We start from the raw sequence: 91,622 nt of genomic DNA on the forward strand, positions 1-91,622 counted from the left end.
GCGGCATCCTCTGGGCGTACTACCGTCCCGGCGTCACCTTCGACATGGGCTCCCAGATCCTGCTGCTCATCTTTGCCGGCGTGACGCTCGGCGGCCTCGGCACCGTCTTCGGCGCCCTGATCGGATCAGTCATCGTCGGCATCTTCGTCGAACTGACCACCGTCTTCGGCCTTGCCGCCGACCTTAAATACGTGGGAGCACTGTTCATCATGATCGTTGTCCTCTTGTTCCGTCCCCAGGGCATCCTGGGCCGTCGCGAGCGCGTGGGTTAGGAGCCAGCCATGGATTTCGGTTTCATACTTTCCAGCGCGCTGGGCGAACTGTTCAGTCCGACGACGGCGGCATACGCGCTGGCCGCCCTCGGACTTGCGGTCCACTTCGGCTACTCGGGCCTGCTGAACTTCGGCCAGGCCGGCTTCATGGCGGTGGGCGCCTACGGCTTCGCGATCTCCACCCTGAGCTTCGGCGTTCCCTTCTTTGTGGGCCTGCTGATCGCCGTGGTCTGCTCCGTGCTCTTCGCACTCGTGCTGGGCATCCCCACGCTCCGGCTGCGCGCCGACTACCTCGCCATCGTCACCATCGCCGCAGCCGAGATCGTCCGGTATGTGGTCACGACAAACCAGCTCACCGCCGTCACCGGTTCCGCCAACGGGCTGGCCGCCTTCGAAGGCAGCTTCTACGCCATGAACCCGTTCCCTGAAGGCTCGTACTTCGGCATGAACAACCGCGACTTCTTCATCCGGGTCATCGGCTGGGGCCTGGTTGTAGTCTGCTGCGTCATCATCTGGCTCCTCATGCGCAGCCCGTGGGGCCGTGTCCTGAAAGGCATCCGCGAGGACGAGAACGCCGTGCGCTCCCTCGGCAAGAACGTGTACGCCTACAAGATGCAGGCACTGGTCATCGGCGGCGTTCTGGGTGCACTTGCGGGAATGGTGTTCACCCTTCCGCGAGGGGCAGTCCAGCCCGCCAACTACGGAACTGAGCTGACGTTCTTCCTGTGGACCTGCCTGCTGCTCGGCGGCATGGCCACAGTCCTGGGGCCGGTTGCCGGCGCCATGATCTTCTGGGTCGTGCTCTCCCTGACGCAGGGCGTCCTGTACGGCCTCATCGAATCCGGTGCAGTGACCTGGCTGACCACAGTCCAGGCCGGTCAGCTGCGCTACATTCTCGTGGGTATCGCCCTGATGCTGCTGATGATCTTCAGGCCGCAGGGTGTCTTTGGCAATAAGAAGGAGCTGGCGTTCGCATGAGCAAGCACAGCGAAAATGCAGTGGAAGATGGCATCGACTACATGACGGACACCCGCCCCATCGCCGCCGGGGAGAACGCGCCCGGCTGCAAGAAGCGGGACCCGATCGTCGTCGCCGAAAACGTGACGCGCAGCTTCGGCGGCATTAACGCCGTCGACGTCGATTACCTCGAGATTCCGCGGCACAAGATCACCGCCCTGATCGGCCCGAACGGGGCCGGCAAAACCACCCTCTTCAACCTGCTTACCGGATTCGATACCCCGAACTCGGGCAAGTGGCAGTTTGAGGGGCAAAACATCGCCGGCGTCTCCTCCTACAAGGTGGCGCGCATGGGCATGGTCCGCACGTTCCAGCTGACCAAGGTCATGGGCAAGCTGACCGTCATGGAAAACATGCGCCTCGGCGGCTCCGACCAGCCGGGTGAACGGCTGTCCAAAGCACTCTTCAAGGGCATCTGGGGCAGCCGGGAGAAGGAGCTCACCCAGCAGGCGGACATGCTGCTGGAGAAGTTCAAGCTGGACGCCAAGAAGGACGACTACGCGGCATCCCTCTCCGGTGGGCAGCGCAAACTGCTCGAAATGGCGCGTTCCCTCATGGTCAGTCCCAAACTCGTCATGCTCGACGAGCCGATGGCAGGCGTCAACCCTGCGCTGACCCAGTCCCTGCTGGATCACATCAAGAACCTCAAAGCGGAGGGCATGACCGTCCTCTTCGTGGAACACGATATGAACATGGTCCGCCATATCGCCGACTGGGTGGTGGTCATGGCCGAAGGAAAGATCGTAGCTGAGGGACCGCCCGGTGAAGTGATGAAGAACCCGGCAGTGATCGACGCCTACCTCGGCGCGCACCACGACGTGGATCTCGGCGACACGGAAGGCATCAAGGCACTCGAGCAGGAACTCGTGGCGGATGAGGAATCGATTGTCGGCACCGAAGACGCCGGCATCATCGCCGTTGACGCGGTGGTGCCCGACCTCAAGGCCGGCGGTTCGTCACCAATCCATACAGACAAGGACAAAGCATGAGCGCCCCCAGCGCGGCCCCGGCCGCAAGCAGCGCAGCAGCCGACGGCGTGGTGGTTAAGGTCACCGACCTGGTGGCCGGATACCTGCCCGGCGTCAACATCCTCAATGGCTGCAGCATCGAGGCCCGAAAGGGCGAACTGATCGGGATCATCGGCCCTAACGGGGCCGGAAAGTCCACGCTGCTCAAGGCCATGTTCGGCCTCGTAAAGGTCCACTCAGGCTCTGTCGTCGTGCGGGGCCAGGACCTCACCGGGCTCAAGGCGAACAAGCTGGTCACGCAGGGCGTGGGTTTCGTGCCACAGAACAACAATGTGTTCGCGACCCTCACCATTGAGGAAAACATGCAGATGGGCATGTTCCAGCGGCCCAAGGACTTCGCCGAGCGGTTCGACTTCGTCACCAGCCTGTTCCCGGAGCTCGGCAAGCGCCGCGCCCAGCGGGCGGGGTCACTGTCCGGCGGCGAGCGCCAGATGGTCGCGATGGGCCGGGCCCTGATGATGGAACCTGCGGTGCTGCTGCTCGACGAGCCCTCGGCCGGCCTCTCCCCCGTGAAGCAGGACGAGACCTTCCTGCGCGTGCATGAGATCAACCGTGCAGGAGTGTCCGTCATCATGGTGGAACAGAACGCCCGCCGCTGCCTGCAGATCTGCGACCGCGGCTATGTCCTGGACCAGGGCAAGGACGCATACACCGGCACAGGCCGGGAGCTCATGAAGGATCCGAAAGTCATCCAGCTGTATCTGGGAACGCTGGCGGACGAAGTCTAAGGCCGGCAGAACCGTATCTCGCGAGGGCCGTCACCCATCCGGGTGGCGGCCCTCCCCTGTGCCCTGCCCGGGCCTGAACCGCGGGGTTACGGGTACCCGCGGCAGCGGCCACGGGTGCGATGGCCAGCGGGTGGGCCTGGTCCTGTCAGCCACGGAAACGGATAACCCACGGGCACCAGAAAGCCCCCGTCCAGAGGACGGGGGCTTTCTGTGAACTGGCTGAAATACGGGGCTTTACAGCTTGCCGAATTCTTCCCGGGCCGGCTTGTAGGTGTTGTCGTCCTGGTACTCGTAGATGCCGATGAACGCCTCCGTGGGGTCACCCTGCTCGGAGAAGGTCACCGGACCGGACTGGCCGTCGTAGTCGATGTCCTTCCCGTTGCGGAGAAGCGTCACGCAGGACGCGAAGTTGGTGCACTTCTCCCCGCCTTCCGAGACTGCCTTGAGCTGCTTGGAGATCTCGGTGCCCTTCGTGCTCTTCGCGGCCTCCGCCGCGAGCGAGATCAGGTTGACCGCGTCATAGGACTCGCCAGCGTAGCTGTAGTCCTTCAGGGCCGGATCGATGGCGAGGAGCTGCTTCTTGAAGTCTTCCTTCGCGAACGTACCGGGAATGGTGCCCTGGGCGCCCTTGAGCGTTCCGGCCTTGAAGTCCTTGCTGTAGTCGGACGTGTTGCCGTCCACCATGAACAGCTGCGTGGGCTTGATGCCCTTGCCGGTCATCAGCGGCACGATGCTCTTGGCCTGGTCGAACGTGATCAGGGCGATCGCATCGGGCTTGGCGGCGATGACTTTGTCCACCTGGCTGCTGAACTGCGAGTCGCCTTCGTTGAAGAGCTCCTCGGCCACAATCTGGCCGCCGGCTGCTTCAAAGGCTTCCTTGATGTTCTTCTGCAGGCCCGTGCCGTAGGCGTCATTGAGGACGATCATGCCCAGGGTCTGGGCTCCGCAGGTTGCCATGTAGTTGCCGAGCACCTTGCCCTGCAGCACGTCAGACGGAGCTGTGCGCCAGTAGAGGTTCTTGTCCTCCCACGTGGTGAAGTCCGGAGAGGTGTTGGCCGGCGAGAACTGCACCACGCCTGCACCCGTGATCTGGTTGATCACGGTCTTGGACACGCCGGAGGATGCGGCACCAATGATGGCGCTGACACCTTGGCCCAGCAGTGCGGTGGTGGACTGCGTTGCAATGTCGGTCTTCGTGTCACCGGAGTCCCGGTGGACAACACTGACCGGCTTGCCCAGGACGCCGCCGGCGGCATTGACTTCCTTGATGCCAAGGTTAACGCCCGCGATCTCGGGCGGGCCCAGGAACGCCAGCGACCCCGTCGTCGGCAGCAGCGATCCAATCTTCAGCGGGGTGGGAGTGGTGGTGGTTGCTGCCGGAACAGAACCGGCGTCCGCAGTGGCTTGGGACGTGCCGCCTCCGGCAGTGGCGCTGGGAGCAGGGCAGGCAATACCTGCACCCGCACCGGCTGCGGTTGTGGTCGAGCCCGGGGTGGGGCTGCCACCACAAGCCGTGGCCAACAGGGCGACGCCGATGCTAAGCGCTGTTAGCTTAGCTGCTCGGGGCGCGCCTTGGGGGAGTGAAATCATTTGAGAGTCTCCTCGATCGAAAGGTGCGAACGGCCTTTGATGCGATTGGTCAGGTGTGTTCCTGAGATAAATTCAAGCTAGTGCAAATTACGGCCGAACATAAGTGAGTAAGGTCACATCCTTATAACACTCGTTGCATATCGGACACCTCATAGCAGACTCCCGGAAAAAGGCCCCGCGGGCCGCCAAGAGTCCTTCCCCATGCAGCGCCGCTGGGCCCGGCGAAGGGTGCCGGGACGTGAAAGAGCGCCCGCCAATCAGCCCCAGGATGTGAGGGAGCGCCCGTGGCAGCGCCGCCCGGACAGTGAAATGTGTACCCCAGGTGGGACTCGAACCCACAACACGCGGATTTTAAGTCCGCTGCCTCTGCCAATTGGGCTACTGGGGCGCCCGGTCAATGCTATCGCTTTCCGCTGCCGGCGTTGGTTTCGACTGCGGCGAAGGGCTCGGCGTACTGAAATGTTCCGTGCACGCCGCCGGGCCAGAGCGCCAGCGGCAGGAACTGGAAGTGGTCACCCCAGCTTTTGTCGGGCGCCTCAATCCCCATGGACGAGGCCGGCACAAATCCGAAGCGCGGGTAGTACTCCGTGCTGCCCAGCAGGGCGATGCCCCTCTCCCCCGCAGCGTTGGCCCGGACCACGGTTTCGTGCATGAGGGCCGAGCCGATGCCGTGTCGCTGCAGGCGCGGAGTCACGCTGATGGGTCCGAGCCCCAGCAGCTCGATGCCGTCGGCCCGGGCGCGGGAGCAGATGACGTGGCCCACGATTTCGCCGTCGAGCTCTGCCACAACACTGAGCTCCGGCAGATAAGCATCGGACGCGAAAAGCCGGCGGAGCAGATCCACCTCCACCGGCTCGCCCTCCACCGGCAATCCCGTCACGGGCGATACGGAGAAGGCCTCGGCCGTCAGCGCGATGACCGCGTCCCGGTCTTCGGGCTTCTCGCTGCGCAGCCTCAGCTCACGGACCGGCTCGGGCTCGGCCGCGTGGGCGGCGGAGAGCTCAGCCAGCACTTCCAGGGCGCGGGCCGCGTCTGCCACGGGGACGAGCAGATGGTCATGGTGGAATCCTGCCAGCACATTGCAGCTGATCCTGGCGTCCGTCAAGGCCCGGCTCACCGCGGCAGTCAGGCCCACGGCTTCGAGCGCCGAGTGGACCTCCAGCGTGATCCAGGCGGCTACGAAGTCGTACTTCAGCCCGTGGGCATCAGCCTCAGCCCGGGGCAGCACCACGGTGAGGCCCTCGGCCTCGCGCACTGCGGCTTCGATCCCCGGCACAAGGGGCTTTCCATGGGGCCAAAGCACATATACATACTCGCCGTCGCGGAGCACGGGGTGCATCGCAGCCAACAGGGTCTGGAGATTCTTTTCACCCGTCATGGAGCCAGTCTAGACATCCCGGCAGAAACAAAACGGGACGCCATCTGGACGAAAGCAGCCCAAACGACGAAGCGACCGCTCCCGAAAAGGGAACGGCCGCCGTCGTCGGTTACTGCTGCCTACTTGGATTTGGCTGCAACAGGGTCCTTCGAATCATTCTTCTGGACATCTGCCGGCTTTGCCTCCACGGGCTTGGCGTCGGCCGGCTTTGCCTCGGCGGCTGCCGGCTTCGGAGCCGGGGTGGCAGCGGCAACGAAGGCACCGCGCGGGTTGTCCAGGTCCAGCAGCTGGGTGGTGTCGCGGCCCGCGAAGAAACTCAGGATCCAGTTGAAGATCACGCGGAACTTGCGCTCGAACGTCGGCATGGCCATGCCGTGGTAGCCGCGGTGCGCCAGCCAGGCGAGGGGGCCCTTGAGCCCGATGCGGCCGAGGAGGTTGATGTTGGCAACGCCCTTCCACTGGCCGAAGCCGGCCACAGCACCGAGGTTCTTGTGCTTGTAGTCCGCGAGCGGCTTGTCCCAGCGGGAAGCCCACAGGTTCTTGGCCAGGCGCTTGGCCTGGCGCAGCGCATGCTGTGCGTTGGGGACGCAGGTACCGTCCGGCAGGCCCGCGCCTGTCAGGTCGGGAACCGCGGCGACGTCACCGGCGGCCCAGGCGTTCTCGATGATGCCTTCATCGCCGGCGATGCGCAGGTCCGGGAGGACCCGGACGCGTCCGCGGGGCTCGAGCGGGAAGTCGGTGGAGCGGACCATCGGGTTGGCCTGGACACCGGCGGTCCACACGAGGGTGTCGGACTCGAATTCCTGGGCCAGCGTCTTGTCCGGCAGGTTGATGAGCTTCAGGGCCACCTCTGCGTTGTCCAGCGACGTGTTCAGCAGGACCTCGATGCCGCGGCTGCGGAGGTGCTCAACAACCCACTCGGCCTGCTTCTCGGTGACCTCGGGCATGATGCGTCCCATGGCCTCAACCAGCACGAAGCGGACTTCCTCCTGCTTGACGCGCGGGTTGTTCTTGACGGCCGCACGGGCGAGGTCTTCCATTTCGGTGATGCACTCGATGCCGGCGAAGCCGCCGCCCACAACCACGAAGGTCAGTGCCCGGGCGCGCTCAGCCGGATCCGTCATGGTGGAGCCGACCTCGATCCGGTCGAGGACCTTGTTGCGCAGCGCAACCGCTTCCTCGATGGTCTTCAGGCCGATGCCCTTGTCCGCCAGACCCTTGATGGGGAACGTGCGGGTGATGGCGCCGGCGGCCAGCACGACGTCGAAGTAGGGCACCTCGAAGGGGTCGCCGCCGTCGGAGGGTGCAACCACCGCTGTGCGGTTGGCGTGGTCGATCGAGGTGACGCGCCCCTGGATGAGCTCGGTCTGCTTGAGGTGCTGGCGGTGGGAGACCACTGCGTGGCGGGCCTCGATGTTGCCGCCGGCAACTTCCGGCAGGAAGGGCTGGTAGGTCATGTAGGGCAGCGGATCGACGACGGTGACGATGCCACCTGCGTTCGCGATCTTCTTCTGCAGTTTGAGGGCTACGTACAGGCCGACGTACCCGCCGCCGACGACGAGCACACGCGGACGATCCTGGAGCTGTGGGGTGGTTGCCATGCATCCAGAGTACAACAGTTTGTGAAAATCTTCACTAACTGGGACTGCCGCCGGGATCCACCCTGCTCAACGTCCCTGTTTCGGCGTCGTCGGCGCTGCCTGCCGAAGCCCGGTAGGCGCGGCGCAGCTGCACTGCGCCGGCAACGATGATGACGACAAAAAGGGTTCCGAAACCGATGACGACGGCGGCCGGAAGTGCACTGTCCAGCTGTGACGGGGCCTGGGCCACCGGCACAGTGGCCTTCGGCAGCGTGGGCAGGGCAGCCGCCTCGCTCTCGGGAGGCGCGACAGGGGCCGGCGCCGGCGTGGCAGGATTGCCGCGGCGGTGCACGCGGATCCAGTCGGAGATGGATCCCAAAGGGTTCACCTGCGTTTCGGCGACATCCGCTTTCAGTGCGGCCTCGGCGTTGAGCATGCCGAATCCATAGAGCGGGTCTTTCCCGGGCGCACCCTCGTCCTTGGCGGTGGACACGATCCTGTTGATCACCTGCTCCGCGCTCATCTCCGGCCACTTGGAGCGGATCAGGGCGGCTACGCCGGAAACGATCGGCGTAGCTCCGGAGGTGCCGGCCCATTCCGCGTAGCTGCCGCCGGGAAGTCCTCCGGCGAGGTCTTCTGCCGGAGCCGCGACGCCGATGCTGATGCCCTGCGATGAGGAATCGACGCTGGCTATCCCACTGCGGTCCAGCCCGGCCACGGTGAGCACGCCGGGAATGGTTGCCGGCGCGCCGACCTGGACGTTGCCGCCCACCCGGTTGCCGGCAGCAGCCACGATGACGACGTCCTTCTGCTCCGCGTAGAGGAAGGCGGCGTCCCAGCTTTGCGGCCACTCCGGCGACGTGCTGCCCAGCGAGATGTTGATGACCTTGGCTCCGTTGTCCACTGCCCAGCGGACGGCCTCGGGAATCTGGTCCTGGTCACTCTTGCCGCCGGGATTCTCCGAACCCAGCCAGGTGGATACTGCGAGGATCTGGGCTTCCGGTGCGACGCCCATGATGCCGTCCGGGTTGGTCTTCGACGGCGAAGGAGTGGGCGAGGGCTTGGCGCTGGCCTTGGACTTCTTGGGAGGCGGCGGCTGGTGTCCGCGGCCCGCGAGCATGGTGGCCACCAACGTTCCGTGCTCCGGCTTGGCCCCCATGCTCTTCTGCCCGTCCGGCGTACCCGCACCGGAGACATCATGTCCTCCGGCAATGGCGCCCTTCAGGTCGGGATGGTCGCCGTCCACGCCGCTGTCGATCACAGCCACTTTCACGCCGGCGCCCTTGGAGACCTCCCAGGCCTTCGTGATTCCGGCTTCCTTGAGCCAGTACTGCTTGTCCCGCCAGGTGTCGGCCTGCGCTGCCGGTGCCGTGGCGATGGCTGCCGCAGCGACGCCGCCGGCCAGCACCGCCGACAGCAGAGCCGAGACGGTCCGGCGAAGCCGGGCTGTTGCTCTGGTCATTCAAGATCCAATACTCGGTGGGGCGGTGCCTTGCCAGCTCAGTGGGTCAGCGGACGCTCAGGGCAATTCCGTCAAGAATATCGTGCTCGCTGGCGGTGGCCGTAATGACCTCTCCCCCGGTGAGTTCGCCCATCTTGGTGAGAATGCGGCGCCAGACGAGGGCGCCGGCCCCGATGACATCCACCCGGCCGGGGTGCATGTAGGGCAGCCGGGCCCGCTGCGCACGGGTCATGGCGAGCAGGTCACCGGACGCCTCAGCGACAGTCCGGATGGACAGTTCGGCGCCGTGGATGGCGGCGGGCAGGTACTCCGGCAGCTTCAGCGCATGGGCGGTAATGGTCGTCACGGAACCGGCAACCCCGACGACGGCGGTGCTGCTTTCCAGGGGAACGTCCAGTCCCGCCTGGGCCATGGCGACATCAACATCGGCCTCCGCGGCGGCGATCTCAGCGGCGGTGGGCGGATCGCTTTTGAGGTGGCGTTCGGTCAGCCGGACGCAACCGATGTCCACGGATTTTGCTGCGATGACTCCGCCTGCGCCTCCCAGCACGAATTCCGTGCTGCCGCCGCCAAGGTCCACAACCAGCACCCTGTCCCCATCGGCCATGGGCAGCACACTGCTTGCTCCGGCGAAGGAGAGAGCCGCTTCCTCGTCACCTGAAATTACTTCGGGCTCGACGCCGAGGAGCCCCCGGATGCCGTCCACGAAGACCTGGCGGTTGCGGGCATCCCGCGTCGCGGAGGTCGCCACGAAGCGGACTTTCTCAGCACGGTACTCCCGGATCAGCTCGGCGTAATCCGCAGCGGCCGCGAAAGTGCGCTCCAGCGCTTCCGGCGCGAGCTCCCCCGTGGCATCCACGCCCTGGCCGAGCCGCACCACCCTCATCTCCCGGACAATGTCCGTGAGCTTCGTCGGACCGTTCCCGCCGTCGACGTCTGCGATCAGCAGACGGATGGAATTGGTACCGCAGTCAATGGCTGCAACCCTGGTCATTCGCCTGCCTCCTGCTTCGTTTTCCGTACCGGGGCCGGCCGCCCCACGATGGCAGGCAATCCCTGCGGCCCGTGCCTGCTGAGGTCCCGCGAGGGCGCTTCTCCGGCGGTGTCCCAGGCGCCTTCGCAGTAACACCGGTCAACGCTCCACCATTCACCGATGGCGGCAATCGCTTCGTCACCCAGCGGATTGACGCCAGGGCCGGCCGCCAGTGAGTGGCCAACCAGCACATGCAGGCATTTCACGCGGGTCGGCATACCTCCGGCGGACACGCCGTCGATTTCAGGCACCTCCCCGATGCCGGACCGGGCTCCGATCTCCGCGCGCGACTGCAGGTATGCCTCATGGGCTGCCCGGTAGGAGGCGGCCAGCGGCTCGTCCGCCGTGAGACGCTCGTTCATTTCATTCATAAGCCCGGCCGCTTCCAGCCGCGACACAGCGGAAGTGATCACCGGATGCGTGAGGTAGAACGTGGTGGGAAACGGCGTGCCGTTGCTGAGCCGCGGCGCCGTGGCGGCCACCAGGGGGTTGCCGCAGACACACCTGGCCGGGATCTCCACCACGTCACGGACAGGGCGGCCCAGCTGGCGGCTCAGCACCTCAAGGTCGTGTGCCGATGGCTGGCGGGTTTCCTCCGGCGCAGATGCCGTGTTGTCTTCCACTGGCGCGGCCGTCCTTCCTGCCCGGATCCGGCTGCCCAGCAATGCCTGGGGCAGTCCTGCGGCGGGCGCCGCTTAGTCTGTTGCCGAACGCCGGATGGACTCCCACAGGGAATCCACCCACGGCACGTTGGCGGGGTCTTGTACTGCTGCTGCACCGGGGTCGCTGGCTGCTGCGCCGGCGGGCATGTCACTGCCGAACACCCAGTAGCCGGTCTCGCCCGGCATAACCATGTTAATGCGGTCCCGGGCCTGCTGCTTGACGTAGTTCGGATCCTGCCAGCGTGAAACCTGGCGCTTCAAATCATCTTGGGCGGACTGTTTGGCCGCGATGTCAGCTTCCAGCGCGGCAATCTCGGCGCGCTTGTCAATGAAGATCTTCACCGTGGGCGCCAGCATGATGGTGATGGCAATCATGACGACGGCCAGCGCCAGCATGCGCCCCGAAAAGGCCTTGGCGGGAATCGGATCGAGGCTTTCGTCCTCGCCGTTTACCGGGGATGACCCGGACCTCTTCTTCCCCGCAGCCGCCGCGGCGGCACCGCCGGCTTTGCCCGGGGCTGTCTCTCCCGGTGCTGTGCCCTTGGCGGCTGTCGGCTTGCCGGGCGCTGTGGTCTTGGCGGTACCCTGGGCTGCGGCTTTGGCTCGGGACGTACCGCTTCCTTGATCCGATGCTGCCGGGGCGGCCCCGTGGGCCGCGCCGCTGCTCCTGGCCGGGCCCGTTCCGCCGGCCTGGGCGGCGGTTTCCCTTCCGGTCTCGCCGTGCTTGCGGCCGCCGAAGTCCGCCAGGATGACGTCTCCCCCGCCGGAGTCCGTCTCGGGCTGCCGGGTTGCCGGGGTCACCCGGGGAACTTTGGGACGGCGGGTAGCCATGACACTCCTGTAAAACGCGGGACGCTGGACTAGCCGGCCTTAAACGAAGCCGGTGGCTATGGTCTTTCCACCATAGCCACCGGGCAGTCGTTTATCCGGCTATTAGGCCTTGAAACGCGGGAAGGCGCTGCGTCCGGCGTAGCGTGCGGCGTCGTCGAGTTCCTCTTCGATGCGCAGCAGCTGGTTGTACTTGGCAACACGCTCAGAGCGGGCCGGGGCACCGGTCTTGATCTGTCCGGCGTTGGTGGCGACGGAGATGTCAGCGATGGTGGTGTCCTCGGTTTCGCCGGAGCGGTGCGAGGTGATGGTGGTGTAGCCGGAGCGCTGTGCCAGGGACACGGCGTCCAGGGTTTCGGTCAGCGAGCCGATCTGGTTGACCTTGACCAGCAGGGAGTTGGCGGTGGCGGCGTCGATGCCCTGCTGCAGGCGCTCGGGGTTGGTGACGAACAGGTCGTCGCCCACGAGCTGGACCTTGTCACCGATGGTGTCGGTGAGGATCTTCCAGCCCTCCCAGTCGTTCTCGTCCAGCGGGTCCTCGATGGACACCAGCGGGTAGTCGGCAACGAGTTCTGCGTAGTAGGCGCTCATCTCGGCGGCGCTCAGGGCCTTGCCTTCGAACTGGTAGGCGCCGTCCTTGAAGAATTCGGAGGAGGCGACGTCCAGTGCCAGGGCGATGTCGGTGCCCGGGGTGTAGCCGGCGTTCTTGATGGCTTCCTGGATCAGGTCCAGGGCAGCGCGGTTGGACGGCAGGTTCGGGGCGAAGCCGCCCTCGTCGCCGAGGCCGGTGGAGAGGCCCTTTTCCTGCAGCACGGACTTGAGGTTGTGGTAGACCTCAACGCCCCAGCGCAGGCCCTCGGAGAAGGTCTCGGCGCCGATCGGGGCGATCATGAATTCCTGGATGTCGACGTCGGAATCCGCGTGCGAGCCGCCGTTGAGGATATTCATCAGCGGAACGGGCAGAACGTGGGCGTTCGGGCCGCCCAGGTACTTGTACAGCGGCAGGTCAGCGGAGGCTGCGGCGGCGTTGGCAACTGCCAGGGAGACGCCGAGGATGGCGTTGGCGCCCAGCTTGCCCTTGTTGGCGGTGCCGTCCAGGTCGATCATGGCCTGGTCGATGCTGCGCTGGTCAGTGGCGTCAAAGCCGGTCAAGGCCGGTGCGATCTGGTCGATGACGGCGTCAACGGCCTTCTGGACACCCTTGCCGAGGTAGCGGCCCTTGTCACCGTCGCGCAGTTCAACGGCTTCGTGCTCGCCGGTGGACGCGCCGGACGGAACGGCAGCGCGGCCGATCTGGCCGTCGGAGAGGAGAACTTCAACTTCGACGGTGGGGTTGCCACGGGAATCGAGGATCTCGCGGGCGTGGATGGCATCGATAAGCGCCATGGATGTGCTCCTTGTGGGCGATTTACTGGGGACTTAGGGGAAAAAATCTCGACGTCCTCGTCAGGGTCTAGCGTAGTCGAGAGTGGCGCACGTTACGGAAACCTATCCAGAACCCGGACGTCATGATCCGGGCGGGACCTGCTCCTGGAAGCGCCGGACAGCGCCCCGGAGGGCCCGTTCGGCGTCGAACCCCTTGTTGCGTGCAGCGCCGACGACGCCGAGCAGCAGCTCGCCGAGTTGGGCTTCGGTCTCTATTGTTTCGGCGAGCGAGGTTTCGGCAAGCTCAACCAGCGGGCCTTCTCCGACCAGCGGGGACAGGCCCGCGCGCTCTGCCCGGTCCAGGGTCTTGTGCGCCCGGGCGAGGGCAGGCAGCGCGTCGGGGATGCCCTCAAAGTGGCTGGTCCGTTCCGGCTTTTCGGCTTTCTTGACGGCGTCCCATTTGAGGACGATCTCCTCTACGGTGGCGGGGAAGGTTTCCTGCAGGGAACCGTCCGGCCGGAACACGTGGGGGTTGCGGCGGATCATCTTCTCGGTGATGCCGCGGGCGACGTCGGAAAAGGCGAAGGTGCCACGCTCTTCGGCGAGCCGGGCGTGCAGCACCACCTGGAGCAGCACGTCGCCCAGCTCGCCTTTCAGCTCGGCTTCGTCCCGGCCGGTTTCGATGGTATCAGCCACTTCGTACGCCTCCTCGAGGAGATACTCAACGAGGGACTCATGGGTCAGGGCACCCATCCAGGGACAATGCTCGCGCAGCGCGGCGATAACCCCCAGCAACTCCCCCACCTCGCAAGCTCGGTTGGGGACCCCTGCTGCCGTGGGCCCACCCAGCAGCTCCCCAACCCCCTCTGCGGGTAACCCGTCGGCGGACGTTTCAGCCAAGGTTTGCGTAGGCGTCGTTGATGTACTCCACCAGGGCTTCCCTTTCCTCGAGCGGGAGGAAGGAAGCCTCGGCGGCGTTGAGTGTGAGTTCCAGCAGGTCATCGAGGTCGTAATCGAACGTCTCCACCAGCAGCTCGAATTCGTCGGTGAGGGTCACGCCGCTCATGAGCCGGTTGTCGGTGTTGATGGTCACGTTGAAGCCCAGCTGGTAGAGCATGTCCAGCGGGTGGCTGTCGATCCCTTCGCCGAACCCGGCAATCGCGCCGGTCTGCAGGTTCGAGGACGGGCAGATTTCCAGCGGGATGCCGCGGTCGCGGACCCAGCTCGCGAGGTTTCCGAGCGTCACCAGTCCGATGTTGTCATCATCTTCGCTGTAACCACCGGCATCGTCGCGGTCCTCGAACTCCACCATGATGTCCTCGGCTATCCGGACACCGTGGCCCAGCCGGAGGGCACGTCCGTCGACGAGGGCCGACTGGATGCTCTCGAGGCCGGCGGCTTCGCCGGCGTGCACGGTGGCCGGGAAGTTGTTTTCCGCCAGGAACGTGAAGGCATCCTTGAAGCGCGCTGGCAGGAAGCCGTCCTCGGCGCCGGCGATGTCAAAGCCGACGGCGCCCCGGTCACGGTGGCGGACGGCGAGCTCGGCGATCTCCTGGCCGCGCTCTGCGTGACGCATCGCGGTGATCAGCTGTCCTACCTGGATTGCGCGGCCGGTTTCGGCCACGGCGGCGACGCCGGCCTCAAGGCCTTCCTGGACGGCTTCGACAACCTCATCCAGCGTGAGGCCCTTCCGGAGGTGCTGCTCCGGCGCCCAGCGGACCTCTCCGTAGACCACTCCGTCATCCGCGAGGTCCTCCACGAATTCCCTGGCAACGCGGGACAGGCCTTCTTTGGTCTGCATGACGGCGACGGTGTGGTCGAACGTTTCGAGGTACCGGACCAGGGAGCCGGAGTCGGCGGACTCGCGGAACCATTCGCCGAGGGCGGCGGGGTCGGTGGATGGAAGGGTGTGGCCAACGGCTTCCGCAAGCTCGATGATGGTTGCGGGGCGGAGACCCCCGTCCAGGTGGTCGTGAAGGGATACCTTGGGAAGGCTCTTCAGGTCGAAGTCAAGGGCAGGGGCGGCGTCAACGATTGGCTCAGTCACGTACCAACTCTAGGGTTGGACCGCGTGCAACGCCAACGGCCCGCCGCCGGTCGTTTCAGCGCCCCGGCTCGGCTTCCGCAGTGACCGAAACCGGCAGCGCGCGGCCCAGCCGTCCGCCGTCGTGCCCTTCAGCTGAACGTTCAGGCAGCCTTGCAGCCTCGGCCCCGTCAGGTCCCGGTCCGTTGTAGCCTGGCTCCGGCTCCGTAACGCCGGTCTCCTCCGGCGCTGGCCCAGACCCTGGGAGTACGTCATCGAGCACGTCATTGCGCCCAAGCCGCTTGTGCCACCACCGCAGCAGGTGGTCGATGACGATTCCCAGGACGATGGCGAAGACCACCGCGATGCCCGCGCCCAGCAGCGGGTTGTGGTGCAGCCAGGGGAAGGAGCTGGCCACGATCCCGATGCCCACGGAATAACCTACCCACGTGATGCAGGCGAAGGCATCCAGCAGGAAAAACCGGCGGTGCGGGAAACCCGTGGTGCCGGCCACATAGTTCACGGCGACACGCCCCCAGGGGATGTAGCGCGCCGTGAAAATGAGCACGGCTCCGCGCTTCTCCAGCTCGTAGCGTGCCCAGCCAAAGGCCTTCTGGACCTTCGGCCGCCGCATCCACTTCCAGCGGTCAAGGCCGATCTTCCGGCCCAGCAGGTACGCCATGTTGTCGCCGGCAATCGCGCCCGTGAGTGCAGTCAGCCCCAAAATCCAGAGATTGGGCTCGCCACTGTGCCGGGAGAAGGCCGCCAAGGCGACGATGAGCGTCTCGCTGGGCACGACCATTGCGAAGCCGTCCACGAAGAAAAACACAAGCAGAATGGGATATATCCACCATTGACCCGCTGCATGGAGCACGGCCTCATTAATAAACTCCACGCGGGTGTTGCTCCTCGGCAATGAGAAAAAAGTCGGTGACGCTAAACAGTTTTCAGTGTCCCACGCGCGGAGCATAGTCCGCTACGCCTGCCTTGCGAAAATCAGTCCTCCGCGAGAGGCCCGGGGATCCCGCCGCGCAGCTTGCTGATGACAATGTCCACGATGATGCCCAGGGTGATCGCGCAGACGATGGCGATGGCGGCTCCCAGCAAGTGGTTTTCCTCGAACCACTGGCCAAAGAAGAGCCCGATGGCTACCGAGTAGCCGGCCCACAGAGTTGCGGACAGCACGGTCAGCGCCACGAAGCGGACGTGGGAATAGTGCGTGGCTCCCGCGGTGAGGTTGACGGCCACCCTGCCGATCGGGACGAACCGCGCCACGAGGATCAGGGATGCCGGGCGCTTCCTGAGCTCGCCCCCGGCCCAGCGGAAGGCCCGCTGCATCCGGGGCCCCCGCATCCAGCGCCAGCGCTGCGTGCCGACGCTCCGGCCGATCAGGTAGGCGGTGTTGTCCCCGGTAAACGCGCCCAGCGCCGCGATTCCCGCAAGGAGCCACGGGTTGGGGACATCCGCCGTGGCAGCGACGGCGGCCAGCCCCACCACCACCGATTCACTGGGGATCGGAGGGAAGAAACCGTCAATGAAGCAGCAGGCCAGGACAATGAACAGGACCCACGGCTGCCCCGCTGCGGCAAGGATGAAGTCATTGATGGCCTGCACGGCGTCAGGCGATGCGGTCGATGATGAGCTGCTGTGCCGGACGGGATCCGTCCGGGGCTACGGTGACAGCGTTTTCGAGCGCCTCTTTGGCGCGGGCGAACTTCTCGGGAGTGTCGGTGAGCAGGGTCATCAGCGGCTCCCCCGCGCGCACGGCGGCGCCGGGCTTGGCATGCAGGCGGATGCCCGCTCCTGCCTGGACCGGATCCTCCTTGCGCGCCCGGCCTGCTCCGAGCCGCCACGCAGCCACGCCGACAGCCAGGGCGTCCAGTCCCACGATAACGCCATCTGCCGGAGCATAGATGGTTTCGGATTCCTTCGCCACCGGCAGCTTGGCCCGCGGATTCCCGCCCTGCGCCTCGATCATCCGGTTCCAGACGTCCATCGCGCGGCCGTCCTTGAGCGCCGCCCTCGGGTCTGCGTCCTCCACACCGGCGCAGGCGAGCATCTCCTCCGCCAGCCTGACCGTCAGTTCGACGACGTCTTCCGGGCCGCCGCCCGCGAGCACCTCGACGGACTCCTCGACTTCGATGGCGTTGCCCGCGGTCAGCCCCAAGGGTGTGTCCATATTGGTCAGCAGGGCCACGGTGTTCACGCCCGCGTCCTTGCCCAGGGCCACCATGGTCTCGGCCAGCTCGCGCGCACGGGCCTCATCCTTCATAAAGGCACCGCTGCCCACCTTGACGTCCAGCACGAGCGAGCCGGTGCCTTCGGCGATCTTCTTGCTCATGATCGAGGAGGCGATCAACGGAATGGCCTCCACGGTGCCGGTGACGTCCCGGAGCGCGTAGAGCTTCTTGTCCGCCGGGGCCAGCCCGGCGCCGGCGGCGCAAATCACGGCACCGACGTCCTGGAGCTGCGCCAGGATCTCCTCGTTGCTCAGTGCGGCGCGCCAGCCCGGAATGGATTCCAGCTTGTCCAGCGTTCCGCCCGTGTGCCCGAGGCCACGGCCGGAAAGCTGCGGCACGGCCACCCCGAACACCGCCACAAGCGGCGCCAGCGGGAGGGTGATCTTATCCCCGACGCCCCCGGTGGAATGCTTGTCGCTCGTGGCCTTCACGCCGCCGTCGGGACGCCTGAGGCTGGAGAAGTCCATCCGCTCGCCCGAGGCAATCATGGCAGCGGTCCATCGTGAAATCTCTGCCCGGTCCATGCCGTTGAGCAGGATGGCCATGTTCAGGGCGGCCATCTGCTCGTCTGCAATCACCCCGCGGGTGTAGGCATCGATGGTCCAGTCAATCTGTTCGGGGGTGAGGACACCCTTGTCCCGCTTGATGCGGATGATGTCGACGGCGTCGAACGCCTGCGTTTCCTTTGCCATGAAATTCACGGGGTTCCCTCCAGGTGTTCGGGGCCAAATGCGTCGGGCAGCACCTGGTCCATGGTCTTGATTCCCTGTGTGGTCATGAGCTCCATCCCCGGAGCCCGGAATTCATAGAGTAGCTGGCGGCAGCGCCCGCAGGGCATCAGGACGTTGCCGCCGACGTCGACGCAATAAAAGGCGCGCAGCAGTCCGCCGCCGGTCATGTGCAGGTTGCCCACCAACGTGCACTCGGCGCACAGAGTCAGACCGTAACTGGCGTTTTCGACGTTGCAGCCGCTGACGATCCGTCCGTCCGAGGTGAGGGCGGCTGCACCGACCGGGAATTTTGAATAGCGCACGTAGGCCTTCTGCATGGCATCAACGGCGGCGGCCTTCAAGGCCGCCCAGTCGACGTCGGACTGGCCGGCTCCGGCGGGCTGGCGCGGCGGGGAATCGTACACCGTCAGCCCTTGACGTACGGGATGCCGCTGGCGGCCGGCGGGCGCGACCTGCCGACGAGCCCGGCCACGGCCAGGACGGTCACGAGATACGGCAGCATGGCCATGAACTGGCTCGGCACGGGGGTGCCGATGATGGTCACGATGCTTTGCAGGTTGTCCGCGAAACCGAACAGCAAGGCGGCGAAGAAGGCACCGATGGGGTTCCAACGGCCGAAGATCAGGGCTGCCAGGGCGATGAAGCCGCGTCCGCCCGAGATCTCCTTGGTGAAGCTGTCGATCGCCACCAGGGTGAAAAACGAGCCGCCAATCCCTGCGATGGCCCCGCCAAGGGTGACGTTCCAAAAGCGCGTGGCGTTGACCTTGATGCCCATGGTGTCGGCGGCTTGGGGATGTTCGCCGACCGCGCGGACCCGCAGGCCCCACTTGGTCTTGAAGAGCCCGATCCACACCACGATCACCGCGATGTACATCAGGTAGCCCACCACGGACTGTTTGAAGAGGATGGGCCCCAGCACCGGGATGCTGGACAGCACCGGAATGTCGATGATGGGCAGCCGGCCCGGGGAGTTGAAGGCTGCCTTGTCCGCCTGCATGACGGTGCTGAACAGGAAGCCCGTCACGCCGGAGACCAGCACATTCAGGACCACGCCCACGATGATCTGGTTGACCAGGTACTTGATGCTGAACAGTGCCAGCACCATGGAGACGACGGCGCCGGCCACCGCGGCGGCCAGCAGACCGACGAAGGGGTTCCCCGTCATCGTGGCTACCATGGCGGCGGTGAAGGCACCGCCCAGCAGCTGGCCTTCGATGGCGATGTTCACCACGCCGACCCGCTCGCACAGGACGCCCGAGAGCGAACCGAACACCAGCGGCACGGCCAGTGTCACCGATCCCGCGATGAGGCCGGCAAGGGAGATGTTCGGGGTGCGGGCCCCTGCTACCACCCAGATGAGGAAGGCGGCCACGAAGAGGACAATGAACGAGACAGGCAGCCAGCGGGGCGCGGGCCGGTCCTTCGTCTTCAGGTACACCGCATAACCGGCGAGGCCCAGCATGAGGACCGACAGGACGATGCCGCCCGGGACGCCCGGGACCGCCAGGGCGGGCAGCTGGAAGAAATCACCGCTGGTGGAGAGTCCAAAGCGCGCCGTCTGGCCGGGACCCATGAGGCCAAAGAAGATGAAGGCGACTGCGCCAAAGACGGCGAGGAGGACAGGCGTTTTCCACGTGACCGGCTTGGCCGACATGGCTTGCCGGCGTTCCTCAGCCGACTTGGGGGTTCCCGCCCCTGCCTTTCCCTGCTGGGGTTTTCCCGGCTGGGGTTTTCCCGGCTGGGGCGACGTAGCTGTTGTGCTCATGCTGCACCTCCGGTGGTTGCTGCCGCCCTGGCCTTGCCGGCGGGTGCCTGCTTCCTGCGCCGCGGGTTCAGCCCGAAGACGGCCCGCACCAGCGGCGGCGCCGCGATGAAGAGCACGATCAGGGACTGGACCACCAGCACGATGTCGATCGGGGTTCCGGTCTGGATCTGCATCTGCACTGCTCCGGCGCGGAAGGCGCCGAACAGCAGGCCGGCAGCGAAAGTCCCCCACGGCGTCGACCGTCCCAGCAATGCGACGGTGATCGCGTCAAAACCGTACGTGGCCGCGACTCCGTCGGTGAGGACCTTTTCCGTGCCCGCCACCTGCGCCACACCGGACAGGCCGGCGAGCGCGCCGGCGATGGCCATGACCAGGATGGTCGAGCGGGAAACGTTGATGCCGGCGGTCTGGGCCGCCTTCGGGTTGGCGCCCACGGCCCGGAACTCGAAGCCCACCGTTGAGCGGTTCAGGAGCCACCAGACGAAGACCGTCGCGGCGATGGCCAGCAGGAACCCCAAATGGAGCCGGTACTGGGTGCCGAAGATCTGCGGATAGACGGCAGAGGCGTCCAGGATCGGGGAAATCGGGTTGGTCTCCCCCGGCCGCTGGAACGCCGGCGTGTTCAACAGATACCGCAGCAGGTACAGAGCGATGTAGTTGAACATGATGGTGACGATGACCTCGTGGGCTCCGGTCCGGGCCTTGAGGTACCCCACCAGGCCGCCCCAGAACGCGCCGCCGATGATTCCGGCCGCGAGGACCAGCAGCAGGTGCAGGCCGAGGGGAAGGTGCAGGGCGAAACCAACCCAGGCCGCGAGAATGCCGGCCATGATGATTTGGCCCTGGGCGCCGATGTTGAACAGCCCGGCACGGAACGCCAAGGCGACGCCGAGACCGGCGGTGATGAGCGGAGTGGCGATGGTGAGTGTTTCCATGAGCGGCGCGAGCTGTCCGCCGATGCCGGCCCCGCGCGGGTTGAACACGGAACCCTGGAACAGGGCCACGTAGGAGCGGGTGGCCGCGTTCCAGACGGCGAATAGGAAGTCGGTGGGACGGGCCAGCAGGTAGGTGGATGTGGTTCCAACCTGCTTGTCCGTCAGGGCGATCAGCAGCCCGCCGAGGATCAGTGCGAGCAGCACCGCAAGGACGGACACCATGCCGCTGCCGGTAAAGATCCGGCGGACGAGGGTTTCCGGGCCGACCTGGATCTTGCCGCTCTGGGCCGTAGCAGGAACGGCTGACGGCTCCATGGCCCCGCCGGCGGTGTCGAGCGACACCACTGCAGCGGTCTCCTCGTCGGCGGGTTTCGGCTCGTGGTGCTTCTCTGCGTGGTGCCTGTCGGCGTCGTGTTTATCGGCGTCGTGCCTCTCCGCGTGCCTGCCGCGCCCATCCGGATGTTCGCCGTCGGGTTTCTTACCATCCGTGGGGTGCTGGTCAGTCATGGTCGCCTCCTTCGGCGGGAGCGGTCGGCGTGGACTCTGCACTGTGGGGTGCGGGGCGGTGTGCGTGATGGTGCGCCTGGTCAGTGTGCGTCGCCTCGTCGGGTGAGAGTCCGGCCATCATCAGGCCCAGGACGTCCCGGCTTGTACCGGCAGGCACAATGCCCACGAGTTTGCCTTTATAGAGCACGGCAATCCTGTCGGCCAGCTCCATGACCTCGTCCAGTTCGGTAGAGACGATCATGACCGGCGTACCGGCGTCCCTTTCCGCGACGATCCGGCGGTGCAGGAACTCGATGGAACCGACGTCGACCCCGCGGGTGGGCTGCGAGGCGATGAAGAGCCGTAGTGGCCGCGAGAGCTCCCGCGCCATCACCACCTTCTGCTGGTTGCCGCCTGACAGGGTTCCCGCAGCGGCAGCGGCTGAGGGGGTGCGGACATCGAATTCACCGATCCGGGATGTGGCGTTCTCCAGGACCTTGGCCGGGTTCATGCTGATGCCTTTGGCGAACGGGGGTTTGTCGTACAGGTCGAGGACCAGGTTCTCGGCCACGGAGAACGTTCCCACGAGGCCGTCTACCTTGCGGTCCTCCGGCACGAACCCCACCCCTGCGCGCAGCACCTCCTTGACGCTGCGACCCACCAGTTCTTTTCCGTCGAGCAGGATGGAGCCTTCGACGCGTTCCTGCAGGCCGAGGATGGCCTCGGTGAGCTCAGTCTGGCCGTTGCCCTGGACACCGGCGACGGCGAGGATCTCACCGCGGGCGATGCTGAAGCTGATGCCGTCGACCGTGTGGTGACCGTTCGGCGCGATGACCGTGAGGTTCCTGACCTCGAAGGTGGTTTCCTGCGGCTGCGCCGGCGCCTTGTCCAGGGTGAGGCTTACCGCACGCCCCACCATCATCGACGCCAGTTCCGTGGTGGACGCTCCGGGTTCGGCAGTCCCCACCACCTTGCCGCGGCGGATCACGGTGATGGTGTCCGAGACGGCTTTGACCTCGCGCAGCTTGTGCGAAATGAAGACGATGGACGTCCCGCTGTCCTTGAGCTGGCGCATGATGTCCAGCAGCTCGTCGGTCTCCTGCGGAGTGAGTACCGCCGTCGGTTCATCCAGGATCAGCACCTTCGCGTCGCGCACGAGGGCCTTGATGATCTCCACGCGCTGCTGCACGCCCACCGGGAGATCCTCCACTAGGGCGTCCGGATCGACGTCAAACCCGTAGCGGTCCGAGATCTCTTTGATCTTCTGGCGGGTCTCCTCCAAATTCAGGAACCCGCCTGCCTTGGTTGATTCAGCTCCCAACGCCACGTTTTCAGCAACCGTGAATACCGGAACGAGCATGAAGTGCTGGTGCACCATCCCGATGCCCGCCGCCATGGCGTCACCGGGTCCCCGGAAACCCACGGGCTCGCCGTCGATCAGGATTTCGCCTTCGGTGGGCTCGTAGAGCCCGTACAAAACATTCATCAGGGTGGATTTCCCCGCCCCGTTTTCACCCAGCAGACAGTGGATCTGTCCGGGTTCAACAACCACGTCGATGTGATCATTGGCGAGCAGGGAGCCGAAGCGTTTGGTGATCCCCTTGAGTTCAAGTTCCAAAACTCTGACCAATCTCGTTGCGTCCGGAATGCGCGCCGGACGGGATATGTGGCTGCAGAGCACCAGCCTAGTGCCTGCAGTCATGGGAGGGCCGGACATTTGCCCAACGAAAAGCGCCACCTCCCGTGCAGTCAGGTGACCATCCGGGTGGTGGCGCTTTAGCGGAGGAAGTTACGCCTTGGGGCTGGCGGCGGACTCGACCTTCAGCTTGCCGTCGATGATGTCCTTCTTGATCTGTTCCAGCTCGGACTTCACCTCTGCCGGAACGGCCGAATCGAGGTCGTGGAAGGGTGCCAGCTGGACGCCGTTGTTGGCCAGCGTGCCGATGTACGGCTCATTGCTGAACTTGCCGTCCTTGTCTTCCTTGACCACTGTCTCGACGGCGTCGCCCATCTGCTTCATGACCGAGGACAGCATGATGTCCTTGTAGTCCGGAGCTGTGAGGAAGCCATCGGAGTCAACCCAGATGAGCTTGACGTCCTTGCCCGCGGTTTTGGCTTCCTTCAGGGCAGCGCCGGCACCCTTGCCGACCGGGCCGGCGACAGGCATGACAACGTCCGCGCCCTGGTCCAGGAAGTTCTGGGTGAGCTGCTTGCCCTTGTCCTGCTTCTCGAAGTCGCCCGTGAAGCTGCCGTCCTGCTTGGCCTTGTCCCAGCCGAGGAGCTTGACGTCCTTGCCCTTCTGCTCGTTGAAGTACTTCACACCGTCCGCGAAGCCGTCCATGAAGATGGTGACGGTGGGGATCTTGATGCCGCCGAAGGTGGCCACCGTGCCGGTCTTCGAGGTGGCGGCGGCCAGGTAGCCTGCCATGAACGCGGCCTGGGCCGTGTCGTAGATGATCGGCTTGACGTTGGCGATCGGCTTTGCGTAGCCAAAGTCGATGATGGCGAAGTGGCTGTTGGGGTTGGCTTCGGCCTGCTTCTTCGTGGCATCGCCCAGCAGGAAGCCCACAGTCACGGTGAGATCGCAGCCTGCGGTGACCATGGCGCGCAGGTTGGGCTCGAAGTCGTTGTTGGTCTTGGACTCGACCTGCTGGACCTTGATGCCCAGGTCCTTCTCGGCCTTCTTCAGCCCTTCATAGGACGACTGGTTGAACGACTGGTCGTCGAATCCGCCGGAGTCGGAGACGATGCAGCCGGAGTAGTCACTTGCCGTTGCCGTGGGGCTGCCGGTTTCGGGGGCGGGACCGCAGCCGGTAAGCAGCAGCGCCGCCGCACCGAGGGAAGCCACGCCGGCCACTGAACCGTGCCTGAGTGAACCGCGCTTAATTGAACCGGGCTTGATGTTTGCAAGCATTGAGTTCTTCAAATTTCCTCCAGGAAGAAAGAGAGAGGCGCCGCGAACGGAGAGTCAGTAAGTGTCCGTTTCTAATGGTCCACACTGAAATTCTGTTATCACTGATGGTTTCGCAGCACTGCGCCAAAGCGCACTTATGCAAGCCACTGTAGTGGCCTGCACCACGTCGGGTAACAGGTCCGGGGCGAAAACCGAAGATTGTTGAAAACTTGTTACCTACGAGTAGCACCGCCCGGCCACCACTCGGCGCGAACGGACACTTGTGGCCCTAACAGCCGAGCGCGAACGGACACTTGTGGCCCTTAAAAGCAGAGCGTGCGGGGCCGTAAGTGTCCGTTCGCGCTCAGAGCGGAGGCTTAAGTGTCCGTTCGCGCTCAGAGCGGGGGCTTAAGTGTCCGTTCGCGTTTGAGGTGGTCCCTCAGGCGGGAGGAGGTTAGAGGTCGCGGATGGTACGCAGGGCGGCGGCGGTGAGGACCTGGATGCCGTAGCCGAGGGCGCGCTCGTCGACGATGTAATCGCCCCGGTGGAGGTCGTACTCTTCTCCCCCGGGGGTCCGGGTCCCGAGGCGCATCATGGCGCCCGGCAGCTCAGCGAGGAACCAGGCGAAGTCTTCGCCGCCCATGGACTGCGGGGTCAGCACCACTGCGCCTTCGCCGATCTCGGCGCGGGCGGCAGCCTCGATCAGGGCTGTCTCGTGCTCCGAGTTGACCACTGGCGGCACGCCGCGGGTGTGCTCGAGGTGCACGTCCACCCCGTAGGGCGCGGCCACCTGCTGCACCACTTCGTCGAGGAGTTCCCCCGCACTGTGCCAGGCGTCCCGGTCCAGGCAGCGCATGGTGCCGGCCATGTAGCCCGTACCCGGAATGGCGTTGGGCGCCGACCCTGCGTTGATGTGACCCCAGACCACGGACACGCCGCTGCGGACATCCACGCGGCGCGAAAGCACGGCCGGAACGTTCACTGCGATCTGGGCGAGGGCAAACACCAGGTCCTCAGTGAGATGCGGGCGGGAGGTGTGGCCGCCCCGGCCGCTGAGTTCGATCTTGATGGTGTCCGAGGCCGAGGTGATGGCCCCGATGCGGGTACCGATCTTGCCGACGTTGATCCGCGGGTCGCAGTGCAGTGCCAGGATGCGCGGCACACCTTCGAGGACGCCCTGCTCGATGCAGGCGTGGGCGCCGCCGGGCATGGTTTCCTCGGCGGGCTGGAAGATGATGCGGACGCTGCCGCCCAGCGGGGTTTCCTGGTGCATGCGGTGCAGCACAAGGGCGATCCCCAGCATGGTGGTGGTGTGGATGTCGTGGCCGCAGGCGTGCGTCACACCGTGGTTCTTCGAAGCGAACGGCAGGCCTGTTTCCTCGATGATCGGCAGGGCGTCGATGTCGCCGCGCAGAGCAGTGGCAATGGGGCCATCGCCAACGTCAACCGTAAGACCGGTGCCCTCAAGCCTGCGCGGCTGAAGTCCCGCCTCTTCCAGGCGCTCCACGAGCTTGTCCGTGGTGCGGAATTCCTTAAAGGACAGCTCGGGGTGCGCGTGCAGGTCCCGTCGGAATTCGATCAGTTCCGGCAGCAGCGGTTCGAGCCACGGCCCTACCGCCACGGTCGGCTCGGCTTCAGTAGTGTAATTGCGCACATCACAACTCTAGCGAGCCGCAGACGAATCATGGCATCGCAGTCGCCGCATTACGGGTTGCTAGAGGACGTCGGTGTCGCCGCTGGCCTTCAGGGCGTCAACGGCCTGCTTCACCCGCTGGGAATGCTGCTTGGTGGTGACGAGCAGGGCATCGGGCGTGTCCACGATCACCACGTCCTTGATCCCGATCAGCGCAATGACGCGCTTGGTGTCCGAGACGACCACGCCGCTGGCCTTTTCCGTGAAGACGCGCGCGCCCTCACCGAGGACGGTGACCTCGTCAACTTCCTTGGCGCTGTTGAGGCGGCCCACGGAGGCGAAGTCGCCGACGTCGTCCCAGCGGAAGGAGCCGGGCACGACGGCGACGTCCCCGGCTGCCGCTGCGGGTTCGGCCACTGCATAGTCGATGGCGATCTTGGGCAGAGTGGGCCAGATGCGGGCGGTGACCTCGTCGCGGCGCGGGGTGTCCCAGGCCTCGGCAATTTCCTGCAGGCCCGTGAAGAGTTCCGGCTGGTTCGCTTCCAGGTGCTTGAGCATCAGGGACACGGGCGCCACGAACATGCCGGCATTCCAGACATAGTCGCCGCTGTCCACGTACTGCTGCGCGACGTCCTCATCCGGCTTTTCCACGAACTCGACGACGGCCTGGGCGTTGGGCGCGCCGGGAATGTGGAGGGAGGCGCCGGAGCGGATGTAGCCGAACCCGGTTGACGGGTGCGTCGGCTTGATGCCGATGGTGACGATCTTGCCGGCGGCGGCGGTGTGGATGGCTTCCCGCACCGTCTCCTGGAAGAGGTCGTCGGGACTGATCACGTGGTCTGCCGCGAACGAGCCCATGATGATGTCAGGATCCCGCTGGTGCAGGATGGCGGCGGCCAGGCCGATGGCGGCGCCGGAGTCCTTCGGCTCGCTTTCCAGTACGAGGTCGCCGTCCTGGACTTCGGGCAGCTGGCGGCAGACGGCCTCGCGGTGCGCGTTTCCGGTGACAACGAGGACCCGGTTGCCCGCGAGGGGCTCCAACCGGTCATAGGTTGCACGCAAGAGCGTGCTTCCCGAACCTGTGAGGTCGTGAAGGAACTTGGGAGCTGCTGCGCGTGACAGAGGCCAGAGGCGGGTCCCCACGCCGCCCGCAGGAATCACAGCAATAAAACGGCTGAGAGGTGAATCCTGGCTTGTCACTTTGTCGTTACTCATCAGGGCCTACTTTAGCTGACGACCCTCAAGGGCCCCCGCTAAAGCGAAAGCGGACCGGACTCATTGGCGACCGAATGTGGCGTTTGTCTCAAAAAAAGCGTAAAACCGTACAGTATGCGGCCGCTAAGGAATGCCTGAATTGAATAAGCTGTGAGCGAAGCCTAGATTTAGGCCTGAGCTACGAGTGCTCTCACAGCAGGCGTTCCCCCCGCATGGATCCCGTGCCAGCGCCGCTGTGTTGCAGGGAGGTTTATTCAGTGCCGACGAAACCAGCTGGCACCTTGTACCGCGGCCGTGAAGGCATGTGGTCCTGGGTTGGACACCGCATTACCGGTGTTGTGATCTTTTTCTTCTTGTTGGTCCACGTGCTGGACACCTCGCTTGTGAGGGTGTCGCCGGAGGCCTACACCGCGGTGATCGGTGCCTACAAGAACCCCCTGATGGCCCTGGGTGAAACGGGCCTGGTCGCAGCGATCGTATTCCACGCCTTCAACGGCCTGCGGATCATCGCCGTCGACTTCTGGAAGAAGGGTGCCAAGTACCAGCGCCAGATGCTCTGGGTTGTGCTCGGTCTCTGGATCGTCACCATGGTGGCCTTCTCCATCCGCCACCTTTCCCTCGCACTCGGAGGTCACTAAGCCATGTCTGCAACTGAGATCCAGTCCCCGCGCAGCGGGCAGATCAGCGGCAAGCCCGAGTCCGGCAAGATCGCTCCGAAGTACCGCCGCGGCGGCAGCTCCCGCGGCAACTTCGAAATGGCCGCCTGGCTGTTCATGCGTCTCTCCGGCGTGGTGCTGGTAGTCCTCATCTTCGGGCACCTTTTCGTCAACCTGCTGGTGGGCGAGGGCATCCACGCCATCGACTTCGGTTTCGTTGCCGGTAAGTGGGCCGACCCGTTCTGGCAGTTCTGGGACCTGGCCATGCTCTGGCTCGCGATGCTGCACGGAACCAACGGCGTCCGCACCATCATCAACGACTACGCCGAGAAGGACTCCACGCGCTTCTGGCTCAAGATGGTCCTCTACGCCGCCACGGCCGTCATCATCATCCTCGGCACGCTGGTGATCTTCACCTTCAACCCGTGCCCGGTCGTCGACGGCGTCCAGCTCCCCGGCGGCTTCTGCCCCGCGTAGCGTACAGCGGCCGCCCGCCCCGTCCGGCGGGCTTCTGTTTGCGGAGCCGGCCTCAGCCCGCCCGTTGTTTTATTGCGAATTTTGAGAGAAAGAGCGTCTGGTATGCAGGTCCATAAGTACGACGTCGTCATCGTCGGTGCCGGTGGCGCCGGGATGCGCGCCGCGATCGAATCCGGTCAGCGTGCGCGAACAGCAGTACTGACCAAGCTCTACCCCACCCGCTCCCACACGGGTGCAGCCCAGGGCGGCATGTGTGCAGCCCTGGCCAACGTCGAAGAAGACAACTGGGAGTGGCACACCTTCGACACCATCAAGGGCGGCGACTACCTGGTTGACCAGGACGCCGCGGAGGTCATGGCCAAGGAGGCCATCGACGCAGTTCTGGACCTCGAGAAGATGGGCCTTCCGTTCAACCGCACGCCCGAGGGACGGATTGACCAGCGCCGCTTCGGCGGCCACACCCGCGACCATGGCAAGGCTCCCGTCCGCCGGGCCTGCTACGCGGCTGACCGCACGGGCCACATGATCCTGCAGACGCTGTACCAAAACTGCGTCAAGCACAACGTTGAGTTCTACAACGAGTACTACGTCCTGGACCTGCTCACCGTTGAAGAGGACGCAGTGCGCGAGGACGGCACGGCGTACAAGCAGAAGCGCGTTGCCGGTGTCGTGTCCTACGACCTCGCCTCGGGCGAACTGCACGTTTTCCAGGCCAAGTCCGTGGTGTTCGCCTCCGGCGGCGCCGGCAAGGTCTTCAAGACCACGTCGAACGCGCACACCCTGACCGGCGACGGCATGGGCATCGCCTTCCGCCGCGGCATTCCGCTGGAGGACATGGAGTTCTTCCAGTTCCACCCGACCGGCCTCGCCGGCCTGGGCATCCTGCTGTCCGAGGCCGCCCGCGGTGAGGGTGCGATCCTGCGTAACTCCGAGGGTGAGCGCTTCATGGAGCGCTACGCCCCCACCATCAAGGACCTGGCGCCCCGCGACATCGTGGCGCGCTCCATGGCCAACGAAGTGCGTGAAGGCCGCGGCTGCGGCCCGAACAAGGACTACGTGCTCCTTGACCTGACGCACCTTGAGCCGGCGCACATCGACGCGAAGCTGCCGGACATCACCGAGTTCGCCCGCACCTACCTCGGCGTGGAGCCCTACACCGAGCCCGTTCCGGTGTTCCCGACGGCGCACTACGCCATGGGCGGCATCCCCACGAACATCAACACCGAGGTTCTGCAGGACAACGACACCGTGATTCCGGGCCTGTACGCCGCCGGTGAGGTGGCCTGCGTGTCGGTCCACGGCTCCAACCGCCTCGGCACCAACTCGCTGCTGGACATTAACGTCTTTGGCAAGCGGGCCGGTATCGCCGCCGCCGAATACGCCAAGACGGCAAACTACGTGGAACTCCCGGAAAACCCGGAGGCCTTCACCGTGGACCTGCTGAACATCGCCCGCAACGGCACCGGCAACGAAAAGGTGGCCGTGATCCGCAAGGATCTCCAGGACACCATGGACGCCAACATGCAGGTGTTCCGCACGGCTGACACCCTGAACCAGGTGCTGAAGGACATTGATTCCTTCGAGGAGCGCTACCGGAACATCAGCGTGCAGGACAAGGGCAAGCGCTTCAACCTTGACCTGCTTGAGGCCGTGGAACTCGGCTTCCTGCTGGAACTGGCGAAGGTCATGACGGTAGCTGCCCTGTACCGCGAGGAATCCCGCGGCGGCCACTTCCGCGAGGACTTCCCGGACCGCGACGACGAAAAATTCATGAAGCACTCCATGGCGTACAAGGACGAGCACGCTCCCGCGGAATCCGGGGAGAGCGTCGCCGGGATTCGGCTTGCCACCAAGCCGGTCGTATTTACACGCTACGAGCCGATGGTGAGGAAGTACTAAAAATGTCCGCTGAACTTGCTGAGCCAGCCTCCAAGATCGAACTGCCCGCCGGTGTCGGCGGCGGCGGGGAAATCCCCACCTTCGACATCACGCTGCGCGTCCGCCGCTACAACCCCGAGGTTTCCGAAGACGCCCGCTGGGACGACTTCAAGCTGACCATGTACGGCACGGACCGTGTGCTGGACGCCCTGCACAAGATCAAGTGGGAAGTGGACGGCACCGTCTCCTTCCGCCGGTCCTGCGCCCACGGCGTCTGCGGCTCCGACGCGATGCGCATCAACGGCCGCAACCGCCTTGCCTGCAAGACCCTGCTGAAGGACCTGGACACGTCCAAGCCCATCACGGTTGAACCCATCAAGGGCCTGCCGGTGGAGAAGGACCTGATCGTGGACATGGAGCCGTTCTTCCAGTCGTTCCGCGAAGTCATGCCCTTCCTGATCAACAAGGGGCACGAGCCCACCAAGGAACGCCTGCAGTCCGCCGAGGACCGGGAGCGCTTCGACGACACCACCAAGTGCATCCTGTGCGCCGCGTGCACCTCGTCCTGCCCCGTGTTCTGGACCGACGGCCAGTACTTCGGCCCGGCAGCGATCGTCAACGCCCACCGCTTCATCTTCGACTCCCGCGATGATGCCGGCGACATGCGCCTGGAGATCCTGAACGACAAGGAAGGCGTGTGGCGCTGCCGCACCACCTTCAACTGCTCGGAAGCCTGCCCCCGCGGCATCCAGGTCACCCAGGCCATTGCTGAAGTCAAGCAGGCTATCCTGTCCCGCAAGATCTGATTAGGCTCACGCGGACGACGGCGTCGCTCACCACGTACGGGAAACGTACGGTGAGCGGCGCCGTCGTCGTTTTTCCAGCAAACCACCGAGGAGGAACAGATGTCCCGCTCCGAAAAAGTCACCTTCGAAGGTTCCACCGGCGAGCTGCTTTCCGGCATCCTGGACACCCCGGAGGGGGCGGTGAAGGGCTGGGGCGTGTTCTCCCATGGGTTCACCCTCGGCAAGGACAGCCCTGCGGCGTCCCGCATGTGCAAAGCGCTGGCGGACCACGGGATCGGCATGCTCCGCTTCGACAACGTGGGCCTGGGCGGCTCGGGAGGTGAATGGTCGGAGGGGTCGTTCAGCCACAAGGTGGCCGATACCGTGCGCGCCGCCGAGTTCATGCGCACAGAGGGCCGCGCCGTCTCGCTGCTGGTGGGACACTCCTTCGGCGGCGCTGCCGTTCTTGCCGCCGCCTCCGAGATTCCCGAGCTCGACGCCGTTGCCACCGTGGCCGCCCCCTTCTCACCGAAGCATGTGGCCCATGTCTTTGATGCCGCCCTGGACAAGATCCTCAGCGAGGGCAGCGCGGAGGTCGACCTCGGCGGCAAGCGCGTGGAGATCCGCCGGCACTTTGTTGAGGATCTGGAGAATGCCGACCTCACCGACTGCATCAAGCGGCTGCACAGGCCCCTGCTGGTACTGCACTCCCCCACGGACAACACGGTGGGCATCGAGAACGCCAGCACGATTTTCCAGACCGCGCGTCATCCGCGCAGCTTCGTTTCGCTTGAGGGCAGCGACCACCTGCTCACCGGAAAGGGCCAGGCAGCACGGGCAGCGAAAATTATTGCGGCGTGGGCCGATCAGTACCTCGACGCCGCGCAGTGACACCCACGGGCCTGGGATGATCGGCGACGCGATTCCGTTCCACCGGGGTCTTTCCGGGCTGCACCTGGCGTGGCCCCCAACCGGTGGTTTTCATGCCCCCAGCGGCCCGGAGGTCCTCTTCCCGGATGGCTGACCACGCGGCGGCCACCAGGTAGACCTGGCTGACCAGGTTGAACCAGATGAGCAGCCCAATGATGATGGCAAACGGGGCCAGGATGGGGTTGCGCCCGGCGCCGGCCAGCAGTTCAGTGCTGAAGACCTGCAGGACAGCGGTACCCACGCCCGCCAGGATAGTCCCTTCCAGCAGTGCCCGGCGGGACAGCCTAAGTCCCCCGGCAAACCGGAACATGATGATGGCCGTAACCCATCCCAGCAGCAGTGGCACGCCGATTTTGATGGATGTGGTCAAGGGCCAGGAGAGCAGCGGATCGAGCCGGAGTTGTTCGGTTACCCAGCCGGCCGCCGTGCCGAAGACCAGCGATACTCCTGCGCTGAACACGAGAGCGATTCCAAGCAGCAGGAGTATTCCCGCGTCTTTGACCATGCGGACCACGGGGTTCAGCTTCTCCGGAGGCAGTTGATGCACAATGCGCAGACCACCGCGCATTCCGCCTATCCAGCGCAGAGACGTCACCACAGTCACCGCGGCAGCGATGACTGCCGTCCAACCAAGCCCGTCGGGGTTCAGCAGCTCCTCGGGGGCCACCAGTCCTTCCCGGCCGTCGGTTTTTAGCAGTCCCGGCGCGGCTGCGGACACGCTGGTCACAATTCTGTCAAGGAGCGCGGGTTGGCCCCGAAGCAACAGTCCGGCAACGGAAAAACCAGTAGTAAGCAGGCCCGTGATGGAAAAGAACATGTTGAAGCCAATACCGGCGCTAAGCAGCGGTCCGCGCTGCAGGGTGTAGTGCTGCCATGCCCGCATGGGCCGGAACGCGTTCAGCCGGGCGAGCAGCCACTGGAACATGGCCATGAGCTGGGGTACGAAGCCCTTGCCCGATCGGCGGGTCTTGCCCCACTCCACCTTTTTGCGGATGATCTCCAGCTTCAGGCGCGCCTGCTCAGTGGGAAGCGGCTGCCCCTCCGGCGTCTGCTGCTCGGAGCGGTTCCCGTTGGTCGTCCGATTCGGTGCCAAAGTCAAGTTCTTCCCGTAGCTGCCAGATACCGTCGCTATCGTGCTCGTAAAGTCCCATGCTAACCACGGGGAAGGTTGCTCTGTAGTCTTTCAGGACCGTTTCGGCCTCATCGAGGCTTTCCGGGGCGACGTCATGGGCGATCGTCACGTGGGGGTGGTAGGCAAAAGGCAGGTCACGGGCCAGCGGTCCGGCCTGCAGTTTCTCGTGCAGTTCCACGCATTCCTCGAACCCCTCCTCCACGTTGATGAAGACCACCGGGGACACCGGCCGGAAGGAGCCGGTGCCGGCGATTGTCACCATGAAGGGTGCCTGGGTCCGCGCCACTTCGCGGACGTGGTCCCGTGCGGCCTCCCAGTCGTCCGTGGGCGTGGTGGTGACGAGCGTGATGTGTGCCGGGATGACCGTGGCCATGGGGTCCCCGAAGGACGCACGCCACCGCTGCAGTTCCTCGGCAATACCGGGCGGGAAGCCCAGGATGACCCCAAGGCTCATTCCTTCGCCGTCTCTCCTGTTGACGGGCATCGTCTTAGCGGGCTCCCGCGTATGGCAGGAAGCCGACCTTGGCGTAGACGTCGGCGAGGGTGGCCGAGGCGATCTCGCGGGCCTTGTCAGCACCGTGGGCCAGCAGCCGGTCCAGCTCCGCCGGGTCGCCGAGCAGTTCGTTCGCTCGGTCGCGGATCGGCGTCAGGCGCTCCGTCACCACCTCCGCCAGGTCCACTTTGAGGTGGCCGTACATCTTGCCCTCGTAGGCGGCCACCAGCTGGTCCACGGTCTGCCCTGTGATGGCCGAGTAGATGGTCAGCAGGTTGGACACGCCGGGCTTGGTCTCACGGTCGAACCGGATTTCCGTATCGGCGTCGGTCACGGCGGACTTGATCCGCTTGGCAATGACCTTCGGCTCGTCGAGCAGGTTGATCAGGCCATTGGGCGAATCCGCGGACTTGGACATCTTGGCGGTGGGAAGCTGCAGGTCGTAGATCTTCGCCGATTCCTTTTGGATGAACGGCTCGGGAACGGTGAAGGTCTTGCCGAAGCGGGTGTTGAACCGTGCGGCGAGGTCGCGGCTGAGCTCCACGTGCTGACGCTGGTCCTCGCCCACAGGTACGCCATGCGGCTGGTAGAGCAGGATGTCCGCGGCCTGCAGAATGGGGTAGGTGAACAGGCCCACGCTGGCGGAATCCGAGCCCTGGCGCAGCGACTTGTCCTTGAACTGCGTCATGCGGGATGCCTCGCCGAAGCCTGTGATGCAGTTCAGGACCCAGGCCAGCTGTGCGTGTTCGGGCACCTGGGACTGGACGAACAGGGTGCACTTGTTGACGTCCACTCCGCCCGCAATGTACTGCGCGGCAGTGACGCGGGTCCGGTGGGCAAGTTCGGCGGGATCCTGCGGAACGGTGATGGCGTGCAGATCGGGGATGAAGAATACGGCATCGTATTCCTCCTGCATGCGGACCCAGTTCACGAGTGCCCCGAGGTAATTGCCCAGGTGCAGGGAGTCGGCGGAGGGCTGCATCCCCGACAGGATGCGGTGGCGGATCCCGGCGTCCTGTCCGCTCTTGCCGTTCGGCTGGAGGTTGGCGGCGGGCTGTCCGGCAGCAGAGCCGTCGGTCACGATGGGGGTGGAGGTCATTCGTCGGAGGCCTTAAGACTAGAGCCGGTAGTCCACTACCAGCGGTGCATGGTCAGAGAAACGTGTGTCCCACGAGGGCGCCCGGTCCACGACTGCCGACACGGCAGCTGCTGCGAGTCCGGGGGTGGCCATGTGGTAGTCGATGCGCCAGCCAGAGTCATTGTCAAAGGCCTGGCCACGCTGGGACCACCAGGTGTAGGGGCCGTTGACGTTACCCGCCAGGCCCCTGTGAACATCCTTCCATCCGATCTCCTCGCCGAAGAAGCGGTCGAAGTAGGCACGCTCCTCGGGCAGGAAGCCGGCACGCTTGACGTTGCCTTTCCAGTTCTTGATGTCCAGCTCGGTGTGGCCCACGTTCAGGTCGCCGGTCACCAGGGCGTGGTCGCTGTGCTTGGCCAGCTCGGGCAGCCGCGTGGTCATGGCGTCCAGGAAGCGGTACTTGTCCACCTGCTTGGGAGTCCCCACGTCGCCGGAGTGCACGTAGGCGCTCACAACGGTCAGCTGGGAGGCATTGCCCTCGGCGTCCCAGAGGCGGAAGTCCGCCTCCACCCAGCGGCCGGCGGTGGCGAAGTAGTCGTCCCCGATGTGGTCGCGGGTTACCAGCGGCTCCTCACGGGATGCGATCGCGACGCCGGCGCGGCCCTTGGCCTCCGCCTCTGCGTGCAGGATGTGCCACCCGTCGCCCAGCAGGCTGCGGACAATCGCGTCCGGAGCGCGGACTTCCTGCAGGGTGAGGATGTCCACTTCGCGGTCCGCCAGCCACTCAGCCATGCCCTTTTTGTAGGCAGCCCGAAGGCCGTTGACGTTGACTGTTGCGATGCGAAGGTGGTCCTTCTTCAATGCCGAGCTCACCCGCTCCACTCTAGTCGATGATGGTTCCGGTTACGGGTTCACCAGAACCGCCCGACGACTTAATCATGTCCCTGGCGTTGGTGGCGGTTATTTCGATGGTTTCGAGGGCACGCCGGATGGTGTCCTGGTCGGCGGCGGCTCCCTTGGCCCGCTCCTGTTCCACGACGCGGACCTGCACCTGGACGATCTTGAAGGAGTGGTCCAGCTTCATGTCCCGGACTTCCTCGGCCTCGCCGCGTTCGTACACCAGGCGGGTTCCGCCGTGGTCTGCTGAGCCGCGCCCCGGCGCACGGCCGGCGGCAGCGTTGAAGGCATGCTGCGCTTCGTTCAGCTTCGCTCCGGCCTTCTTTGCCGCCTTCTGGATGCTGAACACCACGAACGATGCCAGCAGGAGCCAGAACAGCGCGATGACAGCGACCACCCAGCCGACGACGTCGTTCTGGTTGGCCGCGAAGATGACGGCGACCAGGAAGGCGGTGATCAGGACCAGAAGGCCAGGGCCGCTGATGCGGAACAATCCGCCCCGAGCCGGGTTGGAGGAAGATTTGGAGCTGCCCAGAGATTGCATGCAGCTATTGTCTCAAACCCAACGGGGTGCCCCTGAACGCTTCCACCGGCGGCGAACACCCGCGGGTCCGCAACCAACAGCAGGGCAACCAACAGCAGGGCATCCATCAGCAAAGCAGCTACTTCAGGAACAGGCTCCTGAGCCTGCCGGTGGTCAGCATCAGTCCGAGCACGATCATCACCAGGTAGTAGCCGACGTGGATGGCCGTGGCCGGCGTGAAGGTGCCCGCGCTGATCTGGCGCAGCAGCTCCACGCCGTGCCACAGGGGCATGGCCTGGATGAGCCACTGGATGAACTGCGGGTAGACGCTGAGCGGGTAGAAGGTGGCGCTGAACAGGAACATGGGCAGCATGATGAAGTTGATCCAGTCCATCTGCTGGAAGGTCTTCATGAAGCTCGTCAGGCCCATGCCGAAGCTGGCGAAGCCGAAGGCGATCAGCACGGAGGCGGGGATCATCAGCAGCGCCCAGGGCGTGGTGATGAGTCCCATCAGCCCCATCACGGCCGTGAACCCGGTGGCGTAGAGCAGGCCGCGCAGCAGCGCCAGGAAGATCTCCCCCATCGCCACATCGAGCGGGCCGAGGGAGGTGTAGAGCATGCCCTGGTAGAGCTTGGCGAAGTTCATCTTGAAGAACACGTTCCACGTTGAGTCGTACACGGCGCCGTTCATGGCCGAGACCGCCAGGAGTGCCGGCGCGATGTAGGCGGCATAGCTGATCTCCTGCCCGCCTGGCCCCGCGACCGAGCCCACCACCGCCCCCATGCCGATGCCCATCGAAAGCAGGAACAGCACCGGCTCGAAGAACCCCGACAGCATGACCAGCCAGTTGCTGCTCTTGGTGGCCATCAGGCCCCGCCCGATCACCGCCCGGGCGTTGCGGGAGTACAGCGGGCCGAAGCGCCGGTTCCGCGCCTCCTCGGTAACGCTGTGGCCCTGCGTCAGGACGCTCATTGCCCCATCCTCCTGGCGAATTGCCGCTTGGTGAGCACCCAGCCGAACCAGGCCAGGCCCAGCAGGAACACGATGTGGATGATTGTCAGGACCGGCGGCTCCTCATAGCCGTAGCTCAGGACGCGCCCCAGTTCTGTTCCATGCCAGATGGGCGAGATCCAGCCGACCCAGCGGACCAGCAGCGGCAGCGTGTCCAGCGGGAAGAAAGTTCCGGAAAACAGAAAGAGCGGCATCACGATGAAGCGCATGACCATGGCGAACTGCCCTTTGTCGTCCTTGATGGTCGCCGCGTAGGCCATCAGCGGCAGCCCGAACGACAACCCGGCCAGCGTGGCCACGAGGACGGACCCCCACCCCCAGCCGCTGGGCGAGGCGCCGAACATCGCGACGATGGCGAAGTAGACCGCGGACTGCAGGAAGAACCTCACAGTCACGGCGATGATCTGGCCCGCCGCGATCTGTTCCGGAGTGAGCGGCGATGCGTGCGGCCCGTAGTAGACCCGCCGCCACTTGAAACCGTCCATCACGGGAAAGGTGAATTCGGTGGCTGCGGTCATCACGGCGGCGGAGATGAGCAGGGCCGGCGCAATGAAGGTCAGGTAGCTGACCCCGCCGAAGACTGCCGCGCCGTTCGCCTCCACCAGGGTGGCCAGGCCCACGCCCATGGCAAACAGGTAGGCCGCGGGCTGCCCCACGCTGTAAAGGAAAATCGACCAGCCGTAGCCCTTCATCACCCGCAGGACATGCTCGGCGAAGTAGAAAGCGCCCCAGCGCCGCGCCCTCGCGGCAGAAACCTCCGGCGCGTGGGCACGCAAAGGAGGCCGCGCCGTCGGACGTGCTGGAACGTCCGTTGAGAGGGTGCCTCTTGGGGGCAGCGGCTCAGTCAACGAGGCTCCTGCCCGTAAGCCGGAGGAAGACGTCCTCCAGGGAGGACCGGCGCACCAGCGACGTGAGCGGGCGCAGGCCGCGGGCGGAGACTTCCTCGAGGGCCGCCTCGCCGTCCTGGGTGTAGATCAGGACGCGGTCCGGCAGGGTCTCCAGCCGTTCCCCGATGCCTTCCAGTTCCGCACCAACGCTGGCGTTCCGCTCCGACCCGAAGCGCAGCTCCAGGACTTCCCGCGTGGAATAGTTCCGGATCAGGCTGGCCGGCGAGCCTTCCGCCATGATCCGGCCCTTGTCCACCACGATGAGCCGGTCGCACAGCTGCTCTGCCTCGTCCATGTAGTGGGTGGTCAGGATCAGCGTGACGCCCTGTTCCTTGAGCCGGAACAGCCGGTCCCAGAGGATGTGCCGCGCCTGCGGGTCAAGGCCCGTGGTGGGCTCATCCAGGAGCAGGATGCGGGGTTCGTTGATGAGCGATCGGGCGATGGTGAGGCGGCGTTTCATGCCGCCGGACAGGGCGTCCACCTTGGACTTCGCCTTGTCCGTCAGCTGCGCGAATTCGAGCAGCTCGTCAGCTTTAGGCCTGAGGTAGCTCATGGGCAGGCCGAAGTAGCGCCCGTAGACCAGCAGGTTGTCCCGGACCTTGAGCTCCTCGTCCAGGTTGTCCTGCTGTGGCACCACGCCAAGGTGCGCCCGGACTTCCGGACCGTGCTGCTCCGGGTCCAGGCCCATGATGGTCAGGCTGCCCGAGGTGCGCTGGGACACGCCGCCGATCATTTTCATCGTGGTGGACTTGCCGGCGCCGTTGGGCCCCAACAGCCCGAACGCCTCCCCCGCGGGAACGCTGAAGGAGATGCCGTCGACGGCGGTGACGTCGCCATAGGTCTTGGTCAGGTTCTCCGCGGCGATCACGTACTCGCCAGGGCCAGGTGCCGGATCTTTTGCGGACCTGGCTTCTTCGCCGGACACGGGCTTTCGGGACGTTTGTTCGGAAGAGTGGAGTTCGGGCACCCCATTACGCTAGCCCGCGCCGCGGAGCAAAGGAATAGCCGGATCTCAAGAAACGCAGCAACGCGGGGCCACTGTACGTGACCCCGCGTTGCTTTGACGCTGGTTGAGCCTTAGATGCCTGCTTGGCGCTCTGCGCTTTCCACCACGTTGGACAGCAGCATGGCGCGGGTCATCGGACCCACGCCGCCCGGGTTCGGGGACAGCCAGGCGGCGACGTCGGCGGCGTCGGGGTGTACGTCTCCGGTGACCACCGCCTTTCCGGAGCCGTCGTCCACACGGGACACACCGACGTCGAGCACGATTGCACCCGGCTTCAGGTCCTCCGCCTTGACCAGGTGCGGCACGCCGGCTGCAGCGATCACGACGTCGGCCTGCCGGAGTTCCGCGGGCAGGTCAACGGTGCCGGTGTGGGCCAGGACCACGGTGGCGTTGACGTCCTTGCGGGTGAGCAGCAGGCCCACGGGGCGGCCGATGGTGACGCCGCGGCCAACTACCAGGACGCGTTTGCCCTTGAGGTCGATGCCGTGGCGGGCCAGCAGCTCCACGCAACCCTTGGGCGTGCACGGCAGCGGGGACTTCATGGGACCGCTGATGTTGGCAACAAGCCGGCCCAGGTTCATCGGGTGCAGGCCGTCGGCGTCCTTGTCCGGATCCATGGCCTCCAGGATGGTGTCCTGGTCGATGTGCTTGGGCAGCGGCAGCTGGACGATGTAGCCCGTGCAGTCCGGGTTCCCGTTCAGCTCGCGGACCACGTCCAGAAGGTCTTCCTGGCTGATGTCCTCGGGCAGGTCGCGGCGGATGGACGTGATGCCCACCTCCGCGCAGTCCTTGTGCTTGCCGCTCACGTACCACGTGCTGCCGGGATCGGAACCGACGAGGATGGTGCCCAGTCCCGGTGTAACGCCTTTGGCCTTGAGTGCGGCCACGCGTTCGGTCAATTCGGCCTTGATGGCGGCGGCAGCTGCCTTGCCATCAAGGACCTGCGCGGTTTTTGCAGTTTCAGTCACGGATTACCACTGCTCGTGCTGCGGGTACAGCGGGAAGTCGGCGGCGAGCTTGTCCACGCGGGCCTGCAGGGCCTCCACATCGGTGGCCGAGCCGGCCTTCAGCGCGGTGGCGATAATGTCTGCAACCTCGGTGAATTCCTGCGAGCCAAAGCCGCGGGTGGCCAGGGCAGGCGTGCCGATACGCAGGCCTGAGGTGACCATCGGCGGGCGGGGGTCGAACGGCACGGCGTTGCGGTTGACGGTGATGCCCACGGAGTGCAGGAGGTCCTCGGCCTGCTGGCCATCCAGCTGCGAGTTGCGCAGGTCAACCAGCACCAGGTGGACGTCGGTGCCGCCGGTGAGGACCGAGACGCCGGCCTCGGCAACATCGGACTGGTTCAGGCGGTCGGCAATGATCTTGGCGCCTTCCAGGACGCGCTCCTGGCGCTCCTTGAATTCGGCGGTGCCGGCGATCTTGAAGGCCACGGCCTTGGCAGCGATGACGTGCATGAGGGGTCCGCCCTGCTGGCCCGGGAAGACGTTGGAGTTGAGCTTCTTGGCCCACTCCTGCTTGGCCAGGATCACACCCGAGCGGGGACCGGCGAGGGTCTTGTGCACGGTGGAGGTGACGACGTCGGAGTGCGGCACCGGGCTCGGGTGCAGTCCTGCTGCAACAAGGCCGGCGAAGTGCGCCATGTCTGTCCAGAGCAGTGCGCCGACTTCGTCGGCGATGGAGCGGAAGGCTGCAAAGTCGAGGTGGCGGGGGTAGGCGGACCAGCCGGCGATGATGACCTGCGGCTTCTCGGCGATGGCCTGCTCGCGCAGCCTGTCCATATCCACCCGGAAGTTGTCCTGCTCCACCTGGTAGGCGGCCACGTTGTAGAGCTTGCCGGAGAAGTTGAGCTTCATGCCGTGCGTCAGGTGTCCGCCGTGTGCCAGGGAAAGGCCCAGGATCTTGTCCCCCGGGGTGATCATGGCGGAGAGAGCTGCGGCGTTGGCCTGCGCGCCGGAGTGCGGCTGGACGTTGGCGTATTCGGCGCTGAACAGGTCCTTCACCCGGTCGATGGCCAGCTGCTCGGCGATGTCGACGTATTCGCAGCCGCCGTAGTAGCGGCGGCCCGGGTAACCTTCGGCGTACTTGTTGGTCAGGACGGAGCCCTGGGCTTCCATCACTGCCCGCGGTGCGAAGTTTTCGGAGGCGATCATCTCCAGGGTGCCGCGCTGGCGGCCGAGCTCCTGGTCCAGTACCGCGGCGATCTCGGGGTCGAGTTCGGCAAGCGGCTGGTTGCTGACGTCGGAGGAAGTGCTGAGGGAAGTCGGTGAAGTAGTCACGAGGATCTCCTGGCTAGGGATGGGCACTGCTAAGGTCAGGCTACCGGCATGCGCGCGGCTCCGCCCCTCGATGACCACGATCCGGAAAACTCCGGGCGCAGGTCTATATCAGGGCGCCGCAGCGCACACAAGGCGGCTGCTCTCCGAGAAGCGCAGCAATACCGGCAAAACATGACCCTCGGCCCAGGCGTACGATCCGTGGTCTTCGTGAATGCCGCTCCCTGGTGGTTAGCCACCCAAACGCCAGTTGCGACGCCACCACATTATCAAAAGCGGCGCCGCCGCGCGGGTAGGCTGTTCTTCGTGATTGAAGACCAGCCCGCCAAAGCATACGTAGTAACCCTGTCCTGCCCGGACCGCCCCGGCATCGTCCACGCCGTGGCCGGTGCCCTGCTCGTGGCGGGCTGCAATATTACTGACTCCCAGCAGTACGGGAGCCAGGCCACGGGAACCTTCTTCATGCGGGTCGAGGCCACCACCGCCGCCCAGCGCAGCGAGGTCCAGGCCGCCCTGGAGCCCGTGGCCGAGGCCTTCGGCATGCAGTGGAGCCTCAGCCCCGCCGGTCAGAAGGTCCGCACACTGCTGATGGCGAGCAAGTCCGCGCACTGCCTGAACGACCTGCTGTTCCTGCAGCGTTCCGGCACCCTGCCCATCGAGATTCCCGCCATCGTTTCAAATCATAACGACCTGGCCGGGCTCGCAGAGTTTTACGGCATCCCGTTCCACTACATACCGGTGACTCCCGAGACGAAAGATGAGGCCGAGAACAAGCTGCGGCAGATCATCGCCGAGGAACGCATTGAACTGACCGTCCTGGCCCGGTACATGCAGATCATTTCTGATGAGCTGTGCGAGGAACTGACCGGCAAAGCCATTAACATCCACCACTCCTTCCTCCCGTCCTTCAAAGGCGCCAGGCCGTACCACCAGGCCCACGCCCGCGGCGTGAAGCTGATCGGCGCGACGGCGCACTACGTCACCGCCGCGCTGGATGAAGGGCCCATCATCGAACAGGAAGTGATCCGGGTGGACCACGCCCGCACCCCCGAGCAGTTCGTGCAGATGGGCCGCGACGTGGAAGGCCGCACGCTGGCCCAGGCGGTGCAGTGGCACGCCGAGCACCGTGTGCTTCTGGACGGCAACCGGACGGTTGTATTTAACTGACGCAGGTTTTCAGCTCAGCGGCATGCAGCTGAAAAGCTTCAGCCTGAGGTTCCCAGCGGCGGGTGTCTTAACTGAGACTGGTTAATACGATGACTCTGCTGACAGACACCTCACTGGAACCCTTCATCGCCCTGCTCAAGACCCAAAGACGGCACTCAGTCCTGAATGTGTGCTGCGGCCCGGGCGACGACGGCGTCCGGTTCGTCCAGGCCGGGATCCACTACACGGGCGTGGATCCCTTCGACGGGAACGTCCGCTATGCCGTCGCCCGCCGGCTGAGCGTGTCGGTGGCCCAGCCCGACCGTCTGCCCTTCGCGGACAACACATTTCCCGCCGTCTGGGCGGTCGAGTCCCTGACGGGGCTCACGGCGGACCAGGCGGACGACGTCGTACGGGAGCTTGAGCGCGTGGCCGAACCCGGCGCGCCCATCGCCGTCGTCCTTCCCTAGTACCGGGCTGGCCCGTTTCAGTGGGGACCGATGCGTGTGGTCTTACTGATGCATGGAGCCCGTCAGCCGCGGCGTTCCCGCCGCGCCCGCTCCACCTCCGCCGCGATCTCCGGCTGTCCAACCGCCTGCAGCCCGGCAATGACACCGCTGATGTCGGCGTCTGTCCGGTTCTGGCTGAGCTTGGTTTTGCCCTCGATCCTGCTGATGATCAGTTCGACGCCGACGATGGCACGCAGCTGCCCGGAAATGAACCGCTCCGGGGCATCGTCCACAGACCACGGGCGGTCCGAGCCTGCCTCGTGGACGTCAGTCAGTTGCCTGACGTGATTGCCAAGCCAGGCTGCGTCCTCGTGGACAACGAGCTCGCCGTATACGTGGGCGGTGGAGTAATTCCAGGTCGGCACGACCCGTCCGTGCTCGCGCTTTGAGGCGTACCACGACGGCGAGACGTAGGCGTCGGCGCCTTGAAGGATGACCAGCGACTCACCGAGTGCAGGCGCGGACCATTGCGGATTGTTCCGTGCGAGGTGCCCGTGCAGCGCGCCGTGTTCGCCGGCGGAAGGTTCGTAGATGAGAGGCAGCATGGTGGCGAGGATGCCCTGCGCCGTGGCGGTGACGAGGTTAGCGGCTGCCGGTCTGGTCAGGAGGTCTGTGATGGCGTCGGGGCTGGCGGCGAAGTGTGCTGGGGTGTACATCAGGCTCTTTCCGTTTCGATGGCTGTGGGGAGGATTCGTGATCGTTGGTACGCGCGGGTTACGTGGCGGGCGGCCGGTTGAGCCGCACACGGACGGCCATGCCGGCGGAGGCTATGACAGCCAGTCCGCCGATAACAGTGGCCCACGTCAGGTGTTCGCCCAGCAGGAGCGCCGCCCAGCAGATGCTCATCACCGGCTGGGCAAGTTGAACCTGGCTGACCCGTGCCATTGGCCCTATGGCAAGTCCGTGATACCAGGCGAAAAAGCCCAGGAACATGCTGATGACGCCAAGGTAGGCAAAGGCCGCCCACTGCACGGGCGTCGCCCACGGCACGATCGTGCCCGGCTGCTGCCCGGAGACGGAGAGGGCCATAAGAACAAGCATCAGGGGCGAAGCGATGACCAGGGCCCAGGATACGGTCTGCCAGGCGCCGAGCTCGCGGGCCAGCAGTCCCCCTTCGGCGTAGCCCACGGCCGCTGCCAGCACTGCACCGAAAAACAGCAAGTCCGTCCAGTGCACCTGGCCGAAGCCACCGGACTGCAGGAAGGCGAAAGCGATGGCGGCCAAGGCTCCCGCGGCTGTCGCAAACCAGAAGGCCCGTTGCGGACGCTCCCGGCCGCGGAGAACCGCCATCGTGGCAGTCGCGGCGGGCAGCAGGGCGATCACGACTGCTCCGTGGCTGGCGTCCGCGGCCGTCAACGCAAAGGACGTCAGCATCGGGAATCCGATCACGATCCCTCCGGCGACCACCGCCAGCCGCACCCACTGCCCGCCGCGCGGAAGGCGTTGCCGCGTCACGATCAGCGCTGCGGCGGCCAGGAGAGCCGCAACGACGGCGCGGCCGGACCCAATGAACAAGGGTGACAGCCCCTCCACCGCCAGACGCGTCAGCGGAACAGTCAGCGAAAAGGCCGTTACACCAAGGAGGCCCCAACACAATCCGCTGCGTGCCCGTCTGGCGGGTTCCGGTCCGGTGGGAGTCGGTTCAGTGGGAGTCGGTTCAGTAGCAGTCGGTCCGGCGGCAGTTACTCCGGGACGCACTTCCGGCGATAGCACTGGGCGAACGGGCACGATAGCGCTACTATTGTCTCTCATGAACAACGATAGCACCTCGCGAATTGCCTCGCAGCTGAGGGAATGGATCGCCGGAGCCGCACCGGGTTCGAGGCTGCCCTCAACCCGCTCGCTCGTGGCCGACTACCAGGTCAGCCCCGTGACCGTTCAGAAGGCACTGCACGCCCTGAGCAGGGAAGGTGTCATCGAGAGCCGGCCCGGGGTGGGGACGTTCGTGCGTGCTGTCCGGACCGCGCAGCCCTCGGACTACGGCTGGCAAACGGCCGCACTGCGGTCCCCTCAGGCGCCTCTTCGACCGGCCTCCACGGCGATGCGCAGCACTCCGAACGATGTCATCGCGTTCCATTCCGGCTATCCGGACCGCGAACTCCTGCCGGAACGGCTGGTACGCGCAGCGCTTACCAGGGCGGCCCGGAGCGAGGCAGCGCTGTCCCGCCCTCCGGCCGCCGGGCTCCCCGAACTCCAGTCCTGGTTCGCCCACGAACTCGGCGCCTTCACGCCGGCCGGCATCACCCCGCCAACGCCGAGCGACGTCGTTGTGCTCCCGGGAAGCCAAAGCGGACTCAGCTCCATCTTCAGGGCTCTCGTCGGCCACGGGCAGCCACTGCTCGTGGAATCCCCAACCTATTGGGGAGCCATCCTGGCGGCGGCGCAGGCAGGCGTCCGGGTCATTCCTGTGCCCAGCGGTCCCGAGGGCCCGGACCCGGACGAGCTGGCCCGCGCCTTCAGGGAGACCGGAGCACGGATGTTCTATGCCCAGCCAAGCTATGCAAATCCCACCGGAGCGCAGTGGCACGCCCGGTGCGGCGAACAGGTTCTGAACGTGGTGCGTGAGAACGGCGCGTTCCTCCTGGAGGACGACTGGGCGCACGATTTCGGCATCAACACCACCCCACTTCCCCTGGCCGCGCAGGACGATTCGGGCCACATTGTTTACCTCCGGTCGCTGACCAAGAGCGTCTCCCCTGCCATCCGGATTGCCGCCGTCATCGCCCGCGGACCTGCCCGCGAGCGGATCCTTGCCGACCGGGGAGCTGAGTCGATGTACGTCAGCGGCCTCCTCCAGGCCGCGGCGCTCGACGTCGTCACGCAGCCGGGCTGGCAGACGCACCTGCGGAGCCTCCGGCACCAGCTCCAGTCCCGCCGCGACCTTCTGCTGACGAGCCTGCTGCAACACGCACCGCAGGCCCACATTGAGCATGTTCCGAAGGGCGGACTCAACCTCTGGGCCCGCCTGCCGGACGGAACCGACGTCGAACTGCTCGCCCGCGAATGCGAGAGAGCAGGTGTCATCATCGCCGCTGGAACGGAATGGTTTCCCGCCGAACCGGCAGGACCGTTCATCCGGCTCAACTACGCAGGGCCAAACCCTGGCGCCTTCCCGGAAGGCGCCCGCGTGCTTGGCGAAGCACTCTCCCGGACGGTTGGTTAATCACGCCGAGTGGACCCGTGTGCGGCGCGCTTTCGGCGCGTCCGGCGTGCTTTAGGCTGGGTGGCATGGCTCCCATTTACCCTTTCGCCGGTGACTCGCCGGACATCCACCCCTCGGTTTTCGTCGCTCCGACGGCGTCGGTCATCGGCTGCGCCACGCTCGCCGAGGACGCCAGCGCGTTTTACGGTGTTTCCGTCCGGGCTGATACGGCCGCCATCACTGTCGGCGCAGGCAGCAACCTGCAGGACAACGTGGTGCTGCACGCCGACCCCGGCTTTCCCTGCAGCGTCGGGGCCCGGGTCAGCGTCGGGCACAGCGCGGTGGTGCACGGCTGCACCGTCGAGGATGACTGCCTCATCGGGATGAGTGCCACCATCCTCAATGGCGCAGTGATCGGCACCGGCTCGCTCGTGGCGGCCGGCGCCGTTGTGCTGGAGGGCACCGTTGTCCCTCCGCGCTCCCTCGTGGCCGGGGTCCCGGCCAAGGTGCGCCGTGAACTCACGGATGAGGAGTTCGACGGCGTGAAGCGAAACGCAGCGCACTACCGCGACCTGGCGAAAGCGCACCGCGAAATGCACGCCGACCCAACTAAGTAGCAGCAGAGGCGGTTCCCAGCGCTGGGAACGGCCCCATGTGCTACCTGGTTGGGGTTGGGCTAGTCCAGGCTGATCGGGCCCAGCTCGTCGAGCAGGTCGCCGGGGCCGGGGTTGGCAGCCGAGGAGGAACCGCCGAGGTGGTTCACGACGCCCCATACCGCATTGAGGCCAGTGGTGATGGCGCCTTCTGCCCACCCGGCGGTGAAGGAGATGTCGTCGCCGGCCAGGAAAATGCCCCGCTGCGCCTCAAGCAGTTCGTCCTGCTTGAAATGGGTGAAGAGGCGCTGCTGGTAGCGGTAGTGCCCGGGCAGATTCGCCTTGAAGGCTCCCATGAAGTTCGGGTCCGCCTCCCAGGACACAGTAATCGGCTGGCCCACGATGTGGCTGGCGATGTCCACAGTCGGGTAGATCTGTTCCAGCGAGTGCAGCATCAGCTCAACGCGCTGGTCGGCGTCGAGCGCGAGCCACTTCAGCGCGTCGTCGTTCCAGGTGTAGGACAGCAGGATCACCGCGGGCTTGTCCGGTCCGTTGTCCAGCAGGTAGGTGGCGCGGTTAAGCCGGTCCGTCAGGGTCATGGACATGGTTTCCCGGCCCGTGGCGGGATCAATGTCCTTCCAGAACGGCCGGTCCACCATTACGAAGGTCTTCGAGGACTGCATGTAGTGCGAGCGCTCAATGGCCGTCCAGAGCTCGGCGGGGAACAGCGCTTCCTCGGTGTGGATCCGCGTGGACAGGAGCCATGACTGGCAGGTGGTCACCACCGCCGGGTAGGCGGCTTCACGGCCCCAGCGCTCACGGATGCGCAGGTCGCCGCCGGCGTCGCGGCCTATCCGCTCCACCGCCCCGCGGGGCGAGCCGGAGTGCAGGGACGCCAGCGAGGTCCCCTCCGGCCAGTGGGCCATGCCCGACGGCGCGTGGTGCCACAGTGCCTCGGGGAGCCGTTGCGCTCCTCCGGTAATGAGCCGGTGCTGGTCGTCGGCGTCTGTATAGACGACGCGCAGGATCTCAAGGATGGAGTTGGGAAAGTCGGTGTCCCAGCCGCCGGTGCCGAACCCCACCTGCCCGAAGGCCTCACGGTGGGCGAAACCTGCCTGCTTGAACGATTCGCTGGCGGCAATGAAGCCGTAGAACGTTTGCTCGTCCATCAGCGGCAGCAGTTCGTTCCACAGTTCCTTGATCCGGACTGTGTCCCGTGCCCGGATGGCGTCCTGCATCTCAGTGAACCGGGCGCCGTCGTTCACGGCCGCCTTCCAGGCCTCGGCCACTTCCCGGAAGAACGGCGGCAGGTCCGCCACCGTGCTTGCGTAGTGCTTCTTTCCTGCCAGTTCGATCACGGTGCTGGAGGTTGCCGGCGCCAGCGGGTTGGGAAAGTCCTGCGTCTCCAGGCCGAGCAGGTCCACATAGTGGTAGAACGCCTTGCCGGAAACCGGGAAGCGCATGCCGCCCAGGTCTGCCACCACGCCCGGGGCGGACGGGAAGGCCGCGGTGCGCAAACGCCCGCCGATCTGGTCCGCCTCGTAGACCACCGGCCGGAGCCCGAGCTTCATGAGTTCGTAGGCGGTCACGAGGCCGGACAATCCGGCGCCGATCACGGCCACTTCAGTGCCGTGCAGTTCAGGCGGGACAGATCCCAGGCCGTCCGGGTGGGCCAGGTAGCGGTCGTAGCTGAACGGGAAATCCGGGTTCAGCATGGTCACGGGTGCCAGGTCCGGCCGGTCGGCAACGGCCGTGGCGGCGCCGGCGGACGGGGCGAAGGGTGCCGTGCTCGAGGGATCGGAGGCCGGCAGTTCGGTAGCGGTTGTCATGGCAGGTCTGCCTTCATGGTTTCGGGGTTTGACGGTGTACTCGAAGTCGGTGTGTTCGAAAGTTCGCGGCTGGACAATTCACGGTATTCCTGGTCGCTGAGGGAAGCCACCCTGGAATGGCGCCGTCCGTAGCCGAAGTAGGCTGCGAGTCCCACCAGCATCCAGACGCCGAAGGTCACCCAGGTGTCAGCGCCGAGGTTGGCCATGAGGTACGCGCACATGAGGGCGCCGAGGATGGGCGTGAGGGGAAACAGCGGCACCCGGAACGTCCGCTTGAGTTCCGGCCGGGTGCGGCGCAGGTAAATGACGGCGACGTTCACCAGGGCGAAGGCAAACAGCGTGCCGATGCTCGTAGCGTCTGCGAGCGCCCCCAACGGAACCATGCCTGCTGTCAGCGCGACGAGAATGCCGACAATCAGGGTGCCGGCAACGGGCGTTCCGGTCCGCTGCGAGACGCGGCCGAAGATGCCGGGCACCAGTCCGTCGCGGGCCATGGAGAGAAGGATGCGGGTCTGTCCGTAAAGGACCGTCAGGACAATGCTGGCGATGGCGAAGACGGCGCCCACCGCAAAGACCAGTGCCACCCAGGGCTGCCCGGTGATCTCCTCAAGGATCTTGACCAGGGCGGCTTCGGTCCCGTCGAACCAGCCCCACGGGCGGGCTCCGATAGCGGCGACCGCCACCAGGACGTAGATGGTGGTGACGATCAGCATGGAGAGCATGATCGCCCGCGGCAGGTCACGCTTGGGGTTGCTGGCTTCCTCGCCGGCCGTGGAGGCCGCGTCGAAGCCGATGTAGGAGAAGAAGACAGTGGAGGCGGCTGCGGAGACGCCGGCCGCGCCCATCGGCAGGAGCGGGGCGAAGTTTCCGGCGTTGAACGCGGTGAAGGCCACGGCGCAGAAGAAGATCAGGATTGCCACCTTGATCACCACGATGGCGGTGTTGACCCATGCGCTTTCCTTGGCGCCGCGGACCAGCAGGACCATCGCCAGCAGGACAATGATCATGGCGGGAATGTTCATGACTCCGCCGTCGCCTGGCGGCTGGGTGACGGCTTCCGGCAGGACCTGCCCGAAGATGGCCAGGCTCTCGTTCACGTACTGGCCCGCGCCGACAGCGACGGCGGCTACGGAGACTGCGTATTCGAGCACCAGGCACCAGCCGCAGATCCAGGCCATGCCCTCGCCCAGGGTGGCATAGCTGTAGGAATAGCTGGAACCGGCCACCGGCACGAGTCCCGCCATTTCGGCGTAGGACACCGCGGACAGCAAGGCAGCGGCCCCTGCGATCGCGAAGGAAATCCAGATGGCCGGGCCTGCCATCGGAACGGATTCTCCCAGGATCACCAGGATTCCGGTGCCCAGCGTGGCCCCAACGCTGATCATGGTCAGCTGCAGCACGCCGAAGCTGCGGACCAGGCGGGTGCCGCCGTGTCCTGTTTCGGCTTCGTTGACCATCTGTCCGATCGGCTTGCGGCGCAGCAGCTGGGCACCCAGGCCCGTGCGCCGGCTTGGCGCCGCTGGCCGCTGTTCTGTGTAGGTGGGCACAGTCATCGTTGACGTCCGTTCGTGAGTAGTTGTCGTTTCCCCTTGCCCAAGACTAGGCGTGTGAGCCACCTCTCAGGGTTGTGCAAAATGACCTATAGTTGCTGGGCATGAGACGTAATGCACAAAAACCCGGCGGGGTTTCCGCAGCGGATGCCGCAGCGACGGGGCCGGATTACGGAACCGGAGAGCGGCTCAGCGTGGTGACACTTGACCAGCTCCTTCAGAAACTTCCTCCCGGGCTGAAAATCCTTCACGACGGCGGTAACGGTTCCGGCCTGCTGCGCTGGGTTGAGCCGAGTGAACTGGAGGACCCGACCCCGTACCTGCTCGACGGCGAGTTCCTCCTCACGGCGGGGCTGCCGTTCGCGGATGAGCCGGAGGACCTGCCCCTGGCCGACACCTATGTGCAGCGCCTGGTCACAGCGGGTGTCGCCGCCCTGGGCTTCGGCCTGGAGCCTTACTTTGACGCCGTGCCGCAAGCCCTGATTGACGCCTGCGTTCGCCATAACCTGACCCTGGTGGAGGTCCCCGGCACGGTTCCGTTCGCGGCCATTGGCCTCGCCTTCTCGCAGCTGCTTGAATCGGACAATGCCAAGCTCTTCAGGCAGCTGGCAGACACGAACCGACAGCTCATGCGGGCCGTCCTTTCGGCCCGGCCCGAGCACGAACTCCTCGCTGCCCTGACCCAGCGGGTCCCGGTGTGGGCGGTGCTGGTCGGGGCGGACGGCCGGGTCCGCGCCCGGGCCGGCACCGGCGTCGAGCTGCCGGCACTGCAGCCGATCCTCAGCCGCCTGCTGGGCGGCAGCGGGCCCCGCGTGGAGATGGACTCGTTCGACGTTCCCGGCTCCGCGCTGGTCTTCGGGCATCCGCTGCGCAGCACGCGCGACGCCAACCTGGGCGCCCTGATCCTCGGAGCCGACCAGCCGCTCACGCCGTCCCAAAACAACGTAGTGTCGGCCGCCGTCGGACTTTTGGAGCTGCTGGTGCGGCAGCGGACCAGCGGGTCGCTGGCACCGAGCCAGCTGGCCACCGCGCTGCTGCTGCACCCGGACAGCCTGGCCACCGGAGGTACCCGACACATCAACCAGCTGCGGGACCTGCTGGCCCAAAGCACTTCCTCCACGCGCTCGGCACCGCTTCGCGTGGTGCAGGGCATCAAGACTGAGCCGGCCGCGTGGCCCGCCGGTGAAAGCCCCGTCCGCGAGCTGCTTCAGTGGCGCCGGCTCTTCGACACCAAGCTCGTGGAAATTACGGACTACGGCTTCGCCGCCGTCACCAGGCTGAAAGTGGACGATGCCCTGCTGGGCGAGGTGGAGAAGCTCGGCTGGCGCCTCGTGATCGGGGACGCCACGGAACTGGCCGGGCTGGCCGGGGCCTACCAGCGTGCGGGCTCGCTCCGCTCCCGGGTCGTGAACACCGGCAGGAGCGTTCGGGTGGATGAGGTGTCCTGGACGGTTGCCGGGCTGCTGGGCAGGGAAGCCGGCGCCATGCTGGCCGGCCGGCTGCTGGAGCCTCTGCTAGAGCAAGAGCCGGAGCGCCGGGACGCGCAACTGGCGGTGCTGCGCTCGTGGCTGGGCGAGAACGGAAGCTGGGACGCCACGGCGAAGGTGCTCGGCCTGCACCGCAACAGCGTCCGGCGGCAGATCAATGCCGTGGCGGAGCTGCTGGGCACCGACCTCAACGAGGCGCAGGTGCGGGCGGAGCTGTGGATTGCCCTGCAGTACGTCGAGGCACTGCTTCCGGCCGGCACGACTCCGGGTACGGAAGGAGCCTCCTAGAGCTCCCCGCCGTTTTCCCGGCTTGCCTCCCGGCTGCTTTCCTGCCCAAGGGCCTCTTCCCACGCCCGATAGACACGCGGCCGCCGCTCGGCCAGATAAGGCACAGCGTTCCGGGCGCGCCCGGCCGCCTCGGCGCTCACTTCGGCGAACAGCAGTTCCGTCCCGGACCCTGCGGCCGCCAGCAGTGAACCGTCAGGGGCGGCAACCACACTTCCCCCAAGGAACTCACACGCCTCTTCCGCCCCGCAATGGTTGGCATAGGCCACGGTCAGCTGACTTTCCAGGGCCCGCGCCCGCAGCAGTATCTGGGGCACCTCCTCAAATCCGTGCGCCAGTGCCGTGGGAACGAGGAGCAGTTCAGCGCCGCGGGCGGCTGCCGCCCGTGCCGTCTCGGGGAATTCCACGTCGTAGCAGATGGCAAGCGACGTCCTGATTCCGTCCAGGAGTACGACGGCGGGGGCTTCTTTGGCTGCGCTGAAGGCCTTGCGCTCCTCCGGCCCGAAAAGATGGACCTTGGAGTAGCTGAGCAGCTCCTCCCCCTGGCTGCTGACCAGGGTGGCGGAGATATGCCACTGCCCGGCAGTCACGACCGGGAGGCTGTACACAAGCGCGATGCCGTGGCGCCGGGCAATGCCGGCCAGATGTTCCCGGATGCCCGGAAGGGTGTCGGGGTCCAGTTCGGCCCGGACCCGCAGCGGCGCGTAGCCCACCGGGAACAGCTCCGGCGTCAGCAGAACGCCGGCGCCCGCGGCCGCGGCCTCCCGGGCTGCCTCATCAACCGCGCTGCAGTTTTGCCCGATGTCCATGACTGTGGAGTTTGCCTGCATCAGCGCCAGCAACACCGTGAATCACCTCAAGAATCCTTGTGTAGGTCCGGCCATCCCCCGGACTGTGGTTCTCCTCAGCGTAGCCCCGGCCCTCGTGGGTTCGCCGGGCCATTTGCACCTCTTGGCCGCATACACGGGATGTATTGTCCGCCACTCCCTGGAACGGAACAACCGCATCTTTGCGTTAACTTCTTGACTACAAGAGGTGCATGGTGCAGTCTTCTAAGCATGCCCTCAACATCGAGCTCAACGAGGAGCCGAACCAGAAACCCGGGGTCGCAATCCGCCCTGCGGCACTTGAACCAGCAGCGGATCATCGAATGCCTGCTGAGCGGCCCTGCGACGCAGGCGGAACTTGCCCGCCAAACGGGACTCTCCACCGCCACAGTGTCGAACATCGTCAAGATCATGCAGGATTCCGGGCTGGCATCAACCGAGCCCACCACCAGCTCCGGGCGGCGCGCGCTCAGTGTCCGGCTCAACAGCAACGGCGCCGTGGCCGTGGGCATCGACTTTGGCCGGCGGCACCTGCGCGTGGTGCTTGCGTCCCTGAGTTACGAGATTATCGCTGAGGAATCCGTCCTCCTCCCCCTGGGCCACCACGCCGACCAGGGCATCGAGGCCGCCGTCACGCTGCTGGCCCGGCTGCTTGCCGACAGCGGCGTGGAGCGGACCGCCATAGTGGGTGCCGGCGTCGGGATTCCCGGTCCCATCGACCGCCGGACCGGCACGGTGGCGCAGGGCGCCATCCTCCCGGAGTGGGTGGGCATCAACATCCTTGAGCACCTCGAAAACACCCTGCAGATCCCCGTCTTCATCGACAATGACGCCAATTTGGGCGCGCTGTCGGAAGTCACGTGGGGACCGCACAGCGGCATCAGCAACCTGATGTTCATGAAGATCGGCTCGGGCATCGGTGCCGGGCTCATCCTCAACGGCGCCCCGTACTACGGCAGCGTCGGCATCACGGGCGAAATAGGCCATGCCACCATCCATGAACACGGCCTGATCTGCCGCTGCGGCAACAGGGGCTGCCTCGAAACCATCGCCTCCACCACCACCATGATCGAACTGCTCAGCCGCGGCGAAAAAACACCGATAACGCCCGAGGACATCGTCCGCAAGGCACTCGCGAGAGACTCCGCAACGCTCCGCGTGGTGGATGACGCAGGGCTCGCCGTTGGCCGCGCCCTGGGCAACGTGGCCAACCTGATCAACCCCCAGGTGATCGTTGTCGGCGGGCCGCTGGCTGGACTCGGCGACCTCCTGCTGGACCCTATCCGGAGAGGTCTGGTACGCCATGCCGTTCCCGTCATCGGGGAGACAACCACCCTCACCATGTCCTCCCTGGGCGACCGTGCGGAGGCGCTGGGAGCCGCCGCGTTGGTCTTCCAGCACTCCGGAATACGGCGCTCTTAGCTCTTTCGTTATGTGGCTGTTGCGTTAAAGACTTGACGACAATGGCTGTGATCCAGTTTACTTTTTCATCAGACGGCCCTGCGGCTTGCAGGGCAGACAACGAAGTCTTTTTATTGGAGGCGTAAGGGCAGATGACGTCCGAGACCACGCACAAAGATCCGATACTCCTCGAGATGCGCAACATCACCAAGGAATTCCCGGGCGTTAAAGCATTGTCCGATGTGAACCTGCGGGTGAAGGCCGGCGAGATTCACGCGATCTGCGGCGAGAACGGCGCCGGCAAGTCCACCCTGATGAAGGTCCTCTCCGGCGTTTATCCCTACGGCAGCTACACCGGCGACATCGTTTACCAGAACGAGGTCCAGCAGTTCCGGGACATCCGCGCCAGCGAGCACGCCGGCATCGTGATCATCCACCAGGAACTCGCCCTGATCCCGGAACTCTCCATAACGGAGAACATCTTCCTCGGCAACGAACCGGTCAAGCGCGGCGTGATCGACTGGGCTGAGGCCCGCACACGATCCCGGGAACTGCTCGCCCGGGTGGGGCTGCGCGAGGACCCCGATACTCCCATCAAGGAGATCGGCGTCGGCAAGCAGCAGCTCGTGGAGATCGCCAAGGCGCTGAGCAAGTCCGTGAAACTGCTGATCCTGGACGAGCCCACCGCAGCCCTGAACGAGTCCGACTCCCAGCACCTGCTGGACCTCATGCTGGGGCTCAAGGGCCGGGGCATCACATCCATCATCATTTCCCACAAGCTCAACGAGATCGAGCAGATCGCGGACTCCATCACCATCATCCGCGACGGAAAATCCATCGAAACACTGGACGTGAAGGCCGACGGCGTGGACGAGGACCGCATCATCAAGGGCATGGTGGGACGGACGTTGGAATCCCGCTTCCCGGACCATCAGCCCAAGATCGGAGATGTCCTGTTCGAGGTCAAAAACTGGACCGTCGGTCACCCGCAGATTCCGGATCGTCTGGTCTGCAAGGGCTCCAATTTCTTCGTCCGCCGCGGCGAAATCGTGGGCTTTGCCGGCCTGATGGGCGCCGGCCGGACGGAGCTGGCCCGCTCGGTGTTCGGCCGCTCCTACGGCCGGTACATCACGGGCAGCCTCTACAAGGAGGGCCGGGAACTCCACCTCAAGAACGTTCGGCAGGCGATCGACGCCGGCCTCGGCTACGTCACCGAGGACCGCAAGTCCCTGGGCCTGAACCTTCTCGACGACATCAAGACCACCACCGTCTCGGCGGCGCTGCACAAGATCAGCAGGCACTTCGTGGTGGACGCCAACAAGGAATTCACGGTAGCGGAGCAGTACCGCAAGTCCCTGCGGACCAAGACGCCGTCCGTGGAGGAAGGCGTGGCAAAGCTCTCCGGCGGAAACCAGCAGAAAGTGGTCCTGGCGAAGTGGATGTTCACCGACCCGGACCTGCTGATTCTCGACGAGCCCACCCGCGGCATCGACGTCGGTGCCAAGTACGAGATCTACGGCATCATCCAGCAGCTGGCCAACCAGGGCAAGGGGGTCATCGTCATCTCCTCAGAGCTGCCCGAGCTGCTGGGGCTCTCAGACCGCATCTACACCATCTTCGAAGGCTCCATCACCGGTGTCCTGAACAAAGACGAAGCCAGCCAGGAAAGCCTCATGAAACTCATGACTTCCGCCAGAAAATCCGCCTGACCTTCTGGAGCTTTCCAGAACCTTCCAGACACAAGGACTGACAAAATGAACGCCCTCAAGAAGCTCTTTGGCGGCAACACCCGCCAATTCGGCATGATCTTCGCCCTGGTTGCACTGATCGTCTTCTTCCAGATCGCCACCGACGGCCGCACGCTCACCCCGGGCAATGTGATCAACCTTTTCAACGGCAACTCCTACATCCTGATCCTGGCCATCGGCATGGTGCTGGTGATCATCGCCGGCCACATCGACCTTTCGGTCGGATCCGTGGCTGCCTTCGTGGGCGTCACCGTGGCGCTTGCTATCCGCGACTGGGGCATCCCCTGGTACGCCGGCATCCTCCTCGGCCTCGCACTGGGAGCGCTGATCGGTGCCTGGCAAGGGTTCTGGACAGCCTATGTGGGCATTCCCGCCTTCATCGTGACGCTGGCCGGCATGCTCCTGTTCCGCGGCTTCAACCAGTTCGTGGGCAAGTCCAACACCATCCCGGTCCCCTCCGACTTCCAGTACATCGGCTCCGGGTACCTGCCCGAGGTCGGGCCCAATACCGGCTACAACAACCTCACCCTGCTGCTGGGCATCGCAGGCGTCGCCTTCGTGGTCTTCAGTGAACTCCGCGCCCGCCGCACCGCCAAAGCACTCGGCGCCGAGGTTCCCGAGGGCTGGGTCGTGGCCGTGAAGCTGGTCCTCATCTGCGGCGCCATCCTCTACGCAACGTACCTCTTCGCCACGGGCCGCCCCGGCACCTCCTTCCCGATCCCGGGCCTGATTCTGGCGGTCCTGGTTCTCATCTACGGCTTCATCTCCTCCAAGACCGTCGTCGGACGCCACGTCTATGCCGTGGGCGGCAACCGCCACGCCGCCGAGCTCTCCGGCGTCCAGTCCAAGAAGGTCAACTTTCTGGTGATGATGAACATGGCCATCCTTGCCGGCCTCGCGGGCATGATCTTCGTCGGCCGTTCCACGGCCTCCGGCCCGTTCGACGGCGTGGGCTGGGAACTTGACGCCATCGCGGCTGTGTTCATCGGCGGCGCAGCAGTGACCGGCGGCGTAGGCACCGTCATTGGCTCGATCGTCGGTGGCCTGGTCATGGCGGTGCTGAACAACGGCCTGCAGCTCCTCGGCGTCGGCGCCGACCTCACCCAGATCATCAAGGGCCTGGTCCTGCTGATCGCCGTCGCGTTCGACGTCTACAACAAGAGCCAAGGCAAGCGGTCCATCATCGGCATGCTGACGCAGAACTTCAACCGCCCCAGCGGCGGCACCCCGCTCCAGCCTGACGAAGTTACTTCCACGAAAGAAACCATCTCCCGGGAAGCCTGAGCAGCCACGGCTCCCGGAACATTTCCACCCCTATAGAAAGTGAACCAAGCAAATGCGAATGATTGGTAAGGCAGGAAAGGCGGCAGCGGTCGCTGCCATTGCGGCACTGGCGCTGACAGCCTGCGGCCGCTCAGAAACCGGCACAACGGGCGGTGGCACAGGCGGCGGCGAGGCGTTCCCCAAGGACTCCTCCATCGGCGTCGCACTCCCCCAGAAGACCAGTGAGAACTGGGTTCTGGCAGAGAAGCTGTTCAACGACGGGCTGACCGAGGCCGGCTTTAAGCCGGACGTCCAGTTCGCCAACGGCGGCGTATCCGAGCAGCAGAACCAGATCAGCGCCATGATCACCAAGGGCGCCAAGGTCATCATCGTCGGCGCCATCGACGGTGCGCAGCTGGGCACGCAGCTCAAGCAGGCCAAGGACTCCGGCGCAACGATCATTGCGTACGACCGGCTGCTGCTGAACACGGAGAACGTGGACTACTACGTGGCCTACGACAACTTCAAGGTCGGCGAACTCCAGGGCCAGGCGCTGCTGGACGGCATGAAGGCCAAGAAGCCCGAAGGCCCCTACAACATCGAGCTCTTTGCCGGTTCCCCCGACGATGCCAACGCCAAGGTCTTCTTTGACGGCGCCATGAGCGTCCTGAAGCCGAAGATCGACGACGGCACGCTCAAGGTGCTTTCCGGCCAGACCTCCTTCGAGCAGGCCGTAACCCAGGGCTGGAAGGCAGAAAACGCACAGCGGCGCGCCGATACCCTCCTCGCCGGCTCCTACAGCAGGGCTCCCCTGGACGGCGTACTGTCCCCGAATGACCTTCTGGCCCGCGCCGTGCTGACGTCCGTCAAGGCCGACGGCAAGCCTGTTCCGGTCATCACCGGGCAGGACTCCGAGGTTGAATCCGTCAAGTCCATCATGGCCGGGGAGCAGTACTCCACCATCAACAAGGACACCCGCAAGCTCGTTGAGCACGCGATCACCATGGTCAAGGACATCCAGGCGGGCAAGACGCCTGAGATCAACGATGACAAGTCCTACAACAACAAGGTCAAGACCGTTCCGGCCTACCTGCTGGAGCCGGTCATCGTGACGAAGGAGAACGTCAAGACGGCCTACGTGGACGATCCGGTACTCGGACCGATCACCAAGTAGTAACGCCTAGCTTGTAGCGTGACAAACCAGTAACGCTACAGACGCTGCCGCTGAAGAGCCCCGGCTCCCCCAAGGGAGGGCCGGGGCTCTTCTGCCCTGACCCAACCCTCCCTCACCTTCCGCACCTCCTGACCCGACCCTCCCGCACCTTTCGCAGCTCCTGACCCAACCCTCCCTCACCTTTCGCCCGTAATTCCCGAGCCCTCCCGCACCGTTGGCACGTAATTCCCGAACCCTCCTGCGCCCGGGTGAGAGGATGGCGAAATGACGTCGCCCATTGCAAAGCCGTGGCTCTTCAGCCAACCGAACCAAGACCCGCTAGCCGCGACCGGCTCTCCCCTGCGGTGGGGAATCATCGCGACCGGACGAATCGCCTCACTGGTGTCCCAGGATCTTGCCCTGCTGGCTGATGCCAATTTGTACGCAGTCAGTTCCCGCAAGCAGGAAACGGCTGATGCGTTTGCCGCCGAGTTCGGCTTTTCTGTGGCCTACGGCGACGACGCCGGACAACAGGGCTACGAGCGTCTGCTCGCTGATGACTCCGTCGATGTGGTGTACGTTGCAACGCCCCACGCCCAGCACCACCAGATGGTGCTCGCTGCCCTCAACGCGGGCAAGCATGTTCTTTGCGAAAAGGCCTTCACAATCAATGCCCGTGAGGCGGCCGAGCTGATAGCCGTGGCCCGGGAAAAGAAGCTCTTCCTAATGGAAGCCATGTGGAGCCGCTTTCTCCCGAGCATGCAGCGGGCCTTCGACATTGCAGGGTCAGGCGAACTCGGCACCGTGCAGTGGGTCACGGCGGATCTCGGCTTCCCCGCCCCTTATTCCCCTACCGCCAGGCTGTGGGCAGTTAGGGACGGAGGTGGCGCCCTCCTCGATCTGACCGTTTATCCCCTGCTGTGGGCGCTGGGCACCTTGGGTTTCCCGCAGGCTGTAAGTGCCACGGGTGCACTTAACGACGACGGCGTGGACGCCCAGAATGCGCTGACCCTGGAGTACCGCCAGGGAGCGCAGGCGCAGCTGACGTCCTCATTACTGGCCCACGGACCAAGGACTGCAACCGTAGCGGGGAGCTTGGGCTACCTGCAGTCGCTCGGCTCGATCAACAACCCGAAGCAGCTGGTCATTGGAATCGGGCGTGAACCGCTGCGCACGGAGCATTTCGAGGTTGCAGGCCGCGGCTTTGCCTACGAGCTTCGTGAGGTGACGCGCTGCATCCAGCAGGGTTTGACGGAAAGCCCGGTCATGCCGCTGGAAGACTCACTGAACATCATGCGCCTCTTCGACGGCGTTCGGGCACAGCTGGGCGTCGGCTACCCCAACGACGCGCACTGAGCATTCCGCTCGGCGGCGTCCTGTAAATTCGATAGACAAATATTGCTACGGCTCTGGACTCCGGCTTTCCGCGAGGCTTAGGCTGTAGACGATCGTCGAATTGTTCGCAAACCGGGGGGTGTCGAGCATGGCCAGCAGTATGTCGCCATGGTCTGCGCTCCGCCCCTTGCGCCCGGTCCTCATAGCAGGAGCAGCCGCCGTCGCTTGGCTGTCCTTTTCCGCTCCCGCCGCCGATGCGAGCCCCCAACAGGGCCCGGATTCACTGCTCGGCGGGATCACCGCCCCGGCTGCTTCGGCAAGCAACGGAACGGATAACCCCCGCCTCACTAAGCAGGCTTTGAAGGCTATCGACTCGATAGTCGCCGCGGCCCAACCGGATGTGTCTACCGTTCCGGTTCTTGCAGCCCCTCCCAGGGCAGTTCCCTCTGGCGCTGCGCCTGCTCCCGCAGAATACGTGCCCTCTCTCGTTAGCGAAATCGTCGCCCCAGTGGAGGCAGCAGCCAACACTCTGACGTCGTCGGAAATCCTTCCGGCGCAGGTAACCGCCCCCGTGGCGTCTCTGGCGGATGCGGCAGTCGACCGTGTGGCGGAAACTGTTACACAGACCGTTGCTGAACCGGTAGCTGAGGCAGCACCAGTCTTGGCACCGCCGCTTAAGTCCATTTCTGATGTGGTCTCACGCGCGCCGTCGCTCATTGAGCCTGTGGCACCGGTTCAGGAGGTCCGCGAGGAAATTGACTCGGTGGCTGCGGTGGATGTGCTCGAAGCCCTCCCGGCAGCTCCAAGCTCCGGTTCCTCCAACCAGGGTGTCAGTGCAACGCAGTCCGCTGCGTCGACCGCCAATACGACTCCTGGAAATACCGGAATTCGAGACGGGTTCTCCTCGGTCAACTCCACTCTGCTCGCCGCATCTGGCCCCGCCATGGCTGCTCAGTCCCTCTTTGCGCTGTCCGGCAATGAGGGGACACCTGCCGGGGACAACAAACGTCTCGGCCCCCTGCTTCCGACTCCTCCCCCGGGGTCCGGATCCGGGAATGGACAGTCTTCCGGCGGTCCCTTCGTTTCCGCCGCGTGGCTCACGAGCCCGTTCCAGCATCTTCCGTCAGCAGGTCTTCTCCCTGTCAGCGGCCCTCTTCAGCATGTCCCCTCGCCGATTGCTTTGGAACCCGGCTCTTCTCCTGACTAATTGGCCGCCCCCTGCACCTTTCTTGCAGAAATACGGCCAATACTGGGCTGCTTTCGGCCGCCCAAAAACAACTCTTCAGGAGACATCAAAATGCATCAGCAACTTCGCAGGGGCCTTCTAGGCACCCTCTTTGCCGGCGGGCTGATCGCGCTGGGAGCCACAGCGGCCAGCGCGGACACCACCGCAACCGGCACCGTTACCCTCGGTTCCGAATCCGCTTCAGCGGACCTCACTGCCTCGGCGTCGTTGGGCCTGCTGGGTGGTCCAACGGCGTCGAGTTCCCCGCAAGTCGCGGCGGCTGCCGACATCACGCTCGGTGACGCCACAGCTGCCACAACTGGTACTGGCACCACCGCCGACGCCCTCGTCGACGTCAACCTCGGCGACGCCGCAGGCACAGGCACCACCGCCGACGCCCTCGTGGCGGCCAACCTCGGCAACACCGCAGGCACCGGCACCACCGCCGACGCCCTCCTCGACGTCAACCTCGGCAACGCCGCAGGCACCGGCACCACCGCTGACACCCTCGTGGCGGCCAACCTCGGCAACGCCGCAGGCACCGGCACCACCGCTGACGCCCTCGTGGCGGCCAACCTCGGCACCACCGCAGGCACCGGCACCACCGCTGACGCCCTCGTGGCGGCCAACCTCGGCAACACCGCAGGCACCGGCACCACGGCCGACGCGGTTGTCGACGTGAACCTGGGCGATCCTGCGGGAACGGCCACGGGCACCGGCACCACCGCCGACGCCCTAGTCGAGGTCAATCTCGGCAACACCGCAGGCACCGGCACCACGGCCGACGCGGTTGTCGACGTGAACCTGGGCGATCCTGCGGGAACGGCCACGGGCACGGGCACCACCGCCGACGCCCTCGTCGAGGTCAATCTCGGCAACACCGCAGGCACCGGCACCACGGCGGACGCCGTCGTGGAGGTGAACCTCGGCAACGCCACAGGCACCGGCAATGCCGTTGACGCGGTCGTGGCGGCCAACCTCGGCAACACCGCAGGCACCGGCAGCACCACCGCCGACGCCCTCGTGGCGGCCAACCTCGGCAACACCTCAGGCACCGGCACCACCGCCGACGCCCTCCTCGACGTGAACCTCGGTAACGCCACAGGCACCGGCACTGCCGTTGACGCGGTCGTGGCGGCCAACCTCGGCAACACCTCAGGCACCGCAACGGGCGCTAGCGCCGACGCCCTCGTCGATCTCGGCCTTGGGGGAACGGGTCTGGTCGGCGATAACACTGCAGCCGCCGCAGGTGCCGGCAACGTCGGTCTCGGTGTCGGTTCCGGCGCCGGCTCCACCGTTGGTTTGGGAGTCGATCTCGGCATCGGCTTCGGCAGCGATTCGGGTACGGCTCCCCCGGTAACCGATCCGGGTAACGGCTCGGGCACCGGCTCTGACAACGACGGCACCACCGGCGGAACCGGAACCAACGACGGCACCACCGGCGGAACCGGAACCAACGACGGCACCACCGGCGGAACCGGAACCAACGACGGCACCACCGGTGCGAACGGGACAAACGACGGCGCCGCCACCGGTAGTGGGTCCGGAATCGCTGTCCTTCCTGCCGGTTCCCTGACCGCGGATGCAACAAAGGCAGCCACGGCACAGAACGTCGGAAACACCGCGATGGCCTCCGGGCAGTCGACGGGCGGTCAGCAGCAGCTCGCCAATACCGGAGCTGACACCGGCTTGCTGCCCTTCGCCCTGGCACTCCTGGCGATCGGCGTGCTGATGGCCGTCCGGCGGAAGAAGGCCTAAGCCAGCCGCCAGAACAAGGAAGGCGCAACGCCTGACTGAGTAAGCGAATCAGTGCCGGTGGTCCGACCTGGAGGGGTCTTCAAGCCTCACCAGGAGCGGACCGCCGGCAGGGTTCTGCCTCCACGGACTGTGGCGCCAGGAACTGCCGCGGCGTCCGCCGCTCCGGCCGCGTATTACCCTTAACGGGACCGAATGCGGATAAGGACGGCACGTTTTGGATGATTCGCCCAGCAGCGTTACGGCTGATGTATTGGACGGGCGCTACAGGCTCGGAGAAGTTATAGGCCGGGGAGGCATGTCCTCGGTCTACACGGCCCGCGACGAAAACCTCGGCAGGGATGTGGCGCTGAAGCTGTTCGCTCCCCAGGCTGCCGACGCCGACGAGCTCAAGCGGCAGGAAGCGGAGATCAAGCTTCTCGCGACGCTCAACCACCCAAGCCTTGTGACGCTGTTCGACGCCGGAGTGGACACCCGTGTGCCCGACCAGCCGAGGCCCTTCCTCACCATGGAACTCGTGGAAGGTCAGGACCTCCGGGGCCGGCTGCGCCACAGCCCGGTTCCACTGGAAGAACTCGCGGTGATCGGGGCGGGAATTGCCGACGCCCTGGCCTACGTGCATGGGCTGGGCATCATTCACCGTGACATCAAGCCTGCAAACATCCTTCTCGTTCAGGTCCGCCCCGGTGAGCCGGTGCGGCCCAAGCTGACGGACTTTGGGATTGCCAGGATCGTGGACGGCACACGGCTCACCGCTACAGGAACAATGGTGGGAACCGCCGCATACCTCAGCCCCGAGCAGGCGATGGGCTCCCCGCTCTCGCCGGCCACGGACATCTACTCGCTGGGCCTTGTGCTGCTCGAATGCATCAAGGGCACGGTGGAATTTCCGGGCAGTGCAGTCGAGTCGGCAGTTGCCCGCCTGCACCGCGCACCTGTCATTCCCGAGGACCTGCCCGAGGAATGGCAGCACCTTCTTTCCTCTATGACTGCCATCCAGCCGCAGGAACGGCCCAGTGCAGCCGACCTCGAAACCGCCCTGCGCCGTGCGCTGGTGTCACCGGATTCCGTGCCCGGTGAAGTTGCTGAGGAGCACACGCGCATCCTCCCGGCGCTGCCGTCCCGGCCGCCGTCGACCGTAACGCAGAAGGTGGCCTTTCACGAAGCGGCCGCACGGCAGTCCGCCGTCGTCCCGCCTGCCGGGGCGCACTCCACAGCCCCCGAACCCGTCGTCGGCTCGGAGGAAACCCGTGCGCCTGGCGGCCCCCGGCGGCGCACCCGGCGCATATGGCTGGCGTCAGCTGCCGCAGCCGCTGCCCTGCTCGCCGCAGCAACGGCGGTGACCTTCGCCGTCACCACACCGGCGACGCCCGACGTCGTCACTTACCCCACAGTGACCGGCACCTTGGGCGATCACCTCGTGGAACTGCAAAAGAGTGTGGAACCGTGATTTCGTTCGCCGGGTTGCGTTCCGCCCTGCCCGCGCGCGCTTCCGCAACCCTCGCCATTGGCCTGCTTGCGTTTGGTCTCGTCGCCTGCGGAGGCACGGCACCGGAGCTGGAGACCGACGCGGCCTCCCAGCTTCAGCAGCGCGTGCTCGCCGTAACGAAGGCGGCTGCCGGAAACGATCCGGCCAAGGCTCTGAAGTCCCTGGAGCAACTGTCGTCGGAACTCGATGCCGCGGCTGCAGCCGGCCAGGTTTCCTTCAAGCGCCACCAAAGCATTACTGTGGCCATCGATTCCGTCAGGACGGGTCTCGCCTCCGCACAGGCTGCCAAGAAATCCGCCGCGGCAGCAGCTGCCAAGGCCGCAGCCGCCAAGGCCGCAGCAGACGCTGTCAAGCAGTCCCCTTCCCCGGTCACTGCACCGGTGGTTGTGGCCCCTGCCCCCGCGCCGACTCCTGTTCCTGATGCAGGCGAAAAGGGCAGGGAAAGCTCCGGCAAAGGCAACGGGGACGAGGACAAGGACAATGACAAGGGCTCCGGGGACAAGGACTAGTAGTCCCCCGATAACGGCATTAGCAGTGCCTCATAGCACTCCCCCGGTCTCTTCAAATGCTCCGACGTTCCGACTACGTTGGAGGTGTTCCACCAAACATTCAGAGACCATCACCGCGGGCACGCCCGCTGCCTGAAGGAGTGAACAGCGCATGGCTACTGTCCAGGAGTCCATCGAAGTCGATGTCCCCGTCAGCAAGGCCTACAACCAATGGACCCAGTTCGAGGACTTCCCTCATTTCATGAGCGGCGTCGACTCCGTGCGGCAGCTCGATGACACCACAGTCCATTTCGAAACAAGTATTGGCGGCGTCAAACGGGAGTACGACGCCCAAATCACCGTCCAGGAGCCGGACCAGCGCGTCACGTGGGAGAGCCTGAACGAACCCCGAAATGCTGGAACTGTCTGGTTCGAGTCCTTGGGACCGGAGCAGACCAAGGTCAACGTCGAACTCACCTGGGAACCCGAATCTGCAATGGAGAAGATCGGGGCTGCCGTTGGCCTGGATTCCCGCCAAGTCGCGTCGGATCTGAAGAAGTTCAAAAAATTCATCGAGAGCGAGGGCTCGGAAACCGGCGCATGGCGTGAGTCGGTCCGCGACGGCGAGGTCGAGGGCCAGGGTGGAACGAGCGGCATGGGAGCTGCTGGCATGGGCGCAGCCGGGGCCGCTGGCGTGGGCACAGCCGGGGCCGCTGGCGTGGGCACAGCCGGGGCCGCAGGCATGGGCGCCCCGGACCTCGTGCCGCCCGGCGGGGCCGGCGGGGCCGGGACAGGCATGGCCGGCGAGGGCACGAGGGTCGGAGACGGGATGACGACGCCCGGTGCAGGTGCAGACCCGGCTGATGGATACGGCAACGCTGGGGAGTACAGCAACGCGGACGCCGCCACAGGCTACGCCGCCGGGCCCGGAATGGATGCCACCCCCGGCCGTACCTACGAGTCCGGCGATGCCTATGACACCGCCGCCACCGAGAGGCCCGTTCAAGCGGATCCGGACATGGCAGTGGACGCCCCCTACGGCGACACGGAAGAAGGCGAGCCCCGCAACGACACGAGGCTGGGCGGCACAGGGCGGGATGACACCCCGGACCGCTAGCACCTGAAGCCGAGGTGCGGCCGCCGCTCGTGCGGCTCCTCGCACGCGGCACACCGCCCAATCGCGGCACCGCCTAATCGCGGCACCGGGAGCTGAACTGTAACGCCAAAGCGCCCCGCCACTGAAAAGTGGCGGGGCGCTTCCAGGTATGAATCCGGTTCAGGACCGGTTCAGTTCGTCCTAGCCGAGGCTGGCGACAACCTTGTTCAGGGTTGCCGAAGGACGCATCACTGCAGCGGCCTTCTCGGAGTCCGGACGGTAGTAGCCGCCGATGTCGGCAGGCTGCCCTTGAACCTCCAGCAGTTCGGAAACGATGGCCTGCTCGTTGGAGCCCAGCGCTTCGGCGACCGAGGCGAAGGAGCCGGCCAGTTCGGCGTCGTCGCTCTGCTTGGCCAGTTCCTGGGCCCAGTAGAGCGCCAGGTAGTAGTGGCTGCCGCGGTTGTCGAGCTCGCCGACCTTGCGCTTCGGGGACTTGTCCTCCAGCAGGAAGGTTCCCGTGGCGCGGTCAAGGGTGTCGGCCAGGATCTGGGCCCGCTTGTTGTCCGTGGTGTTGGCGAGGTGTTCGAAGCTGACGGCAAGCGCCAGGAATTCACCCAGGCTGTCCCAGCGCAGGTGGTTTTCCTTCAGCAGCTGCTGCACGTGCTTCGGAGCCGAGCCGCCGGCGCCGGTTTCGAACAAGCCACCGCCGTTGATCAGCGGAACGATTGACAGCATCTTGGCGCTGGTGCCGAGTTCCAGGATCGGGAACAGGTCGGTCAGGTAGTCGCGGAGCACGTTGCCCGTGACGGAGATCGTGTCCTCGCCCTTGCGGATCCGCTCAAGGGTGAACGCCGTTGCCTTGACCGGGGACAGGATTTCAATCTGCAGGCCCTCGGTGTCGTGCTCCTTGAGGTACTCACGTACCTTCTCGATGAGCTTGGCATCGTGTGCACGGGTCTCATCGAGCCAGAACACCGCGGGAGTCTGGGAAGCGCGGGCGCGGTTCACGGCCAGCTTCACCCAGTCGCGGATGGCAAGGTCCTTGGTCTGGCAGGCACGCCAGATGTCACCGGGGCCAACTTCGTGTTCAAGCAGGACTGCACCGGAGCCATCGACCACCTGGATCTTGCCCGGAGCCTGGACCTCGAAGGTCTTGTCGTGGCTGCCGTACTCTTCGGCCGCCTGGGCCATCAGGCCTACGTTCGGAACCGTGCCCATGGTGGTGGGATCGAAGGCGCCGTTGGCACGGCAGTCATCGAGGACCACCTGGTAAATGCCGGCATAGGAGCTGTCCGGCAGAACAGCCAGCGTGTCGGCTTCCTTGCCGTCCGGGCCCCACATGTGGCCGGAGCTGCGGATCATGGCCGGCATGGAGGCGTCCACGATGATGTCGCTCGGGACGTGGAGGCTCGTGATGCCCTTGTCCGAATCGACCATGGCCAGCGCGGGGCCTTCTTCCAGGCCCTTCTTGATGGCGGCCTGGACGCCTTCGCGGACGTCCTCGGGAAGATCCTCGAGCCCGTTGAGGATGGCGGCGAGGCCGTTGTTCGGGCTGATGCCGGCGGCTGCAAGCTGCTTGCCATAGGTGTCGAACAGCTCGGAGAAGTAGGCCTTGACCACGTGGCCGAAGATGATGGGGTCGGAAACCTTCATCATGGTGGCCTTCAGGTGGGCCGAGAAGAGCACGCCTTCTTCCTTGGCGCGGGCAACCTGGGCGGCGAGGAACTCGTCCAGCGCGGCAGCACGCATGACGGTGCCGTCGATCACTTCGCCGGCACGGACCGGGAAGGCCTTCTTCAGGACCTTGACGGTGCCGTCCTCGCGGACCTGCTGGATTTCGATGGTGCCGTCTGCCGGGATGACCACGGACTTCTCGTTGGACCGGAAGTCGTCCGCTTCCATGTGGGCAACGTTGGTCTTGGACTCCGCAGTCCAGGCACCCATGGAGTGCGGGTTCTGGCGGGCGTAGTTCTTCACGGACAGCGGGGCGCGGCGGTCCGAGTTGCCTTCACGCAGGACCGGGTTCACGGCTGAGCCCTTGATCTTGTCGTAGCGCGAGCGGATGGCCGTCTCTTCGTCAGAGGAGGGGTTGTCCGGGTAGTCCGGCAGGTTGTAGCCCTGGGACTGGAGCTCGGCGATGGCCGCCTTCAGCTGCGGCACGGAAGCGCTGATGTTGGGAAGCTTGATGATGTTGGCTTCCGGCTTCTTTGCCAGTTCACCGAGTTCAGCCAGTGCGTCGCCGATCTGCTGCTCCTCCGTGAGGTAGTCGCCGAAGACGGCGATGATGCGACCGGCCAGCGAAATGTCGCGGGTCTCCACCTGCACACCTGCGGTCGAGGCAAAGGCCTCAACGATCGGCAGGAACGAATATGTAGCCAGCATCGGCGCTTCGTCGGTGTGGGTATAGATAATTTTGGCCATGCTCGGGCGTCTCCCTGAAGGTCGGCTTGTATATGGAATCCGGTCTATTTCACCAACCTTTAACTTACCCGAGGTCGACCGGAGGAACCCTACTGGGGCACGGGATCAGGCTTCCGTGACCGCGCTGGCAGGAAACCAGGGACGGGTCTCCATTGTTCCGGGCGGCACTTGCCCCTATCTTAGGCTCATATGAATAACCGCTCCGGCGGCTGAACGTAACCGATATCCCCCGCGGCAGGGGCAGAACAGCACTACCCCTACCTGGGCTGCATAACAGGACTTGGCTTTTACTGATGCTTGTCATCTCCGGGTAGGCTCAACCTCCACCAGCGGGCGGTCCCCCGTCCGCCCACCCGACAGGTAGGACCACAATGACGAGCAAGAAGTCTCTGGCCACTAGCCTCCTGAGCCTTTCAACGGGACTGCTGCTGACTCTGTCGGCAGCAGGCGGAGCAACGGCATCGCCGCGAACGCCGCAGGAGTCGGACGGGCCCCGGATCGCCAGCACCACAGTCGCCAGTCTCACCGCCGCAAGCTACTGGACGTCGGACCGGATGCGGTCCGCCATCCCCGGTGATGTCCTCGCCGAGAAGGCGGCCGCCCGCCAGATCAACAAGGGAAAGACCCTCGACGGGATCACGGACAGGGGCTCAAGCACGAAGATCGCCGGCACGTCCGGAAGAACGAAAACCACAGCTCTGCACACGAACGAAAAGCCGGTCAACCACATCGGCAAGGTTTTCTTCACTCTGAACGGTTTGAATTACGTCTGCTCCGGCAGCTCGGTCACTGCGGCGAACAAGAGCACCGTTTCCACCGCCGGCCACTGCCTTAACGCGGGCCCCGGCGCCTTCGCCTCCAACTTCATTTTTGTGCCGGCCTACAAGGACGGGGCAGCGCCCCTCGGCAAATGGCCGGCCAAGGCACTTTTCGCACCTAAGGAGTGGACCGCCAGCGGCAACATGCAGTACGACACGGGCTTCGCTGTGGTCGAGAAAGTCGGCGCCAAGAACCTCGCGGATGTGGCCGGGGCCGTAGGGGTTGCGTTCAGCCAGCCAAGGGGGCTGACGTACAAGGCGTTTGGCTACCCGGCTGCGACCCCGTTCACCGGGCAGACCCTGGTCAGCTGCTACGGGAAAGCCGGCAATGACGCCATCAACCCGCAGTTCAAAACGCAGGGCATCCCGTGCGACATGACCGGCGGTGCGTCGGGCGGCCCATGGCTGCTCCAGAACGGCGCATCCACGCAGGTGGGATACCAGAACTCGGTCAACAGCTACGGCTACGGCAGCCGCTCCACCGCCATGTACGGTCCCTACTGGGGCGCAATCATCCAGCAGGTCTACAACCGTGCATCGGCCGCGGCCTAACGGAGGCACGGAGCCTCCGGAGGATCCTGTCAGCCACGCCGAGTCGGTGCAGACCCCGGAGGAAATTCTGGCCTACTGGACCCCGGAGCGCATGGCCGGGGCGGAACCGCGGGAGATCCGGCTGCCCGGCCCGGACGAGGACCCGGACAAGGAACCTGAAAACGGATCTGACAACGGCTGACGCAAGCAAAAAGCCCGACGGCGGCTGCTCCCCCAAGGGGGCAGCCGCCGTCGGGCTTACTTCTCTAGTGCCGGCCACCTTTGCTGGGCCCACGCCGCCCGGTTCGCTGGCCGAGCGCAGCGAGGTCAGGGCGGCGGTGGGGACTAGTGGAAAAAGTGCCGTGCGCCGGTGAAGTACATGGTGATGCCGGCAGCGTTGGCCGCGGCGATGACTTCGTCATCCCGGACGGAACCGCCCGGCTGAACCACGGCGCGGACGCCGGCGTCGATCAGGATCTGCAGGCCGTCCGCGAACGGGAAGAAGGCGTCCGAGGCCGCCACGGCGCCGCGGGCCCGATCCGGGGCTGCATCAGCGCTGGTATTGGAGGCACCACCGGCACCTTCGACATCCGACTCCACGGTGACACCAAGGGTGTTGGCGCGTTCAACGGCAAGTTTGCAGGAGTCGAGGCGGTTGACCTGGCCCATGCCGATGCCAACGGCTGCACCATTGGCGGCGAGGAGGATCGCGTTGGACTTCGCGGCGCGGCAGGCGGTCCAGGCAAAGGCGAGGTCGGCAAGGGTGGCGTCGTCGGCGGCTTCACCGGCGGCGAGGGTCCAGTTGGCCGGGTTGTCGCCGTCGGCGTTCACCTTGTCGGTGACCTGGACCAGAACGCCGCCGGAGACCTGGCGGATCTCGGTCGGGTAGCGGTCGTAGCCCTCAGGCAGGGTGAGCAGGCGGATGTTCTTCTTCTTGGAAAGGATCTCCACGGCTTCCGGTTCGAAGCCCGGCGCAATGACCACTTCGGTGAAGATTCCGGCGACGGTCTGCGCCATGCCGGCCGTGACGGTGCGGTTCGCGGCGATGACGCCGCCAAAGGCCGAGACGGGGTCGCAGGCATGGGCTTTGGCGTGGGCGTCGGCGATCGGGTCGGCGGCACCGGCGGATCCCACGGCCACACCGCAGGGGTTGGCGTGCTTGATGATGGCGACGGCCGGCTCGGCGAAGTCGTAGGCAGCGCGCAGTGCGGCGTCGGCATCCACGAAGTTGTTGTAGCTCATGGCTTTGCCGTGCAGCTGGTCCGCCTGGGCGATGCCGGCGGGGGCAGCCCTGTCGACATACAGCGCGGCCTGCTGGTGGGGGTTTTCGCCGTAGCGGAGCACCTCGGAGCGTTCCAGCGCGAGGCCGGCGTAGGCCGGCCAGTCGACCACTCCGTCGCCGTCCTCATCGAGGAACTGGCTGGCGGTCCACGTAGCCACGGCGTTGTCGTAGGTGGCGGTGTGCGCGAACGCTTTCGCGGCGAGCCGCTGGCGGGTCTTCAGGTCGAAGCCGCCCTCGGCGGCGGCGCGGACCACGTCGCCGTAAGACCTTGGGTCCACCACAATGGCGACGGCAGCGTGGTTCTTCGCGGCCGAGCGCACCATCGCGGGGCCTCCGATGTCGATTTGCTCCACCACGTCGTCCTGGGAGGCTCCGGACTTCACGGTCTCCACGAACGGGTAAAGGTTCACCACGACGAGGTCGAATGCCTCGATTTCCATGTTGGTGAGGGTTTCCATGTGGGCCGGAACGCGGCGGTCGGCGAGGATTCCGCCGTGCACGCGGGGGTGCAGGGTCTTGACGCGGCCATCCAGCATCTCGGGGGAACCGGTGACCTCTTCGACCTCCTGGACCGGGATGCCGGCTGCGGCGATCTTCTTGGCGGTGGAGCCGGTGGAAACGATTCTGACGCCTGCGGCATCCAGGCCTTTGGCGAGCTCCTCCAGACCGGTCTTGTCGTAGACCGAGATCAGGGCCCGGCGGATGGGAACACGGTCTAGCTGCGTCAGCGTCACAAAAGTCTCCGTCGTATCGCGCGGCAGCATGCCGCGGTTGGTGGGGATACAGCCAGTTTATCGCGTCCCGGAAGCCGGGCTTCCTGACGGCTCGAGTGTGAAGACGGCAGGCGCCCTGCCGGCCGCAACGTAAGGTTTTAACAGGAGGCCGAGATGAACATTTACACCGCTGTGCCAAGCGGCGAACAGGTAGTCCAGGAACTGCCGTGGCGTTGGAAAGTACAGGGCCGGATTTTTCTGATCGGTGGCCTCGGCTTCATGTTTGATGCCTGGGACGTGACCCTGAACGGCATCCTGATCCCGCTGCTGTCCTCGCACTGGCAACTGACCCCAGGCGAGGCCGGATGGATTGGCACGGCCAACCTGATCGGCATGGCGCTCGGAGCATTCGTCTGGGGCACCATCGCGGACACGATCGGGCGCAAGAAGGCCTTCACGGCGACACTGCTGATTTTCTCGCTCTTCACTGTTCTGGGCGCGTTCTCCCCTGACTTCTTCTGGTTCTGCATCTTCAGGTTCATGGCCGGGTTTGGCCTGGGCGGGTGCATTCCGGTGGATTATGCGCTGGTGGGTGAGTTCACTCCGCGGAAGCAGCGCGGCAGGGTCCTCACGGCCATGGACGGCTGGTGGCCGGTGGGGGCAGCGCTGTGCGGGTTCGTGTCCGCCTGGCTTGTGGCGGCGTTTGCCGACTGGCGCCTGACCATGATGGTCATGGTGCTGCCTGCCCTGCTGGTGTTCTGGGTCCGGCGCAGCGTGCCGGAGTCGCCGCTGTTCCTGATCCGCAAGGGCCGGCGCGAGGAAGCGGCCAAGGTCATCGACGGGCTGGTCGAGGCCACGGGCGCGGAGCAGCGCGCCTACAGCCTGCCCGATGCCCAGTCCGTTCCCCGCCTCTCCGCCGGCAGCGCCTGGCAGCAGTTGCGGGGCGTCTGGGCCTTCAACTGGAAGATCACGGCCGCCGCCTGGGGCCTGTTCTTCAGCATCCTCCTCGTCTATTACCTGTCCCTGACCTGGATGCCCCGGATCCTGATCGGCGCCGGGTTCGCAGAGTACAAGGCGTTCCTGACCACTGCGGGGATGGCCGCCGTCGGGCTCCTTGGCGTGGTCGTGGCCGCATTGCTCGTGGAGCGGATGGGCCGCAAATGGCTACTGGCCGTCACCGGCCCGCTGTCCGCGCTGACGCTGGTGATTGTGGCCTTCGTGGTGGATATTCCGACGGCGGCCGTGTTCTGGCTGCTGGTTTTCGGCTTCGTGGTGCAGGTGGCCATTCCGGTCCTTTACGCTTACGTGTCCGAGTTGTATCCGACGGAGCTGCGCGGAAGCGGTTTCGGCTGGGCGTCCACGTTTTCGCGGCTTGGAGCCGGCTTCGGGCCGCTGATCTTCGCCAACTACTTCTGGCCTGAGCTGGGACTGGCTACCTCGTTCGCCCTCGCGGGCGGCCTGGTCCTGCTCGCCGTGCTCTGGATGATGTTCTTCTCCCCCGAGACCAGGCAGCGCCGCCTCCAGTAGCGTGGCTTCCCTTCCCTATGCTTCCCTCCAGTGAAGCACCTGGGAACGGGCGCACCCAGCACGGCTGCTCAATGTCGGAGGGTGCCGCTAGCCTCTGGAGGGAAGACCGGGGATTGTCTCCGGCCATGTTGGGAGGCCTGATGACTCCGTACGAGACGACAGTAACGGAGATGCCGGAGACCACCCCGTACAAGTACCAGGGCCTCCCGCTCACGCCAAACGTAATCTCCGAGTTGGCCAGGGAACTGCTGAAAATGCGGGTGTTTCGCCGCTCGGAGCTGATGCGGGTGGTTGAGCAATATCACTCTGAGAATGGTGGGGCAGCCGCCCACAGTCTTACGTCCGCCACGAAAAAGGCGCTCCGGAACCTCGTTGATGCGGGACTGCTTGAACCCACCGGGGCGTACGGATATTGGCGATGGATCATGCCGCCCGGGGTAGATGTTGAGGCGAACGGCAGTTCTTCGATCGACGATGAAACGGAAGAGCTCGACCTAGCCGACGATACGGTCGTCGAGGGAACAGGGTCGGGAAGCGTCTACGTCTACTACTTCCCCAGCTACCGGCTATTGGCTGAATATCGCCGTGACGAGCGGTGGCCTGTCAAGGTCGGGATGACCGCATTGGGTGACGCCAAGATCCGGATCAGCGACCAGCAGGGAACTGCGATGCCCGAGCGACCCGTGGTGGCCTATGTTCGGCGAAGCAACACGCCCCTCAAACTCGAACGCTTGGTGCACGCGGTCCTGTTTTATCGCGGCCGGCAACTGGATGACGCTCCAGGCAGCGAATGGTTCAGCGCGAGCCCGGAAGAAGTGAAGTCCATCATCGATTGGGCACATGCCGGCGAGTGCCCCTAGCTTACGCCGCAACTGTCTGCCCAGGAGAACTAAGCGTGCTCCCCGGCGAGGGCAGCGAGCGTGGAGACCAGGAGCCGCCGTTCCACCACCTTGATGCGTTCGTGGAGGGTTTCTTCGGTGTCGCCGTCCTCGATGGCTACGGCCTCCTGGGCGATGATGGGGCCGGTGTCCACTCCGGCATCAGCCCAGTGCACGGTGCAGCCCGTGACTTTCACGCCGTAGGCCAGGGCATCCCGCACTCCATGGGCACCGGGGAAGGACGGCAGCAGCGCGGGGTGGGTGTTGAGGTACTTGCCGTCGAAGGCGTCAATGAATTCCGGGCTCACAATCCTCATGAACCCCGAGGACACCACGACGTCCGGCTGATAGGCCGCGACGGCATCCGTCAGGGCGGCGTTCCAGGCAGCCCGGTCGGCGTAGGCCTTGAAGTCCACCACGAAGGTATCGATTCCTGCGGCGGCCGAACGCTCCACGCCGTACGTTCCGGGCCGGTCCGCCCCGACCGCTGCAATCTCGATGTCCAGCTCCCCCGCCTGGACGGCGTCGATGACAGCCTGGAGGTTGGAGCCGGTTCCGGAGACGAGGACCACGATGCGCATTGCCCAAGCTTATGTGGCTGCTCGCGTAGGCTGGAAAACATGAACCCCACTCCGAACCCAGACGGGTCACAGCGGACCAGACATCCGCTCAGCGAGGACGCCAAGACCTCGCTGCTGAAAACGCACAACTTGTTCCGCATGTTCATCGTGGCGGTGCTGGGCGCGTTCTTCGTTTTCCAGCTGGATCTGAATTATCTGTGGCTGGCAGCCATCCTGACCGTGGCCGGGATCGTTCTGGGGATCATCGTGCTGGTCCGCGCAATTCGGCTCAAGGAGTCCAAGCTGGTGCTGATCGGCAGCATCTGCGGCCTGGCCGTCTCTGCGGTGATGGTACTGCTGGTGCTCGTTTCGGCTTTGTTCTTCAATCAGGTGCGCGACTACCAGGAGTGCGCCCGCCATGCCCTGACGAGCCAGGCCAGCACCGACTGCCGGGTCCAGCTCGAAAATTCACTCCCGGGTCAGCTCCAGCCGGGCCGGTAGCGCGCGCGTGCGGCGTTACTTGCCGCGGAATTTACTTACTTGTCGTTGTCCCGAGATCCGCTTCGCGCAGCTGCTGCCGGCGTTCCAGCCACGGCCCGGCTGCGTATCCAATAACGACGCCGACACAGGCTTCCGCTGCCACCCACACCGCCGTCCATAGCGGGTTGGGGCCGATATCCGTCAGGCGGCCAATGCCGGCGGAACCATGGGCGATCCAAGCCAGCGCGCCGGCGAGCAGGCCGGCCGCCGCTCCTGCGATGATGCCCAGCACCAGGGTGGAGGCGGCGGCCGTGAACCAGCGTACGCGGACTTTGATGGACAGCCACTCATCAAAGTGGTTCTCACCCTCGCGCAGGAACCACCAGCCGGCCAACACGCCCGCGAGCACCGGCACCACCAGGGCCACGACGCCGTAATCCAGCGGCCCGGCGGGAATCGCCGCAAGCACGGGGATAGAAGGCAGCGGCCCGACCGCGGTTGCCAGGGCTCCCGCCTGCGAGCCGGCACCGAGGGCGAATCCAGAGCCGGACACCCAGGCGAGCGCGAAGACGGCGAGGTTGGGAAGGAAGCCGAGCTGCGCGATGGTGAGCGCCGCGCCTCCTACAGCCCCGGCGTCGAGCCCTTCATAGACGGCCACCACAAGGTTCCAGTGGATGAACAGGTCCACCGCGAGCAGGGCTGAGGCGAGCGCCAACATTCCCATGAGCGCCACGAAACCGGCTTTGGCTGCAGACGCAAGGTACGATCCGGCCCAGCGCGAATGCTGGCTTGTCCGGGCAATCCAGTCAACGGCTTCGACGCCGATCAGCCGGCTCCAGGAGCCTGCCTCGCGCCGCGCACCGATCACCATGCCAAGTGCGAAGGGAACGAGCGGGAACAGCGCGGCCCACCAGAGAAACACCTCGACGTCATCGGTCCGGCAGACAAAGCCGGTGGTGATGCCGAATGCGGCATAGACAAGCCATGAGCCGAGCAGTGCCTGCCACAGCTGGTCCGTGTACGAGGCCCGTGCGAGGCGGCGCCCGGCACGCCAGGCCAGCAGGAACGGAATGAGTGTCAGGCCGAGCGGAACGAGCGAAAGCGTGCCCGTCTCCGGCCGCGCCGCAGCGCCGTCGGCCACAGCGGTCAGATACAGGGGCACCCCGTGAATGACCAGCCAGGCCTGGCCGGCCAAGCGTGCCAGGACGTCGACGTGGGTCTCCCGAAAGCCGGAAGTAGCCCACACCGCGGCAATGGGGGCAATCACCACCAGCGCGGAAATGATCGCTGCCTGGGCTGACTCCAGCCCGCCCTGCAGCCACAAGGGCATCGGAAGGCCACGGTCTCCGGTCTGATCAGCGCGCAGTTTCATCGTGACCCATCGTGCCATGTGAGCCCTCGGCTGCCTGTTTTCGACAGGCTAAACCCGCGGAGAAGACAAATGGGCAGGTAGGTTGCTGGGGTCGCTGGCGGCATCGCGGCCAGCGCTTTTTAAGGTGGGCAGACGTAAAATTAGGGTGTCCGCAATCAGTGGTTGGAGGCAGAAAATGACTACCGCATCCCCACATGCACATGGCGTTCACTTTGGTCGGACGGACGTCCAGAATGCCGGCATGGGTGTTGGTATTGTCGCGTTGGCAGTTGGTGTTCTGGGATTCATCCCGGGCATCACTGCACGGTATGGCGAACTGATGTTCCTTGGGCCTGATTCGCACGCAATGCTGTTTGGCCTGTTCCAGGTATCCATGCTGCTCAACATTGTGCAGCTGGTTATTGGCGGAACCGGCTGGGCAATGTCCCGCAGTGAAATGGGTGCGCGCAGGTTCCTCATGGGCGCCGGTGCGCTGTACATCATCCTCAGCATCTACGGGCTCAGTGTCGGAGTGGATTCGGCGGCCAATTTCCTGTCGCTGAACATGACAGATAACTGGACCATGATGGTGGGTGGTGTTCTCATGATTGCCGCCGGCTGGATGTTCTCGCGGCATACAGCCGAGGACCGGAAATAAACCCGGAAAGCGAACGCCCGGGAAATAGGAGCCGCGAATGAGTAGATATCTAATCTGAAAATTCGTACTACCGGTTGGTGCAGGTGCCGACGCACGTTCGTTGGCGGCTGCACCAGCTCGTTAAAGGGGGCGGTCAGGATCAAAAGCGAATCTGCTTAAAAGCGGATCAGCGAGTACGGCTGGCTGGGCAGGTTTCCAGCTGTCCAGGGCCGCTGGGAAGGCTCGATGGGTGCATGGCCCCGCCCGTCGCGCAGGACCGCCCTCACCGTCGCAAAAATCGCCACGGCAGCAATGATCGCCAGAATTATCAGGACAACAACGATCGACCCGGCCATTGCTTCAACACCTCTTAAACCAATTTTAGGCTGTATCGAGTTTGGCGTCGCGTTTCAACCGCAGCGGACTCCGCAGCTTGCGAAATCTGATTGAATTTCCGCAGATATGTGGCCGATGCTAAGCATGCGAATAAATTTTCTCTGGACGTGTTCCTCCCCCGGGCATATTCTGATCACGCATTGCTCTGGGGGTGAAACGGAATGGGCAGCTTGCTTCGCTATTGTCGCGCGGTTTCCCTGCGCGCCCTTTTGGTCTCGGCCCTGCTTGCACTGGCGTGGCTTGTGTGGGGTGCGGGCAGCGCGCACGCATCAACGGACCCTTCCAAGGCAGCCGTCTCCGAAACCGCCCTGGACCTCGGACTCTCAGATGCTCCTTCATTGCAAACTGCGCGGGTCCTGCCTGCCGGGCAGGATCCGGCTGGTTCCGCCGTCTTCAGCGCGGCCAAGACCGCAACACCCGTCGTCTCCACCATCACCAAGACCGCAACACCCGTCGTCTCCACCATCACCAAGACCGCAACACTCGTCGTCTCCACTGCAGCTCAGGCAACCGAGCCGGTGATCTCGACCGTGACACAGACCGCGGCACCCGTCACCAAGACCGCAACACCCGTCGTCTCCACGCTCACCAAGACCGCAACACCCGTCGTCTCCACCATCACCAAGACCGCAGCACCGGTCGTCGCCACTGTCGACCACACGGCTGCAGCTGTGGACGACGCCGTTGCTTCCGTGACCAAGCCGCTGCCGCTTCCGACGGTCAAACTGCCACAGCTTCGTAACCCGAACCTTCCTGTCGCAACCGTCCCCAAGACGCTACCGACGGTGAAGTCCCCCGTGCCGGCAACATTCGGCCCGGACAACGCACAGCCCGCCGCTAAGAGTCCGTCCGCGGCGGTTCCTCCATCCCGTGCCGCAGCAGTCACGCCATCGGCAGAAGCTTCCAGCTTTGCTCCGACTTCGACGCTCTCCGGCACAGCAAGCCCGGTTCCAGGCGCCTCAAACCTGGCGGCGACTCAAAACACAGATTCGCCGTTCAAGACACTCGCCCAGCTGCGAATGACTGCCTCCCCCCGCCCTCTGGTGAGCGCCATTAAGGCGCCGGCCCGGGGGCTTTGGAATGATCATGCCGCCCCAGAGCGGCTGAATATTGCGGCAACCCACGGCAAGTCGGGCTCCTCCTCCGGCTCAGACAGCTCCGGCTCACACACGGCGGCCGATATCGCTGAGACCTGGAACGGGCTGTCCCCCGCCGCCGGCATGCTCGCCGCCGGCGTATCGGTGACGCCGCCGTCCGGTCCCGCCGCCGATCCGGGGTCGTCCCCCGACTGAACAGGTCAGCTCTGCTTGCACTCAGGCAGATAAGACCGCCCTTGCGCCGCCTTCGGCGTAAGGATTCCACGTTCAGTCAGGAGAATTGCCATGTCCAACCGCACCCCGTTTTCTGTTGCCTCCGATTACTCCCGCCGCTCCCGCATCGGCAACTGGCCCGACCCCATGGGGCGTGTGATCGGCAACTGGCCGGACCCGATGCGTGCACGCATCGGCAGCTGGCCCAACCAAATGGCCCAGAGCAGCCTCACCTCGAATTCATGATCAGAGTGGAACGAGGCACAAAAAACGTTGTTCCCGCACTTCCACATGGTTGTGCGGGAACAACGTCACCGTGCTTGGATTCAATTTTCCCGGGTGCCGTTCAGGCGCCTTGCAGTCTCCGCAGCCGCCTCGCCAGGAGCGCCGTCAATCCGCTCTGACGGCGGCTCTGCAGGAGTCCCAGATTCATTCGGCACGGCAGGTTCCCCTGGCTCCGGCCTGCGGGGTTCCACCTGCTGAATATCGGAGCCCTCCACGTCCGCGCCCTGGGCGTCCGCGCCCTGGGCGTCCGCGCCCTGGGTCTCGGTGCCCTGTGTGTCCGCCTCTTCCGGGAGCTTCTTCCTCGGCCGTGAACCAAGCCGGGGCGAGCCGGGAAAATAGCTGATCACCCGTGCGAGCTCGCGACTCAGGACGGTGCCCTCCACTACGTCCGGTGGCAGCGTTTCCTTCTCCACCTGCCGGGCCGCCGCCAAAGCACGCAACCCTGCCTCCGTGATTGACACATCGTTGCTCCTCCGGTCCAGGGAACTGGACTTGCGGGCGACGAAACCTGCCTCCTCAAGGCGCGCCAGGACCCTCCCCAAGGACTGGCTTCGGACGTGAATTTCCTCCGCCAGCTGCTCCTGGTTCAGCGGACCGGACGTTAGGCCTTGCAGGGCAATCACGGCCGCATGGGTCAGGCCAAGGTCGGCCAGTGCCTGGTCCTGGCGGCGTTGGATGAGCCGGGCAGCCATCGACAGCAACTGGTGGGGACCCCATTGCTCCGCGTCAGCATTCGGGACCATCAGTTCCGCCTCTCCCTTTCAAACGTGAGTCGGCCCGGAGCGGCGCTCCGGCATTACCGCCCCTCAGGGCCGGCAAGGTGCCGGCCCCCAGTGTTGTCCGCCTCAGCGCCGGTTAATGTCGTCAACGCCGTCCGCCTCGATGCGCTCCTTGCGGACCTGCTCATCGACGGTCACCTCGTCGGCCACGGTCTCCGTGTCCAGCCGCACGCGCTCCACGGGAATCGTTTCCTTGTCCACGATGGCCCGCTCCTCGTGGAGAACCACCTCGTGTTCGGCTTCACTTATGTCAGGCCCGCTCGTTGCCGCACTGATGTTTCCGTCAGAAATCGGCTCCCGCTCCAAGCGGACTTCCTCACGCTGCACCGGTACGGTCTGCGTAACGTTCTCTGTGGTCACGTACTTGCGCAGCCGGGCCCTGCCCGTCGCCTGCCTCTCGGTGCCGACGCTCAGCCGTTCTTCGGAGCGGGTCATGGCGTCATCAGTCGAGTGACCCGAGGTGTCGTGGCCTACGGTATCCGCCGCACCCGCTGCGGCATAGGTCCCGCTGCGTCCCGCGGCGAAGGCGGCGTCACGCTCGGCATTGCCTTCGCGCCCGCCCAGTTCGTCGCCGTCTCGACCGGCTGCGGTATCACGGTAAGTTCCGTTGAGCTGGTAGTGCTCATAGAGCCGGTCTTCCTCGGACGGCTCCAGGTGCCCGTCGGTATCCACTCGGGGCGCGTCCTTTACCTGGTCCTTGGTGTAGGGAATGACTATGTCGCTGCCTTCAAGGCGGGCACCCTCGAGGGGGATAAAAGACTCGGAGGTACCAAAGAGGCCTGTGCGCGCCGTTACCCAGGTGGGCTGGCCATTGTCATCGTCGGCGTAGATCTGGCCGATTGAGCCGATCTTGTCTCCGTCGGCGGAGAGGATGTTGCCGTCCTTGTTGAGCAGATCGTCGATGTGTTCCTTGGTGAGCATGCTGTCTCCTTGGATCTTGACTACTGGTGCACTGGGCTATGTCGGACTGTGGCGGCGGGCCCCGCAGCACCCTGTCGGGCTGGCCGTTGCCACCCCGCTTCCTGGCCGCTGGGCTCTGCCGGAGAGGTCGTTGTCGCTGAACCTCACAGATACACCCTAAGCATGCTTACTAACAGATTGGCAAGCTTGCTTAGCTTTTTTCTTTCGGCAGACTGGTCAGCAAAAGCGCCGGGGCCCGACGTTGAGCACTATAAGCGCAGGTGAGAAAGGGGGTGCCGGCCATTTTCAGAAGATAAGTGGAGAAAAAAGCAAAGGATGCTTACTATTTTTTAGTAAACATGCTTACCATTGCATGCCAGCAACGCTGGTTCTTGAACAGCAGCTGACCCTTTCGGAAAGAGAGAGCGAAGATGACAGAGAACCAATGGCCGCAGGCCGCTGACCCGTACGCCGCAGACCCTTACGGCACCGCAGGAACAACGGGTACCACAGGAACAACCGGGACATTCGCCGAGCAAGGCGGGGCCTCCACCAAGAAGGAAGCCGCGAAGGAAGAAGCGGCAAACGTCGCAGGCCAGGCCAAGGGTGCAGCCCAGAACGTGGCAGGCACCGCCAAGGCCGAGGCCGCGAATGTGGCGTCCGAAGTCAAGACCAACACCAAGGACCTGCTCAACCAGGCCAAGTCCGGCCTGACGGACCAGGCGGGGGCCCAGCAGCAGAAGGCCGCCGAAGGCATCCGCACTATTTCCTCGCAGCTGCGCTCCATGGCCGACGCCCCGGAGCAGCAGGGCGTTGCTTCCGACCTCATCCGCCAGGCCGCCGAACGCTCCGAATCCGTCGCTTCCTGGCTGGACAACCGGGATCCGGGCTCACTGCTGAACGAGGTCAAGTCCTTCGCCCGCCAGCGCCCCGGCACCTTCCTGCTCCTCGCAGCCGGTGCAGGCTTGCTTGCCGGACGTCTTGGCCGCAGCCTCCAGGCCGGCGCCCCGGACACTACGACGGCAACAGGAACCACCGTTCCGCCGCAGCCCCTGCAGTCCCCGGCAACGGAAAGCGCCGTGAGCGCAGGCATCGGCGAACCGTTCTATGACGAAACCACAACGGCGCGGCCTGCCTACGGACAGCCGGCCTACGGTGCCCCGGCCTATGGGGAACCTGGCTACGAAGAAACGGCAGTCGGACAGCCGGGCACCCCGGTGTATGGAGAACCAGGCGTCGGTGAGCCCGGCCGTCCGGGTACACCAGGAACCGCCTCGCCGACCTTCTCGGCAGGTTCCACCCCAGGGGCTCCTTTGGATGACGCGGAAGACCCGTACGCCGAGGGTGGAGGTCGTCCCCTGTGAGCAGCCAGATGCCGGAGACACCTCCGACCGCCGCGCACGCGAAGGCGGACTCAAACTCCCTGGGTGACCTGCTCGGCGATGTCACCCGGGACCTGTCCACCCTGATGCGCCAGGAACTGGAGCTTGCCAAGGCCGAAGCGAAGCAGTCCGCCACGAAGGCCGGTAAGGGCGGCGGCATGCTCGCCGGCGCCGGCGTGGCCGGGCACTTCGTGCTCCTGTTCCTCTCCATCGCCCTCTGGTACGCCCTGGGCGAGCTGATGGGCCTGGGCTGGTCCGCTGTCGTCGTCGCCCTGATCTGGGGCATCATCGCCGCGGTCCTCGCCTCCATCGGCAAGAAGGAACTCAAGAAGATCAAGGGCATGCCCCAGACCGTCGAAACCGTCCAGGAAATCCCACCCACTCTCAAACCCAACGGAGGCCACTAAATGAGCAGCGAGAACCCGGACGCCATCCGCGCCGACATCGAAGCCACCCGCGCCCGGCTGGGCACCAACGTGGACGCCGTCGCGGACAAAGTCACCCCCTCAAATATCGTTCACCGCCAGACCACCAAGGTCAAAGACGCCGTCTTCGGAGTGAAGGAGAAAGTCATGGGAGCAGCCGACCACGCCACCCACAGCGCCTCCGGCAGCGTCCACCACGCCGCGCACAGCACCTCCGGCGGCATCCACCAGGCCACCGACGCCGCCGGTAACGCCCTCAGCACCGCCGGCGAAACGATCGGCGACATGCCGCACAAGGCCGCCGCGAAAACCCAGGGCAACCCCCTGGCCGCGGGCCTGATCGCCTTCGGCGCCGGACTGCTCGTCTCCTCCCTGATCCCGCCAAGCCAGAAGGAACGCGAAGCAGCCGAAGCCCTCAAGAGCGCCGCGGAACCGGTCACCACGCAGCTCACCGAGGCGGCCAAGGACATGGCTCAGGGCATGAAGGAACCCGCCCAGGAGGCCATGGAAAACGTCAAGGCCACCGCCACCGACGCCGCAGCCCACGTCAAGGACGAAGGCCAAACCGCCGTCACCGACGTCAAGACCAGCGCCACCGACGCCAGGGACCACGTCCAAAACACCTAAACACCCGACAACACGGAGGCGGCCGCCTCACCGAACCGGTGAGGCGGCCGCCGTCGTGTGCCCAGCCAGGGCTCTTTAGAGGTCCGTACTCTAAGCGGCCCAGTGCCTCAGGCGGGCCACTAGGCACGGCCCTTGAGGATAAGGTTCCAGTAGATGCCCGGGAAAAGATCACGCTCGAGGATCCAGGTCGAGCGCCGTTCCTTGGCCACATGAATTTTCGGAAGGGTAGGCATTGGCCTGTACTGGTCGTCGAACTCGGCGAACACGACTGTTGAGCGGGAGACGGTAAACGGGCAGGCCGAGTAGCCGTTGTACTTGCTTTTGGGCTCCCCTCCCCTCAGGACGGCCTTCAGGTTCTTGGCCAGCACGGTGGTCTGCTTCCGAAGGGCGGCGCCGGCCTTAGAATTCCTCGTGCCCGCTGCATCACCGAGGGACCACACGTTCGGGTAGCGGGTATGGCGCAGCGTCTCGGGATCAACCTCCACGAATCCGCCACTCTCACCCTTTGCCGGAAGGCTCGTGGCCTTCAGCCAGTCCGGAGCGGATTGCGGCGGCACAGCGTGCAGAACGTCGTACGCCAGGCTCTCCGTCCGGTCCGCCTGCGAGTCGTGTACCCGGACCGTCCGCCCCTCCGCATCCACAGCTACGACTTCGCTGTTACAGCGCAGTTCTACGCCATACTCGTTGATCTTCCGGTTCAGCTCCTCGTCCACGCCGGGAACACCGTAAACCGTGGCCGTGGGGACTACGAGCACCACCCGGATCTGGTCCAGGACGCCCTGCTGCCGCCAGTAGTCGCACGCCAGGTACATCGGTTTCTGGGAGGCTCCGCCGCATTTGACCGGACCTGACGGCATGGTGAATACGGCCGTCCCGCTGCGCAGCTCTTTGAGCAGGTTCCAGGTTTTGGAGGCCAGTTCGTAGACGTAGTTGGAGGAGGCATACGGCGAGTTCATCGCCTCGGCCAGGCCGGGCACCTTGTGCCAGTCGAGCTGCAGGCCGGGGCAGACCACCACGTGGCCGTAGGTGACCTCGGAGCCGGAGGCAAGGACCACGGCATTGGTTTCGGGCCGGATGTCCGCGGCGCTGTCCTGGATCCAGGTGACGCCGTCCGGCATCACCGATGCTTGCGCACGGACGGCTTCCGCCGCCTCGGCAGTTCCGCCGCCAATGTGGGAGAACAGGGGCTGGAAGAGGTGCCTGCCGCTGGGTTCGACGACGGCGATGTCCCGGACGCCGTAGCGGCGGAGCCGGGCCGCCAGGGAGATGCCGGCGTTGCCGCCGCCGACCACCACCACCTCGTGATGCCTGTTCCCGCGTCCGGCGATGACCAGCGTCCCCTTGGCGGAGGCTCCAGGGACGGACGACGGCGGTACGGGCGGAGTGCTGGAGCGGGCCGGGCCGGGTTCGGTTGTCATGGCCTCGACCCTACCCGGCTCCTTCTGCAGGCGACAGGCCCCCCAAGCAGCGCCGCAGGCACAACTGCAGATACAGCAACAGGCACAGCAGCGGATGCATCTACCGCTGAAGACAACAGGGCCACCCCGGCGGATCGCTGTAAGAATAGGCGTATGGCAGCGATCTTCCTGGCGTGGAACCCGGACCGCAGGGACGGCTGGAACTATGCGGCCGCCGTCGAACACGTGGGTGAAACCGGGCAGTTCCTGACCGCGTGGACCGTGACGGCACCGGATCAGATGCCCGCCGGCACCGAGGTGTGGCTGTGGCTGCAGGGCCGGACGCGCTGCGGCCTGCTGGGCCACGGGACCCTCGTTGCGGGCGCGCACCACAGAGAGCCCGGCGCTGCAGGAGAACCGGAACCTGGCGCGCACGGGGCTGGTGGCGGTCCCTCGCACACCGACGCCCGGCACATCGCTGTTGCTTTCGATGCCCTCATCCCCTCCGGGGACGAGCTGCCGCCAGCGCTGTTTGCAGACTGCATGCCGGACATTCCATGGGTCGCACCCACGCGGCCGGTGACGGTTTTGGAGCCACTCCTCGAGGTGAAGATCCGTGCCGTTTGGCGCCTTTATGGCCCGTCCCGGCCGTCATCCCCCGGCCACCTCATCCCCGGCAGCTACCCCGAGCAGGTCACCCGCCGGGTACAGGTAAACCGCTTCGAAAGCAGCGCCGAGGCGCAGCGGATCTGCATCGCCCACCATGGCACCAGCTGCGCCGCCTGCGGGCTCTCCTTCGAGTCCACTTACGGCGAGGCGGCCGCCGGCTTCATCGAAGTCCACCACCTCGTCCCGCCGGAACTCCTCGGCAGCGACTACCAGCTCGACCCCGTGGCCGATCTGGTGCCTTTGTGTCCCAACTGCCATGCCATGGCCCACCTGGGTGTTGCCACGCCCCGCACAGTCGCTGAGCTCCGGCAGCTCATCACCGGAGCCGGCTACCTGGCCGGGCAGACGGTCACACCGGAGGAGCTCGAAGCCCAGCGGGACGCCCGCCGCATCCTGGAGCAGCACTAGCTGGAACCGACAGACCCAGACTCCTGTTAACCCAACCTTTCCCTCCCGGCTACGCCTGCTCCCCCGCGGCGTCAGACTCCGCGATCACGGTGGAGTGGTGAGGATCGCAATAGTCGCCGAATCATTCCTGCCGCTGATGAACGGGGTCACGCACTCCATCCTGCGGGTGCTGGAGCACCTGCAGGAGCGGGGTGATGAGGTGCTGGTGATCGCGCCGTCGACGACGGACACCGATGTTCTCGATGTTGTTCACGGCGCGGTTGTGCACCGGCTCCCCTCCGTGCCGCTGGCAGGGTATGCGAACGTCCGGGTCGCGTTGGGTGGTGTATATCGGGTCAAGAGAATCCTTGCCGATTACGCCCCTGACGTGGTCCATCTGGCGTCGCCGTTCGTGCTTGGCTGGCGGGCAGCGCAGGCGGCCTCCCAGCTGGGCATCCCCACAGTGGCGATCTACCAGACCGAGGTCCCGAGCTACGCGGCACGCTACGGTGTTCCATTCCTCGAGAACTGGGCCTGGAACCGGGTGGAAAACATCCATCTGCTGGCAGGCCGGACGCTGGCGCCGTCCACTTTCGCGCTGAACCAGTTGCGCGGCCGCGGGATTCCGCGGGTGGACATGTGGCGGCGCGGTGTGGATACCGCGCGTTTCAACCCGGAAAAGCGCGACGGCGGCTGGCGGGCTTCCGTGGCACCCGGCGGTGAACGGCTGATCGGCTATGTGGGGCGGCTCGCCGTCGAGAAGCAGGTGGAGGACCTGGCCGTGCTGGCCGACGTGCCGGGAACCCGGCTCGTGATTGTGGGCGACGGGCCGCAGCGCGCCGCCCTCGAAGAAGCCATTCCCAGCGCCGCTTTCACCGGGTTCCTCGGAGGTGAAGAGCTGGCCCGGGCGGTGGCGTCCTTCGACCTGTTCGTGCACCCGGGTGAATTTGAAACCTTCTGCCAGACGATCCAGGAGGCCATGGCGTCCGGGGTGCCTGTGGTGGCCACCGGCCGTGGTGGCCCGTTGGACCTGGTGGAGAACTCCCGGACGGGCTGGCTTTACGAGCCGGGCGATCTCGCCGGGCTGCGCAGCCGCGTGATGGACCTGATGGGCGACGACGCCAAGCGCCGCGCGTTCGCGACGGCGGCACACGCTTCGGTCCAGGGCCGGACGTGGCCGGCGCTGTGCGGGGACCTGATCCGGCACTACAGGGAAGTCATTGGCCAGCCGGTTTCGACAAGCCCAACCAGCGACATTCCAGCAAGCTCAACCAGCGACATTCCGCCGCTCGTTGAGCCTTTCGAAACCAAGGCCGCCAGCCATGAAGGAGTTGCACTGTGAAAATTTCCGTCATCGGCTGTGGCTACCTCGGTGCGGTGCACGCCGCAACACTCGCCTCCATGGGCCACACCGTGGTGGGGATCGACGTGGACCCCGCCAAGGTGGAGAACCTGGGCGGCGGGGACGCGCCCTTCTTTGAACCTGGCCTGGATGAACTGCTGGAGGATGGCCGCGCCACCGGCCGGCTCACGTTCTCCACCGACTTCGCGGATGCCGCCGGCGCGCAGCTCCATTTCCTCTGCGTGGGTACGCCGCAGTCCAAGACCTCCGGCGGCGCCGACCTCAGTTACCTGGTCTCCGCGACGGAAAGTCTCCTTCCGCACCTGGGCCGCGGGGCCGCCGTCGTCGGCAAATCAACGGTGCCCGTAGGCACCGTCGACATGATCGGCAGGATCCTCGCCGGCCGACCGGACGTGCTGCTGGGCTGGAACCCGGAGTTCCTGCGCCAGGGAACGGCGGTGAAGGACACGCTGGTGCCGGACCGCCTGGTGTACGGCGTGCCGGGCGGCAAGGATGCCGCTTTCGCTCCTGGAAGCGGCGCCTCACAGGGAGTGACTGCGCTGCTGGACACCGTGTACGCACCCCTGCTGTTCGCGGGCATTCCGCGGCTGGTCTGCAACTTCGCCACCGCGGAGCTGATCAAATCGGCGTCGAACGCATTCCTGGCCACGAAGGTCAGCTTCATCAATGCCATGTCGGAACTGTGCGACGTGTCCGGCGCGGACGTCAGCGAACTCAGCGAGGCGATGGGGCTGGACCCGCGCATCGGAAACCGCTATCTGCACGCCGGGCCCGGCTTCGGAGGCGGCTGCCTGCCCAAGGACATCCGGAGCCTGAGGACGCAGGCCGCGCATCATGGCGTGGAAGCACTCGACGAGTGGATGGGTCTGGTGGATTTGGTGAACAGCGGCCAGCGCCGCCGGACCGTTGAGGCCGCCCGCGAGCTGTGCAGCGGCCATCTCGCCGGCAGGACGGTGACAGTGCTGGGAGCGGCGTTCAAGCCGGACACTGACGACATCCGTGATTCGCCGGCCCTCGACGTCGCCCTGCAGCTCGCGGCGGCCGGAGCGCATGTGACCGTCACTGACCCGAAGGCCATCAACAACGCGTGGATGCGCTATCCCCAGCTGCGCTTCGAGCCGTCCACGAAGCGGGCGCTCGAGGACGCCGAGCTCGTGCTGCTGCTCACCGAGTGGGACGAATACCGCTCGCTGTCACCTGCTGCCGTCGGGCAGCTCGTACGACGGCGGACGGTGCTGGATGCGCGCAACGTCCTGGACACCGCGGACTGGGAGGCGGCGGGCTGGGAAGTGCGGGGACTGGGCACCGGCGCCCGGCCTGCGGCTGTATCTGCAGCCAGCTTGGGGTAGAGCCTGCCCGGGCAAGGACTCTATGATTTCCCGCAAGGGGGAAGTCGTTCAATGAAGAATTCGCGGTCTCATGCGGAGGGTGCCTGATGGATGCTCCGCTGCTGCCTGCCCGGCAGGACGGTCCGGATGCCGGCTTCCGCGCGGTGTTCGACGCGCTGCCGGATGCTGTCCTGGTCATCGCCGAGGACGGTACTGTCAGCCTTGCGAACAGGGCCGCAGAGATAGTGTTCGGCTACACCAGAGATGACCTGGTGGGCCAGGATCACCGGCTCATCCTTCCCGACTCTTTCAGCAACGGGCTGGAACAGTACATCGCCGCCCTGCGCATCAGCCGGTGCTCCGGTTCTGCTGCCCCGTTACCCTTTGATGCCCTTGGCCGCCGCAAAGACGGCAGCGAATTCCAGGGCGAGGTGGCCAGTTCGCTGCTTGCTTCCGGGGACGTTGATATGGGGCCCGTTGATTCGGGGCACGGGACGTTCCTGGTTGCGTCTTTCCGGCCGACGTTCCATCGTCAGGAGGCAGATGACGGGCTGAGGGAAGCGATGTCGCTGCTCAGCGCGACGCTCGAGTCGACGGCGGATGGCATCCTCGTGGTCGGCATCGACGGCAGGATCGCCGGAATCAACGATCAGTTCTCCGCGATGTGGCGGATCCCCCGTGAGCTGCTCGCCACGCACGACGATGAGGCTGTCATGGGATATGTCCTGGGCCAGCTCTCCGACCCCGGGACCTTCCTCGAAAAGGTTCAGGAGCTGTACGCGCATCCCGATGCGGAGAGCCACGATGTTCTGGAGTTCCTCGACGGGCGCACCTTCGAACGCTACTCGCGGCCGCAGAAGGTTGGTGACAAAGTGGTGGGCCGTGTCTGGAGCTTCCGTGATGTCACGCCAAGGCGCCGCGCCCAGGAGCAGGCCAAACAGGCGATGGCGGAACTCGCCGAACAGGCGGCACAACTGAAGGCCATGGCCTTCCAGGACCCGCTGACCGGGCTGGCCAACCGCAAGCTCTTTCACGAGCAGCTGACGGAAGCGCTGCACGGCGAGTGCAGCTCCGCCGTCGACGTTCTCCTCCTGGACCTCGACGATTTCAAGGAGGTCAACGACATCCTCGGCCACCACGCCGGGGACCAGATGCTGATCGAGGTTGCCCGGCGGCTGCGGGCCTGCGTGCGTCCGGACGACACCGTGGCGCGGCTGGGCGGTGACGAGTTCGTGGTTCTCCTCACCGGGTCCAGTAATGCCGAGAGCGTCGCGGCGGACATCGTGGAATCGCTGAATGTGCCGGTATGGATTGACGGGGCGATGCTGCGGCCGAGCCTCAGCCTGGGGCTGGCATCGATGGGCGATGGTGTCCTTGCCGCGTCCGAGCTGCTCCGCCGGGCCGACGTCGCGATGTATGCGGCCAAGGCCGCCGGCAAGAACCAGTACCTGCGGTTCCAGCCGGAAATGATGACGGCACTGGTCCAGCGGACGGATATGGAAGCAGGCCTGCGCCTGGCCGTCGACAACGGCGAGATCACCGTGAACTACCAGCCCATCGTGTCGCCGGCGCTTGGGGAGGTCACCCAACTGGAGGCCCTGGCGCGGTGGGATCGGGACGGTGAGCGGGTGCCGCCGTCGCACTTTATTCCGACGGCGGAGCGCAGCGGGCTCATTTCCAGCATCGGCATGCACATGCTGCAGGAAAGCTTCAGTGAGCTCCGCCCGTGGCTGGCAGGGTCGCCCGTGCGCTCCCTCGCGGTAAACGTCTCCGGGGTTCAGCTGCGCGAGCCTGACTTTGCGGACGAGGTGCTGCTGCTCGCGGAATCCTGCGGTATGAATTCCGCGCAGCTGGTGCTCGAGGTGACCGAAAGCGTGTTCTTCGACCATGACGACCACGTGATTGGGCAACTGGAAAACCTCCGCCGTGCAGGGGTCCGCGTGGCGCTGGACGATTTCGGCACGGGGTACTCATCGCTTGGGCGGCTGCAGGACCTTCCCGTGGACGCGGTGAAGATCGACAGGTCCTTCGTCTCCATGATCCGGACCGGCGCCGAAAAGCTTCCGATTCTCAGTTCCATGATCAACATGGCCCATTCGCTCGGGCTGAGGGTCACTGCCGAGGGTGTCGAGACGGCGGCGCAGGCGGCCTATCTGACGGACCTTGAGTGTGACTCCCTGCAGGGCTACCTGTTCTCGTTCCCGGAACCCGCTGCCGGCCTGGAGATCGCCATCCTCCGCTCAGCCGACGCCATCGACGAGCTGGAGGGGCTGAGGCTCAGGCACTGACTGCATTTTCGGGGCCCGCTGGTTGAGCTTGTCAAAACCGCATAATCTCGACAAGCCCGACCAGCTCCGGCGCTACCGCTCCGTTGCAGGTTCGCCGGCTCCGACAAGCTCCAGGCTGCGGTTCCAGAATTCGCGCACGAGCTCAGCATCGTAGGCCTGCTTGTTGGCCTTCGCCATAGCCCGCTTGGCGTAGTAGGCGCCGGGCACCCAGTCCTGGCCGGGCGTGGAAGTCGCGAGCCATACCAACGTGTCGGCGCCCTGTTCCGAGGTCAGCAGGAAGCGGTTCAACACCGTCTTATAGGCGTGGCGGAACCAGCTGGTGGACTCCGCCGCAAAGTTCGTTGCGACGACGCCGGGGTGGAACGCGGCCGTGTTTATGCCAGCGGCCCCGTAGCGGTTCTGCAGCTCCGAGGTGAACAGAATGTTTGCCAGCTTGGCTGTGCCGTAGGCGCGGTTCGTCGAGTGGCTTCGCGCTGAGTTGAGGTCGTTGAGGTCGAGCCGGCCAAACCCGTTGGCCGCACTTGCCGTGTTGATGACGGTGGCGCGGCTGGCCGTGAGAACGTCCATCAGTTCGGTGGTCAGCAGGAAAGGTGCGAGGTGGTTGACCTGAAAGGTCTTTTCGTGGCCATCCACGGTCAGCTCATGACTGCCCATGATCCCGCCGGCGTTGTTGGCCAGCACGTCGATCCGGTCGTACTTGTCCCTCAGCGCCGCGGCCAGCTGGCGCACCTGGGCCAGGTTGGCGAAGTCGCTGACGAAGTAGTCTGCACCCAGTTCTGCGGCCACGGCAGCCGTCTTCTCGCCGGAACGCCCGACGACGACGATCCGCTCCCCTGCCTCGGCCAGCTTCCGTGCAGCTGCTGCGCCGATGCCGTCGCTGGCACCGGTGATGACGATGGTTCGCTGGGCCATAAATGTCCTTTGATAAAAGAGCCGGGTGTGCGGCTGATCGAAGTGCCGGGGGGCCGGCTGTCCAGGTTGACGTCCCCCTCACACAACGCCGGCAGTGTCTGTTGTGTTCCAAGCCGGACGCTCCCTCACATCCCGCCGCCTCCAGCCCGACGCTCCTTCACATCCCGCTGCTTCCGGCCGGACGCTCCTTCACATCCCGCCGCTCCTGCTGGGGGTTCGGGGAGGCTCACTCGTGGCGTGCTGGCAGGGCTGTCTGTGGGACCGTTGCCCGAAAAAGCGCAGGATCTGCGGGAGCGTTACCAGAAAAGCGGCGGGAGCTGCGGGAGGGTTTGGGGATTTCCGGCAGGGTCGGCGGGAGGGTTGCGGGATAGGGGCCGGGTTGCCGGATAGGGGGCGAAATGTGCGGGAGGGTTTGGGGGTTAAATGCGGGAGAGCCCCAACCATGGCTGGTTGGGGCTCTCGACCGTTTTTTCTAATGGTTGTCCGGCGGTGACCTACTCTCCCACACCCTCCCGGGTGCAGTACCATCGGCGCTGTGGGTCTTAGCTTCCGGGTTCGGAATGGGACCGGGCGTTTCCCCCACGCTATGACCGCCGTAACCCTTGCTCCGCAACCCAGGGGGTCGGGGAAAACTGTGGTTACACGTTGCCGCACCGTGTGGTGCGGCTGTGGTGTTAGAACTGTGGTGTTAGAACTGTGGTGTTCTGGTATTCAGTTATCGGTTCCTGTCCCGAACAAGCCCGGTGGCGGGTTTGTTGGTT

General features: G+C 65.4%; 83 protein-coding genes, 1 tRNA gene and 1 rRNA gene (1 of these 85 running past the window's edge). 39 read left to right on the top strand and 46 right to left on the bottom strand.

Annotation, left to right across the window (positions count from 1 at the left end; all coding sequences use genetic code 11):
* The 4 genes in view from ACIP9X_RS11175 to ACIP9X_RS11190 are tightly spaced (at most 9 nt apart) and all read left to right on the top strand, a layout consistent with a single transcriptional unit that may run on beyond the window.
* Positions 1-272: the 3' portion of a branched-chain amino acid ABC transporter permease gene (locus tag ACIP9X_RS11175; RefSeq protein ID WP_400479890.1), read on the top strand. 1,012 nt of this gene lie to the left of the window's left edge; 272 of the gene's 1,284 nt are visible here — the last part of the coding sequence; its start codon lies off the left edge, out of view; it ends in the stop codon at positions 270-272.
* 9 nt (positions 273-281) lie between these two features.
* Positions 282-1,250, top strand: coding sequence for a branched-chain amino acid ABC transporter permease (locus ACIP9X_RS11180; protein ID WP_400479797.1), 969 nt, complete (start codon positions 282-284; stop codon positions 1,248-1,250).
* Positions 1,247-2,278, top strand: coding sequence for an ABC transporter ATP-binding protein (locus tag ACIP9X_RS11185; RefSeq protein ID WP_400479798.1), 1,032 nt, complete (start codon positions 1,247-1,249; stop codon positions 2,276-2,278). The genes ACIP9X_RS11180 and ACIP9X_RS11185 overlap by 4 nt, the downstream gene beginning before the upstream one ends.
* Positions 2,275-3,045: an ABC transporter ATP-binding protein gene (locus ACIP9X_RS11190; protein WP_400479799.1), complete on the top strand. Its 771-nt coding sequence runs from the start codon at positions 2,275-2,277 to the stop codon at positions 3,043-3,045. Before ACIP9X_RS11185 ends, ACIP9X_RS11190 begins: the two co-directional genes overlap by 4 nt.
* Positions 3,046-3,279: 234 nt before the next feature.
* Here ACIP9X_RS11190 and ACIP9X_RS11195 read toward each other — a convergent pair whose 3' ends face one another.
* From ACIP9X_RS11195 to ACIP9X_RS11295, 21 genes are all read right to left on the bottom strand, one after another.
* On the bottom strand, positions 3,280-4,635 hold the full coding sequence (locus ACIP9X_RS11195) for an ABC transporter substrate-binding protein (RefSeq protein WP_400479800.1): 1,356 nt from the start codon (positions 4,633-4,635) through the stop codon (positions 3,280-3,282).
* Between the two features lie 314 nt (positions 4,636-4,949).
* Positions 4,950-5,023, bottom strand: a tRNA-Leu gene (locus tag ACIP9X_RS11200).
* A 12-nt stretch (positions 5,024-5,035) separates the two neighbouring features.
* A complete protein-coding gene (locus ACIP9X_RS11205; protein WP_400479801.1) occupies positions 5,036-6,013 on the bottom strand; it encodes an N-acetyltransferase in 978 nt (325 codons plus the stop codon).
* A gap of 119 nt (positions 6,014-6,132) precedes the next feature.
* Entirely contained in the window at positions 6,133-7,614 is a 1,482-nt protein-coding gene (locus ACIP9X_RS11210; protein WP_400479802.1) for an NAD(P)/FAD-dependent oxidoreductase, read from the bottom strand.
* 34 nt (positions 7,615-7,648) lie between these two features.
* Positions 7,649-9,055, bottom strand: coding sequence for a S8 family serine peptidase (locus ACIP9X_RS11215; RefSeq protein WP_400479803.1), 1,407 nt, complete (start codon positions 9,053-9,055; stop codon positions 7,649-7,651).
* Between the two features lie 46 nt (positions 9,056-9,101).
* Positions 9,102-10,049: an exopolyphosphatase gene (locus ACIP9X_RS11220; RefSeq protein WP_400479804.1), complete on the bottom strand. Its 948-nt coding sequence runs from the start codon at positions 10,047-10,049 to the stop codon at positions 9,102-9,104.
* Entirely contained in the window at positions 10,046-10,711 is a 666-nt protein-coding gene (locus tag ACIP9X_RS11225) for a DUF501 domain-containing protein (protein ID WP_400479805.1), read from the bottom strand. Before ACIP9X_RS11225 ends, ACIP9X_RS11220 begins: the two co-directional genes overlap by 4 nt.
* Before the next feature lie 72 nt (positions 10,712-10,783).
* A complete protein-coding gene (locus ACIP9X_RS11230; protein WP_400479806.1) occupies positions 10,784-11,581 on the bottom strand; it encodes a septum formation initiator family protein in 798 nt (265 codons plus the stop codon).
* A gap of 102 nt (positions 11,582-11,683) precedes the next feature.
* The gene (gene eno, locus ACIP9X_RS11235) at positions 11,684-12,964 is read right to left on the bottom strand and encodes a phosphopyruvate hydratase (RefSeq protein ID WP_400479807.1); all 1,281 of its coding nucleotides are present in this window, start codon (positions 12,962-12,964) and stop codon (positions 11,684-11,686) included.
* 120 nt (positions 12,965-13,084) lie between these two features.
* The gene (locus tag ACIP9X_RS11240) at positions 13,085-13,696 is read right to left on the bottom strand and encodes a MazG nucleotide pyrophosphohydrolase domain-containing protein (RefSeq protein ID WP_400479891.1); all 612 of its coding nucleotides are present in this window, start codon (positions 13,694-13,696) and stop codon (positions 13,085-13,087) included.
* A 139-nt stretch (positions 13,697-13,835) separates the two neighbouring features.
* Positions 13,836-14,990: an adenosine deaminase gene (locus ACIP9X_RS11245; protein WP_400479808.1), complete on the bottom strand. Its 1,155-nt coding sequence runs from the start codon at positions 14,988-14,990 to the stop codon at positions 13,836-13,838.
* A gap of 55 nt (positions 14,991-15,045) precedes the next feature.
* Positions 15,046-15,861 carry a DedA family protein gene (locus ACIP9X_RS11250; RefSeq protein WP_400479809.1) on the bottom strand — a complete coding sequence of 272 codons (816 nt, stop codon included), beginning with the start codon at positions 15,859-15,861 and terminating at the stop codon, positions 15,046-15,048.
* 101 nt (positions 15,862-15,962) lie between these two features.
* Complete coding sequence (locus ACIP9X_RS11255; RefSeq protein ID WP_400479810.1) at positions 15,963-16,580, bottom strand: DedA family protein; 618 nt, start codon at positions 16,578-16,580, stop codon at positions 15,963-15,965.
* Positions 16,581-16,584: 4 nt separating this feature from the next.
* On the bottom strand, positions 16,585-17,898 hold the full coding sequence (locus tag ACIP9X_RS11260; RefSeq protein WP_400479892.1) for a thymidine phosphorylase: 1,314 nt from the start codon (positions 17,896-17,898) through the stop codon (positions 16,585-16,587).
* A gap of 5 nt (positions 17,899-17,903) precedes the next feature.
* Positions 17,904-18,341: a cytidine deaminase gene (locus ACIP9X_RS11265; RefSeq protein WP_400479811.1), complete on the bottom strand. Its 438-nt coding sequence runs from the start codon at positions 18,339-18,341 to the stop codon at positions 17,904-17,906.
* Between the two features lie 2 nt (positions 18,342-18,343).
* The gene (locus ACIP9X_RS11270; protein ID WP_400479812.1) at positions 18,344-19,702 is read right to left on the bottom strand and encodes an ABC transporter permease; all 1,359 of its coding nucleotides are present in this window, start codon (positions 19,700-19,702) and stop codon (positions 18,344-18,346) included.
* Entirely contained in the window at positions 19,699-21,144 is a 1,446-nt protein-coding gene (locus ACIP9X_RS11275; RefSeq protein WP_400479813.1) for an ABC transporter permease, read from the bottom strand. The genes ACIP9X_RS11270 and ACIP9X_RS11275 overlap by 4 nt, the downstream gene beginning before the upstream one ends.
* A complete protein-coding gene (locus ACIP9X_RS11280) occupies positions 21,137-22,741 on the bottom strand; it encodes an ABC transporter ATP-binding protein (protein ID WP_400479814.1) in 1,605 nt (534 codons plus the stop codon). Before ACIP9X_RS11280 ends, ACIP9X_RS11275 begins: the two co-directional genes overlap by 8 nt.
* Positions 22,742-22,912: 171 nt before the next feature.
* A complete protein-coding gene (locus tag ACIP9X_RS11285) occupies positions 22,913-24,037 on the bottom strand; it encodes a BMP family protein (RefSeq protein ID WP_400479815.1) in 1,125 nt (374 codons plus the stop codon).
* A gap of 433 nt (positions 24,038-24,470) precedes the next feature.
* Positions 24,471-25,670, bottom strand: coding sequence for an amidohydrolase (locus ACIP9X_RS11290; RefSeq protein WP_400479816.1), 1,200 nt, complete (start codon positions 25,668-25,670; stop codon positions 24,471-24,473).
* 60 nt (positions 25,671-25,730) lie between these two features.
* Positions 25,731-26,864 (bottom strand): mannose-1-phosphate guanylyltransferase, encoded by a 1,134-nt coding sequence (locus ACIP9X_RS11295; RefSeq protein WP_400479817.1) that lies wholly within the window; start codon positions 26,862-26,864, stop codon positions 25,731-25,733.
* 257 nt (positions 26,865-27,121) lie between these two features.
* Between ACIP9X_RS11295 and sdhC the strand changes: the two genes are divergently transcribed.
* From sdhC to ACIP9X_RS11320, 5 genes are all read left to right on the top strand, one after another.
* Positions 27,122-27,502 (top strand): succinate dehydrogenase, cytochrome b556 subunit, encoded by a 381-nt coding sequence (gene sdhC, locus ACIP9X_RS11300; RefSeq protein ID WP_400479818.1) that lies wholly within the window; start codon positions 27,122-27,124, stop codon positions 27,500-27,502.
* 3 nt (positions 27,503-27,505) lie between these two features.
* The gene (locus tag ACIP9X_RS11305; protein ID WP_400479819.1) at positions 27,506-27,997 is read left to right on the top strand and encodes a succinate dehydrogenase hydrophobic membrane anchor subunit; all 492 of its coding nucleotides are present in this window, start codon (positions 27,506-27,508) and stop codon (positions 27,995-27,997) included.
* 102 nt (positions 27,998-28,099) lie between these two features.
* Positions 28,100-29,896, top strand: a complete 1,797-nt coding sequence (gene sdhA, locus ACIP9X_RS11310) for a succinate dehydrogenase flavoprotein subunit (RefSeq protein ID WP_400479820.1) — start codon at positions 28,100-28,102, stop codon at positions 29,894-29,896.
* A 2-nt stretch (positions 29,897-29,898) separates the two neighbouring features.
* Positions 29,899-30,681, top strand: coding sequence for a succinate dehydrogenase iron-sulfur subunit (locus ACIP9X_RS11315; RefSeq protein ID WP_400479821.1), 783 nt, complete (start codon positions 29,899-29,901; stop codon positions 30,679-30,681).
* Positions 30,682-30,780: 99 nt separating this feature from the next.
* Positions 30,781-31,551 (top strand): alpha/beta hydrolase family protein, encoded by a 771-nt coding sequence (locus ACIP9X_RS11320; protein ID WP_400479822.1) that lies wholly within the window; start codon positions 30,781-30,783, stop codon positions 31,549-31,551.
* Here the strand turns inward: ACIP9X_RS11320 and ACIP9X_RS11325 are convergent.
* The 10 genes from ACIP9X_RS11325 to glyA all read right to left on the bottom strand — a co-directional run bounded on the left by ACIP9X_RS11325 (position 31,508) and on the right by glyA (position 40,897).
* On the bottom strand, positions 31,508-32,572 hold the full coding sequence (locus ACIP9X_RS11325) for a YihY/virulence factor BrkB family protein (RefSeq protein ID WP_400479893.1): 1,065 nt from the start codon (positions 32,570-32,572) through the stop codon (positions 31,508-31,510). The genes ACIP9X_RS11320 and ACIP9X_RS11325 overlap by 44 nt on opposite strands.
* Before the next feature lie 37 nt (positions 32,573-32,609).
* On the bottom strand, positions 32,610-33,206 hold the full coding sequence (locus tag ACIP9X_RS11330; protein ID WP_400479823.1) for a 2'-5' RNA ligase family protein: 597 nt from the start codon (positions 33,204-33,206) through the stop codon (positions 32,610-32,612).
* Between the two features lie 4 nt (positions 33,207-33,210).
* Positions 33,211-34,314, bottom strand: coding sequence for a tryptophan--tRNA ligase (gene trpS / locus ACIP9X_RS11335; protein WP_400479824.1), 1,104 nt, complete (start codon positions 34,312-34,314; stop codon positions 33,211-33,213).
* 18 nt (positions 34,315-34,332) lie between these two features.
* Complete coding sequence (locus tag ACIP9X_RS11340) at positions 34,333-35,166, bottom strand: exodeoxyribonuclease III (protein ID WP_400479825.1); 834 nt, start codon at positions 35,164-35,166, stop codon at positions 34,333-34,335.
* Positions 35,167-35,176: 10 nt separating this feature from the next.
* Complete coding sequence (locus tag ACIP9X_RS11345; protein ID WP_400479826.1) at positions 35,177-35,734, bottom strand: hypothetical protein; 558 nt, start codon at positions 35,732-35,734, stop codon at positions 35,177-35,179.
* Between the two features lie 118 nt (positions 35,735-35,852).
* The gene (locus ACIP9X_RS11350; protein WP_400479827.1) at positions 35,853-36,686 is read right to left on the bottom strand and encodes an ABC transporter permease; all 834 of its coding nucleotides are present in this window, start codon (positions 36,684-36,686) and stop codon (positions 35,853-35,855) included.
* Complete coding sequence (locus ACIP9X_RS11355; RefSeq protein WP_400479894.1) at positions 36,683-37,561, bottom strand: ABC transporter permease; 879 nt, start codon at positions 37,559-37,561, stop codon at positions 36,683-36,685. The genes ACIP9X_RS11350 and ACIP9X_RS11355 overlap by 4 nt, the downstream gene beginning before the upstream one ends.
* 4 nt (positions 37,562-37,565) lie before the next feature.
* Positions 37,566-38,537 (bottom strand): ABC transporter ATP-binding protein, encoded by a 972-nt coding sequence (locus ACIP9X_RS11360; protein WP_400479895.1) that lies wholly within the window; start codon positions 38,535-38,537, stop codon positions 37,566-37,568.
* A 152-nt stretch (positions 38,538-38,689) separates the two neighbouring features.
* On the bottom strand, positions 38,690-39,586 hold the full coding sequence (locus ACIP9X_RS11365) for a bifunctional methylenetetrahydrofolate dehydrogenase/methenyltetrahydrofolate cyclohydrolase (protein ID WP_400479828.1): 897 nt from the start codon (positions 39,584-39,586) through the stop codon (positions 38,690-38,692).
* Positions 39,587-39,589: 3 nt separating this feature from the next.
* Positions 39,590-40,897: a serine hydroxymethyltransferase gene (glyA, locus tag ACIP9X_RS11370; protein ID WP_400479829.1), complete on the bottom strand. Its 1,308-nt coding sequence runs from the start codon at positions 40,895-40,897 to the stop codon at positions 39,590-39,592.
* Positions 40,898-41,200: 303 nt separating this feature from the next.
* On the opposite strand from glyA, the gene purU reads away from it, so the two are divergent.
* Positions 41,201-42,061: a formyltetrahydrofolate deformylase gene (purU, locus tag ACIP9X_RS11375; protein WP_400479830.1), complete on the top strand. Its 861-nt coding sequence runs from the start codon at positions 41,201-41,203 to the stop codon at positions 42,059-42,061.
* An 89-nt stretch (positions 42,062-42,150) separates the two neighbouring features.
* The gene (locus tag ACIP9X_RS11380) at positions 42,151-42,510 is read left to right on the top strand and encodes a class I SAM-dependent methyltransferase (RefSeq protein ID WP_400479831.1); all 360 of its coding nucleotides are present in this window, start codon (positions 42,151-42,153) and stop codon (positions 42,508-42,510) included.
* A 62-nt stretch (positions 42,511-42,572) separates the two neighbouring features.
* On the opposite strand, the gene ACIP9X_RS11385 is transcribed toward ACIP9X_RS11380, so the two are convergent.
* Both ACIP9X_RS11385 and ACIP9X_RS11390 read right to left on the bottom strand, forming a co-directional pair.
* Entirely contained in the window at positions 42,573-43,205 is a 633-nt protein-coding gene (locus ACIP9X_RS11385) for an FMN-binding negative transcriptional regulator (RefSeq protein ID WP_400479832.1), read from the bottom strand.
* A gap of 58 nt (positions 43,206-43,263) precedes the next feature.
* Positions 43,264-44,145, bottom strand: coding sequence for a DMT family transporter (locus ACIP9X_RS11390; protein WP_400479896.1), 882 nt, complete (start codon positions 44,143-44,145; stop codon positions 43,264-43,266).
* A 154-nt stretch (positions 44,146-44,299) separates the two neighbouring features.
* On the opposite strand from ACIP9X_RS11390, the gene ACIP9X_RS11395 reads away from it, so the two are divergent.
* On the top strand, positions 44,300-45,712 hold the full coding sequence (locus ACIP9X_RS11395) for a PLP-dependent aminotransferase family protein (RefSeq protein WP_400479833.1): 1,413 nt from the start codon (positions 44,300-44,302) through the stop codon (positions 45,710-45,712).
* Between the two features lie 65 nt (positions 45,713-45,777).
* Positions 45,778-46,308, top strand: a complete 531-nt coding sequence (locus ACIP9X_RS11400; protein ID WP_400479834.1) for a gamma carbonic anhydrase family protein — start codon at positions 45,778-45,780, stop codon at positions 46,306-46,308.
* Between the two features lie 59 nt (positions 46,309-46,367).
* On the opposite strand, the gene ACIP9X_RS11405 is transcribed toward ACIP9X_RS11400, so the two are convergent.
* Positions 46,368-48,113, bottom strand: a complete 1,746-nt coding sequence (locus ACIP9X_RS11405; protein WP_400479835.1) for an FAD-dependent oxidoreductase — start codon at positions 48,111-48,113, stop codon at positions 46,368-46,370.
* Entirely contained in the window at positions 48,110-49,666 is a 1,557-nt protein-coding gene (locus tag ACIP9X_RS11410; protein ID WP_400479836.1) for an amino acid permease, read from the bottom strand. Before ACIP9X_RS11410 ends, ACIP9X_RS11405 begins: the two co-directional genes overlap by 4 nt.
* A gap of 101 nt (positions 49,667-49,767) precedes the next feature.
* Between ACIP9X_RS11410 and ACIP9X_RS11415 the strand changes: the two genes are divergently transcribed.
* On the top strand, positions 49,768-51,438 hold the full coding sequence (locus tag ACIP9X_RS11415) for a PucR family transcriptional regulator ligand-binding domain-containing protein (RefSeq protein ID WP_400479837.1): 1,671 nt from the start codon (positions 49,768-49,770) through the stop codon (positions 51,436-51,438).
* Here ACIP9X_RS11415 and ACIP9X_RS11420 read toward each other — a convergent pair.
* Entirely contained in the window at positions 51,435-52,265 is an 831-nt protein-coding gene (locus ACIP9X_RS11420; RefSeq protein ID WP_400479897.1) for a nitrilase-related carbon-nitrogen hydrolase, read from the bottom strand. The two genes, ACIP9X_RS11415 and ACIP9X_RS11420, sit on opposite strands and share 4 nt — an antisense overlap.
* A gap of 228 nt (positions 52,266-52,493) precedes the next feature.
* On the opposite strand from ACIP9X_RS11420, the gene ACIP9X_RS11425 reads away from it, so the two are divergent.
* The 10 genes from ACIP9X_RS11425 (at position 52,494) to ACIP9X_RS11470 (ending at position 65,236) form a co-directional block, all read left to right on the top strand.
* Positions 52,494-53,684, top strand: coding sequence for an ROK family transcriptional regulator (locus ACIP9X_RS11425; protein ID WP_400479838.1), 1,191 nt, complete (start codon positions 52,494-52,496; stop codon positions 53,682-53,684).
* Positions 53,685-53,815: 131 nt separating this feature from the next.
* On the top strand, positions 53,816-55,372 hold the full coding sequence (gene mmsA, locus ACIP9X_RS11430; RefSeq protein ID WP_400479839.1) for a multiple monosaccharide ABC transporter ATP-binding protein: 1,557 nt from the start codon (positions 53,816-53,818) through the stop codon (positions 55,370-55,372).
* A gap of 45 nt (positions 55,373-55,417) precedes the next feature.
* Complete coding sequence (mmsB, locus tag ACIP9X_RS11435; protein ID WP_400479840.1) at positions 55,418-56,695, top strand: multiple monosaccharide ABC transporter permease; 1,278 nt, start codon at positions 55,418-55,420, stop codon at positions 56,693-56,695.
* 52 nt (positions 56,696-56,747) lie between these two features.
* Positions 56,748-57,848: a substrate-binding domain-containing protein gene (locus ACIP9X_RS11440; RefSeq protein WP_400479841.1), complete on the top strand. Its 1,101-nt coding sequence runs from the start codon at positions 56,748-56,750 to the stop codon at positions 57,846-57,848.
* A 264-nt stretch (positions 57,849-58,112) separates the two neighbouring features.
* A complete protein-coding gene (locus ACIP9X_RS11445) occupies positions 58,113-59,183 on the top strand; it encodes a Gfo/Idh/MocA family protein (protein WP_400479842.1) in 1,071 nt (356 codons plus the stop codon).
* A gap of 127 nt (positions 59,184-59,310) precedes the next feature.
* On the top strand, positions 59,311-60,369 hold the full coding sequence (locus ACIP9X_RS11450) for a hypothetical protein (RefSeq protein WP_400479843.1): 1,059 nt from the start codon (positions 59,311-59,313) through the stop codon (positions 60,367-60,369).
* 90 nt (positions 60,370-60,459) lie between these two features.
* Positions 60,460-62,145: a beta strand repeat-containing protein gene (locus ACIP9X_RS11455; protein WP_400479844.1), complete on the top strand. Its 1,686-nt coding sequence runs from the start codon at positions 60,460-60,462 to the stop codon at positions 62,143-62,145.
* Between the two features lie 214 nt (positions 62,146-62,359).
* Positions 62,360-63,592, top strand: a complete 1,233-nt coding sequence (locus ACIP9X_RS11460; RefSeq protein ID WP_400479845.1) for a serine/threonine-protein kinase — start codon at positions 62,360-62,362, stop codon at positions 63,590-63,592.
* Positions 63,589-64,140, top strand: a complete 552-nt coding sequence (locus ACIP9X_RS11465) for a mucin-associated surface protein (RefSeq protein WP_400479846.1) — start codon at positions 63,589-63,591, stop codon at positions 64,138-64,140. Before ACIP9X_RS11460 ends, ACIP9X_RS11465 begins: the two co-directional genes overlap by 4 nt.
* 151 nt (positions 64,141-64,291) lie before the next feature.
* Positions 64,292-65,236: an SRPBCC family protein gene (locus tag ACIP9X_RS11470; protein WP_400479847.1), complete on the top strand. Its 945-nt coding sequence runs from the start codon at positions 64,292-64,294 to the stop codon at positions 65,234-65,236.
* A gap of 180 nt (positions 65,237-65,416) precedes the next feature.
* Here ACIP9X_RS11470 and ACIP9X_RS11475 read toward each other — a convergent pair whose 3' ends face one another.
* Positions 65,417-67,636 carry an NADP-dependent isocitrate dehydrogenase gene (locus ACIP9X_RS11475; RefSeq protein WP_400479848.1) on the bottom strand — a complete coding sequence of 740 codons (2,220 nt, stop codon included), beginning with the start codon at positions 67,634-67,636 and terminating at the stop codon, positions 65,417-65,419.
* Positions 67,637-68,007: 371 nt separating this feature from the next.
* Between ACIP9X_RS11475 and ACIP9X_RS11480 the strand changes: the two genes are divergently transcribed.
* Both ACIP9X_RS11480 and ACIP9X_RS11485 read left to right on the top strand, forming a co-directional pair.
* Positions 68,008-69,006, top strand: coding sequence for a trypsin-like serine peptidase (locus tag ACIP9X_RS11480; protein WP_400479849.1), 999 nt, complete (start codon positions 68,008-68,010; stop codon positions 69,004-69,006).
* A 46-nt stretch (positions 69,007-69,052) separates the two neighbouring features.
* Entirely contained in the window at positions 69,053-69,187 is a 135-nt protein-coding gene (locus ACIP9X_RS11485; RefSeq protein WP_400479850.1) for a hypothetical protein, read from the top strand.
* 143 nt (positions 69,188-69,330) lie between these two features.
* Here the strand turns inward: ACIP9X_RS11485 and purH are convergent, their stop codons facing one another.
* Positions 69,331-71,001, bottom strand: coding sequence for a bifunctional phosphoribosylaminoimidazolecarboxamide formyltransferase/IMP cyclohydrolase (purH, locus tag ACIP9X_RS11490; RefSeq protein WP_400479851.1), 1,671 nt, complete (start codon positions 70,999-71,001; stop codon positions 69,331-69,333).
* A gap of 153 nt (positions 71,002-71,154) precedes the next feature.
* Here purH and ACIP9X_RS11495 point away from each other — a divergent pair, with 153 nt between their 5' ends.
* Positions 71,155-72,507: an MFS transporter gene (locus ACIP9X_RS11495; protein WP_400479852.1), complete on the top strand. Its 1,353-nt coding sequence runs from the start codon at positions 71,155-71,157 to the stop codon at positions 72,505-72,507.
* A 140-nt stretch (positions 72,508-72,647) separates the two neighbouring features.
* On the top strand, positions 72,648-73,367 hold the full coding sequence (locus ACIP9X_RS11500; protein ID WP_400479853.1) for a GIY-YIG nuclease family protein: 720 nt from the start codon (positions 72,648-72,650) through the stop codon (positions 73,365-73,367).
* Between the two features lie 29 nt (positions 73,368-73,396).
* On the opposite strand, the gene purN is transcribed toward ACIP9X_RS11500, so the two are convergent.
* Positions 73,397-73,966: a phosphoribosylglycinamide formyltransferase gene (purN, locus tag ACIP9X_RS11505; protein ID WP_400479854.1), complete on the bottom strand. Its 570-nt coding sequence runs from the start codon at positions 73,964-73,966 to the stop codon at positions 73,397-73,399.
* 39 nt (positions 73,967-74,005) lie between these two features.
* On the opposite strand from purN, the gene ACIP9X_RS11510 reads away from it, so the two are divergent.
* Complete coding sequence (locus tag ACIP9X_RS11510; protein ID WP_400479855.1) at positions 74,006-74,446, top strand: hypothetical protein; 441 nt, start codon at positions 74,006-74,008, stop codon at positions 74,444-74,446.
* A gap of 31 nt (positions 74,447-74,477) precedes the next feature.
* Here ACIP9X_RS11510 and ACIP9X_RS11515 read toward each other — a convergent pair whose 3' ends face one another.
* On the bottom strand, positions 74,478-75,797 hold the full coding sequence (locus ACIP9X_RS11515; protein WP_400479898.1) for a DUF6350 family protein: 1,320 nt from the start codon (positions 75,795-75,797) through the stop codon (positions 74,478-74,480).
* Between the two features lie 241 nt (positions 75,798-76,038).
* On the opposite strand from ACIP9X_RS11515, the gene ACIP9X_RS11520 reads away from it, so the two are divergent.
* Complete coding sequence (locus tag ACIP9X_RS11520) at positions 76,039-76,434, top strand: DUF4383 domain-containing protein (RefSeq protein WP_400479856.1); 396 nt, start codon at positions 76,039-76,041, stop codon at positions 76,432-76,434.
* 155 nt (positions 76,435-76,589) lie between these two features.
* Here the strand turns inward: ACIP9X_RS11520 and ACIP9X_RS11525 are convergent, their stop codons facing one another.
* Positions 76,590-76,769 (bottom strand): hypothetical protein, encoded by a 180-nt coding sequence (locus ACIP9X_RS11525; protein WP_400479857.1) that lies wholly within the window; start codon positions 76,767-76,769, stop codon positions 76,590-76,592.
* A 201-nt stretch (positions 76,770-76,970) separates the two neighbouring features.
* Between ACIP9X_RS11525 and ACIP9X_RS11530 the strand changes: the two genes are divergently transcribed.
* Together ACIP9X_RS11530 and ACIP9X_RS11535 are read left to right on the top strand one after the other, a co-directional pair.
* Entirely contained in the window at positions 76,971-78,101 is a 1,131-nt protein-coding gene (locus tag ACIP9X_RS11530; protein WP_400479858.1) for a hypothetical protein, read from the top strand.
* A gap of 90 nt (positions 78,102-78,191) precedes the next feature.
* The gene (locus ACIP9X_RS11535; RefSeq protein WP_400479859.1) at positions 78,192-78,365 is read left to right on the top strand and encodes a hypothetical protein; all 174 of its coding nucleotides are present in this window, start codon (positions 78,192-78,194) and stop codon (positions 78,363-78,365) included.
* An 80-nt stretch (positions 78,366-78,445) separates the two neighbouring features.
* On the opposite strand, the gene ACIP9X_RS11540 is transcribed toward ACIP9X_RS11535, so the two are convergent.
* Both ACIP9X_RS11540 and ACIP9X_RS11545 read right to left on the bottom strand, forming a co-directional pair.
* A complete protein-coding gene (locus ACIP9X_RS11540; RefSeq protein WP_400479860.1) occupies positions 78,446-79,147 on the bottom strand; it encodes a MarR family winged helix-turn-helix transcriptional regulator in 702 nt (233 codons plus the stop codon).
* A 102-nt stretch (positions 79,148-79,249) separates the two neighbouring features.
* Positions 79,250-80,104, bottom strand: a complete 855-nt coding sequence (locus tag ACIP9X_RS11545) for a PRC and DUF2382 domain-containing protein (protein ID WP_400479861.1) — start codon at positions 80,102-80,104, stop codon at positions 79,250-79,252.
* A 410-nt stretch (positions 80,105-80,514) separates the two neighbouring features.
* Here ACIP9X_RS11545 and ACIP9X_RS11550 point away from each other — a divergent pair, with 410 nt between their 5' ends.
* The 3 genes from ACIP9X_RS11550 to ACIP9X_RS11560 are packed head-to-tail and all read left to right on the top strand — an operon-like array spanning position 80,515 to position 82,517.
* On the top strand, positions 80,515-81,447 hold the full coding sequence (locus ACIP9X_RS11550; protein WP_400479862.1) for a hypothetical protein: 933 nt from the start codon (positions 80,515-80,517) through the stop codon (positions 81,445-81,447).
* Positions 81,448-81,455: 8 nt separating this feature from the next.
* Complete coding sequence (locus ACIP9X_RS11555; RefSeq protein ID WP_400479899.1) at positions 81,456-81,872, top strand: phage holin family protein; 417 nt, start codon at positions 81,456-81,458, stop codon at positions 81,870-81,872.
* Positions 81,873-82,517 (top strand): DUF3618 domain-containing protein, encoded by a 645-nt coding sequence (locus tag ACIP9X_RS11560; RefSeq protein WP_400479863.1) that lies wholly within the window; start codon positions 81,873-81,875, stop codon positions 82,515-82,517. It begins immediately after the preceding gene.
* A gap of 119 nt (positions 82,518-82,636) precedes the next feature.
* Here ACIP9X_RS11560 and ACIP9X_RS11565 read toward each other — a convergent pair whose 3' ends face one another.
* Positions 82,637-83,935: an NAD(P)/FAD-dependent oxidoreductase gene (locus ACIP9X_RS11565; protein WP_400479864.1), complete on the bottom strand. Its 1,299-nt coding sequence runs from the start codon at positions 83,933-83,935 to the stop codon at positions 82,637-82,639.
* Between the two features lie 153 nt (positions 83,936-84,088).
* Between ACIP9X_RS11565 and ACIP9X_RS11570 the strand changes: the two genes are divergently transcribed.
* The 4 genes from ACIP9X_RS11570 (at position 84,089) to ACIP9X_RS11585 (ending at position 89,949) form a co-directional block, all read left to right on the top strand.
* On the top strand, positions 84,089-84,991 hold the full coding sequence (locus ACIP9X_RS11570) for an HNH endonuclease (RefSeq protein WP_400479865.1): 903 nt from the start codon (positions 84,089-84,091) through the stop codon (positions 84,989-84,991).
* 97 nt (positions 84,992-85,088) lie between these two features.
* Positions 85,089-86,312 (top strand): glycosyltransferase family 4 protein, encoded by a 1,224-nt coding sequence (locus ACIP9X_RS11575; protein ID WP_400479866.1) that lies wholly within the window; start codon positions 85,089-85,091, stop codon positions 86,310-86,312.
* Positions 86,309-87,682 (top strand): UDP-glucose dehydrogenase family protein, encoded by a 1,374-nt coding sequence (locus ACIP9X_RS11580; protein ID WP_400479867.1) that lies wholly within the window; start codon positions 86,309-86,311, stop codon positions 87,680-87,682. The genes ACIP9X_RS11575 and ACIP9X_RS11580 overlap by 4 nt, the downstream gene beginning before the upstream one ends.
* An 86-nt stretch (positions 87,683-87,768) precedes the next feature.
* Positions 87,769-89,949 carry an EAL domain-containing protein gene (locus tag ACIP9X_RS11585; RefSeq protein ID WP_400479868.1) on the top strand — a complete coding sequence of 727 codons (2,181 nt, stop codon included), beginning with the start codon at positions 87,769-87,771 and terminating at the stop codon, positions 89,947-89,949.
* 72 nt (positions 89,950-90,021) lie between these two features.
* Here ACIP9X_RS11585 and ACIP9X_RS11590 read toward each other — a convergent pair whose 3' ends face one another.
* Positions 90,022-90,861, bottom strand: a complete 840-nt coding sequence (locus ACIP9X_RS11590) for an SDR family NAD(P)-dependent oxidoreductase (protein WP_400479869.1) — start codon at positions 90,859-90,861, stop codon at positions 90,022-90,024.
* 481 nt (positions 90,862-91,342) lie between these two features.
* Positions 91,343-91,459 (bottom strand): 5S ribosomal RNA (gene rrf / locus ACIP9X_RS11595).
* Positions 91,460-91,622 lie beyond the last annotated feature (163 nt).

The organism is Arthrobacter sp. NPDC093125 (assembly GCF_044754225.1).
Lineage (GTDB): Bacteria > Actinomycetota > Actinomycetes > Actinomycetales > Micrococcaceae > Arthrobacter.

What these genes read in the sequence shown, in the direction of transcription:
- ACIP9X_RS11455 (WP_400479844.1), top strand. Translation starts at nt 60,460, where the DNA reads ATGCATCAGCAACTTCGCAGGGGCCTTCTAGGCACCCTCTTTGCCGGC.
- ACIP9X_RS11285 (WP_400479815.1), bottom strand. Translation starts at nt 24,037, where the DNA reads ATGCTTGCAAACATCAAGCCCGGTTCAATTAAGCGCGGTTCACTCAGG.
- ACIP9X_RS11445 (WP_400479842.1), top strand. Translation starts at nt 58,113, where the DNA reads ATGACGTCGCCCATTGCAAAGCCGTGGCTCTTCAGCCAACCGAACCAA.
- ACIP9X_RS11535 (WP_400479859.1), top strand. Translation starts at nt 78,192, where the DNA reads ATGTCCAACCGCACCCCGTTTTCTGTTGCCTCCGATTACTCCCGCCGC.
- ACIP9X_RS11320 (WP_400479822.1), top strand. Translation starts at nt 30,781, where the DNA reads ATGTCCCGCTCCGAAAAAGTCACCTTCGAAGGTTCCACCGGCGAGCTG.
- ACIP9X_RS11515 (WP_400479898.1), bottom strand. Translation starts at nt 75,797, where the DNA reads ATGAAACTGCGCGCTGATCAGACCGGAGACCGTGGCCTTCCGATGCCC.
- sdhA (WP_400479820.1), top strand. Translation starts at nt 28,100, where the DNA reads ATGCAGGTCCATAAGTACGACGTCGTCATCGTCGGTGCCGGTGGCGCC.
- ACIP9X_RS11385 (WP_400479832.1), bottom strand. Translation starts at nt 43,205, where the DNA reads ATGTACACCCCAGCACACTTCGCCGCCAGCCCCGACGCCATCACAGAC.
- ACIP9X_RS11560 (WP_400479863.1), top strand. Translation starts at nt 81,873, where the DNA reads ATGAGCAGCGAGAACCCGGACGCCATCCGCGCCGACATCGAAGCCACC.
- purN (WP_400479854.1), bottom strand. Translation starts at nt 73,966, where the DNA reads ATGCGCATCGTGGTCCTCGTCTCCGGAACCGGCTCCAACCTCCAGGCT.
- ACIP9X_RS11470 (WP_400479847.1), top strand. Translation starts at nt 64,292, where the DNA reads ATGGCTACTGTCCAGGAGTCCATCGAAGTCGATGTCCCCGTCAGCAAG.
- ACIP9X_RS11230 (WP_400479806.1), bottom strand. Translation starts at nt 11,581, where the DNA reads ATGGCTACCCGCCGTCCCAAAGTTCCCCGGGTGACCCCGGCAACCCGG.
- ACIP9X_RS11190 (WP_400479799.1), top strand. Translation starts at nt 2,275, where the DNA reads ATGAGCGCCCCCAGCGCGGCCCCGGCCGCAAGCAGCGCAGCAGCCGAC.
- ACIP9X_RS11500 (WP_400479853.1), top strand. Translation starts at nt 72,648, where the DNA reads ATGACTCCGTACGAGACGACAGTAACGGAGATGCCGGAGACCACCCCG.
- eno (WP_400479807.1), bottom strand. Translation starts at nt 12,964, where the DNA reads ATGGCGCTTATCGATGCCATCCACGCCCGCGAGATCCTCGATTCCCGT.
- ACIP9X_RS11570 (WP_400479865.1), top strand. Translation starts at nt 84,089, where the DNA reads ATGGCAGCGATCTTCCTGGCGTGGAACCCGGACCGCAGGGACGGCTGG.
- ACIP9X_RS11480 (WP_400479849.1), top strand. Translation starts at nt 68,008, where the DNA reads ATGACGAGCAAGAAGTCTCTGGCCACTAGCCTCCTGAGCCTTTCAACG.
- ACIP9X_RS11195 (WP_400479800.1), bottom strand. Translation starts at nt 4,635, where the DNA reads ATGATTTCACTCCCCCAAGGCGCGCCCCGAGCAGCTAAGCTAACAGCG.
- ACIP9X_RS11590 (WP_400479869.1), bottom strand. Translation starts at nt 90,861, where the DNA reads ATGGCCCAGCGAACCATCGTCATCACCGGTGCCAGCGACGGCATCGGC.
- ACIP9X_RS11415 (WP_400479837.1), top strand. Translation starts at nt 49,768, where the DNA reads ATGAGACGTAATGCACAAAAACCCGGCGGGGTTTCCGCAGCGGATGCC.
- ACIP9X_RS11395 (WP_400479833.1), top strand. Translation starts at nt 44,300, where the DNA reads ATGAACAACGATAGCACCTCGCGAATTGCCTCGCAGCTGAGGGAATGG.
- ACIP9X_RS11550 (WP_400479862.1), top strand. Translation starts at nt 80,515, where the DNA reads ATGACAGAGAACCAATGGCCGCAGGCCGCTGACCCGTACGCCGCAGAC.
- ACIP9X_RS11400 (WP_400479834.1), top strand. Translation starts at nt 45,778, where the DNA reads ATGGCTCCCATTTACCCTTTCGCCGGTGACTCGCCGGACATCCACCCC.
- ACIP9X_RS11220 (WP_400479804.1), bottom strand. Translation starts at nt 10,049, where the DNA reads ATGACCAGGGTTGCAGCCATTGACTGCGGTACCAATTCCATCCGTCTG.
- ACIP9X_RS11215 (WP_400479803.1), bottom strand. Translation starts at nt 9,055, where the DNA reads ATGACCAGAGCAACAGCCCGGCTTCGCCGGACCGTCTCGGCTCTGCTG.
- ACIP9X_RS11350 (WP_400479827.1), bottom strand. Translation starts at nt 36,686, where the DNA reads ATGAGCGTCCTGACGCAGGGCCACAGCGTTACCGAGGAGGCGCGGAAC.
- ACIP9X_RS11440 (WP_400479841.1), top strand. Translation starts at nt 56,748, where the DNA reads ATGCGAATGATTGGTAAGGCAGGAAAGGCGGCAGCGGTCGCTGCCATT.
- ACIP9X_RS11530 (WP_400479858.1), top strand. Translation starts at nt 76,971, where the DNA reads ATGGGCAGCTTGCTTCGCTATTGTCGCGCGGTTTCCCTGCGCGCCCTT.
- ACIP9X_RS11555 (WP_400479899.1), top strand. Translation starts at nt 81,456, where the DNA reads ATGCCGGAGACACCTCCGACCGCCGCGCACGCGAAGGCGGACTCAAAC.
- ACIP9X_RS11425 (WP_400479838.1), top strand. Translation starts at nt 52,494, where the DNA reads ATGCCCTCAACATCGAGCTCAACGAGGAGCCGAACCAGAAACCCGGGG.
- ACIP9X_RS11450 (WP_400479843.1), top strand. Translation starts at nt 59,311, where the DNA reads ATGGCCAGCAGTATGTCGCCATGGTCTGCGCTCCGCCCCTTGCGCCCG.
- ACIP9X_RS11420 (WP_400479897.1), bottom strand. Translation starts at nt 52,265, where the DNA reads ATGCAGGCAAACTCCACAGTCATGGACATCGGGCAAAACTGCAGCGCG.
- ACIP9X_RS11260 (WP_400479892.1), bottom strand. Translation starts at nt 17,898, where the DNA reads ATGGCAAAGGAAACGCAGGCGTTCGACGCCGTCGACATCATCCGCATC.
- trpS (WP_400479824.1), bottom strand. Translation starts at nt 34,314, where the DNA reads ATGACCTCCACCCCCATCGTGACCGACGGCTCTGCTGCCGGACAGCCC.
- ACIP9X_RS11275 (WP_400479813.1), bottom strand. Translation starts at nt 21,144, where the DNA reads ATGACTGACCAGCACCCCACGGATGGTAAGAAACCCGACGGCGAACAT.
- ACIP9X_RS11240 (WP_400479891.1), bottom strand. Translation starts at nt 13,696, where the DNA reads ATGGGTGCCCTGACCCATGAGTCCCTCGTTGAGTATCTCCTCGAGGAG.
- ACIP9X_RS11295 (WP_400479817.1), bottom strand. Translation starts at nt 26,864, where the DNA reads ATGAGTAACGACAAAGTGACAAGCCAGGATTCACCTCTCAGCCGTTTT.
- ACIP9X_RS11315 (WP_400479821.1), top strand. Translation starts at nt 29,899, where the DNA reads ATGTCCGCTGAACTTGCTGAGCCAGCCTCCAAGATCGAACTGCCCGCC.
- ACIP9X_RS11345 (WP_400479826.1), bottom strand. Translation starts at nt 35,734, where the DNA reads ATGCAATCTCTGGGCAGCTCCAAATCTTCCTCCAACCCGGCTCGGGGC.
- ACIP9X_RS11270 (WP_400479812.1), bottom strand. Translation starts at nt 19,702, where the DNA reads ATGAGCACAACAGCTACGTCGCCCCAGCCGGGAAAACCCCAGCCGGGA.
- ACIP9X_RS11380 (WP_400479831.1), top strand. Translation starts at nt 42,151, where the DNA reads ATGACTCTGCTGACAGACACCTCACTGGAACCCTTCATCGCCCTGCTC.
- ACIP9X_RS11410 (WP_400479836.1), bottom strand. Translation starts at nt 49,666, where the DNA reads ATGACTGTGCCCACCTACACAGAACAGCGGCCAGCGGCGCCAAGCCGG.
- mmsA (WP_400479839.1), top strand. Translation starts at nt 53,816, where the DNA reads ATGACGTCCGAGACCACGCACAAAGATCCGATACTCCTCGAGATGCGC.
- ACIP9X_RS11205 (WP_400479801.1), bottom strand. Translation starts at nt 6,013, where the DNA reads ATGACGGGTGAAAAGAATCTCCAGACCCTGTTGGCTGCGATGCACCCC.
- ACIP9X_RS11180 (WP_400479797.1), top strand. Translation starts at nt 282, where the DNA reads ATGGATTTCGGTTTCATACTTTCCAGCGCGCTGGGCGAACTGTTCAGT.
- ACIP9X_RS11510 (WP_400479855.1), top strand. Translation starts at nt 74,006, where the DNA reads ATGAACCCCACTCCGAACCCAGACGGGTCACAGCGGACCAGACATCCG.
- ACIP9X_RS11405 (WP_400479835.1), bottom strand. Translation starts at nt 48,113, where the DNA reads ATGACAACCGCTACCGAACTGCCGGCCTCCGATCCCTCGAGCACGGCA.
- ACIP9X_RS11525 (WP_400479857.1), bottom strand. Translation starts at nt 76,769, where the DNA reads ATGGCCGGGTCGATCGTTGTTGTCCTGATAATTCTGGCGATCATTGCT.
- ACIP9X_RS11540 (WP_400479860.1), bottom strand. Translation starts at nt 79,147, where the DNA reads ATGGTCCCGAATGCTGACGCGGAGCAATGGGGTCCCCACCAGTTGCTG.
- ACIP9X_RS11520 (WP_400479856.1), top strand. Translation starts at nt 76,039, where the DNA reads ATGGGTGTTGGTATTGTCGCGTTGGCAGTTGGTGTTCTGGGATTCATC.
- ACIP9X_RS11585 (WP_400479868.1), top strand. Translation starts at nt 87,769, where the DNA reads ATGGATGCTCCGCTGCTGCCTGCCCGGCAGGACGGTCCGGATGCCGGC.
- ACIP9X_RS11495 (WP_400479852.1), top strand. Translation starts at nt 71,155, where the DNA reads ATGAACATTTACACCGCTGTGCCAAGCGGCGAACAGGTAGTCCAGGAA.
- ACIP9X_RS11305 (WP_400479819.1), top strand. Translation starts at nt 27,506, where the DNA reads ATGTCTGCAACTGAGATCCAGTCCCCGCGCAGCGGGCAGATCAGCGGC.
- ACIP9X_RS11475 (WP_400479848.1), bottom strand. Translation starts at nt 67,636, where the DNA reads ATGGCCAAAATTATCTATACCCACACCGACGAAGCGCCGATGCTGGCT.
- ACIP9X_RS11565 (WP_400479864.1), bottom strand. Translation starts at nt 83,935, where the DNA reads ATGACAACCGAACCCGGCCCGGCCCGCTCCAGCACTCCGCCCGTACCG.
- mmsB (WP_400479840.1), top strand. Translation starts at nt 55,418, where the DNA reads ATGAACGCCCTCAAGAAGCTCTTTGGCGGCAACACCCGCCAATTCGGC.
- ACIP9X_RS11210 (WP_400479802.1), bottom strand. Translation starts at nt 7,614, where the DNA reads ATGGCAACCACCCCACAGCTCCAGGATCGTCCGCGTGTGCTCGTCGTC.
- ACIP9X_RS11545 (WP_400479861.1), bottom strand. Translation starts at nt 80,104, where the DNA reads ATGCTCACCAAGGAACACATCGACGATCTGCTCAACAAGGACGGCAAC.
- ACIP9X_RS11330 (WP_400479823.1), bottom strand. Translation starts at nt 33,206, where the DNA reads ATGCCCGTCAACAGGAGAGACGGCGAAGGAATGAGCCTTGGGGTCATC.
- ACIP9X_RS11185 (WP_400479798.1), top strand. Translation starts at nt 1,247, where the DNA reads ATGAGCAAGCACAGCGAAAATGCAGTGGAAGATGGCATCGACTACATG.